Origin of the sequence: Arthrobacter sp. lap29 (assembly GCF_032458965.1) — a bacterium.
Classification (GTDB): domain Bacteria; phylum Actinomycetota; class Actinomycetes; order Actinomycetales; family Micrococcaceae; genus Specibacter; species Specibacter psychrochitiniphilus.
On record NZ_JAUCEK010000002.1, the window covers coordinates 346,030 to 461,372 of the forward strand.

Annotated in this window: 97 protein-coding genes (2 of these 97 only partly in view); 51 read left to right on the forward strand and 46 right to left on the reverse strand. The window is 59.9% G+C overall.

Features of this window, described 5'->3' with window-relative positions; genetic code table 11:
- The 3 genes in view from hrcA to RY113_RS04735 are tightly spaced (at most 33 nt apart) and all read left to right on the forward strand, a layout consistent with a single transcriptional unit that may run on beyond the window.
- A protein-coding gene (hrcA, locus tag RY113_RS04725; RefSeq protein ID WP_110106444.1) for a heat-inducible transcriptional repressor HrcA crosses the window boundary here: on the forward strand, positions 1-641 show its 3' portion. 373 nt of this gene lie to the left of the window's left edge; only the last 641 of its 1,014 coding nucleotides appear in the window; its start codon lies beyond the left edge, outside the window; the stop codon is at positions 639-641.
- A gap of 33 nt (positions 642-674) precedes the next feature.
- On the forward strand, positions 675-1,817 hold the full coding sequence (gene dnaJ, locus RY113_RS04730) for a molecular chaperone DnaJ (RefSeq protein ID WP_315913704.1): 1,143 nt from the start codon (positions 675-677) through the stop codon (positions 1,815-1,817).
- Positions 1,818-1,822: 5 nt separating this feature from the next.
- A complete protein-coding gene (locus tag RY113_RS04735; RefSeq protein WP_110106446.1) occupies positions 1,823-2,617 on the forward strand; it encodes a 16S rRNA (uracil(1498)-N(3))-methyltransferase in 795 nt (264 codons plus the stop codon).
- Between the two features lie 165 nt (positions 2,618-2,782).
- Here RY113_RS04735 and RY113_RS04740 read toward each other — a convergent pair whose 3' ends face one another.
- Positions 2,783-3,784, reverse strand: a complete 1,002-nt coding sequence (locus tag RY113_RS04740; protein WP_110106447.1) for a GerMN domain-containing protein — start codon at positions 3,782-3,784, stop codon at positions 2,783-2,785.
- Positions 3,785-4,125: 341 nt separating this feature from the next.
- Here RY113_RS04740 and RY113_RS04745 point away from each other — a divergent pair, with 341 nt between their 5' ends.
- The 5 genes from RY113_RS04745 to RY113_RS04765 all read left to right on the forward strand — a co-directional run bounded on the left by RY113_RS04745 (position 4,126) and on the right by RY113_RS04765 (position 9,705).
- Positions 4,126-5,199: a PhoH family protein gene (locus RY113_RS04745; RefSeq protein ID WP_110106448.1), complete on the forward strand. Its 1,074-nt coding sequence runs from the start codon at positions 4,126-4,128 to the stop codon at positions 5,197-5,199.
- Positions 5,196-5,669, forward strand: coding sequence for an rRNA maturation RNase YbeY (gene ybeY / locus RY113_RS04750; RefSeq protein ID WP_110106449.1), 474 nt, complete (start codon positions 5,196-5,198; stop codon positions 5,667-5,669). Before RY113_RS04745 ends, ybeY begins: the two co-directional genes overlap by 4 nt.
- On the forward strand, positions 5,666-7,024 hold the full coding sequence (locus RY113_RS04755) for a hemolysin family protein (protein WP_315913705.1): 1,359 nt from the start codon (positions 5,666-5,668) through the stop codon (positions 7,022-7,024). Before ybeY ends, RY113_RS04755 begins: the two co-directional genes overlap by 4 nt.
- On the forward strand, positions 7,017-7,982 hold the full coding sequence (era, locus tag RY113_RS04760) for a GTPase Era (RefSeq protein WP_110106451.1): 966 nt from the start codon (positions 7,017-7,019) through the stop codon (positions 7,980-7,982). Before RY113_RS04755 ends, era begins: the two co-directional genes overlap by 8 nt.
- Before the next feature lie 148 nt (positions 7,983-8,130).
- Entirely contained in the window at positions 8,131-9,705 is a 1,575-nt protein-coding gene (locus RY113_RS04765; RefSeq protein ID WP_110106523.1) for an LCP family protein, read from the forward strand.
- 111 nt (positions 9,706-9,816) lie between these two features.
- Here RY113_RS04765 and RY113_RS04770 read toward each other — a convergent pair whose 3' ends face one another.
- Positions 9,817-11,781, reverse strand: a complete 1,965-nt coding sequence (locus tag RY113_RS04770; protein ID WP_315913821.1) for a M13-type metalloendopeptidase — start codon at positions 11,779-11,781, stop codon at positions 9,817-9,819.
- 299 nt (positions 11,782-12,080) lie between these two features.
- Here RY113_RS04770 and leuA point away from each other — a divergent pair, with 299 nt between their 5' ends.
- The 3 genes from leuA to RY113_RS04785 all read left to right on the forward strand — a co-directional run bounded on the left by leuA (position 12,081) and on the right by RY113_RS04785 (position 15,558).
- Positions 12,081-13,823 (forward strand): 2-isopropylmalate synthase, encoded by a 1,743-nt coding sequence (leuA, locus tag RY113_RS04775; RefSeq protein WP_315913706.1) that lies wholly within the window; start codon positions 12,081-12,083, stop codon positions 13,821-13,823.
- A 136-nt stretch (positions 13,824-13,959) separates the two neighbouring features.
- Positions 13,960-14,712: a DNA repair protein RecO gene (gene recO / locus RY113_RS04780; protein ID WP_110106453.1), complete on the forward strand. Its 753-nt coding sequence runs from the start codon at positions 13,960-13,962 to the stop codon at positions 14,710-14,712.
- 9 nt (positions 14,713-14,721) lie between these two features.
- Positions 14,722-15,558 carry an isoprenyl transferase gene (locus RY113_RS04785; RefSeq protein ID WP_245932197.1) on the forward strand — a complete coding sequence of 279 codons (837 nt, stop codon included), beginning with the start codon at positions 14,722-14,724 and terminating at the stop codon, positions 15,556-15,558.
- Between the two features lie 71 nt (positions 15,559-15,629).
- Here the strand turns inward: RY113_RS04785 and RY113_RS04790 are convergent, their stop codons facing one another.
- Both RY113_RS04790 and RY113_RS04795 read right to left on the reverse strand, forming a co-directional pair.
- On the reverse strand, positions 15,630-16,790 hold the full coding sequence (locus tag RY113_RS04790; protein WP_315913707.1) for an alpha/beta hydrolase: 1,161 nt from the start codon (positions 16,788-16,790) through the stop codon (positions 15,630-15,632).
- A complete protein-coding gene (locus RY113_RS04795; RefSeq protein ID WP_315913708.1) occupies positions 16,787-18,490 on the reverse strand; it encodes an FAD-binding dehydrogenase in 1,704 nt (567 codons plus the stop codon). The genes RY113_RS04790 and RY113_RS04795 overlap by 4 nt, the downstream gene beginning before the upstream one ends.
- Before the next feature lie 93 nt (positions 18,491-18,583).
- Here RY113_RS04795 and RY113_RS04800 point away from each other — a divergent pair, with 93 nt between their 5' ends.
- Complete coding sequence (locus RY113_RS04800) at positions 18,584-19,651, forward strand: quinone-dependent dihydroorotate dehydrogenase (protein ID WP_315913709.1); 1,068 nt, start codon at positions 18,584-18,586, stop codon at positions 19,649-19,651.
- Positions 19,652-19,759: 108 nt separating this feature from the next.
- On the opposite strand, the gene RY113_RS04805 is transcribed toward RY113_RS04800, so the two are convergent.
- Both RY113_RS04805 and RY113_RS04810 read right to left on the reverse strand, forming a co-directional pair.
- Positions 19,760-20,764, reverse strand: coding sequence for an aldo/keto reductase family protein (locus tag RY113_RS04805; RefSeq protein ID WP_315913710.1), 1,005 nt, complete (start codon positions 20,762-20,764; stop codon positions 19,760-19,762).
- Positions 20,765-20,967: 203 nt separating this feature from the next.
- Positions 20,968-21,570 carry a DUF3043 domain-containing protein gene (locus RY113_RS04810; RefSeq protein WP_308467738.1) on the reverse strand — a complete coding sequence of 201 codons (603 nt, stop codon included), beginning with the start codon at positions 21,568-21,570 and terminating at the stop codon, positions 20,968-20,970.
- 70 nt (positions 21,571-21,640) lie between these two features.
- Between RY113_RS04810 and RY113_RS04815 the strand changes: the two genes are divergently transcribed.
- The 5 genes from RY113_RS04815 to RY113_RS04835 all read left to right on the forward strand — a co-directional run bounded on the left by RY113_RS04815 (position 21,641) and on the right by RY113_RS04835 (position 26,729).
- Positions 21,641-23,095, forward strand: coding sequence for a dipeptidase (locus RY113_RS04815; protein WP_110106459.1), 1,455 nt, complete (start codon positions 21,641-21,643; stop codon positions 23,093-23,095).
- Between the two features lie 65 nt (positions 23,096-23,160).
- Entirely contained in the window at positions 23,161-23,544 is a 384-nt protein-coding gene (locus RY113_RS04820; RefSeq protein WP_110106460.1) for an iron-sulfur cluster assembly accessory protein, read from the forward strand.
- 179 nt (positions 23,545-23,723) lie between these two features.
- Entirely contained in the window at positions 23,724-24,608 is an 885-nt protein-coding gene (coxB, locus tag RY113_RS04825) for a cytochrome c oxidase subunit II (RefSeq protein WP_315913711.1), read from the forward strand.
- A 13-nt stretch (positions 24,609-24,621) separates the two neighbouring features.
- A complete protein-coding gene (gene ctaD / locus RY113_RS04830; RefSeq protein ID WP_110106462.1) occupies positions 24,622-26,331 on the forward strand; it encodes a cytochrome c oxidase subunit I in 1,710 nt (569 codons plus the stop codon).
- Positions 26,328-26,729: a cytochrome c oxidase subunit 4 gene (locus RY113_RS04835; protein WP_110106463.1), complete on the forward strand. Its 402-nt coding sequence runs from the start codon at positions 26,328-26,330 to the stop codon at positions 26,727-26,729. The genes ctaD and RY113_RS04835 overlap by 4 nt, the downstream gene beginning before the upstream one ends.
- Positions 26,730-26,907: 178 nt before the next feature.
- Here RY113_RS04835 and RY113_RS04840 read toward each other — a convergent pair whose 3' ends face one another.
- Complete coding sequence (locus tag RY113_RS04840) at positions 26,908-27,195, reverse strand: HPr family phosphocarrier protein (RefSeq protein ID WP_110106464.1); 288 nt, start codon at positions 27,193-27,195, stop codon at positions 26,908-26,910.
- Between the two features lie 76 nt (positions 27,196-27,271).
- Here RY113_RS04840 and RY113_RS04845 point away from each other — a divergent pair, with 76 nt between their 5' ends.
- Entirely contained in the window at positions 27,272-28,051 is a 780-nt protein-coding gene (locus tag RY113_RS04845; RefSeq protein ID WP_110106465.1) for a GntR family transcriptional regulator, read from the forward strand.
- Between the two features lie 210 nt (positions 28,052-28,261).
- Here the strand turns inward: RY113_RS04845 and RY113_RS04850 are convergent, their stop codons facing one another.
- From RY113_RS04850 to RY113_RS04865, 4 genes are all read right to left on the reverse strand, one after another.
- On the reverse strand, positions 28,262-29,947 hold the full coding sequence (locus tag RY113_RS04850; RefSeq protein ID WP_110106466.1) for a cytochrome bc complex cytochrome b subunit: 1,686 nt from the start codon (positions 29,945-29,947) through the stop codon (positions 28,262-28,264).
- A gap of 3 nt (positions 29,948-29,950) precedes the next feature.
- A complete protein-coding gene (locus RY113_RS04855; RefSeq protein WP_315913712.1) occupies positions 29,951-30,979 on the reverse strand; it encodes a Rieske 2Fe-2S domain-containing protein in 1,029 nt (342 codons plus the stop codon).
- Between the two features lie 98 nt (positions 30,980-31,077).
- Positions 31,078-31,866: a c-type cytochrome gene (locus tag RY113_RS04860; RefSeq protein WP_110106468.1), complete on the reverse strand. Its 789-nt coding sequence runs from the start codon at positions 31,864-31,866 to the stop codon at positions 31,078-31,080.
- Positions 31,867-31,956: 90 nt separating this feature from the next.
- Positions 31,957-32,595 (reverse strand): heme-copper oxidase subunit III, encoded by a 639-nt coding sequence (locus tag RY113_RS04865; RefSeq protein WP_179442420.1) that lies wholly within the window; start codon positions 32,593-32,595, stop codon positions 31,957-31,959.
- Between the two features lie 186 nt (positions 32,596-32,781).
- Here RY113_RS04865 and trpD point away from each other — a divergent pair, with 186 nt between their 5' ends.
- Entirely contained in the window at positions 32,782-33,852 is a 1,071-nt protein-coding gene (trpD, locus tag RY113_RS04870) for an anthranilate phosphoribosyltransferase (RefSeq protein ID WP_245932199.1), read from the forward strand.
- Between the two features lie 146 nt (positions 33,853-33,998).
- Here the strand turns inward: trpD and RY113_RS04875 are convergent, their stop codons facing one another.
- The 6 genes from RY113_RS04875 to RY113_RS04900 form a co-directional block, all read right to left on the reverse strand.
- Positions 33,999-34,733: a copper homeostasis protein CutC gene (locus RY113_RS04875; protein ID WP_110106471.1), complete on the reverse strand. Its 735-nt coding sequence runs from the start codon at positions 34,731-34,733 to the stop codon at positions 33,999-34,001.
- An 8-nt stretch (positions 34,734-34,741) separates the two neighbouring features.
- Positions 34,742-35,023: an Lrp/AsnC family transcriptional regulator gene (locus RY113_RS04880; protein ID WP_110106472.1), complete on the reverse strand. Its 282-nt coding sequence runs from the start codon at positions 35,021-35,023 to the stop codon at positions 34,742-34,744.
- Between the two features lie 75 nt (positions 35,024-35,098).
- Positions 35,099-35,491, reverse strand: coding sequence for a DUF3054 domain-containing protein (locus tag RY113_RS04885; protein ID WP_315913713.1), 393 nt, complete (start codon positions 35,489-35,491; stop codon positions 35,099-35,101).
- A 557-nt stretch (positions 35,492-36,048) separates the two neighbouring features.
- Complete coding sequence (locus RY113_RS04890; protein ID WP_110106473.1) at positions 36,049-36,684, reverse strand: uracil-DNA glycosylase; 636 nt, start codon at positions 36,682-36,684, stop codon at positions 36,049-36,051.
- 269 nt (positions 36,685-36,953) lie between these two features.
- Positions 36,954-38,156: a YihY/virulence factor BrkB family protein gene (locus RY113_RS04895; protein ID WP_315913714.1), complete on the reverse strand. Its 1,203-nt coding sequence runs from the start codon at positions 38,154-38,156 to the stop codon at positions 36,954-36,956.
- A 13-nt stretch (positions 38,157-38,169) separates the two neighbouring features.
- On the reverse strand, positions 38,170-38,439 hold the full coding sequence (locus RY113_RS04900; protein WP_110106474.1) for a GlsB/YeaQ/YmgE family stress response membrane protein: 270 nt from the start codon (positions 38,437-38,439) through the stop codon (positions 38,170-38,172).
- Positions 38,440-38,626: 187 nt separating this feature from the next.
- Here RY113_RS04900 and RY113_RS04905 point away from each other — a divergent pair, with 187 nt between their 5' ends.
- The 4 genes from RY113_RS04905 (at position 38,627) to RY113_RS04920 (ending at position 43,388) form a co-directional block, all read left to right on the forward strand.
- Complete coding sequence (locus RY113_RS04905) at positions 38,627-40,348, forward strand: long-chain-fatty-acid--CoA ligase (protein WP_315913715.1); 1,722 nt, start codon at positions 38,627-38,629, stop codon at positions 40,346-40,348.
- A 144-nt stretch (positions 40,349-40,492) separates the two neighbouring features.
- Complete coding sequence (locus RY113_RS04910) at positions 40,493-40,870, forward strand: VOC family protein (RefSeq protein ID WP_315913716.1); 378 nt, start codon at positions 40,493-40,495, stop codon at positions 40,868-40,870.
- Positions 40,871-40,958: 88 nt separating this feature from the next.
- Positions 40,959-42,200 carry a pyridoxal phosphate-dependent aminotransferase gene (locus RY113_RS04915; RefSeq protein ID WP_315913717.1) on the forward strand — a complete coding sequence of 414 codons (1,242 nt, stop codon included), beginning with the start codon at positions 40,959-40,961 and terminating at the stop codon, positions 42,198-42,200.
- Positions 42,201-42,329: 129 nt separating this feature from the next.
- Entirely contained in the window at positions 42,330-43,388 is a 1,059-nt protein-coding gene (locus RY113_RS04920) for an LLM class flavin-dependent oxidoreductase (RefSeq protein WP_245932201.1), read from the forward strand.
- Between the two features lie 28 nt (positions 43,389-43,416).
- Here RY113_RS04920 and RY113_RS04925 read toward each other — a convergent pair whose 3' ends face one another.
- Positions 43,417-44,409 (reverse strand): pirin family protein, encoded by a 993-nt coding sequence (locus RY113_RS04925; protein WP_315913718.1) that lies wholly within the window; start codon positions 44,407-44,409, stop codon positions 43,417-43,419.
- Positions 44,410-44,704: 295 nt separating this feature from the next.
- On the opposite strand from RY113_RS04925, the gene RY113_RS04930 reads away from it, so the two are divergent.
- Both RY113_RS04930 and RY113_RS04935 read left to right on the forward strand, forming a co-directional pair.
- Positions 44,705-46,093, forward strand: a complete 1,389-nt coding sequence (locus tag RY113_RS04930) for an inorganic phosphate transporter (RefSeq protein ID WP_110106480.1) — start codon at positions 44,705-44,707, stop codon at positions 46,091-46,093.
- A complete protein-coding gene (locus RY113_RS04935; protein ID WP_110106481.1) occupies positions 46,090-46,344 on the forward strand; it encodes a hypothetical protein in 255 nt (84 codons plus the stop codon). Before RY113_RS04930 ends, RY113_RS04935 begins: the two co-directional genes overlap by 4 nt.
- Before the next feature lie 141 nt (positions 46,345-46,485).
- Here RY113_RS04935 and RY113_RS04940 read toward each other — a convergent pair whose 3' ends face one another.
- Positions 46,486-46,944 carry a hotdog fold thioesterase gene (locus tag RY113_RS04940; protein ID WP_315913719.1) on the reverse strand — a complete coding sequence of 153 codons (459 nt, stop codon included), beginning with the start codon at positions 46,942-46,944 and terminating at the stop codon, positions 46,486-46,488.
- A gap of 163 nt (positions 46,945-47,107) precedes the next feature.
- Between RY113_RS04940 and polA the strand changes: the two genes are divergently transcribed.
- Positions 47,108-49,732 carry a DNA polymerase I gene (polA, locus tag RY113_RS04945; protein ID WP_396334214.1) on the forward strand — a complete coding sequence of 875 codons (2,625 nt, stop codon included), beginning with the start codon at positions 47,108-47,110 and terminating at the stop codon, positions 49,730-49,732.
- 59 nt (positions 49,733-49,791) lie between these two features.
- Positions 49,792-51,135: a GNAT family N-acetyltransferase gene (locus RY113_RS04950; RefSeq protein WP_315913720.1), complete on the forward strand. Its 1,344-nt coding sequence runs from the start codon at positions 49,792-49,794 to the stop codon at positions 51,133-51,135.
- Between the two features lie 72 nt (positions 51,136-51,207).
- On the opposite strand, the gene RY113_RS04955 is transcribed toward RY113_RS04950, so the two are convergent.
- Positions 51,208-51,969 (reverse strand): ABC transporter permease, encoded by a 762-nt coding sequence (locus RY113_RS04955; protein ID WP_315913721.1) that lies wholly within the window; start codon positions 51,967-51,969, stop codon positions 51,208-51,210.
- A 258-nt stretch (positions 51,970-52,227) separates the two neighbouring features.
- Here RY113_RS04955 and rpsA point away from each other — a divergent pair, with 258 nt between their 5' ends.
- A complete protein-coding gene (gene rpsA / locus RY113_RS04960) occupies positions 52,228-53,709 on the forward strand; it encodes a 30S ribosomal protein S1 (protein WP_110106486.1) in 1,482 nt (493 codons plus the stop codon).
- A 174-nt stretch (positions 53,710-53,883) separates the two neighbouring features.
- Positions 53,884-54,495, forward strand: a complete 612-nt coding sequence (locus RY113_RS04965; protein WP_110106487.1) for a DUF805 domain-containing protein — start codon at positions 53,884-53,886, stop codon at positions 54,493-54,495.
- Positions 54,496-54,509: 14 nt separating this feature from the next.
- Here RY113_RS04965 and RY113_RS04970 read toward each other — a convergent pair whose 3' ends face one another.
- A complete protein-coding gene (locus RY113_RS04970) occupies positions 54,510-55,247 on the reverse strand; it encodes a YigZ family protein (RefSeq protein WP_315913722.1) in 738 nt (245 codons plus the stop codon).
- Between the two features lie 22 nt (positions 55,248-55,269).
- Between RY113_RS04970 and coaE the strand changes: the two genes are divergently transcribed.
- Positions 55,270-56,202, forward strand: coding sequence for a dephospho-CoA kinase (coaE, locus tag RY113_RS04975; protein ID WP_315913723.1), 933 nt, complete (start codon positions 55,270-55,272; stop codon positions 56,200-56,202).
- 82 nt (positions 56,203-56,284) lie between these two features.
- Here coaE and RY113_RS04980 read toward each other — a convergent pair whose 3' ends face one another.
- The gene (locus RY113_RS04980) at positions 56,285-56,761 is read right to left on the reverse strand and encodes a DUF4190 domain-containing protein (RefSeq protein ID WP_315913724.1); all 477 of its coding nucleotides are present in this window, start codon (positions 56,759-56,761) and stop codon (positions 56,285-56,287) included.
- A gap of 233 nt (positions 56,762-56,994) precedes the next feature.
- Here RY113_RS04980 and uvrB point away from each other — a divergent pair, with 233 nt between their 5' ends.
- Complete coding sequence (uvrB, locus tag RY113_RS04985) at positions 56,995-59,079, forward strand: excinuclease ABC subunit UvrB (protein WP_110106491.1); 2,085 nt, start codon at positions 56,995-56,997, stop codon at positions 59,077-59,079.
- A gap of 1,274 nt (positions 59,080-60,353) precedes the next feature.
- Positions 60,354-61,295, forward strand: a complete 942-nt coding sequence (locus RY113_RS04990; RefSeq protein WP_315913725.1) for a phosphodiesterase — start codon at positions 60,354-60,356, stop codon at positions 61,293-61,295.
- Between the two features lie 37 nt (positions 61,296-61,332).
- Here the strand turns inward: RY113_RS04990 and RY113_RS04995 are convergent, their stop codons facing one another.
- Positions 61,333-62,847, reverse strand: coding sequence for a stealth family protein (locus RY113_RS04995; RefSeq protein ID WP_315913823.1), 1,515 nt, complete (start codon positions 62,845-62,847; stop codon positions 61,333-61,335).
- A gap of 438 nt (positions 62,848-63,285) precedes the next feature.
- On the opposite strand from RY113_RS04995, the gene RY113_RS05000 reads away from it, so the two are divergent.
- Positions 63,286-63,678: a DUF3253 domain-containing protein gene (locus RY113_RS05000; protein ID WP_245932253.1), complete on the forward strand. Its 393-nt coding sequence runs from the start codon at positions 63,286-63,288 to the stop codon at positions 63,676-63,678.
- 1,978 nt (positions 63,679-65,656) lie between these two features.
- On the opposite strand, the gene RY113_RS05005 is transcribed toward RY113_RS05000, so the two are convergent.
- The 8 genes from RY113_RS05005 to RY113_RS05040 form a co-directional block, all read right to left on the reverse strand.
- A complete protein-coding gene (locus RY113_RS05005) occupies positions 65,657-65,839 on the reverse strand; it encodes a hypothetical protein (protein WP_315913726.1) in 183 nt (60 codons plus the stop codon).
- Positions 65,840-65,986: 147 nt separating this feature from the next.
- On the reverse strand, positions 65,987-67,369 hold the full coding sequence (locus RY113_RS05010) for a threonine/serine exporter family protein (protein ID WP_315913727.1): 1,383 nt from the start codon (positions 67,367-67,369) through the stop codon (positions 65,987-65,989).
- Between the two features lie 866 nt (positions 67,370-68,235).
- Positions 68,236-68,922: a response regulator gene (locus tag RY113_RS05015; protein ID WP_315913728.1), complete on the reverse strand. Its 687-nt coding sequence runs from the start codon at positions 68,920-68,922 to the stop codon at positions 68,236-68,238.
- Positions 68,919-70,697: a sensor histidine kinase gene (locus RY113_RS05020; protein WP_315913729.1), complete on the reverse strand. Its 1,779-nt coding sequence runs from the start codon at positions 70,695-70,697 to the stop codon at positions 68,919-68,921. Before RY113_RS05020 ends, RY113_RS05015 begins: the two co-directional genes overlap by 4 nt.
- Entirely contained in the window at positions 70,681-71,910 is a 1,230-nt protein-coding gene (locus RY113_RS05025) for an MFS transporter (protein ID WP_315913730.1), read from the reverse strand. Before RY113_RS05025 ends, RY113_RS05020 begins: the two co-directional genes overlap by 17 nt.
- Positions 71,911-71,920: 10 nt before the next feature.
- The gene (locus RY113_RS05030; RefSeq protein WP_315913731.1) at positions 71,921-73,045 is read right to left on the reverse strand and encodes an ABC transporter ATP-binding protein; all 1,125 of its coding nucleotides are present in this window, start codon (positions 73,043-73,045) and stop codon (positions 71,921-71,923) included.
- On the reverse strand, positions 73,038-74,801 hold the full coding sequence (locus tag RY113_RS05035; RefSeq protein WP_315913732.1) for an iron ABC transporter permease: 1,764 nt from the start codon (positions 74,799-74,801) through the stop codon (positions 73,038-73,040). The genes RY113_RS05030 and RY113_RS05035 overlap by 8 nt, the downstream gene beginning before the upstream one ends.
- Positions 74,802-74,841: 40 nt before the next feature.
- Entirely contained in the window at positions 74,842-76,008 is a 1,167-nt protein-coding gene (locus RY113_RS05040; protein WP_315913733.1) for an ABC transporter substrate-binding protein, read from the reverse strand.
- Between the two features lie 400 nt (positions 76,009-76,408).
- Here RY113_RS05040 and RY113_RS05045 point away from each other — a divergent pair, with 400 nt between their 5' ends.
- The 9 genes from RY113_RS05045 to RY113_RS05085 all read left to right on the forward strand — a co-directional run bounded on the left by RY113_RS05045 (position 76,409) and on the right by RY113_RS05085 (position 82,238).
- A complete protein-coding gene (locus RY113_RS05045) occupies positions 76,409-76,597 on the forward strand; it encodes a hypothetical protein (RefSeq protein WP_315913734.1) in 189 nt (62 codons plus the stop codon).
- Between the two features lie 17 nt (positions 76,598-76,614).
- The gene (locus RY113_RS05050) at positions 76,615-76,815 is read left to right on the forward strand and encodes a hypothetical protein (protein ID WP_315913735.1); all 201 of its coding nucleotides are present in this window, start codon (positions 76,615-76,617) and stop codon (positions 76,813-76,815) included.
- Positions 76,816-76,965: 150 nt separating this feature from the next.
- Positions 76,966-77,634, forward strand: a complete 669-nt coding sequence (locus tag RY113_RS05055; protein WP_315913736.1) for a response regulator transcription factor — start codon at positions 76,966-76,968, stop codon at positions 77,632-77,634.
- Positions 77,631-78,851, forward strand: coding sequence for a HAMP domain-containing sensor histidine kinase (locus RY113_RS05060; protein WP_315913737.1), 1,221 nt, complete (start codon positions 77,631-77,633; stop codon positions 78,849-78,851). The genes RY113_RS05055 and RY113_RS05060 overlap by 4 nt, the downstream gene beginning before the upstream one ends.
- 108 nt (positions 78,852-78,959) lie before the next feature.
- Positions 78,960-79,238 (forward strand): hypothetical protein, encoded by a 279-nt coding sequence (locus RY113_RS05065; RefSeq protein ID WP_315913738.1) that lies wholly within the window; start codon positions 78,960-78,962, stop codon positions 79,236-79,238.
- Positions 79,204-80,199 carry an FAD:protein FMN transferase gene (locus RY113_RS05070; protein WP_315913739.1) on the forward strand — a complete coding sequence of 332 codons (996 nt, stop codon included), beginning with the start codon at positions 79,204-79,206 and terminating at the stop codon, positions 80,197-80,199. Before RY113_RS05065 ends, RY113_RS05070 begins: the two co-directional genes overlap by 35 nt.
- Positions 80,192-80,749 (forward strand): ferric reductase-like transmembrane domain-containing protein, encoded by a 558-nt coding sequence (locus tag RY113_RS05075; RefSeq protein ID WP_315913740.1) that lies wholly within the window; start codon positions 80,192-80,194, stop codon positions 80,747-80,749. Before RY113_RS05070 ends, RY113_RS05075 begins: the two co-directional genes overlap by 8 nt.
- Positions 80,746-81,999 (forward strand): NADH-ubiquinone oxidoreductase-F iron-sulfur binding region domain-containing protein, encoded by a 1,254-nt coding sequence (locus tag RY113_RS05080; RefSeq protein ID WP_315913741.1) that lies wholly within the window; start codon positions 80,746-80,748, stop codon positions 81,997-81,999. The genes RY113_RS05075 and RY113_RS05080 overlap by 4 nt, the downstream gene beginning before the upstream one ends.
- Positions 81,996-82,238, forward strand: a complete 243-nt coding sequence (locus tag RY113_RS05085) for a ferredoxin (protein ID WP_315913742.1) — start codon at positions 81,996-81,998, stop codon at positions 82,236-82,238. Before RY113_RS05080 ends, RY113_RS05085 begins: the two co-directional genes overlap by 4 nt.
- A 67-nt stretch (positions 82,239-82,305) precedes the next feature.
- On the opposite strand, the gene RY113_RS05090 is transcribed toward RY113_RS05085, so the two are convergent.
- Complete coding sequence (locus RY113_RS05090; protein WP_315913743.1) at positions 82,306-83,028, reverse strand: VIT family protein; 723 nt, start codon at positions 83,026-83,028, stop codon at positions 82,306-82,308.
- A gap of 700 nt (positions 83,029-83,728) precedes the next feature.
- On the opposite strand from RY113_RS05090, the gene RY113_RS05095 reads away from it, so the two are divergent.
- A complete protein-coding gene (locus tag RY113_RS05095) occupies positions 83,729-84,694 on the forward strand; it encodes a 2-dehydropantoate 2-reductase N-terminal domain-containing protein (RefSeq protein ID WP_315913744.1) in 966 nt (321 codons plus the stop codon).
- A gap of 23 nt (positions 84,695-84,717) precedes the next feature.
- On the opposite strand, the gene RY113_RS05100 is transcribed toward RY113_RS05095, so the two are convergent.
- The gene (locus RY113_RS05100; protein ID WP_315913745.1) at positions 84,718-85,800 is read right to left on the reverse strand and encodes a hypothetical protein; all 1,083 of its coding nucleotides are present in this window, start codon (positions 85,798-85,800) and stop codon (positions 84,718-84,720) included.
- 501 nt (positions 85,801-86,301) lie between these two features.
- Between RY113_RS05100 and RY113_RS05105 the strand changes: the two genes are divergently transcribed.
- Together RY113_RS05105 and RY113_RS05110 are read left to right on the forward strand one after the other, a co-directional pair.
- Positions 86,302-91,926, forward strand: coding sequence for an Ig-like domain-containing protein (locus RY113_RS05105; protein ID WP_315913746.1), 5,625 nt, complete (start codon positions 86,302-86,304; stop codon positions 91,924-91,926).
- 67 nt (positions 91,927-91,993) lie between these two features.
- Positions 91,994-93,703 (forward strand): copper resistance protein CopC, encoded by a 1,710-nt coding sequence (locus RY113_RS05110; protein WP_315913747.1) that lies wholly within the window; start codon positions 91,994-91,996, stop codon positions 93,701-93,703.
- 68 nt (positions 93,704-93,771) lie between these two features.
- Here RY113_RS05110 and RY113_RS05115 read toward each other — a convergent pair whose 3' ends face one another.
- Positions 93,772-94,815 carry a sensor histidine kinase KdpD gene (locus tag RY113_RS05115; RefSeq protein ID WP_170120994.1) on the reverse strand — a complete coding sequence of 348 codons (1,044 nt, stop codon included), beginning with the start codon at positions 94,813-94,815 and terminating at the stop codon, positions 93,772-93,774.
- Positions 94,816-94,852: 37 nt separating this feature from the next.
- Complete coding sequence (locus RY113_RS05120) at positions 94,853-95,518, reverse strand: response regulator transcription factor (protein WP_315913748.1); 666 nt, start codon at positions 95,516-95,518, stop codon at positions 94,853-94,855.
- 818 nt (positions 95,519-96,336) lie between these two features.
- Between RY113_RS05120 and RY113_RS05125 the strand changes: the two genes are divergently transcribed.
- On the forward strand, positions 96,337-96,555 hold the full coding sequence (locus RY113_RS05125; RefSeq protein WP_315913749.1) for a ferredoxin: 219 nt from the start codon (positions 96,337-96,339) through the stop codon (positions 96,553-96,555).
- Here RY113_RS05125 and RY113_RS05130 read toward each other — a convergent pair.
- The 7 genes from RY113_RS05130 to RY113_RS05160 all read right to left on the reverse strand — a co-directional run bounded on the left by RY113_RS05130 (position 96,548) and on the right by RY113_RS05160 (position 104,429).
- Positions 96,548-97,270 (reverse strand): VIT family protein, encoded by a 723-nt coding sequence (locus RY113_RS05130; protein ID WP_315913750.1) that lies wholly within the window; start codon positions 97,268-97,270, stop codon positions 96,548-96,550. The two genes, RY113_RS05125 and RY113_RS05130, sit on opposite strands and share 8 nt — an antisense overlap.
- Positions 97,271-97,679: 409 nt before the next feature.
- Positions 97,680-99,185, reverse strand: coding sequence for a multicopper oxidase family protein (locus tag RY113_RS05135; protein WP_315913751.1), 1,506 nt, complete (start codon positions 99,183-99,185; stop codon positions 97,680-97,682).
- Between the two features lie 462 nt (positions 99,186-99,647).
- Complete coding sequence (locus RY113_RS05140) at positions 99,648-100,541, reverse strand: F510_1955 family glycosylhydrolase (protein ID WP_315913752.1); 894 nt, start codon at positions 100,539-100,541, stop codon at positions 99,648-99,650.
- A gap of 90 nt (positions 100,542-100,631) precedes the next feature.
- A complete protein-coding gene (locus RY113_RS05145; RefSeq protein ID WP_315913753.1) occupies positions 100,632-101,234 on the reverse strand; it encodes a DUF305 domain-containing protein in 603 nt (200 codons plus the stop codon).
- Positions 101,235-101,340: 106 nt separating this feature from the next.
- Positions 101,341-101,838, reverse strand: a complete 498-nt coding sequence (locus RY113_RS05150) for a hypothetical protein (protein ID WP_315913754.1) — start codon at positions 101,836-101,838, stop codon at positions 101,341-101,343.
- An 84-nt stretch (positions 101,839-101,922) separates the two neighbouring features.
- A complete protein-coding gene (locus RY113_RS05155; RefSeq protein WP_315913824.1) occupies positions 101,923-103,974 on the reverse strand; it encodes a copper-translocating P-type ATPase in 2,052 nt (683 codons plus the stop codon).
- Positions 103,975-104,099: 125 nt separating this feature from the next.
- Complete coding sequence (locus RY113_RS05160; protein ID WP_315913755.1) at positions 104,100-104,429, reverse strand: heavy-metal-associated domain-containing protein; 330 nt, start codon at positions 104,427-104,429, stop codon at positions 104,100-104,102.
- Between the two features lie 628 nt (positions 104,430-105,057).
- Between RY113_RS05160 and RY113_RS05165 the strand changes: the two genes are divergently transcribed.
- A complete protein-coding gene (locus RY113_RS05165; protein WP_315913756.1) occupies positions 105,058-105,246 on the forward strand; it encodes a hypothetical protein in 189 nt (62 codons plus the stop codon).
- A 613-nt stretch (positions 105,247-105,859) separates the two neighbouring features.
- Here the strand turns inward: RY113_RS05165 and RY113_RS05170 are convergent.
- The 4 genes from RY113_RS05170 to RY113_RS05185 all read right to left on the reverse strand — a co-directional run bounded on the left by RY113_RS05170 (position 105,860) and on the right by RY113_RS05185 (position 111,601).
- Positions 105,860-106,219: a hypothetical protein gene (locus tag RY113_RS05170; protein ID WP_315913757.1), complete on the reverse strand. Its 360-nt coding sequence runs from the start codon at positions 106,217-106,219 to the stop codon at positions 105,860-105,862.
- Positions 106,220-107,216: 997 nt separating this feature from the next.
- A complete protein-coding gene (locus RY113_RS05175) occupies positions 107,217-108,500 on the reverse strand; it encodes an alpha/beta fold hydrolase (RefSeq protein WP_315913758.1) in 1,284 nt (427 codons plus the stop codon).
- Positions 108,497-109,033 carry a GNAT family N-acetyltransferase gene (locus RY113_RS05180; protein WP_110106964.1) on the reverse strand — a complete coding sequence of 179 codons (537 nt, stop codon included), beginning with the start codon at positions 109,031-109,033 and terminating at the stop codon, positions 108,497-108,499. The genes RY113_RS05175 and RY113_RS05180 overlap by 4 nt, the downstream gene beginning before the upstream one ends.
- A gap of 21 nt (positions 109,034-109,054) precedes the next feature.
- The gene (locus RY113_RS05185) at positions 109,055-111,601 is read right to left on the reverse strand and encodes a DUF3516 domain-containing protein (protein WP_315913759.1); all 2,547 of its coding nucleotides are present in this window, start codon (positions 111,599-111,601) and stop codon (positions 109,055-109,057) included.
- 44 nt (positions 111,602-111,645) lie between these two features.
- Here RY113_RS05185 and RY113_RS05190 point away from each other — a divergent pair, with 44 nt between their 5' ends.
- From RY113_RS05190 to RY113_RS05205, 4 genes are all read left to right on the forward strand, one after another.
- A complete protein-coding gene (locus tag RY113_RS05190) occupies positions 111,646-112,560 on the forward strand; it encodes a methyltransferase domain-containing protein (protein WP_315913760.1) in 915 nt (304 codons plus the stop codon).
- Positions 112,557-113,255: a PIG-L family deacetylase gene (locus RY113_RS05195; protein WP_315913761.1), complete on the forward strand. Its 699-nt coding sequence runs from the start codon at positions 112,557-112,559 to the stop codon at positions 113,253-113,255. The genes RY113_RS05190 and RY113_RS05195 overlap by 4 nt, the downstream gene beginning before the upstream one ends.
- Before the next feature lie 168 nt (positions 113,256-113,423).
- On the forward strand, positions 113,424-115,175 hold the full coding sequence (locus RY113_RS05200) for an ABC transporter ATP-binding protein (RefSeq protein ID WP_110106960.1): 1,752 nt from the start codon (positions 113,424-113,426) through the stop codon (positions 115,173-115,175).
- Positions 115,172-115,343: the 5' end (the start) of an ABC transporter ATP-binding protein gene (locus tag RY113_RS05205; RefSeq protein ID WP_315913762.1), read on the forward strand. 1,766 nt of this gene lie beyond the right edge of the window; only the first 172 of its 1,938 coding nucleotides appear in the window; its start codon is at positions 115,172-115,174; the stop codon falls past the right edge of the window. Before RY113_RS05200 ends, RY113_RS05205 begins: the two co-directional genes overlap by 4 nt.

Consider the following 115,343-nt stretch of genomic DNA (forward strand, 5'->3'; position numbering starts at 1 on the left):
ATCCGCGCACCACTGCGGCCACTGTGCGCCACATTGAGTTTGTCTCCTTGGCAGCGCATCAAGTGCTAGTGGTCCTGATCTTGGCTTCTGGCAAGGTAGAACAAAACGTCATCGATATTGGTGCCGCCGTTGATGATGACATCCTGGCCGGATTGCGCAAAGTGTTTATGGCCAGTTTGAACGGACTCACTGTGGCCCAATTGCCCAGCGCTGTCTCCAAAGTTCCCCTCGATGTCCCCTTGGGAGAGCATGCTGTGGCTGCACGCTTGGCCCAGGGTTTGGCGCTATTGGCGCACAACGCCCGTGAAGACCGGATTGTCATGGCAGGCACCGCCAACCTGGCCCGGTCAAACAATGACTTCCCCCTGAGCATCGGGCCCGTCCTTGACGCACTGGAGGAACAAGTGGTGCTACTGAGGCTGCTTGAAGCCATGGCCCAAGACTCCTTGGGTATGTCTGTGGTGATTGGACGGGAAAACCCGCACGATTCCCTCGCGGAAGCCTCAGTGGTGGCCACCAGCTACGTCCGTGGTGAGAACGCCAAGCTTGGTGTGGTGGGTCCTACCAGAATGGATTACCCCAACACCATGGCCAGCGTTCGCGCCGTGGCCCAGTACCTTTCGAGAATTTTGGCCGGCTAAGCGGCCACCGTTTCAACAAAAGAGAGCATTACTTTGAGTAACCATTACGATGCATTGGGCGTCGCCCGCGACGCAACGGCCGAGGAAATCAAGAAGGCCTACCGCAAGCTTGCACGCAAACTCCATCCGGACGTCAATGACGCCGCGGATGCTCAGGATCGCTTTAAGGCTGTAACACACGCCTATGAGGTCTTGTCTGACCCGCAAAAGCGCCGCATCTATGACACCACGGGTAACGAAAACGGCAATGACGCAGGTGGCGGTGGCGGCGGCTTTGGTGGCGAGGGCTTCGCCTTCCAGGACATCTTTGAAACCTTCTTCGGCGGTGCCGGTGGCGGTGGCGGCGGAGGGCGTGGTCCCGCATCACGTATGCGCCGCGGCCAAGACGCCCTCATCAGCGTGCGCGTGGACTTGCGCGAGGCCGTCTTTGGCGTCAACAAGAAGCTTGAAATTGACACCGCCATCACCTGCCCCACCTGCGAGGGCAGCTGCTGCCGCCAGGGAACGGCACCCACCACCTGTGACATTTGCCATGGCAGTGGCCAGATTCAACGCCCCATGCGCTCCATCTTGGGCAATGTCATGACCCTGGCTACCTGCAACTCCTGCCAAGGCTTCGGCACCATGATCGTGGACCCGTGCAACGAGTGCATGGGCGAAGGCCGTATCCGCGATCGCCGCACGCTGACCATCAAGGTCCCTGCAGGAGTGGGCACCGGGACCCGGATCCAACTCGCCAACCAGGGCGAGGCCGGACCGGCAGGTGGCCCCTCAGGCGATCTGTACGTGGAGATGAAGGTCAATAACGATCCCAGCTTTGTGCGTGAAGGCGATGACCTGCATGCCACACTCAGCGTCCCCATGACCGCTGCCGCACTGGGCACAGAGCTGAACTTCGAGACCTTCGATGGTGAGCAGCCCATCAGCATCAAGCCCGGCACCCAGGCAGGGGAAGTCATCAACCTGCGCAGCCTGGGGGTGACCCACCTGCGTGGCTTTGGCCGTGGAGACTTGAAGGTACACATTCACGTGGAGACACCCACCAAGCCCGACGCCGAGCAGGAAGCCCTCCTGAAGCAACTGGCAGCCCTGCGCGGGGAGACCTTCACCGAAGGGAAACTGGTCTCCAGTGGCGGCATGTTCGCCAAGCTGCGTGATAAGTTCGGCAACAACTAAACCTCATGAGTAACCCAGTCTTCTACGCCAACCCTGCAGAGCTCTCCGGGTTGCTGCCCGGCGCACACTTCACCCTAGGTGGGGATGAGGGCCGGCATGCCACTACGGTCAAACGTCTCGCCTCAGGTGAGCCGGTGGACATGTGCGACGGCGCTGGGTTGCGTTTGTCCTGCACCGTCAGCAGCGCTGAAAAGGGTTTGTTGACGGTGCAGGTCAACAGTGTGGAACAAGAACCAGCCCAGCCGTTGCGCTTTGTCTTGATCCAGGCATTGGCCAAGGGTGACAGGGATGAGCTGGCCATTGAAATGGCTACTGAACTTGGCATCGACGCGGTGGCACCCTGGCAGGCTGAACGCTCCATTGTGCGGTGGAAGATGGACAAGGCCACTAAGGGGCCGCAGAAGTGGCGTCAGGTGGTCGCGGCGGCCGCGAAACAGGCGCGCCGCTCAACCATACCCACCGTCGGATCACTGCTGGGCACCGCCGGGGTCTGCGAAGAAATCGCTGCCGCCGGGCTAGCCCTGATATTGCACGAGGACGCCTTAGACTCAGTCGCGGAGGTGGCCCGGAACTGGCAGGAATCAGGCGCTGCCGGCGGGTATGCTGCGCCCACAGGAGAATCAGCAAGTACCACGGTGCTGATGATCGTGGGTCCGGAAGGCGGTATGAGCGCCACAGAAGTTCAAGCGTTCAAGGACGCTGGCGCGCTGACGGCCCTGTTGGGCCACAATGTGCTGCGCTCCTCGACTGCCGGAGGCGCCGCTGTGGCAATTCTTAGCCAGCAGCTCGGGCGCTGGTAGTCCCCACACCCTCCCCCTCCTCGCAAGCTCGGCAGCGGGTCCCTCGGGAGTGGGGGCCCACCCACGGCCTCCGTTTCACGCGCAAGCTCGGCAGCGGGTCCCTCGGGCGTGGGGGCCCACCCACGGCCTCCGTTTCAGCTTTGAGAGGCCTACTTTTTTGGCCGGTTACGGGCTGCCGGTGATGGTGACAATCTTGGTGTCGATGCCAATTTTGCGGCCCGGCAGCAGGGGGTTGTCGATGAAGACGGAGAGCTGGTAGCTGCCGTTTGGTGGAACCAGATTGAAGGTGAACTCACCCAACTCGTTGGGACCCTGGGGAATATTGACGGTTCCGCTGAGATACTCGTCAGCGACTTTGCCCTCACTTACGTGAGACAAAGACCACGCCAGTGTCCCTGTCGGGGAGACGCCTTGGCCCGTCACCTTCAGTGGGAGATGCTTGTATGTTGAGCCGTTGGCCGGGTCAATGATCCAAACAGGGGCTATATAGGCAGGGTTACGGGTCAGCGGCTTATCCAAGGGGACATGTCCAAAGGCGCTATAACCGGTATGTCCGTCAACAAGAACGGAGACCTGGATGGGGGAGCTGGTGTCAACGAGCCCGGCCATGGCGGCCGCAGCAGTGGCTGTGTACACCAGCTGGGAAACGGAACGCTCAGCCATTCCGGCGTCCGCTTTTTGACTGAAGGCGTCCGCCGACACATCCACCGTGATGACATTCTTAGCGGAAATGGAGGCTCCGAGCCGGGACGGGGCACTCCACAAGGTGAAGTAATCGGGGTCCAGTGCCTTATTGCTCATCATGATGCGCAATGCGGTGACAATGGGCTCATCGAGGGCGGTGGAAGCGCGGAATTCCCTGTACAGGAAAACATCGCTGTTGCTGCGACCTAGCCAGTAAACGGGCAGGGTCTGCGAGGCTGTGGCAGTTTCCAGGGGCGCACTTGTCACTAGCCCGGTGGACGAGGACGCCGCCGTGGCTGGCATTGACGAGTCAGGGTTCTGGGTGTTGGCAGAGGTACAGCCGCCCAAAAGAAGTGTCAGTGACAGGGCCACAATGGCAACCTTGTCTACGGTGCGCAGCCTCTCGGCCGTCCGCTGCCCCCTAACATCCGGGATGGCAGCGGCGCCAGTCCGGGGTGTTGGCACAGGGGGGAAGGCGTCCATGGGGAGTTGTCTCGCAGTTTCTTTGTCAAAGTGTGCTGGTTGAAGGCCCAGTCCATGATGGATGCGCCTGCTCCAAGCATCCCCACAAGGCTTGGAACCGTACCTAGCTTGGCACAGGAGAATGTGCGGAAGAGCTCGAATTGGCTGGTTTGGGTGAACTGAAACCGTATCGAAACACTTTTCCGCAGTTTGGGACAAAGATGCACATCGGCGGCGAAGCGTATATGAGCGGCGTTGCTGAGCAGTGCACTAGAATTGATGATAAGGAGAAATAGCAGGCGTTCCGGGAATTAAAACCGGTAAACCCAAGGAGAGATTTCAGGCCTGGACGGGCCGGACTTATGGCAGAGACAACAGCACACCAAAGCGATCACAGCGCAGAAGAAGGTCAGGGCGGGCACTTCCCCCATTCAGTGGACGGGACCCGCACCGAACTGGTGTATTTTCGCTCAACCGAGCAGATGGTTGCCACCTTGGGTGCCGAAGACGAGGGGCTGCGGGTTGTTGAAAAACTCTATCCGGGGATTTCCTTCCTAGCTCGTGGCAATGTGCTCACCATCACCGGCCCTGTTGGAGTAGTGCCGCGCATCATGCACTTGATGGAGGAAGCCCGCGGCATGGTGGCCCGCGAGAGCACCATGAGTGCTGCCATCTGGGAACAGCTGGTAGTCATGCTCAAAACCCGTCCTGAGGTCTCTGTGGTGGACATCCTCAGTCACGATATTCTCTCCAGCCGTGGCCGGACCATCCGGGCTAAGACCGCGAATCAAAAGGACTATGTAGACGCCATTGACCGCAACACCGTGGTGTTCGGTATTGGCCCCGCCGGCACAGGAAAAACCTATCTGGCCATGGCAAAAGCAGTTCAGGCTTTGCAACACAAAGAAGTCAGCCGGATCATTCTCACCCGCCCTGCCGTTGAAGCAGGGGAACGGTTGGGCTTCTTGCCCGGAACCTTGAACGATAAAATTGATCCTTATCTGCGCCCGCTCTATGACGCACTGCACGACATGATGGATCCGGAAACCATTCCAAGGCTCATGGCGGCAGGAACCATTGAGGTGGCTCCGCTGGCCTACATGCGTGGGCGCACCCTCAACGATGCGTTCATCATCTTAGATGAAGCCCAGAATACAACCCCGGAGCAAATGAAAATGTTCCTGACTCGGTTGGGTTTTGGATCCAAGATTGTTGTCACGGGAGACATCACGCAAGTGGATCTGCCCACGGGAACGCGGTCTGGCTTGCGGGTAGTCAGGGAGATTCTCGAGGGCGTTGATGACATCAACTTCTCCATACTCGACGCCACGGATGTGGTGCGCCACCGTTTGGTGGGTGCCATTGTCAGCGCCTACAACAGCTGGGATGAAGCTCATCCCAGCCCCACAAAACCGAAGGACAGCACGTCACGATGAGCATCGAAATTAACAATGAATCAGGCGTGGAGGCACCCCAGGAAGAGCTCGTCAAGCTGATCCGTCACATCCTGACGGCCATGCATCTGCACCCGCAAACGGAAGTTTCGGTCATTTTGGCGGATATTGAAACCATGGAAAAGCTTCACGTGGAATGGATGGATGAGCCCGGCCCCACCGATGTGCTCTCCTTCCCCATGGATGAGCTGCGCCCCGGCACGGCTGCCGAGCCCACCGCACCAGGATTACTGGGAGACATTGTTCTTTGCCCCGTTGTGGCACAGGAGCAGGCGGTGAGTGCAGGGCACTCCATGGAGGAGGAACTATTGCTGCTCACCACACACGGCATGTTGCACCTGATGGGATACGATCACCGTGAACCGGAGGAAAAGGAAGAGATGTTTGGCATCCAGCGTGAATTGCTCTCCAGCTTCCTAGGCCGGGAAGCTCCGCGGGAGACCACGCAGTGACGCTTGTTCTCTTGCCGGTCCTGGGGATTCTCTTCACGGCCATTGCCGCTTTTTTGACGGCCATTGAGTCAGCGTTAGGGTTCTTTCCCCGCCACGACTCGGAAAGCATTGCCTTGCACAGCCGTGGCGTATCCATGGATAAGGTCCTCGCTGAACCTCAAGCGCACTTGAATGCGCTGAAGTTTTGGCGGGTCTGGTTTGAAATGGCTGCCGCCGTAGCCGTGGCCCTTTTTCTAGTGCGGCTGCTGGACAACGAATGGCTCGCCGGGCTGATCGCCACCATCATCATGGCCTTTTTGGGGTTCATGATGGTGGGCGTGTCCCCGCGACGCCTGGGCCGCCTTCACGCGGCTGCTCTTGTAGGCCGAACGTCCTGGCTGGTGCACTTTCTACGGCGCGTTCTGGGCCCCATCCCGGAATGGTTGAACCGTCTGGGCGCCGCCCTCACCAAGGACGCACCAGCTGCCGATGAAGGATTTGTCAGCGAAGAGGAATTCCGTGAATTCGTTGATCGCGCCAGTGAAGCGGACATGATTGAGGACAATGAGGCTGAACTCATCCACAGCGTGATTGACATGGGTGAAACCATGGTTCGGGCCGTTATGGTTCCGCGCACTGACATCATGAGTATTGTCCAAGATGCCACACTGGAAGAAGCACTCGAGGCCTTTCTGTCTTCGGGGTACTCGCGCATTCCAGTAATTGGGGAAAGTACCGACCATATTCTGGGGATCCTGTACCTCAAAGACCTGGTGGCTACCCTGTACCGCAACAATGGTGCCCGGGGCAGGCCCAGCGTGGAGCAGCTAACACGAACTGTTCGTTATGTTCCCGAGTCCAAGCCGGTGGACGCCCTCCTCAAAGAACTCCAGCTGGAATCAACACATGTGGCCATTGTGGTGGATGAGTATGGCGGAACGGCCGGTCTGGTGACACTCGAGGACCTCCTTGAGGAAATTGTTGGAGAAATTGAGGACGAATACGATTCCGTGTCCCCAGATGTGCAGACCCTTGCAGAAGGGTGCTTCCGGATTCGGGCCCGGTTGGCCGTTGACGAACTCGGTGAGCTTTTCGATAAGGACATGGACGACGACGAGGTGGACACGGTGGGCGGCCTCCTTGCCAAGCACTTGGGGCGGATCCCCATGGTGGGGGACATTGTGGAGATCTCCGGGGTGATCTTGCAGGCTGAGCGCAAGGAACCCCAACGCAACAGAATTAGCCACATCATCGCCAGCCGTAATATTGCCAGCAGCCGGTCCGGGACGGACACTGGCATAAGAGATTCAAAATTAGCTAATGCGCCTTGGATTGAGGCGACCATTGATCAAAACACTAGGAGCAACCATGAGTAAGTCGAACAAGAAGCTGGCCATGCCTGCTCCCAAGGCCGAGGGTTTCCGTGCAGGTTTCGCCGTCCTGGCCGGCCGGCCCAATGCAGGGAAATCAACACTGACCAACGCCCTTGTGGGACAAAAGGTAGCGATCACCTCGGCCAAGCCGCAAACCACCCGGCACACCATTCGTGGGCTAGTGCACAGGGACACATTCCAGCTTGTTCTGGTGGACACCCCAGGGCTGCACCGCCCCCGAACACTCTTGGGTAAACGCCTCAACGATCTGGTGGCGGATACTCTGGCTGAAGTTGATGTTATTGGTTTCTGCTTGCCGGCCAATGAAAAAATTGGTCCCGGTGACAGGTTCATCGCCCAGCAATTGGCCAACGTAGGCAAAAAACCTGTCATTGCCATTGTCACCAAGACAGACACGGTGGACCGCCAAGCGGTCACAGACCAGCTCATAGCTGTTGACAAGCTGGGCCGGGATGTCTTCGGCGAGACTGGCTTTGCCGCCGTCGTACCTGTTTCCGCTGTGGAAGACTTCCAAGTTGAAACCTTGGCAGGGGTGTTCGCCAGCTACATGCCGGAGGGCCCTGCCCTGTATCCTGATGGGCACCTCACCGACGAGCCTGAGGCTGTCATGGTTGCAGAGTTGATTCGTGAGGCCGCGCTGGAGGGCGTTCGCGATGAACTGCCTCACTCCCTCGCCGTGGTGGTTGAGGAGATTATTCCCAGAGAAGGCCGCTCGGAGGATAACCCGTTGCTGGATGTGCGGGTCAATCTGTATGTGGAACGGCCCTCCCAAAAGGCCATCATCATCGGCAAGGGTGGGGCCAGGCTTCGCGATGTAGGCACCACTGCGCGGAAAGGTATCGAGGCGCTGCTGGGTACCAAAATCTACCTTGATTTGCATGTCAAGGTAGCCAAGGATTGGCAGCGCGATCCCAAACAGCTTGTTAAGCTGGGCTTTTAGCGAATAATTCAGCAGGAAGGCGGCGGCCTGCCGGGCCGCCGCTTGATGTTTTTCTGTTCAATTTTGGGCGAACGTGTGGCTTGTGGGATGTTCCCAGCCTTCGCCGATAAACTCTTGAGAGTTTATATCCATAGTGAAAGGTTTGTTCATGGGGCGTCGCCGTGCCGAAACGGGGGCAGTGAAAGCTGCCAGCACCCCACCTAGGGGACCTGAGAGTACCTTGGAGCCGGCCGGCAGGCACTACAAGCCCCATCGCAGAGCCCCACTCTGGTTGCGAATCACGGCTCTTGCTGTGTGCTCAGTCCTTGTTATTGGGTTAGGCACTGCTGGGCTGCTTTTCTACAAGCTGCAAAGCAATGTCACAACAGCGCCGCTTGACGGGCGCGTACCCAACGCCTCCGGTTCGGGCAAGTCCGTGGAAGACACGGGCTCCTTGCAGATCCTGATTCTTGGAACCGATACACGCGCTGGCAAGAACAGTGAGTACGGTACCGCGGAAGATTCTGCCGGTCAGGGCCAATCGGATGTGATGCTCCTGATGGATATCTCGGCAGATAACAGCCGGGTCTCCGTGACCAGTTTTCCCCGCGACCTCATGGTGCCCATCCCTGATTGCGTGTCCGTGGCGACCGGTGAAACCGTTCCAGGGGCACTTCTGGGACAGCTCAACGGAGCGCTTGCGGCAGGGCCCGGCTGCACTGTAGCGGCCATCAATGACATCACCGGATTGACCATTGACCATTTCATGCTGGCTGACTTCACAGCCGTCAAGGAACTTTCCAAGGCCTTGGGTGGTGTTGAAGTGTGTGTTGACCACGCCATGTATGACGTCAACGGCTCGTTCCTGAAACTACCCAAGGGTAAAAGCCTGGTAGAAGGGGAACAGGCGCTTGCTTTCCTGCGCACCAGGCACGCCTTTGGTGATTCCGGTGATCTGGACAGGATCAAGGCCCAGCAGTATTTCCTTGGCTCCATGGTGCGCAAGGTCAAGAGTGAAGGGACGTTGACCAACCTGCCCAAGCTCTACACCTTGGCTGACGTGGTCACCAAAAACCTCACCATTGATGAGAACCTGGCCAATGTTCCAGCCATGATCGGTGTAGCTACACGCTTGGCCAAGATTGATCTGAGCAAGGTCTCCTTTGTCACGGTCCCCAACGAACCATATTCTGCAGATATCAACAGGGTTCAGTTGAAGGAGCCTCAGGCCAGCCAATTCTTCGCAGCCCTGCGCCAGGACGCGGATCTCTCCGGAGCCCCCTCCCCGAGCCCCCCGGCCGCGGCTCCTTCTGGCGTCGCGTCAAGCAAAGCCCCTGAAACGCAGGCGCCCTCAGCACCGCCCTATGACAAGTCACTGCAGCCCATCAGCGTGGTCAACGCAACCGCCATTGTTGGCCGTTCCCTGGAATTGGTCCAGGAACTGGCGGCCGCTGGTTTCCAAAGTGCTTGGCAGGCAGGGGATGTTCCCGTACAGAGCAAAACCCAGCTTCTCTACGGGGCGGACATGGCTGACGTGGCGGCTGATGTGGCCGCACTCTTCAAGCTTCCCGCAAGTGCCGTGAAATCTGATCCAACCGTGACGGGCATCAGCCTCGTGGTGGGGGCTGATTGGGCCTCCGGCAAGGAATTCGGCAAGATCGTTCTGCCAGATGACATTGTCTCCAGCACCGCCGAGCAAAGCGGTGAGTGCATGAAGGTCAACCCGCTGTACTACACCTACTAGCTCGCCACGGGCTAGAACACACAAGGGGGCGCGGTGGTGAAAGGAATCCTTTCACCACCGCGCCCCCTTGTGTGTGAGGTGCTTAGTGGCTGCCTCTGAGGTACCGTCTGTCTACCAGATGCTGACGCGTTGCTCCGGTGCCAGCCACAGTTGGTCGCCCGGTACGGTGCCGAAGGCCTCATGGAAGGCATCGAGGTTGCTGACCACCGCATTGCAGCGTAGTTCCGCGGGGGAGTGCGGGTCTATTGTGAGGCGTCGGACAGCTTCCTCGTATCGGATCTTGGTGCGCCAGCATTCGGCCCAAGAGTAGAAGAAGCGCTGGGCACCCGTGAGAGAATCAATGACAGCTGAGCTGGAATCCTTCAAGCTGAGCTGGTAGGCCTTGAAACCGATGGCTAATCCTCCGAGGTCGCCGATGTTTTCACCGAGGGTCAGTTCACCATTGACGAACTCGTCGGGGGCGGCCATGGGGGACAGTACGTTGTACTGTTGCACCAATCTCTTGGTGAGAGCCTCAAAAGCGCTTCTGTCCGCGTCAGTCCACCAGTTCCGCAGTGCCCCGGAACCGTCAAATTGTGAACCCTGGTCATCGAAACCATGGCCAATCTCGTGCCCGATGACGGCGCCAATCCCACCGTAGTTAGCGGCGTCGTCAGCTTCTACATCGAAGAAGGGTGGCTGCAAGATTGCGGCCGGGAACACCACCTCGTTCATGGTGGGGTTGTAGTAGGCATTGACTGTCTGGGGTGTCATGAACCATTCATCATGGTCAATGGGGGCACCAATCTTTGCCAGCTGCCGCGCCAGCTCGAAGGCGTTACTGCGCTCAATGTTGCCCAGCAGGTCCCCTTCTCTAATCTCCAGGGCGGAGTAGTCACGCCACTTGGCGGGGTAGCCGATCTTGGGAGTGAAGGCCGCCAATTTTTCGAGGGCCTTTTCTTTTGTTTCGCTGCTCATCCAGGCAAGCTCGGCAATGCTGCTGCGGTAGGCCTCGATGAGGTTAGCTACTAGGGCTTCCATACGAGTTTTGTGTGATTCAGGGAAGTGTTTGGCTACGTAGAGTTGGCCCACCGCCTCACCTAGGGATCCTTCAACAAGGGCCACGGCTCGCTTCCATCGGTCTCTGATGGCAGGGGTCCCGCTGAGGGTTGTGCCGTAGAAAGCGAAGTTACTATCAACAAATTCCTTTGACAGGTAGCCTGCCAGGCTGGAAATGGTGCGCATGGCCAGCCATGCCTGCCAATCGGCCAGGCGGCCCTCCACCAGCAGGGCTTGTTGCCCGCTAAAGAAATCAGGCGTGGCCACCACCACTTCAGCGCTTTGCTCCTGCGTCACACCCAGAGATTCGAGCCAGGTAGCTAGTGCAGGCAAAAGCGCAACGGCTTCACTGTGATTCATCAGGTTGTAGGTTTTCTGTGGATCGCGCAAGGACACCTTGTCCAAGTGTGTTGCGGCAATCTCTGTCTCCAGGGCCATGATGCGCGGCGCCTTGACGGCGGCGTCGGCTATGCCCGCCAATTCCAGCATGGTCTGGATATGTCCAACATAGGCGGTGCGAATGGCCTCAAATTTTTCATCCCGGTAGTAGGACTCATCCGGGAGCCCTAGGCCAGATTGGAAAAGGTGCAGCAGGGCGCGGTCTGGATTTCCGGCGTCGTTGTTGACATAGGCACCGAACAAGGTGCTGCCACCGGTACGGTCCAGATCGCCCATGAGCCGGACTAGGGCCTCCATGCTGCCTACCTGCTCAATGCTGCGGAGCTTTGCAACGAGGGGAGCGGCCCCGGCTGCTTCAATGGCGGCCTCATCCATGAAGGTTCCATACAAGGCACCAATTTTTGCGGACAGTGCCGCGTTGGCGGAGTCGGTGGGGTCCGCCTGCGCGCCTGCCTGCTCAATGATGGCCTTGACGGCATCTTCGGATTCGTCGCGCAAGGTGATGAAAGATCCGGTGACTGCCCGGTCCTCCGGGATCACCTCAGCGTTCAACCACGTGCCATTGACATGGCGGAATAGATCATCCTGGGGCCTTGTGCCCGGGTCAAGATGGCTGAAATTGATGCCGGCGTGGGTCAAAGAAATCGTTTCCCCTTCATGGGTTACCGCCTTCAAGCGTTGCTGGCTTGCAGGCGTGGTGCGCTCACAGGTGTGTGCTTTTTGGAAGGTGGGCGAACCCACAAAGTGAGTTCGTTCACCACCATCCTACGTGCCGTGTTAGGGTAAAAATGTGCGCACTGGAATGCTTCTTCTTAGCTGCCGCGGCGAGGCCTAGAACCTGTTGATTTGTTCGACACGGACCATGGCCACCCTCGCTGCGGTGTTTGTGTTGCCCGGCCGGCCTCCCACTTCGTTGTACAACAGATAAGGTCACCTCCATGCGAAATGCGCAAAAACCCTCCGGAATGCCCGTCGAGCGTTACATCCCGTTCCAGGATCAGATCTCCGTGAGCTTGCCGGATAGGACATGGCCGGACAAAGTAATCACGAAGGCGCCGCGCTGGTGCGCCGTTGACCTCCGCGACGGCAACCAGGCTCTGATTGACCCTATGAGCCCGGGCCGCAAGATGAAGATGTTCCAACTGCTGGTCAAGATGGGCTTCAAGGAGATTGAAGTAGGCTTCCCGTCCGCCTCACAAACCGACTTCGACTTTGTGCGTCAGCTCATCGAAGGCGGCCACATCCCGGACGACGTCACGATCCAGGTTTTGACTCAGGCACGCGAGCACTTGATCGAGCGGACCTACGAGTCCCTGATCGGTGCCAAGCAGGCAATCGTGCACCTGTACAACTCCACCTCGGTGCTGCAGCGTCGCGTTGTCTTCAACCAGGACGAGGACGGCATCCTTGACATTGCCCTGCAGGGTGCGCGCCTGTGCAAGAAGTATGAAGAGACCCTGACCGATACCCGCATCACCTATGAGTACTCGCCCGAATCATTCACGGGAACCGAGCCCGAATACGCCCTGCGCGTTTGCAACGCCATTGCCGACATCTTCGAAGCCTCAGCCGAGAACCAGGTCATCATCAACTTGCCCGCCACCGTGGAGATGGCCACACCCAACGTCTATGCCGACTCTATTGAATGGATGAGCCGGAACCTGCACCCGCGGGAAGGCATTGCGCTCTCCTTGCACCCGCACAATGACCGTGGTACCGGTGTTGCTGCTGCCGAGCTGGGCTACCTGGCAGGTGCTGACAGGATTGAGGGTTGCCTGTTCGGAAACGGTGAGCGCACCGGCAATGTGGATCTGGTGACCTTGGGCCTGAACATGTTCACGCAGGGAATTGACCCCATGATTGACTTCTCTGACATTGATGAAGTGCGCCGCACCGTAGAGTACTGCAATCAACTGCCGGTACCTGAGCGTTCACCGTACGGTGGCGATCTGGTGTTCACCGCCTTCTCCGGCTCGCACCAGGATGCCATTAAGAAGGGTTTTGAAGCCATGGAGGCCGACGCTGCCGCGGCCGGCGTTGCCGTGGAAGCACACACCTGGGCTGTCCCGTACCTACCCATTGACCCCAAGGACCTGGGCCGCAGCTACGAAGCTGTCATCCGGGTCAACTCCCAGTCCGGCAAGGGTGGTGTGGCGTACCTGTTGAAGAATGAGCACAGCCTGGACCTGCCGCGCCGGGCACAGATTGAATTCTCCGGCGTCATCCAGCAGCGCACCGATACGGTAGGTGGAGAAGTCAGCGCCGCCGAACTGTGGAAAATCTTCAAGGATGAATACCTGCCCGCAGAGGGTAGCGATGAGCAGTGGGGCCGCTACCGCATTGGGCCGTTTACCACGTCAACGGATGACGAAGGCGAGATGATGCTCGTTGCCAAGGTCACCATTGACGGCACAGTCCACACCCGCACGGGAACCGGCAACGGGCCCATTGCAGCTCTGCTGGGTATTCTGGCTGAAGATGGCATGGATGTGCGGGTCTTGGACTACTCCGAACATGCTCTCTCAGAGGGAGGGGATGCACGTGCTGCGGCATTTGTGGAGTGTGCCGTTGGTGAACGCGTACTGTGGGGTGTTGGCATTGACGCCAACACCTCCACATCATCCTTGAAGGCAGTTATCTCAGCCGTCAACCGTGCGGTGCGTGACTCTCAGAACGTCTAATCACCAAACAGTGCACCCCGGTAGCTGCCACCTCTTGGCAGCTACCGGGGTGACTTGTTTGCCGGGCTTGTTTGGCGGATCCATTGCTCGGCGCGGGTTGCTCCGCGGCGGGAGGCAAAGATGGGATAATGGGTCAGTGTCCAATCAATCTTTTGCCGCCCGCACCTATCGGGATGATGCTGTGATTCTGCGCACGCACAAATTGGGTGAAGCAGATAGAATTATCACGCTCCTGACACACCATCATGGGCAGCTGCGTGCCGTAGCCAAGGGGGTGCGGCGCACCAGCAGTAAATTTGGTGCCCGGCTGGAACCGTTCATGGTGGCTGATCTTCAGCTGGTCAAGGGACGTTCCTTGGACATCATCACCCAGGCAGTGGCGAAGGCAAGCTACGGCGATGCGATTGCCGCCAATTATGACAGATACGTGGTGGCGGCGGCCATGGCGGAAACGGCGGAGCGGCTCACCGATGTTGATGGCGAAACCTCAACAGCGCACTACCTGCTGCTGGTGGGGGCCCTGGCCGCGCTCAGCCGAGGCGCCCATGCGCCGGAGCTGATCCTTGACTCCTACCTCCTAAGAGCCGTCTCGATCGCAGGCTGGGCGCCGAGCTTCTCAGCCTGCGCCCGCTGCGGTGAGCCGGGCCCTCATGGCGCCTTCAATGCATCCTTGGGTGGGGCCGTGTGTCATGACTGCAGGCCGCCGGGTTCACCCGCCCCTGCTCCGGAAACTATGGTGCTTCTGGGGCAGCTATTGAGCGGAAACTGGGCCGGGGCACAGGGCTCCTTGGCCCTTCATCGTCGCGAGGCGGCGGGTCTTGTGGCCGGTTATGTGCAATGGCATTTGGAACGCACTGTGCGTTCCCTGAAACTTGTGGAGCGTGTTTAGAGTATGGCAATGCAGCGCAGTGGAAACAAAGGCGGCAAGGCAAAAAGCAGCCGGAGCGCGGCTAAGCTTCCGGTAGTGGCGCCTTGGCCGCACACCTCAGGGGAGAGTGCCCCTGCCATTGCCCAAGAACTCATCCCCGAGCACGTTGCCATTGTCATGGATGGCAACGGACGCTGGGCCAACCAGCGCGGCCTGCCCCGGGTGGAAGGGCACAAAGCGGGGGAGCCGGCGCTGCTGGACGTCATGGCCGGGGCTATTGAAATGGGCATAAAATATGTCAGTGTCTATGCCTTCTCGACGGAAAACTGGAAGCGCTCGCCCGAAGAAATCCGCTTTCTGATGGGATTTAACAAGGACGTATTAAGACGCCAACGGGATCAACTCGACGCGTGGGGTGTGCGCATTCGATGGTCAGGACGGCGGCCCAAGTTGTGGGGCTCTGTCATCAAGGAGCTTGAGGCCGCCCAGGAGCACACCAAGGACAACGATGTGATTACGTTGACCATGTGTGTTAATTACGGGGGCCGGGCGGAAATTGCAGACGCCGTGGCGGCCTTGGCCGCGGATGTGGCGGCGGGGCGGCTGAGCCCCAAACAGGTCAATGAAAAAACCATCCAGAAGTACATGTACCTGCCCGATGTCCCTGATGTGGACTTATTCCTGAGGTCCAGCGGAGAGCAGCGGCTCTCAAATTTCCTGCTGTGGCAATCAGCGTATGCGGAGTTTGTTTTCATGAACACCATGTGGCCGGATGTGGACCGGCGGACCCTGTGGGCTGCTGTGGATGAATACGCCCGCCGGGACCGGCGCTATGGTGGCGCCGTGGATGCAGCAGCCCACGGCTAGTGGCCTCCACGTAAGGACTACGGGACCTTCTGAGGGCACTGAAAATACAGGCTCCCTAGAAGGAATCATGCCTAATCATCAGTGCCCTTGGTCGAAGCAGGTTTTAGCACAGGTGTTACATAACCTTGCAGCCAGCGGGCCACTTTGGTATAGGCGTCATCTCGCACCGGTTGGGGAGAGAGAAGAACCTCATGAAGGGCCCCCTCGATCCGTTCCAAGGTGACGGAGTTTCCCAGTGAGAGGGTCCGTAACGCCAGAGAGCGCACATCAAGGACCACGTCGGCACGCAGCATCGCATCGTTCCAGACAGGGCCAAGCATGCTCTTGGAGGAGAGCAGCACCAGAATGGGCATGGGTAGTTTCAGTCCGGAGGCCACTTCCTGTTGCGCGGCTAAAATGGCCTTCATCCAGCCGGCCCGAACAGGAAACGCGTGCGGTGGCCGGAGTGCCTTGTCCACCGGCCATTCTCCATAAGCTTCATTGCTGATGCCGCGCCAGTAGAACGACCGTTCGGGCACACGCATCCGCAGCAGTGGCCGCAAATCTGCCAACTGTACCAAGGGTGTAGCCGCCCGCCTGATCGCGGCCCCGCCCTGGATCTCCAGCCAAGGGCTGTTCAGTACCAGATGGCTGACCCGGCCGGGATAGTGGTGCGCCCACAATGTGGCGATGAGCCCACCAGTGGAGTGACCTACCAGAATGAAGGGCCGTGCCGGCCTCTCACCGGGCTCTAGTGAGCCGGGCACGGTTTCTGCCCTTTGCTGATGAGGCGCGCTCTCCCTGTCAATGAGGTCATATGCGGCGAGTATTTCGGCGTCGTAATCGGCCAGATTACCCACATAGCCGCCCAGTTCAGGAGACTCCAGGCTGCGGCCGTGATTGTGCAGGTCAAGAGCATAGAAGTTGTATCCGCGATCCGTGAAGAACTCAGCCAATCCTGTGTTGTAGAAGTAGTCGCTCCACCCGTGAATGAACAGCACAGGCGTGCCCGCTATTGCTGGGGAGGCTTGACGGGGGCCACCTTGGGGCCGGTGGCGGACCAGGGTGGCCCGGTACTCTCGGCTGGGGCTGGGGCTGGGGCTGGGGCTGGGGCTGTCAGCGTTCGCTCCGGCCCCGGGGGCAGTAGTGGTCTGTGCGTTGAGGTTCTGGCCGGGCATTGGCACCAAGAGCGTTGTTGCTTGGTAGTCCGGGCCCAGAATATCTGGCCCCCAGAGCGTGGTAGCGGCGCTCATACCACGGTACTCCCAGCCGCAGCAGCCGCAGTCCCGGTAGCTTCTGCCGCGTGACGGCCGGCAACGCGGCCGGAAAACAGGGCGCCGCCAAGGAAGGTTCCCTCTAGGGATCGGTAGCCGTGCATGCCGCCCCCGCCAAAGCCAGCAGCCTCGCCGGCAGCAAAGAGGCAGGGGATGGGCTCACCGTCGCCACCGAGCACCCTGGCCGAAAGGTCCGTTGTGAGCCCGCCCAGGCTCTTGCGCGTCAGAGTTGTTAAGCGAACCGCAACCAGCGGGCCGTGCTCCGCTGCCAGGATTGGATGCGGGGGAACCACTCGCATCAGTTTGTCGGTGGCAAAGCGGCGCGCCTCCCGGATGGCATTGAGCTGAGTATCCTTGCCAAGGCCACTGTCCACTTGCATATCCCTCGCGAGAATAGTTTGGTGCAAGTTTTCCGGATCGATCAGTGAGTTGCCCGTCAACGCGTTCATCTTGAGCGCCAGTTCCTGGGCGGTGGCAGCCTGAACAAAGTCAATGCCCGCGTCGAGGAACTTTTGCAAGGGTGCCGGGGTACCGGGAAGGGCACGTTTGGCCAGAAGTTTCACGTCCTTGCCTGTCAGATCCGGGTTCTGTTCGGAACCAGAGAGAGCAAATTCCTTGTTCAGAATGGTCTTGTTGAGCACAAACCAGGAATGTTCATGTCCCGTGGTTTCTAAATGACGAAGCGTGCCCAATGAATCAAAGCCCGGGAACAGCGGGATGGGCAGGCGTTGTCCCGTGGCGTCGAGCCACAGGGGTGAGGGCCCGGAAAGAATCCGAATTCCATGCAGAGGCCACACGGGCTCAGGGTTGTGGATGCCCTCTGTGTAATGCCACATGCGGTCTGTATTGATCAGTGCCCCACCGGAGTTGGCCACGGATTGTTGGAACTCTCCGTCCACGGAGGCGGGGACTCCGCTGAGCATATAGTCCGGACCGCTACTGTTGGGCCATTGTTCCCTGACCATGGCGTGGTTTCCGCCAATCCCACCAGTGGTGACAATAACTGATTGGGCGGACACCTCAAAATCTCCTACAACAGTGCGGCTGCTGGCTTCGCCTCGGTTCACACCGGAGGGCTCAAGAAGCTCGCCGCGCACCCCGGTGACGGATCTGGAATGGAACACCAATTCCGTGGCGCGGTGGCGGAAGGCAATCTGAACGCGCCCTGCGGCCACCCCCTCACGGACCTTGGCCAGAAAGGGGGAGAGAATGCCGGGGCCGGTTCCCCACGCCACATGGAATCGGGGGACGGAATTGCCGTGACCTTGGGCGTCGTAGCCGCCACGTTCAGCCCATTGGACAAGGGGGAAGAACCTGACTCCAAGCGCATGCAGCCAGGCCCGTTTTTCTCCCGCAGCAAAGTTGACATAGGCTTCCGCCCAGGCGCGTGGCCAGGCATCCTCGGGACGGTCAAAGGCTGCTGAACCCAGCCAATCATTCATGGCGAGCTCCACTGAATCCTTGACCCCCAGACGGCGTTGTTCCGCAGTGTCCACCATGAACAGCCCGCCGAAGGACCAATGTGCTTGCCCGCCCAGTGACGCTTCGGGCTCCTGATCTAGGATCAACACGCGGCTCCCCGCGTTATACGCCTCTGCTGCGGCCACCAATCCGGACAGTCCCGCCCCTACAACCACCACGTCCGAATGCTGCCACACGCCACCGCCATTGGTATTCATGTGGCCATGCTAACGCCTCTTTGTCAGCCGTCACGCGTACAGCTCACGTTCAGGCGTTTTGCAGTTGTGCCGCCGAACCGGAAAACTAGGGGTATGCGTATATATCCCACAGTTTTCCGGCTCTGCTTTTCTTGGATGGATGCCGAGAAGGCGCACAAGATCGGCTTCACCATGATCAAGGCGATCCATACCGTGGGAGGCGGTGCAGTATTGCGCCGCATGTTCACCCCGTCTAGCTCTCTGACCACACAGGCATTGGGCCTGACATTCCCCACACCGTTTGGCCTGGCGGCCGGGTTTGATAAAGAGGGCAAGGGCATCAACGCCCTTGCAAACCTGGGCTTTGGTCACGTTGAGGTTGGCACCATCACGGGCCAGGCTCAAGAAGGAAACCCCCAACCACGCCTCTTCCGTCTCGTGGAGGACCGTGCCGTGATCAACCGCATGGGCTTCAACAACGACGGCGCCGCAGCCGTGGCTCCTCGTCTCAAGGAAGCGCTGGCTGGGCTGAGTAAGACCTACCCGGGAGTCCGGCCCATCATTGGTGTCAACATTGGCAAAACCAAGGTGGTCGAGTTAGAAGATGCGTTGGAGGATTACCTCATCAGCGCCCGCACCCTTGCGCCGTCGGCCGATTACCTTGTGGTCAACGTCAGCTCACCCAACACCCCCGGGCTGCGCTTGTTGCAAGACGTGGCTACGCTGCGGCCGCTACTTGTGGGAGTTCGTGAAGCGGCCAATGCCTCCGCGGCTCGGCATGTCCCGTTGCTGGTGAAGATTGCCCCTGACCTCGCCGACGAGGACGTTGCGGATGTTGCAGCCCTGGCCCTGGAGCTCAAACTGGATGGCATTATCGCCACCAACACCACCATCAGCCGCGAGGGCTTGGCCAGCCCGGACGCCTTGGTCCAGGAGAAGGGTGCTGGCGGGCTTTCCGGAGCGCCGTTGAAGGCCCGCTCATTGGCGGTCCTGCGCCAGCTCAAGGCGGCCGTAGGGGATTCTCTGGTTCTTATTTCAGTAGGTGGTGTGGAAAGCGGTGCCGACGTCCAGGAACGGCTCGACGCTGGCGCCACCCTCGTTCAGGGCTACACGGCGTTCTTGTACGAGGGCCCTTTCTGGGCGGCTCGTATCAACAAGGAACTTGCCGCGTTGCGCAAGTAGCAACACATTTGCGCTGCAGCGGGGGTCGAGATCCTCGGCGCGAGAAATCTTACTGCCCGCGAGAGGACCTCGGCGCCCGCCTGTGTGCTCCTGCCCCCTGATACGCCCCTACGCCACTCGGGTGGGCGGGCTCACTGTTTTCGCAGGATCGTTCATGATTGACGGAGCCAGAGCAGTGTCAATGGCTTCCATGAGCTCGGCCGGGATTTTCACGCCGGAGGCCTTGACGTTCTCGGCCACCTGCTCGGGCCGTGAGGCCCCCACCAGGGCTGTTGCGACGTTCTCGTTTTGCAATACCCACGCAATAGCAAGCTGTGGCATGCTCAGCCCCAGCTCCTGCGCAACCGGGCGCAATTTTTGTACATTGGCCAGAATGTCATCGTTGAGGAAACCCTTGATGGTGTTTGCCCCGCCGTGTTCGTCCGTGGCGCGCGAACCGGCAGGCAGCGGCGCGCCCGGAAGGTATTTCCCGCTCAACACGCCCTGCGCCATGGGTGACCACACTACCTGGGACATGCCCAGCTCCTTCGCGGCCGGGATCACCTCCGGTTCAATGACCCGCCAGAGCGCTGAGTACTGCGGCTGGTTTGAGACCAGTGAGAAGCCTGCCTCGCGTGCCAGGCGCTGGCCGTCACGGAGTTGTTGCGCGGTCCACTCTGAAACTCCGATGTAGAGAGCCTTGCCTGCCCTAACCACATCGCCGAAGGCGGCAATGGTCTCCTCCAGGGGAGTCTGAAAGTCGTAGCGGTGCGCCTGGTACAGGTCCACGTAGTCCATGTTCAGCCTGCGCAGGGAGTTATTGATTCCCTCCATGATGTGTTTGCGGGACAGGCCCGTATCGTTGGGGCCCTTAGGTCCCACCGGCCAGTAAACCTTGGTGAAGATTTCCAGGGATTCGCGGCGCTCCGAGGCCAGGGCGGCGCCAAGAACTTCCTCCGCTGCCCCGTTGGCGTAGGCGTCCGCAGTGTCGAAGGTGGTGATGCCGGCGTCCAGCGCTGCACGTACGCAGGCCGTGGCAACATCGTTTTCCACTTGCGAGCCGTGGGTGAGCCAGTTACCGTAGGTGATTTCAGTGATTTTCAGGCCGGATCGGCCAAGGTGGCGGTATTCCATAGCTCCAGCTTAACCACACTTAAAGTGAAACGCCGGTCACTTCCTTCAGGAAATGACCGGCGTGCTGCGCAGTGGGTATGTTCAATGAGGTGGGCCCACGCTCCCGAGGGCCCCGAGCCGAGGCACAAAAGTTGGGTGGTGTGGGTGGGCCCACGCTCCCGAGGGCCCCGAGCCGAGGCACGAGGTTTGGGAGGGAGTGGGGACTAGGAAGGCCACTCTCCGCGGCTCACCATGGGCTTGGGCAGGCGCAGACGGCGGAACTGCATTGAACGCATGGAGGCGTACCAGATCACACCGGAATCCACGCCGCCGAACTTGGCAATTACAAGGCGCTTAAGCTTGCGTGACATGAGCCAAACATCAATTGCCACACCTGCCACCATGACCCAGAAAAGGCCAAAGAGGATAATCGTGGCGTTGTTCGTGGGCGGGATGACAACTGTCAGCAGCACAATGGCCAGTGCCGCAAACATGACGTATTCGCCGAGGCTGAAGCGGGCGTCCACATAGTCACGGACGTAACGCTTCTGCGGGCCCTTGTCACGGGCTGGCAGGAAGCGTTCTTCTCCGGTGTCCAGGGCGCGGCGCATACGGGCCTGCTCTTCACGGCGAGCGTCTCGCGCTGCTACTTTGGCTGCCCCACGGTCGTTGGGAACAAGGGGCCGCTTGCGGGCGTCCTCCTGTGCCTTCCGGGACGGCGTGGGCACGCCTTTGGCTGACTGCGGGTCCTTGGACCTGACAATCGGCTCGTTGGAGGCAGCCGCCAGCTGCGGGTCGGGGGCTTGATCTTTCTTACGTCCAAACACCCGTTTAGAATACCCCGAACACGGCCGCCACCTTGACCGCAGGTGTTTTGGCGGCGGTAGTCTTTGGTTCATGACTCTTGAACACACGCCTCATGCCGGGTTGGATCCCCGCATGGGCGCACAGCTCCCCACGGCCGCGCTTCGAGCAAACGTAGCGGCAAACCTTTCCGCCACGGTGGCGGAACTCGTAGAACTGGTGGCCATTCCCGGAATCGCTTGGGATGCCTTTGACGCCGCCGCGCTTGAACGCAGTGCGGAAGCCGTGGCAGAACTTATCCGCACCACTGGCCTTGAAGACGTACAGATCCTGCGCGTTCCCAAGGCCGACGGCGCCCCGGGCGGCCCCGCCGTCGTGGCCCGAAAACTTCCGGCCCCTGGTATGCCCACCGTGGTCCTTTACGCCCACCATGACGTACAGCCGCCCGGAGATAGCGCACTCTGGGACACCGAGCCTTTTGTGGCCACCGAGCGTGAGGGCCGGCTCTACGGCCGCGGTGCAGCAGATGACAAGGCCGGCATCATGGCACATATTGCCGCCTTCCGGGCCGTCACCGAAACCTTGGGTGCTGACTTCGGCGTCGGCATTACCTTCTTTATTGAAGGGGAAGAGGAGGCGGGTTCACCCACGTTCAAGGACTTCCTGGCCGAATACCGTGATTTGCTAGCTGGTGATGTCATTGTTGTTGCCGATTCCGCTAACTGGCAGGTAGGTATACCGGCCCTGACCACGAGCCTGCGTGGACTGGTTGACGGCACAGTGGAGGTCCGGGTCAGCGCCCATGCCGTCCACTCGGGCATGTTTGGTGGGCCTCTACTTGATGCGCCCACCCTGTTGGCCCGCCTGATTGCCACCTTCCATGACGATCAGGGCTCGGTGGCTATTGCTGGCCTGCACCGGGGACCTGAGGTTGCCCTGGAATATCCGGAAGCAACATTCCGGGCTGACGCTGCCGTGCTCGACGGCGTTAAGCTGGCTGGCCGCGGCAGCCTTGCCTCACGGTTGTGGGCCCAACCAGCGCTGAGCGTCATTGGTATGGATATCCCCAGCGTTGATATGAGTTCCAACACATTACTGCCTTTTGCGCGGGCCAAGATCAGTCTGAGACTGGCTCCCGGGCAGGATCCGGCCGCGGCCATGGAGGCCTTGGCGCAGCACATGCAGAGCAATGCTCCCTTTGGCGCCCAAGTCACTTTCATGCCGGGCGAATCCGGTCAGTCCTTCGCCACCGACGTCTCTGCTCCCGCAGCCCAAGCCGCACTGTGGGCCATGGGGGAGTCGTGGGGAGTGCCGGCTGTGGAGACGGGAATGGGTGGGTCCATCCCCTTCATTGCCGATCTGAAAGAAACCTTCCCGGCTGCGCAAATTCTCGTCACCGGTGTTGAGGACCCGGATTCCCGCGCCCACAGCGCCAATGAGTCGTTGCATTTGGGTGACTTTGAAAAGGCCATTGTGTCCCAGGCTCTCCTGTTGGCGGCCGTCAATAGCGGTGCGCTGGGGGATCGTCAAACGGGTCAGCAAGTCTGAACCAAGTTAGCGCCTCTGCCGGGCTCGACGTAGCATGTACTTGTACCCTCACGTAAGGAAACGCCATGACTGCAAATGTCCACGAAGAAACCACATCTGCCGCTGTTGAAAGTGAGCTGCCCACCCACGGTGTGCTGATCACTGATGTTGCTGCCGGCAAGGTACGTAGCCTCCTTGAACAGGAAGGCCGCACCGACCTGCGCCTGCGTGTGGCAGTTCAGCCCGGAGGCTGCTCCGGTTTGATCTACCAGCTGTACTTTGATGAGCGCGTGCTCGAAGGAGACGCCGTACGTGACTTTGACGGCGTCGAGGTGGTCATTGACAAGATGAGCGTGCCCTACCTAGACGGTGCCAGCATCGACTTTGAGGACACAATCTCAAAGCAGGGTTTCACAATTGATAACCCTAGTGCCGGGGGCTCTTGCGCCTGCGGCGATTCATTCCATTAAAGAAACTTCTGCTCGAGGTGGGGCTGTCCATAAATATTCTTTGTGGACATCCGACGCACGGAGGGTTTAGTGCGCATTTTGCGTGCCATAGCGGTAAGCTCTACATCGAGTAGTAAAACCCATTAGCTCCAGCGGTATGCAACCGTTGCAGAGCACAGTAACAAGAGGAAGGGCCGTCTGTGAGTTCGCAGGACCGAACCGGCAGCCGACGCGCGAAAGTCATCCCCATAGCCGGGTTGGCGATTGCCGGAGCGTTAGCTTTGTCAGGATGTACGGCAGAGAATAAGAACGGCTGGATGCCAGCCGAACGTGATACCACCAATCACACGGCTGGGATCATCGATCTGTGGGTTAATACATGGATCACAGTTTTGATCATTGGTCTCATTACTTGGGCCCTGATCATCTGGTGCATTATTGCGTACCGTCGCCGCAAGGGTGCCACGGGTTTCCCGCGCCAGACAAGTTACAACCTCCCACTGGAGGTTTTTTATGTGTTGGTGCCGTTGTTTATGGTGCTGGTGTTCTTCCACTTCACGAACATCGAGCAGGAATCCATCAACGCCCGTGACGCTAACCCGGATGTCACTATCGACGTCCGAGCCAAACAGTGGTCCTTCGACTTCAACTACTTGGAGGGTAAGGACGTCAAGGAATCTGTTTATTCCGTCGGCGTCCAGGCTGAACTGGACGGTAAGCCGTTCGATAAGTCCACCCTGCCCACCCTGTACTTGCCGGTGAACCGTTCGGTTGAACTCCAGTTGAACGCACGCGATGTTATTCACTCTTTCTGGGTTCCTGCCTTCTTGGATAAGAAGGACATGCTCCCGGGTAAGACCAACTACATGACCCTGACGCCTACCGCTTTGGGTACGTATGACGGTAAGTGTGCGGAACTTTGTGGCGAATACCACTCAGAGATGCTTTTCAACGTCAAGGTTGTCACGCAGGCCGAGTTCGATGCCCATCTTGCCGAGTTGAAGGCCAAGGGCCAGACTGGTGAGTTGACTGAGAAGTACGACCGCAACCCGAACGCTGCCATCACCGAGAACCAGAAGAAGTAGGGGGGAGAGGAAAGTGTCTACGCTCGAGTACTCGGCAACTGAAGTCAATTCAGCTGCTCCTAGAGTCGTTCCGGTTTCCAAGGGACGCATTGTCGTCAATTGGATCACCTCCACCGACCACAAAACCATCGGGTACATGTACCTGATCGCATCATTTATATTCTTCTGTCTTGGTGGCGTCATGGCGCTTATCATCAGGGCAGAGTTGTTTGAGCCTGGTATGCAGATTCTGCAGACCAAGGATCAGTACAACCAGTTGTTCACCATGCATGGCACCATCATGCTGCTGATGTTTGCAACACCGCTTTTTGCTGGCTTTGCCAACGTCATTATGCCGCTGCAAATCGGTGCACCCGATGTTGCCTTCCCGCGACTGAACGCGCTGGCATTCTGGTTCTTCACCTTTGGTAGCACCATCGCCGTGGCCGGGTTCCTCACCCCCCAGGGCGCAGCAGCCTTCGGTTGGTTCGCCTACGCACCGCTCTCAAACACCACCTACAGCCCTGGCGTCGGTGGAGACCTCTGGGTCTTCGGTTTGGCGCTGTCCGGCTTCGGTACCATTCTCGGTTCCGTGAACTTCATTACCACGATCATTTGCCTGCGTGCCCCGGGCATGACCATGTGGCGTATGCCCATCTTCACGTGGAACACGCTGATCACTGGCATCTTGGTCCTGATGGCCTTCCCTCCGTTGGCCGCTGCATTGTTCGCCTTGGGAGCAGATAGACGTTTTGGGGCTCATATATTTGATGCCGAAAACGGTGGAGCCTTGTTGTGGCAACACCTGTTCTGGTTCTTCGGCCACCCCGAGGTCTATATTATTGCTTTGCCGTTCTTCGGTATTGTTTCCGAGATTTTCCCGGTCTTTAGCCGCAAACCGATCTTCGGTTACAAGGGTCTGGTGTTTGCAACCATTTCCATTGCTGCGCTGTCCGTCACTGTGTGGGCACACCACATGTACGTGACCGGCCAGGTAATGTTGCCGTTCTTCTCCTTCATGACGATGCTGATCGCCGTACCAACGGGTGTGAAGTTCTTCAACTGGATCGGCACCATGTGGCGAGGCTCGCTGACATTTGAAACACCCATGCTGTGGAGCCTTGGCTTCATTGTCACGTTCTTGTTCGGTGGCCTGACCGGAATCATCCTGGCCTCACCGCCGCTGGACTTCCATGTCTCGGACACGTACTTCGTTGTGGCTCACTTCCACTACGTGGTCTTCGGAACCGTGGTCTTTGCCATGTTTGCCGGATTCTACTTCTGGTGGCCCAAGTTCACAGGGAAGATGCTCAACGAGCGCCTTGGTAAGATCCACTTCTGGCTCTTGTTCCTGGGCTTCCATGGCACCTTCCTGATCCAGCACTGGTTGGGTGTTATGGGTATGCCGCGTCGTTACGCTGATTATCTTGTTGAAGATAACTTCACTTGGATGAACCAGTTCTCCACCATTTCGTCGTTCGTTCTGGGCGCGTCCATGATCCCCTGGTTCTGGAACGTGTACATTACCTGGCGCAGTGGCAAGAAGGTTGAGGTTGATGATCCTTGGGGCTTTGGTGCTTCCTTGGAGTGGGCAACTTCTTGCCCGCCGCCACGTCACAACTTCACCTCCTTGCCGCGTATCCGTTCGGAGCGTCCGGCACTGGATCTACACCATCCTGAGCTGGCCCCGCATTACCAGCCAGTTCAGCCTGTGACTGCATCCTCGAAGGGAGCTGCAAAGTGAAGGTAGAATCTTGGCTTTTCATGCTGCTGGGTGTGTTCTTTATTCCTGTAGCCGTTGTTTACGGTTTCATGGTGGATTGGCAGGAGCACGTGGGTTACCTCGCGCTCATGCTGCTCTCCGCGCTGTGCCTCATGGTGGGTGTGTACCTGCACTTCACCGGTAACAGAATCGGGCCACGTCCCGAGGACCGTCTCGACGCTGAGGTCCACGAAGGCTCTGGCGAACAAGGGCACTTCAGCCCTTGGAGCTGGTGGCCGCTAGTCCTTGGTTTGGCTTGCTTCTTTGGCTTCTTGGGCTTGGCTGTTGGCTGGTGGGTGTTCCTCTTCGGTGCCGGTTTGGCCGTGATCGCGTTGGTTGGCTGGGTCTACGAGTACAGCCGTGGAGACCACGCACACTAAATTCGCCCTGCATTAAACAGGTTTCATACAGGATCAGCAACACAAAAGGGATTGCCCCGCACCAGTGGTGCGGGGCAATCCCTTTTGTGTTGCTGTGATCTAGTGTTGCTAGGATGTGCAGCGTCAATGTTTCTTGGTGCTGCGCCCACGTGCGGGACGGTAAAGCCCCGAGTGCCTGTCAGAGAGTGCCGCTCAGATCGGTGAGAAGCAAGGCTGCCAGCTGGTCTACAGCGGCCGTTACGCTCTCTTCAGGAGCGTCGCTGGGGGCGACGCTGATCTCCACTTCGGCGCCGTGCTCAAAGTCGGCGCTCATGACAGCCAAAAGTGAGCGTGCGTCAATGGGGACACTGCCGGCTTTCGCCAGTGTGATGGGTAGCCCAGTGCCGTTGACGGCCCTGACAAAGACGGCAGCCGGACGCGCGTGCAAGCCTACGCTTGCGGCAACTAAGGCTTTCCGGGTGTACATGATTACTCCTACGGTAGATGGTTCTGTATAGAGAGTAGTCGTGTTTTAGGGTGGTACTTGTGAGGGGAGGACAATCATGAGCTATTTAGTGCCATCGGCGTACGAGATCCCGGGTGAGTTGGATCGGAGTACCCCAGTTTCGGTGCACATCCAACTGCGGGAACTGTTGCGCAGTTATGTAGTAGAGCACAGCAAGCCGGGTCGGCAACTGCCCTCGGAACGGGACATGGCCCAACGCTTCGGTGTTGCTCGCATGACTCTTCGTCAGGCTGTTGAAGCCCTGGTAGAAGAAGAACTGCTGGAGCGAGTGGTGGGCGTGGGTACCTTTGTGGCCCGGGCAAAACTCGATCTCACTCTCAAGCTCACCTCCTACTCAGAAGAAATGGCCCGACGCGGACTGCGCCCCGCGGCACGTACCCTCGCCTTTGAGCAGATTCCCGCCACTGCACGGCTTGCCCGAGAACTTCAAATTGAGGAAGGCCAGGCCGTGATCCGGCTGCGCCGCTTGCTGTTGGCTGATGACCTGCCCATGAGCGTGGATGAAAACTTTATCCCGGCCTGGCGGGTGCCCGGGATTCTCGACGCCGGACCGCCGGCATCCCTGTACAACGTGTTGGGGGAGCGTTATGGGCTCATCATTGAATGGGGCGAGGACACCATTGAGGCAAATGCCGCGACACCGTCCATTGCGCGGCTATTGCACGTGGATATTGGTGCGCCCGTGCTGAGGACCGAACGCCATGCCTTTGTCTCACGGTCCACGGTTGACTACTCGGTGTCCTTCTACCGAGCTGATCGCTATAAGCTGCGTGTGCCCCTGCAACGTCCTGGCGTGCGCCCTCGTCGTATGTATTAGACCGCGTCTACTGCAGGGCTGTGGCCGGGCAGCTGTGCCTTCCAGGCGCTGGTGGGGTGAACCGTGAGCACGGCTCCTTTGGCTATCTCCACCCGAGAAGCTACGGCGCGTAGCAGTGTTGGGAAATTGGGAAATACTGAACGACAAAGAGAAAAGGCGGCTCCCTTATGGGAACCGCCTTTTCTCTTGAACTACAGATCTCTCACAAAATTAGTGTGTGATCGCCTTGTCATCGTCAGCGGCTGTAATAGCCTCGTGATGGTGACCGGCTTCGAGCTCGGACGGTGCGGCCGGAGCTACACGATCCTCGAAGAAGAAGCTGCTGAGCTTGGAGCGCAGGTTTTCCTTCTTCGTCACAATGCCGTTTTCGTTCGGGATGCCTTCTTCAGGAACGGGGGACTCGAAGCCTACGAGCTTGTAACGCTTGTAGTCATCGAGCTGTGCGTGGATTTCCTGGAACTCACCGTGCGGCAGGCGCACAATGCGACCGGTCTCACGGCCGTGTAGTGCAATCTCACGGTCCTTGCGCTGGAGCGCCAAAGCAACTCGCTTGGTGATGATGAAGCCAAGGATCGGACCAACGATGAATAGCGCCCGCATCCAGTACAACGCGTCATTGAGGGAGACCTCGAAGTGCGTTGCGATCAAGTCGGAGCTGGCAGCTGCCCACATGACGCAGTAGAAGATGAAGCCTGCAACACCAATAGCGGTGCGCGTTGGTGCGTTGCGCGGCCGGTCAAGCACGTGGTGCTCACGGTTGTCCCGGGTCACCCAGCGTTCGATCCACGGGTAGATGAACAGCAAGGTGAACACAATCCCAGCGGGGATCAGAGCAGGGGCAAGCACGTTCATCGAGAGCGTGTTGGTGCCCCACGGGAACGGGATATGCCACTCCATCGGAATGTTGAACACCCACCCTGGCATCAAGCGAAGTGCACCATCGACCCAGCCGATGTACCAGTCAGGCTGTGTGCCTGCGGAAACCGGGGAGGGATCGTAGGGGCCGTAGTTCCATACCGGGTTGATCTGGAAGGTCGCGGAGATGAAGGCAATGATGCCGAACATAATGAAGAAGAAGCCACCGGCCTTGGCAGCGTATACCGGGCCGAGCGGGTAGCCGACTACGTTGCGGTCGTTACGTCCGGGGCCAGGGTACTGCGTGTGCTTGTGAACAACAACCATGAACAGGTGAATCGCGATCATGAGCAGGATCATGGCTGGGACCAACATGATGTGCAACATGTACAAACGCCCAATAATGGCCGTACCCGGAAACTCCCCGCCAAACAGGAAGAACGAGATGTAAGTTCCAATGACGGGGATGGACTTAACCACACCGTCAATGATGCGTAGGCCGTTACCTGAGAGCAGGTCATCGGGAAGGGAGTAGCCGGTGAAGCCTGCAGCCATGGAGAGGATGAGCAGTACACCGCCCACCACCCAGTTCAGCTCGCGGGGCTTGCGGAATGCGCCGGTGAAGAACACACGGAGCATGTGCACAGAGACAGCGGCCACGAAGAGCAGGGCTGACCAGTGGTGGACCTGGCGCATGAACAAGCCGCCACGTACCTCAAAGGAGAGCCGCAGCGTGGAATCGTAAGCCACTGACATCTCTACACCCTTGAGCGGGACATAGGGGCCACTGTAATGTGTTTCCGCCATGGACGGATCAAAGAAGAACGTCAAAAAAGTGCCCGAGAGAAGCAAGATGACGAAGGAGTACAGGGCGACTTCACCGAACATGAAGGACCAGTGGTCAGGGAAGACCTTCCGGCCGAATTCACGCAGTATGCCTGAGCCGCCCACACGCTCATCAACAAAGTTGGTGATGCGGCCCGTGGCGGTTGCGGGAACGAACGGTGTTTCCTGTGCGGGTGTTTGCTGTGTTGTAGACATGGTTTAGCCACGCTCCCAAAAGCTTGGTCCAACAGGTTCGTGGAAGTCGCTCTGAGCCACCAGGTAGCCATCAGCATCAACTGCGATAGGCAGCTGAGGCAGCGGGCGAACGGCGGGTCCAAAGATGACCTTGCATTCTTGCGTGAGGTCAAAAGTCGACTGGTGGCAAGGGCACAGCAGGTGGTGCGTCTGCTGTTCGTACAGTGCAACCGGGCACCCAACATGGGTGCAGATCTTGGAGTAGGCAACGATTCCGTTGTAGCCCCAGTCCTCACGACCTTGCGAAGGGTTGAGGTCTTCGGGGTTCAAGCGCATCAGCAGTACAACGGCCTTGGCCTTGGCAGCGATCTTGCCTTCGGTCAGGCTGTTCAACGATTCAGGAATCACATGGAATGCTGAGCCGATGGTGACATCAGAGGCCTTGATCGGAGTGCCGTCAGGGTCGCGAGCAAGACGCTCGCCTTCCTTCCAGAGTGTGTGACGCAGCGAGTCGCCCGGAAGGGGGCCCAAGTCACGGAAGATTGCAATAGCAGGCAGGGGTGCCAGCGCCACAGCACCGATGAGCGTGTTGCGAATTAGCGGACGGCGCTTGATGCCTGTCTCGTCCAAAATGTCGTTGACGATCTGCACAGCGGCCAAGCGATCCTCTTCACTGCGGATCGCGTGGCGCTCTTCAGCAACTTCGTGGTCCGGCATGAGGGCACGGGCCCAGTGCACAATGCCCGTTCCAATGCCGAGCATGGCGAAGGCCACGCCCAAGCCCAGAAGTGTGTTCTGCAGACGCAGCGGGCCGAAAGTGTCATCCAGACGGATACCGAAGTAGGCGACGAAGAACAGCAAGGTTCCGACAATGGAAATGATAAATAGCCATGCCACCTGGCGTTCGGCCCGCTTTGCAGCCTTGGGGTCCGTGTCAGCTAGTCGCAAACGATGTGGAGGCAGTCCCGGGTCTTGGAACTTATCCACCTCTTCGTGACCAGCCTTAGCTACGGCGTCCGAGCTTATCGGCGAGCCGTCACTATGGTTGCCCATAATCCCCTCATCCTTCTCTTATCCCGGTACATTCCCGGGGTCGTAATGTATGTTTCTGTGGCTGCAGCTGCAGCCAAAATCTTAAGGCTTCTTGGGACTTAGGAAGTCCGTGAGGTGAGCCAAATGGTAAATCCGATGATGACACCCAGAACCACGGTCCAGAGGAACAAGCCTTCTGAGACAGGGCCCAGTGAGCCAAGCTGTGCTCCACCAGGCGCACCTTGGTTTTCAATGGTGTTCAAGAAGGTGATGATGTCGCGTTTGCCTTCAGGGGTGATGTTCGTGTCGTTGAAGACCGGCATGTTCTGCGGGCCGGTCACCATGGCGCTGTAGATGTGGCTGCTCGAGACACCAGCCAGCGGGGGTGCGAACTTGCCTCGTGTCAGGGCGCCACCGGCAGCGGCAGCGTTGTGGCACATGGCGCAGTTAACACGGAACAGCTCGCCGCCAACAGCAGCGTCGCCGCCACCGTCGATGTACTGCTCTTCAGGCAGTGCCGGACCGTCACCGAGCGTGGCTACATAGGCAGCCATTTCACGGGTCTGGGAGGTGGTGAACTGCTTCGGCTTCTGCCGAGCCTGCGGGCCCTGCATCTGCATGGGCATGCGGCCCGTGCCAACCTGGAAATCAACAGCTGCGGCGCCAACACCGGCCAAAGACGGTCCTGCGTCAGTGCCGTTGGCGCCGAGGCCGTGACAGGTGGCGCAGTTAGCAATAAAAAGCTTCTCGCCCTCTTGTACTTCCTGCGCTGTGTAAGTGGTGGTATCGGCCTTAGCCTGATTCACGGTTGTGACAACGGCGTATAGCCCACCTGTCAGCATGAGCCCCATCACTAGCAACGCTAGTGCGGCCAGCGGATGACGTCGCTTCTGCGAGAGTGCCTTCACTTGGTGGTTCCTTTGATCTATATCCAGCAGCCCCTAGTGAGAGCCGCAAATGCTAATTCTTACCTTGTAGAGAAGAGAGCTGTTGGCAGCTTACTTCAGCACGTAGATGACCAAGAAGAGGCCAATCCACACAACATCCACGAAGTGCCAGTAGTAAGAAGTCACGATCGCACTCGTAGCTTCGAAGTGTCCAAACTTCTTGGCTGCATAGGCGCGGCCAATGATAAGGAGGAATGCTATGAGACCACCAATAACGTGCAGGCCGTGGAAACCAGTCGTTATGTAGAAGGCGGAGCCATAGGCGTTTGAATTCAGGGTCACGTACTCGGAAGTCAGCATCGCGTACTCGGTCGTCTGACCGGCAACGAAGATTGAACCAAGAACGAAGGTCAACAGGAACCACTCCGTCATTCCCCACTTGGAGAATTGGAAGAGGCGTCCAGTGCGGCGAGGCCGAAGGTTCTCCGCGGTGAACACACCCATCTGGCAGCTGAAGGAGCTGGAAACCAGGATGAGGGTGTTTACCAAGGCGAACGGGAAGTTCAGCTTGGCCGTTTCTTCAGCCCACAAACCACCTGTGGTGGAGCGCAGTGTGAAGTACATGGCAAAAAGGCCGGCAAAGAACATCAGCTCACTGGACAGCCAAACTACGGTTCCTACAGAAACCATGTTCGGGCGGTTCAGCGTCGGATGCGCCGGGGTACTGGGGGCATGGGTCGCAGTTGTCACATAGACATTATGTCTATAAAAAGCCTCAGAACCCAATGCAAAACTCCGATCACGTGATCTTTTTCTACAAACTTGCGAAATTCCTGCGTATTCACAGCAAAAACCCAGTTCTGTATGCACAACACGCTCCACGTGTCAATGGTCACAAACGCCGGAGTTGTCACTTATTCGTCTAATATCTGGAGGGTGAATCCTCTCCAAAACATTCCGGTAAGCACACACACCTGGCCCAATCTGATCGGCGCACTGATCGCGGGTCAAGATCTTGGACAGGATGCAACTCAGTGGGCCATGAACACGATCATGGCCGGAAATGCTACGGATGTGCAGATCGCCGGGTTCCTGGTGGCGCTGCGAGCCAAAGGTGAAACCGTCGCGGAAGTTAACGGACTCGTCGAGGCAATGCTAGAGAACGCCAGGCCGTTGCATGTTCCAGGAGACGCGCTGGATATTGTTGGCACCGGCGGGGACCGCTTAAATACGGTAAATATTTCCACCATGGCCGCCTTGGTGTGCGCCGGCGCCGGGGCTACGGTGGTCAAGCACGGCAACCGTGCTTCTTCCTCAGCGGCAGGGTCAGCTGATGTTCTGGAGAACCTGGGCGTGCGTCTGGATTTGCCGCTGGAGATTCTCACCCGGGCCGCGACAGAGGTGGGAATCACCTTCTGCTTCGCTAATTTCTTCCACCCCTCCATGCGCCACGCCGCAGTTGCCAGGAAGGAAATAGGCGTCCCCACCGCTTTCAACTTCCTAGGCCCGCTTACTAACCCAGCCAGGGTGGTTGCCTCGGCCATTGGTGTGGCGGATGCCCGCATGGCCCCACTCATGGCGGGCGTCCTGGCGGCCCGGAACGTGCGGGCTTTGGTGTTCCGTGGCAGCGATGGCCTGGATGAACTTACCACCACGGGCACCTCCACCATTTGGGAAGTGCGGGAAGGCCAGATCACCGAGAGTCACTTTGAACCCCTGGAGCTGGGCATTCCCCGTGCCACCATCGAGGACCTGCGGGGGAAAGATGCCCCCTTCAATGCCGAGGTGGTGCGCCGCATCCTGGATGGGGAACATTCGCCCGTACGCGACGCCGTGGTCCTGAACGCGGCGGCAGGGCTGGTGGCGTATAACGTTTCCGGGCTGGGTACGCTGCAGGAACGTATGGCAGCTGGCCTAGCCAAGGCTGAAGCAGCTATTGACAGTGGCGCGGCTGCCACGGTCCTGAGCCACTGGGTCGCCTTGGGCGGCCAAGCCGAACAGGCCTAGCCCAAGAGAGACTTTCCCTGGCGGTTTACAAACACGCCCAATACCCCAGCCTTGGCCGTCCCAAGTCGTAATAGCCCTAATTCCGTGTACTCCCGAGCCCGGGCAGTCCCAAGGCCAGGGACGCCCCGGCTCAGTTCAGGCACTGGCTAGTGAAGGGCTCGCGCGGCTTGTCCGGCTTGTTCCACCAGCGCGGCATCCGTAGCGAAATAGCTGTGATCCTCAGCCAGGGCCGCACCCGTGAGGTGGCCAGGGGGCCTGGTGTTGAGGGTCCGCTTGGCTGAAAGATGCACATCACGCAGACCGGCGTCGTAGAACGCGGCGAAGTCGGAGATTTTCACACCGCCACCTGCCATGATGCTCAATGCTCCTGCCGATGCCTCATGCATGGCTTGCAGCTGTTCCAGCCCGGTTCCTGCGCTGGCGGCCCCACCGGAGCTGAGGATGCGGCAGACGCCCAAGTCAGCCAGATGTGGGACTGCGGCAACGGCGTCGGACAAAGAAAGATGGTCCACAGCCCGGTGAAAGGTGATGTGCAATCCATCGGCGGCCGCCACCAATGTCTGGACGCTCTGATAGTCAATGGTGTCAGCCGCTGTGAGGGCCCCAATGACTACTCCGGTGGCACCGCCGTCGCGCATGGCCTTGATCTCCGCAACCATGAGCGCCACAGCGGCCTCGTCGTAGACATAGTCTCCCGGGCGCGGCCGAATTAGGGCGTGAATGGGCAGAGCCGGTTCAGCAGAGCGGACGCTTTGGAGTAGTCCTTGGGAGGGCGTCAGCCCGCCCAGTTGCAGGGCGCAACACAACTCAATGCGGGCCGCTCCATGGGCGGCTGCGAGCTGTGCGCCGGGGACGTCCTGAACAGCAATTTCCAGCTGCATACCGGGGCTCAGTGGTCGAAGCCGAGGGAGAAAGCCGCGTCCAGATCATTCTGGGAGTAGGCGCGGAAGGAAATCTGCGTGGTGGTGGAAACAACCGACTTCACCTTCGAGAGCTTGTCAGCAATAACGTCGGCCAGATCCTCATGCTTTTCTACCCGGGCAATGGCAATAAGGTCCCACTCGCCGGTCACTGAATAAACTTCACTGATTCCGACCAATTCGGAAATTTCCTGGGCAGACTCGGGAATCCGGGTGGCATCAGTTTTAATCAGGACAAATGCGGTGATCACAGGTGTGTTCCCTCTCGTGGGGCTTGTCTTTGCGGCTAAAAGCTTCTAACGATCGTAACTCAATCGTTGCCTGAATCACGCTCGTTTGGCCCGTCGTGTTACGAATGTTGCGAGGAGCCGATGGCCCAGCAGGAATAGTGCCAAGACCAGGGTGGCAACAATGACAAAAGGCAGTTCGGCGGTGTTCCCGGAGAGGATGCGCAAGGCCATACCGCCAGCCACGGTGATCAACCACAGGCACACGCCCTGGGGCCAGATGGCCAGAGGGGCCCGCCACATGCGGCACACAAGCCAGCCTATGGCCAGTGCAGCCAGGAAGGGCCAGGCGGTTTGGAGTACGCCGGCTGCCGTGAGTGATTCGCTGTGGGAGCTTCGGCCAGAGAGGGCGAACAGCACTACCAGCACAAGGTCCGCTATGGCGGCATAGATGAGGGTTTTGGAACTTTGTTTGGAATTCGTTTGCGTCACTCGGCCAAGTTTAGTCGAAAAAAGTTCTGCGCCAGCGGTCCCCAAGAGAGGTTTGCACACCCCGTTTGCAGCAGGATGGATAATACCCCGGGGCAGGCATTGTTGCGCCGGGCGTGTTTCCTTGAGTATTTTCGAGGGGCCTTGGCCACTGACTGCTTTGAGTTGGATGGACGCAGGTGCCCAACGCGTTTTTTTGTCGCCCTGATGAGAGGAAAGAAAATTGACATGGCAGCACTTCAAGCCGCCTACGACACGGCTCTGTTGCGCGGCCGCACTGAGAGCCACTCTGTGCAGCACGGCCGGCCTTGTCAGAGTGGATCACTGCTGCCGGTTCAGAGCTGCCTGGCTTGGGTAACGTGCAAGGCGGTCCTGGAAAACCTGGCGGGGCGTTGCTCTGACTCGGTGTTAGCCCACCGGCTGGTCCGCCGCACTAGAACCCAACAGTTCACTTCCCTGTGTGGTGTCCGGTCCATACTCCCAAACCAGCAAAGAGCGGCCCCAACCGTCATGGCTGGGGCCGCTTTGTTGGTGCAATGGGAGAGGAACGGGGTGAAGCCTTAGCGTCCCTTGACGGTGATTCCGTTACGCGTCATTGACTCGGCATAGGCCTTGGCGGATTCCAGCAGCCACTGCTCCTGACGCTCCGCGGAGCCAGCGAAGCTACGGCCGGATAGTGAGCGGACCTTGTAAATTCCAAAACCGCGCTTGTACAGCATGGGGCCCTGAGCCTTCAACAACTGATCCGCCAACCGGTGCGCTTCGGTGCCGTGGGCAACCAAAGCTGAGGCGCGCGGTACAAGTGTGAGGAATTTTACGAGCGGGCGCAGGCCCTGCTCAATCTGGGGTGCCGTGAGGCGGCCATTGGCTTCGCCCGGGGTGAACCAAGGGTGGACGTTCCACGGCATGACGTAGCTGGGGCGCAGGCCCAGCTGCCAGTGGATGCCCAGAAGCCGTGTGGCTGCCTGCTCATCTCCTGCTGTGACGAACCCGGAGGAGTCCAATTCGCCAACGTTTGAGAACAGGCTGATGATCTTGCACTCGTCCACGTCGTGAACGGGGTCCACGTAGGCCACTTGCTGCTCGGGCCGCGCTTCGGCCAGCGAGTCGCAAAGTTCGGTGATGGGAGCAATGTTCTCGTCATAACGGCGATTCCAGAGCTGTTCACGCGGTGATTCAGTGGCCACGGATGTCATTGAGGCTTAGTTCTCCTTAGAGGGAATGGGAGTGGTTGCGGCAGCTTTCGTTAAGAGAGCAGGGCCGACTTCCCAGCCTATCAATTATTTCCGGGCAACAGGGCATCGCGGGTCTGTGCTAAGGAGATGGAAAATTCCCCAATTGTGAGAAATGCAACAGCTTCAAAGAGGCCCCAAACCTGCCCCCGGACAGTTTTTTAGGGCCACTGGATGTTTCCCTCCGGGAGCGTCAGCGGGCGCTTCTGCGACGCTCTCGCCGAGTGGCACACTCAGGGTTGACGCCGCCGGGCGCGTACCGCGGACACAACAAGGGCACCGGCGCCGATTCCGGCGAGCCACAGCAGAGTGCGGGCCTCGGCAGTTTTACTCACCGGAGGCTCCGCATCTGTGCTTAGTTCGGTACGTAGTTGGCGGCCCTCGGTGAGAAGCTGATGTTCTTTGATTTGTTTCTTGGCGCTGGCGGAAATATCGCGCGGGGGCAGCTGAAGTTGTGATTCCGCTTTGATCCCTGTTTGGAGTTCACGCACGCGTTCAAGTTCTGCGTCTACCTCGGCCCCGAACAGCAGCATCAGGTTCATAATCCACATCCAGAGCAGCAGCACGATCATGCCAGCAATGGTTCCGTAGGTTTTGTTGTAGTGCGAGAAGTTTGCTACGTACAGGCCAAACGCTGCTGAAGACACAATTACGGCCACCAACGCGACGGTAGCACCAATACTAATCCAGCGGAATTTTGGCTGACGCACATTAGGGGTGAAGTAGTACAAGATGGCAATCAGCACCACTGCCAAGATACCCACCACGGGCCACTTGGCGATAGACCAGACCGTGAGAGCGGCAGGTCCGATTCCGAACACCTCACCCACAGCCTGTGCTACGGGCCCAGAGACTAAGACCATTAGGGCCATGATGGCCACTAAGAGAACTACGGCCAGTGTCACTAGTAGCAGGACTGGGCGCAGTTTCCAGATGGGCCGCCCCTCATCCATGCCATAAATCCTGTTCATGGCCCGGCTAAAGGCGCCAACATAACCCGAGGCGGACCATAGAGCCGTGATAATTCCCAGAGCTAGGGTCAACCCGGCAGCGGGGGAACTTGTCAGCTGCTCTACTGGCTGCCGGATGGCTTCAACAGTATCGGGGCCAGCAGCGCGGCTCACCATATCGAGCAGAAGTGCGGAGGTCTGTTCTGCCTGACCCACTAGACCCATGATCGAGATCAGGGCCAGAAGCGCCGGGAAAAGGGAGAGCACGCCGAAGTAGGTCAGTGATGCTGCTAGATCCGTGCAGCCATCTGCGCTGAACTTGGCCAATGAACGCCGCCCGGCGTACTTCCATGACTTTGCTGGCAGTTGGGCGGGGGTGTCCGGTTTGCGGTCGTCGTCAGGGGCTGGAGCGCCGGCTTTAGCCACGGCTGCTCCGGACGTGACGAGGCCCGGCGCTGTGGCCGGGCCTCGTTGATTTAATATCACGGTTCAGAAGCTCCTAGGCGGCTGTCTTGCTGCGTCCGGTGATAGCACCGTAAATCCCGGCAACCACCAAACCACCCACAATGGCCAGAATCCAGGACCAGATATTGAAGAAGCCCATTTCACCCTTGTTAAAGAGAGCGTCACCGATCCAGCCGCCCACCACGGCGCCCACCACGCCAAGGATCAAGCTCGTGACCCAGCCGCCGCCTACCTTGCCGGGCATGATGGCCTTGACGATAGCCCCGACAATGAGGCCCAAAATAATCCATCCGATAAAACCCATGACGGCTCTCCTTATAGTGCATTAGTAGTGAAAGTGCTGCTATTCGTAAGGCAATAAGTCCAAGTAGTTTACTGTAAGTTATTTCCTACAAGGTCAGTGATTCCACGCTAACGAGCCTCACGCCATGAGTCCAGCACCCACGGGTAAATGTTTGAAGAATTCTCTCTGCAAGCGGCAAGATGGAACCATGCCGAACAACGAGTGCACCACCACGGCCGAATCACCGGGCCCTGTCCAGCAACCATGGGTAGCGAACTATCAGGCGGGTGTTCCGGCAGAGATTCAGATGCCCACGGAATCTCTGGTGGATATGTTTGAACGCTCTGTGCAGGAAGCTGGAGACAGCCCGGCCATGGAATTCTTTGGCCGCCGCACCACCTACCGCCAGCTAGGGCAGCAGGTAGCCCGAGCCGCGGGCGGGCTGAGCCGGCTTGGAGTCCGGGCGGGGGACCGGGTGGCGTTGGTGCTGCCAAACTGCCCCCAGCACGTGGTTTCCTTCTACGCGGTGTTGAGCTTGGGCGCTGTGGTGGTGGAGCACAATCCGCTGTACACCTCGGAGGAACTCCTACACCAATTCCAGGATCACGGTGCCCGGATTGCTATTGTCTGGGACAAGGCCATATCCGCCGTGGCGAGTTTCCCCGACGGGATGGTTCCGGAGCGGATCATTTCGGTGAATCTGCTGACGGAATTTCCCACCGTCAAACGCCTGGCTCTGTCCTTGCCGTTGCGGAAAATGCGAACCTCCCGCGAGGCATTGTCAGGGCCCGCCCCAGGGACCATGCCGTGGCGCGAACTCCTAGCCGGTGAGGCTCTTGGGGCCTCGGCCACCCGGCCCGGCGTGGCGGACCTGGCGGTTATTGGCTACACCTCCGGCACCACCGGCCGGCCCAAGGGTGCCATGCTCACCCACCGCAACCTCTACGCCAATGCGCTGCAGGGCGAGGCCTGGATGCAAGGTGCGCAATTGCGCAATGAGGTCCTCTACGCCGTGCTGCCCATGTTTCATGCCTTCGGCATGACCCTCTACCTCACCTTCGGTATCCGCAAACAGGGCCTGCTTGTTCTCTTCCCCAAATTCGAGACGGATCTAGTGATCTCCGCCATGAAGAAGACTCCTGCCACCGTCTACTGCGCCGTGCCGCCCATTTACGAGCGCACCGCAGTGGCCGCCCAGGAACAAGGGGTGTCACTGCGGTCCATCAGATTCGCCATCTCCGGGGCCATGAGCTTGCCCGAACACGTGGTGGAGCTCTGGGAGTCAGTCTCCGGAGGGCTCCTTGTTGAGGGGTATGGCATGACCGAGTCCTCACCTGTGGCGCTGGGAAACCCGTTCGCCTCAACGCGGCGAACAGGGACCATTGGCGTTCCCTTCCCATCAACGTTGATGAAGGTTGTGGACATTGAGGATCCCTCCCGCGAGGTCACTGCGGGCGAGCCGGGAGAACTGCTACTCAAAGGCCCGCAGGTATTTCCGGGCTACTGGAACAATCCGGAGGAAACTGCAAAAACTCTGACCGACGGCGGTTGGCTGCGTACCGGGGACATTGTCACGGTTGATCCGGAAGGATTCACCACCATAGTTGACCGCGCCAAGGAGCTGATCATCACGGGCGGATTCAACGTCTCTCCCTCCGAGGTGGAGCAGGTGCTGCGCCGGCACGAGTCCGTCCTTGAGGCTGCCGTGTTCGGTGCGAACTCCCCAAGGGGCGGGGAGATGGTAGTGGCAGCCGTCCAATTGGAAGCCGGGACTGTGTTGGACGAGCCCGGCCTGCGCGCCTTTTGCAAGGAATACCTGGCCCGGTACAAGGTGCCCGTGCGGATCATTGAAGTGCCGGACATGCCACGCTCCATGCTGGGCAAGATCCTGCGCAAACAAGTCAAGGAAGCCTCGGAAAAATCCCTGTAGCACTCGCCGGAATTCAGGGCCTCAGGAAGCGCGCCCACATCAGGGAAGTTCAAGCAAAGTAAAAAAATTCTCTGGTGCCCCCCTACCCCTGATAACTACACTGGATGAGGATAGGCACACGCTGGCAAGAAGGAAGTACTCACCATGTTTGAAAAGAGCAGCGCCTTCAGTGGATTCTCAGTCGATGATATTGCTGTGGCACGTTCATTTTATGGCGGAACTCTGGGGCTGGTGGTCAGCGAGGAGAACGGGATGCTTTCATTGCATCCGCCCGGCGGGTCAAAGATTATTCTCTATCCCAAGGGTGCCGCGCATCAGCCAGCATCCTTCACTGTTTTGAACTTTCCTGTTCCCGAGATCGAAGGCGCCGTGGAGGCGTTGGTGCGGGCCGGTGTGGAACTTGAACACTACGCGGGCACCCCGATGGAGACGGATTCTGCAGGGATTTTCCGCAAGGGCGGGCCCTTGATTGCCTGGTTTAGGGATCCTGCAGGAAACGTGCTCAGCGTCATTCAAGAGTGAAGGCGTCCTTGCCGCAGCGCGGGGCACGGCTGACCGGAATGCGGACAATGCGGCTTTGGCCACCCGCCCTTGTGTGAAGATGGAATGTATGCGCCCCATGCAACATTCTTCAAAACTAGCCAATGTCCGGTACGAACTTCGCGGTCCCATCCTGCACGCCGCCCAGAAAATGGAGGCGGAGGGGCACCGGATCCTGCGCATGAATTTAGGCGATACGGCCCCGTTTGGCCTTGAGGCGCCGGAATCCATTGTCGTAGACATGATCCACCACCTCCGCGGGGCACAGGGCTACAGCGATTCCAAGGGCATCTTCTCGGCCCGGACCGCTATCTCCCAGTACTACCAAACCAAGGGTCTGATGAAGATCGGTGTGGATGATATCTTCGTGGGTAATGGTGTCAGCGAACTTATTTCCATGACGCTGCAGGCGTTTTTGGAAAACGGTGACGAGGTCCTTATCCCAGCACCGGACTATCCACTGTGGACCGCTACCGTCACACTCACCGGGGGTGTGCCCGTGCATTACCTCTGTGATGAGGAGACGGCGTGGTGGCCTGATATGGCCGATGTTGAGGCGAAAATTACGCCGAAAACCCGGGCCATTGTCATCATTAACCCCAATAACCCCACAGGTGCGGTGTATCCGCGGCACATCCTGGAAAAGTTCATGGAGCTGGCCCGTAAGCATGATTTGGTGATCTTCTCGGATGAGATCTACGAGAAGATCCTGTACGACGGCCGCAGCCACATTCACATGGCCTCGCTAGCCGAAGACGTGTGTGTGCTCACGTTCAGTGGCCTCTCCAAGGCGTACCGGATGCCAGGCTACCGGGCGGGCTGGGTGGCACTTTCTGGTCCCCGCTCCGCCATGGCCGGATTCAAGGAGGCACTGGAACTCATTGCCTCCTTGCGCCTGTGCTCGAACGTGCCGGCCCAGCATGCCATTCAAACCTCACTGGGCGGCTACCAGAGCATCAACGACCTCACAAAGCCCGGTGGACGCCTACATGAACAGCGGGACAGGGCCTCGGAGCTCCTGAACGCTCTGCCCGGTGTCTCCTGCGTCCCGGCAGCGGGGGCCATGTACTTGTTCGTCAAGCTCGATCCGGCGATCTACCCCATTGACTCGGATGAGAAATTTGTGATCGATCTGCTGCAGGATCAGAAAATCTTGGTCAGCCACGGCACCGCGTTCCACTGGCCCACCCCTGACCACTTCCGCTTCGTCATCCTGCCTTCCGTGGGTGACATTGAAGAAGCCATCCGGCGAATTAGCAGTTTTCTGGCCGTCTACCGGAGCAAAGCCGGACTCATGGCCAGGCAGGCCTGAGTTTCGGCCTCACTAGCCGCGCCGCCACTAGCTGCGCCGCAACTAGCCGCGGCGGGAATAGTTTGAGTGGCACAACAGTTCCCCACTTAGATGCAAACGCATCTTTCTTTGAGATTGGACGGAACCCCCTTGGCTACGAACACTTCCTCACCCCGGCACATCGAACTGGGGTTGGACACTTTCGGTGACATCACCCTAGACGCCACGGGAGCGCCCAAGAGCGCCGCGCACGTGATTCGCGACGTCGTAGAACAAGCCGTCTTGGCTGACACCTTGGGCCTTGACTACTTTGGCGTGGGAGAGCATCACCGTGACGATTACGCCATTTCCGCCCCAGATATGGTGCTGGCAGCCATTGCCGGGCAAACACAGCGCATCCGCTTGGGCTCGGCCGTCACGGTACTGAGCTCCGATGACCCCATCCGCGTGTATCAGCGCTTTTCCACGCTCGACGCCGTTTCCTCCGGCCGCGCGGAGGTGATCCTTGGGCGGGGGTCCTTCACGGAATCCTTCCCGCTCTTCGGCCTTGATTTGGCCAATTATGAGGAGCTCTTCGAGGAAAAACTTGAATTGTTCACCGAACTGCTCAAGGAAAAACCCGTCAGTTGGAGCGGTAATCTACGCCCGGCACTTCACCAGCAGAGCGTGTACCCGGCCATGGAGTCCGGCACGCTGAAGACCTGGATTGCCGTGGGTGGCAGCCCCCAATCGGTGGTGCGGGCCGCCCACTACGGCTTGCCGCTCATGCTGGCCATCATTGGGGGAGAGCCTGCGCAGTTTGCACCCTTTGCCGAGCTCTATCACCGGGCATTGAAGGAATTCGGCCAGCCCGGCCAGCCCATTGGCGTCCATTCACCAGGCCATATTGCCGCAACGGACCAGGAAGCTATGGATGAGCTCTGGCCCCACTATGCCATCATGCACAACCGTATTGGCAAGGACCGGGGATGGCCGGCCCTGACCCGTGCAGAATTTGATGCCACGGCCGGACCCAACGGCGCACTCGTGGTGGGTTCACCCGAAACTGTGGCGAAAAAGATCACCCGGGTAGCGAAGACACTGGGACTCTCGCGGTTTGATCTGAAATACTCTCACGGCACGCTGCCGCACGCGTCCCTGATGAAAAGCATTGAGCTCTACGCCACTGAGGTTGCCCCGCGCGTGCGGGCCAACCTCAGCCAAGAGTAGCCAAGACTGGCCAGGGAACTTTCTGCCCTCAGCTCGGGTTGGCGCGTGGACGCAGCCTGACCGTAGGCAGCGCCGGAGCTGGCAGAGGGGCATCACGCTGGCCGGTGGGCAGGGTGAAAGTAAACTGCGCACCGCCCGGCTCCTGCCCAATCACGGCTTGCCAGGCAGCCCGGAACGCCACGATCTCCTCGTGAGTTCGGCCCACAAAGTTCCACCACATCAGGATGGACTCGTTGAGGGGCTCGCCTCCTATGAAGAGCAGCCGGACAGGGGCGTTGCCTGCAACCAGGTGCACCGTGTCATGTCCCAGCCCCAAGTAGGCCAGCTCGTTGCTGGCAACCGTGGTGCCGGCAATGCTCGGGGATCCAGTATCAACAAGGAATCCATGTTCAAAGCCTGGGGTCAGATCAAGTGTCAACGCGGCGCCTGCGTCGAGCCTGATCTCGGCACCCACGATGGGCGTGAATGTCTCAACGGGGGAGTGCTCGCCCAGTGCTGAGCCCAGGAAGACACTGATGACCACTCCGGGTAGTTGCCGTGGAACTGGCCGGTAATGCTCAAATTTGGGCCAGGTAAAGCGTGCGGCGTCCGGCAGCGCCGCCCACAGTTGAACCCCATGCAAGGTGTGGGTGGTGGGCGTTGAATACTCCGAGTGGCTGATGCCACGGCCGGCAGTCATTAAGTTCAGCTCCCCGGGCCGGATCAAGGTGTGATTCCCGGCGCTGTCGGCGTGCAGGATTTCTCCGCTAAAGAGCCAGCTAAGGGTAGCCAGCCCGGTGTGAGGATGTGGCGGGACTGCCATGGGCGGGTTGTTTTTTATATGATGGGGACCATAGTGATCAACAAAACACCACGCCCCAATGAGGGAGCGGCCTCGTTGTGGCAGAGTTCGCCGCACGGTCATGGCACGGGGGCCGCCCAAGGGCACCAGGCGCGGCGCTAAGATTTGCACGCCCGCCACCAAAGGCCCGGGATCACTGGGGCAAAGCAGCTCATCTGGGCTAGTTTCAAGGTTACTCATTGCAAGGGGTCCTTCCAGAAAACGGGCCGGCGTCACGGTGATGCGGATAGCGAGCACCTCGGCTCAGGCGGCTCTTGGACCAATGCTAGTGCGCGCTCTTAGTGCCGGGGTTAACCCCGTGTTCACCTTCCGTTAACCTGCTGCTTGGGTTCTGGGCACCAAGCGTGGGAAAATCGTCGTAGGATCGTAGCGGTTGGGTTCACCAGCGCTGTCTCATGTCATGGGCGGTGGCACAAAGTTTCCTGCTCAATAATTCTTGTAGTCTCGCCTTTGCCCCCTCAAGATTGGATCGCGGGTGGATCTCACCTTCATGGTCGTGCTAGTCATAGCACTGGCCCTCTTCTTTGATTTTACGAATGGCTTTCACGACACAGCCAACGCCATGGCAACTCCCATTGCCACCGGCGCCATCAAACCCAAGACTGCTGTGGCCCTGGCCGCAATCTTGAACCTGGTGGGTGCTTTCCTCTCCACCGAGGTGGCCAAGACCATCTCCGGCGGCATCATCAATGAGGGCGGGCCCAACGGTGTCGCCATCACCCCGGAGATGATCTTCGCCGGGCTCATGGGTGCCGTGCTGTGGAACTTGTTCACCTGGTTGCTGGGCCTGCCCTCTAGCTCGTCCCACGCACTGTTCGGTGGGCTTATCGGAGCCGCGATCGTCGGTACCTGGTCATTCGGTGCAGTGAACTTCATGGTGGTTATCTCCAAGGTGCTCCTGCCGGCCATCCTGGCGCCGGCCATTGCCGGCCTGGTCGCCTACCTGTGTACGCGGCTGGCGTACGGTATTACCCGCCGTTCCGACCCGGACTCCGGAGACAAGCTGACTCAGAAACGTGGCGGTTTCCGCCGCGGACAGGTCTTCAGTTCCTCCCTCGTGGCACTGGCTCACGGCACCAATGACGCCCAGAAGACCATGGGTGTAATCACCTTGGTACTGGTGGCATCGGGCTTGCAAACAGCAGGAACAGGTCCCCACCTCTGGGTCATCACAGCCTGTGCCATTGCGATTGCCGGTGGTACGTATGCCGGCGGCTGGCGCATCATCCGCACGCTCGGCTCCGGCCTGACAGACGTTAAGCCCGCCCAGGGTTTCGCCGCTGAAACCAGCACGGCAGCCGCCATTTTGGCCTCCAGCCACCTTGGCTTCGCTCTCTCCACCACGCACGTGGCCTCCGGCTCCGTGATTGGCTCCGGACTGGGCCGCAAGGGTGCCACAGTACGCTGGGGCGCCATTGGCAAGATTGGCATTGCTTGGCTCCTGACCCTGCCTTCGGCGGCCATTGTGGGTGGCCTTGCCGCGCTGCTGATCCGCACCGGCACAGTAGGCCTGGTCATCGTGGCAATCCTGGGGCTGGGCGCCATCTTGTTCATGTTCTACAGGTCACAGCGTGAAGTGGTTGACCACAACAACGCCATCAGTGACGTTGACGCCGTGGGTGAAGCGCTGAACATCCCCAGCAAGAAGGAGCGCGAGAAGTTGGCCGCCAAGGCCCGTGCCGCACAGAAGGTGGCCGAAAAGGCAGCCAGGCGTGCTGCCGAAACCGCCGCCGTCCGCGCCGACGCGCAAACGGCCTTGGACCGTGCCGATACGGCTGTCTTGAAGGCCATGACCAAGGCTGCCGCGCAGGCGGAAGCTCCCAAGGACAAGGCAAAGATTGACGCTAAGAAGGGCAACAAATGATTGACTGGTTTGGATTCGTCATTGTCGCCATCGTCACCTTGGTTGGCGCCGTATTTGTCGTCACCATGTACTCCCTGGGCGTGCGGCTGGATGCTGTCAGTGATGATCCGGAAGCAAACTCCCCGGGCGCTGCCAAATTTGGTTCCTACGTCTGCTTCGGGTTCAGCATCCTGGCTGTGGTGGCCGGAATAGTGCTGATTGTGCCGCCGTTTTACAAGGCCGCCATGCACGTATTTGGCGTGGAAGTCTAAGCCCGCCTCACCATTGAAGAACGACGCCGGGCACTCACCTTTTGCATACTGCGGAAGGCGGGTGCCCGGCGTCGTAAGTTAACGGCTTCCAAGGCTCAACGGAGCGTTCCGGCGGTGCGGATTGGTACGGGTTGGTGGGGGCTAGTTTGAGAGGATCATGTTGGTGATGCGGCAGGTGGATAAGCGCTGGCCAGCGTCATTTCTCATAACAACCTCGTGGGTGGTGAGGGTGCGGCCCAGGTGGATGGGCGTGGCGGTGCCGGTGACCAAGCCCGTGCTGGCGGCCCGGTGGTGTGTGGCATTGATCTCAATACCCACCACCTTGCTGCCGGGACCAGCGTGAAAAGCAGCAGCAAAGGAACCCAACGTTTCGGCCAAAACCACGTGAGCTCCGCCATGGAGCACACCCGTTACTTGAGTGTTTGACTCAACAGGCATGGTGGCAACCATGGATTCGGCGCTCATCTCGGTGAACACGATTCCCATCTTGGTGACCAGGGCGCCCACGCCGTGCTTTCCGAGCATGGCGTGAATTTCGGTGGGGATTCCTGCGGCGAGGAGTTCTTCGGTCAGGGGATGCGGTGTGAATTTATCGCTCATGATGACTAGGCTGGCACCTGTGAGTGATTCTGCCAAGACGGCCCCCCAGTCCACTGTTGCAACCAGCCCGGTTTCAGCGCCAGCCACAGCGCCCGCTACAGCCCCTGCTACCGGGCTTCCCAGCGGGGAAACCCCGCGCCTGCTGGTGATTGACGGCCACTCCATGGCCTTCCGCGCCTTTTACGCCCTGCCCCCGGAGAACTTCGCCACGGACACGGGCCAGCACACCAATGCAGTGCATGGTTTCACCTCGATGCTGCTGACCATGATCCGGCAGCAAAAACCAACCCATGTGGTGGTGGCCTTCGATCTAGACACACCCACTTTCCGTTCCCTGGAGTACACGGAGTACAAGGGCGGACGTAATAAAACTCCTGAGGAGTTCTACGGCCAGATTGATCTCATTATCAAGGTCATGGAAGCCATGAAGATTCCCACCATTTCGGTGGACGGTTTTGAAGCTGATGACATCATCGCCACGCTCTCTACCCAGGGCGAAGCCGCCGGCTGGGACGTGCTGGTGGTCTCCGGTGACCGTGACGCTTTCCAGCTCATCACCGAAAAAGTGCTGGTCCTGTACCCGAAGAAGGGCATCTCCGACATCCCGCCTATGGATGCTGCGGCCGTCGAGGAGAAGTACCTGGTCCCTCCCAACCGTTACTCGGATCTGGCTGCGCTGGTGGGCGAATCCGCGGACAACCTGCCCGGCGTTCCCGGTGTGGGGCCCAAGACTGCAGCCAAATGGCTCAAGCTCTACGGGGACCTGGACGGGATCCTGGAAAACGTTGACTCTATTGGCGGCAAGGTGGGGGAGTCGCTGCGAGCCCATGTGGAGGACGTCAAACGCAACCGCCACTTGAACCACCTGCTGCGTGACATGGACCTGCCCGTGGCCCTGGAACAAACCCTGTTGCAATCCCCGGACCGTGAGGCTGTTGAGGAACTCTTTGACGCACTCCAGTTCAACACCCTGCGCAAGCGACTCTTTGACCTTTTTGGTGAGGAGGAACCGGAGGATGCCGGTGAGGCTCACGAGGTGCCCGAGCATCAGCTTCTCACTGAGGCGGGCCAACTAACCACCTGGCTGAAGGCCGCCCCGGGCCCCGTAGCTGTAGATGTGCTCAGCGAAAAGGCCGGTCTGGCCCACGAGGCCGTCGCGGTAGCGCTGGTACGTGCCGATTCAGCCGTGGTGGTTGAACTGAGCACCGCCGATGAGGCGCTGGAGAACACCCTGGCCACCTGGCTGGCAGCCGATGCGCCGAAGGTGGTGCACGAGTACAAGGAAGCGCTCAAGGCGCTCTCGGTACGCGGGCTGGCCTTGGCAGGGGTCATCGATGACACCTCACTATCTGGCTACCTGATCCAGCCTGACCGGCGCAGCTACGAACTGGCCGAGCTGAGCCAAGTCCACCTGAAGGTCTCCTTCGAAGCGGCAAAAGAGGAATCCGGGCAGCTAGACCTGGGACTGGAGGGTGAGAAAAAATTCGCCGACGCCGTCCAGCGCGGCTACGTTGCCCTGCTGTTGAGCGAACATTTCGCCCCCATGCTGGTGGAGCGTGGCGCTGAAGGCCTGCTACGCGAGCTGGAACTTCCTCTGGCCGCTATTCTGGCCGAGATGGAATTGACGGGCATTGACGTTTCTCAAGAGCGCCTGGCCACGCTGCTTGCCGATTTCACCGCTGCCATGAACGCAGCACAGGAGGCCGCTTTTGCCGCGATTGGGCACGAGGTCAACCTGGGTTCACCCAAGCAGCTCCAGGAAGTCCTTTTTGAAGAATTGGGTCTGCCCAAGACCAAGAAGATCAAGACCGGCTACACCACCGACGCCGCTTCCTTGAAGATGCTGTTGGAAAAGACCGGGCACGAATTCTTAGCCCAGCTCATGGCCCACCGCGAGGCGTCCAAGCTCAAGCAAATGGTGGAGACTCTGAAGAAATCGGTGGGTCAGGACGGGCGCATCCACACCACTTACGCCCAAAATGTTGCTGCCACGGGACGCTTGTCCTCCAACAACCCCAATTTGCAGAACATCCCCATCCGCACCGAGGAAGGGCGCCGGGTCCGGGACATCTTCGTGGTCAGCGAAGGCTACGAGTGCCTGCTGGCAGCCGACTACTCGCAAATTGAAATGCGCATCATGGCCCACCTCTCAGGGGATGCCGGCCTCATTGAGGCTTATGCCCAGGGCGAGGACCTGCACCGCTACGTTGGCTCGCATGTGTTTGGTGTGGCCCCGGAAGAGGTCACCTCCGCCATGCGTTCCAAGGTCAAGGCCATGTCCTATGGGCTGGCATACGGGCTGACCAGCTTTGGCCTGTCCAAGCAGCTGGAAATCTCCGTCGATGAGGCCCGCACCCTGGTCAAGGACTACTTTGACCGCTTTGGCGGCGTCCGCGACTACCTCCGTGGCGTGGTGGAACAAGCCCGCATTGACGGCTACACCTCCACGATTGAGGGCCGCCGCCGCTACCTGCCCGATCTGGCCAGCACCGACCGCCAACTGCGCGAGTTGGCCGAGCGGGTGGCACTGAACTCACCCATCCAAGGCTCGGCCGCGGACATCATCAAGGAGGCCATGCTTGGCGTGGACAAGGCGCTGACGGAGCAGGGCCTGAAATCGCGGATGCTGTTGCAGGTTCATGATGAATTGATCCTGGAAATTTGGCCCGGGGAGCTTGACACCGTCAAGGCGCTCGTCACAGAACAAATGGGTGCCGCAGCCCAACTGCAGGTGCCGCTGGAAGTCCAGGTGGGCATCGGCGCCAGCTGGAACGACGCCGGACACTAAGCACCGCCTCGCACCTTACTTCACCGACCCGCACTTCACAGACCTGGATGAAAGAGCTCATGAGTAACGAACACAGCACCCGCCAGCGGGCCCCGCGGTCCTTCCCCTATGAGCTGCGCACCTTCCCCTGCCGGCTCGTGGACGGAGAGGTGCCGGCGGAGCTCAGTGCCTGGATTCAGGCGGTGGCTTTAGGGTTCCACGGGGACGCTCCCACCCCGGAGCTCGCCAAACGGTATGTTGAATGTGAGCAGGCCGATGAGCGGATGGCTACCGGGGCCTACCTCAAAGACACGGTGGCACCCGCCGGTGCGTGGGGGATCGACTATCCGGTAGCCACCTACGCCTACCATCGAAAGACCCTCAATGTTGGCGGGGGAACGTTGCTTCCGGTCCACCAGATCACTGCTGTGACGGTCCGGCCCAGCCACCGCCGTCGTGGATTATTGCGGGCCATGATGGGATCTGACCTGGCCCAGGCCAAGGCGGCCGGGATCCCGGTGGCGGCCCTGACAGCGTCCGAGGCAACCATTTACGGGCGCTTCGGATTCGGCGTGGCAACCCACGCCAGTGACATTGAGGTCAACGTCAAGGGCGGCCTGGACTTTATTGTGCCCGCGGCAGCCGAACAAGGCCAGGTTGAAATCGCGGATCCGGCCACCGTCCGGGACGTCCACAATGAGGTCTTTGCCAAGGTTCATGCGGGTCGGTACGGATCAATAGGCCGGCATGACATGTACCGGCTCAGTGCCTCGGGCCACGGCAACTACGGGAGCATGGAACCGGTCAAGAACGTTCGGGCGGCGCTCCACTACGACCAGTACGGAGTTGTTGACGGCTACGTGACGTACAAGCCGGGCACTGACAGCTCCCTGGCCACCGTGCAGATTGTGGACCTGCTCGCGGCCAGCGACGGCGCCTACCTGGCCTTGTGGAAGTTCCTGGGCTCACTCGATTTAATTGAGGTGATCACGTGGTCCATGGCTCCAGTAGTGGACCCGCTGGAATGGGCCATGGCAGCCAAGCGGCGGTACAAGCGCACTTCCACGGAGGACCTCTTGTGGCTGCGGATACTGGACACACCTGCGGCACTGGCTGCGCGTGACTACAGGGCTGACGGCAGCCTGACCATCCACGTGGGCGACCCGCTGGGACATGCCTCCGGGATCTTCCGGATCGATGTAATCCACGGCAAGGCCACGGTCACCCGCTGCCCGGAGGACGGCTCGGTTCCCTTTGGGCTGAGCATGGGCGTCAGTGAACTCTCCAGCCTGTATTTGGGCGCCGTCAGTGCCCAAACCCTCCACGCAGCAGGCCGGATTCGCGAGGATCTTGCCGGGACGGTAGCCGCCTTTGACGCGCTGTTTGCCGCCAAGGAATCGGCGCACTGCATGACCAATTTTTAGCTTTCTTCACTTGAGCGCACCCTGCCCGCCTACGTGCAGGAAGTCAGCCACGGGCAAGCGGGAAAGGTGCACTCAAACGGCCACTGAGCGTGGTCGGTCCCATGCCGCCAGAGTGCTCAGCCACAGTGTCATGGCGGCGGCTGTGGAATTGACGAACAGCAGGGAAATCAGCACGAGGAGCTGGATCATGCCTGCATCAAGTGGGGCGGCCCCGCCAAGGATCATTCCCACGAAGGCGCCCGGCAGCGTGACCAGCCCGGCCGTGCGGGTCTGGTCAACAGCCGGTAGTACCGCCTCGCCGGCAACAGGCAGGCCCACCATGAAGCGGGCAGTCGGCCAGCGGAATCCCAGGGCCACAGCAGCCTCAGTCTCGCCGTGCCGCAGGTGCAATTCGTCACGGATGCGCCGCCCACTGAGCGTGACCGCGGACATGGCCCCGCCAATCTGCTGACCCAGCACGGCGATGATGGCCAGCGCGTTGAAGGGCAGCACCCCAAAAGCAAACATGAGAGCGGCCATGGGCGCCACGGCTGCCGCCAGGGGAATCGCTGCCATCCACCACCGACCCGAAGGGGCAACCCGGTGCCCCGACGTCCAGACCGCCATAACAAACATTAAGGCTACAAAGCTGAAGGACAGCGCCGTGTGCTGTGACAGCCACGCAATGATCAGAGCAACGGCACTCAACTGTGCAAGTGCCCGGGCTCCTGCAGTCACCAGTTGGAACGGTGAACGGCCCAGAGCCCAACGCCACACTACGGCGGCCAACAGCAACATCACGGCCAGCAAAAACCATGCATTCGGCCCAAGGACCAGAAGTGTAGAAGCATTCACACACGCCATTATTGCAAGCTGCCGAAAAGTGGCGGATGCGTTTTGCGCTCCCACTCCCGAACAACTAGACTCAACGGGTATGTAATGAGTGATGTGGTGGCCTTTGCGGTCCTCACTTGCCCAAAATATGCACTGCACTGCGCAGGAACCCCTGCACTCATAATAATATTCGGGTCCGGCAACGGTTACGTCGCGAGTACTATGCGGCGAAGCTACGGATCCGTCGAAACCAACTATCCACATCGGAGCCCCTACTACATGACCATCACGACCCCCGAGAAGACTAGTACCACTCCCGTCGTTGCCATTAACGACATTGGTACTGCTGAAGAATTCCTCGCCGCAGTAGATGCAACCATCAAGTACTTCAACGACGGTGACCTCGTTGAAGGTATCGTTGTCAAGGTTGATCGCGACGAAGTTCTGCTCGACATCGGTTACAAGACCGAAGGTGTCATCCCCTCCCGCGAGCTGTCCATCAAGCACGACGTTGATCCCGGAGACGTAGTCTCCGTTGGCGATCAGGTCGAAGCTTTGGTCCTCACGAAGGAAGATAAAGAAGGCCGACTGATCCTCTCCAAGAAGCGCGCGCAGTACGAGCGTGCCTGGGGCGACATCGAGAAGGTCAAGGAAGAAGACGGTGTCGTTACCGGTACCGTCATCGAGGTGGTCAAGGGTGGTCTTATCCTCGACATCGGCCTGCGCGGCTTCCTGCCGGCATCGCTGGTCGAGATGCGCCGTGTGCGCGACCTGGCTCCCTACATCGGTCAGAAGATCGAAGCCAAGATCATCGAGCTGGACAAGAACCGCAACAACGTTGTTCTGTCCCGCCGTGCCTGGCTCGAGCAGACCCAGTCCGAGGTTCGCTCCACGTTCCTCAACAAGCTGGAAAAGGGCCAGGTTCGTCCCGGCGTTGTTTCCTCCATCGTCAACTTCGGTGCCTTCGTTGACCTCGGCGGCGTAGACGGCCTCGTCCACGTTTCCGAGCTGTCCTGGAAGCACATCGACCACCCGTCTGAGGTTGTCGAAGTTGGCCAGGAAGTCACCGTTGAGGTTCTCGAAGTTGACCTGGACCGCGAGCGTGTATCGCTCTCGCTCAAGGCTACGCAGGAAGATCCCTGGCAGACCTTCGCCCGCACCCACGCCCTCGGGCAGGTTGTTCCGGGTAAGGTCACCAAGCTGGTTCCCTTCGGTGCGTTCGTTCGCGTTGAAGACGGCATCGAAGGCCTGGTTCACATCTCCGAGCTGGCCGTGCGCCACGTTGAGCTGGCCGAGCAGGTTGTCTCCGTTGGCGACGAACTGTTCGTCAAGGTCATCGACATCGATCTGGAACGCCGCCGGATCTCGCTCTCACTCAAGCAGGCCAACGAAGGTGTTGACGTCGACTCAACCGAGTTCGATCCCGCACTCTACGGCATGGTTGCTGAGTACGACGAAGAGGGCAACTACAAGTACCCGGAGGGCTTCGATTCCGAGTCCAACGAGTGGCTTGAAGGCTACGAGAGCCAGCGCGCCGTTTGGGAGCAGCAGTACGCTGATGCCCAGACTCGCTGGGAAGCACACAAGAAGCAGGTTGCCGAGCACGCCGCAGAAGATGCAGCTGCTGACAACGCCGGTGAAGGTGGCGAGTCCGCAGGGACTTCCTACTCCTCCGAGCCTGCTGCAACCGAATCGGGCGCCGGCACTCTGGCTTCCGACGAGGCACTTGCTGCCCTGCGCGAAAAGCTGACCGGAAACTAATTTCCCAGCCTTTCACACACTAGTTCTTTACGGGTTCTCCACCTTCGGGTGGGGGACCCGTACCTGTTAAGGGGGCAGAACCTGTTGAGCTGTTTGTGTCAATGATCTTAGCCCGGGCAGGCATGCCTTCGGATACGATGGGTTGAAACCATCGAACAAGAGGTATATGAGGCAATGACCAATCCGGAACACCACCCGCAGCATCATCGTGTAATCCCTGGATACTTTGGCCCTGCAGAGGCTGCGCCGGTCTCGGTTCCGGTGACGCAGGCACAAGCCCCGCAGCCACTAGGGCAGCAGGTTCAAGAATGGCAGATGCCGGCGTCCGTGCCACCGTATGTGACTCCGTCGATGAGTTATGGGTCGGCAGATTCCGCTTCGCAGCCCATGGTCGGGGCCACCCCGCTACAAGCCGTGGGCCGTTTCTACAAGAAGTACGGAACTTTCAGCGGCAGGGCCAGCCGCAGCGAATTTTGGTGGGTCCTATTCTTTATGGCTGCCGTGTTCGTTATTACGGCCATGGTGAATTCAGCCACCAGTGACTGGGTAGTCAATGCCTATATCACCTTCGTGTTCGTTTCTTTTGTGCCCATGCTGGCGCTAACTGCCCGGCGTCTTCACGACGCTAATCTCCCCGGCCTCTTGACAATATTGGTATTGATCCCATGGGTGGGATTCCTGATCATCGGGGGCTTGGCGTGCAAGTCCTCAAAGCCAGGCGGCAGCCGTTTCGATCGCCTGCAGCCGGAACGTGCGCGCCTGCAAGCTAGGAAGCACCAAAGGTAGATCGGCAGCCGTTGTCAGGCCCGGTCTAATGGTGTGTCCACCCAGTCCGTGCCGGTTGTTGCCAACGTGCAGCGCCCCGCACTTAATGCGGCAAGGCGTTCCACAGCAGTGTTGATGATCAGATCATCATCAGCTATGGCCAATCCCACATGGGTGTTGAGGGCGTCATAGTTGTTGCCCGTCATGAGGTAGCCGGCGCTGCGCAGATCATTTTCCAGCCGGCCTGCCGCCGCATGGGGGACGGCTACAGTGAAAAGTTTGAGCCTGTCCCGGCTCACCAAGGGAGCCAACTCCAGGGCTTTGCTGACGGACTCTGAGTACGCCCGCACCAGCCCACCGGCACCCAGGAGAATGCCGCCAAAATAGCGTACGACCACGGCGCACACATCGCTGAGGTCAGCGCTGTGCACCCCATCACCAGCCCGAGTCTCACGTTTCACCAACGCATCCAGCATGGGTGTGCCAGCTGTGCCGGAAGGTTCGCCGTCGTCGTTGGAGCGCTGAAGATCGCGGCCGGGGCCAATGACAAAGGCCGAACAGTGGTGCCGGGCGTCGTAAAATTCCTTGCGCAGTTCGGCCACCAGGGTCCTGGCTGACGGCTCCTCGTCCACTCGGCGCAGCACCGTGATGAAACGGGAACGCTTGATCACGAGTTCATGACGGAAATCGGCTCCGGCGCGAAGGGTTGTGTACGAGTTGGGGCCGGGCGTGGCCCGCGGGGGCCCGGGGCTGGGCTGGACAGTCTGGCTCACCAAATCAGTCTAGTGTGGAGTCATGCTTTCATTGGGACTCACTGGTGGCATTGCCGCCGGAAAATCGCTGCTCTCCGCCCGCTTCCGCGACCTAGGTGCCTTGGTCATTGATGCGGACCAGCTGGCCCGCGAGGTGGTGGCCCCTGACTCACCTGGCTTGCGCGCCGTCGTCGAACATTTTGGTGCCGGCATGTTGTTGGCCGATGGCGCACTGAACCGTCCGGCCCTGGGCGCCATGGTTTTTTCTGACAAGGCACAACTGGCGGCCCTGAACGCCATCACGCATCCTCTGGTGAGGGAGGCGGCCACCGCACTGAAGTCCAGCGCCGGGCCGGGAACCATTGTGGTGCAGGACATTCCGCTGCTCGTGGAGACAGGGCAAGGCCCCGCCTTCCATCTGGTGGTGGTTGCGCAAGCGCCATTGGAGAGCCGTCTGCGGCGAATGATGACTGATCGTGGCATGTCGTACGAAGATGCGATGGCGCGCATTGGTGCCCAGGCCAGCGACGAACAGCGCATGTCAGCGGCCGATGTGGTGATTGTTAACGATGGCACCCGAGAGGATGCTCTTGGCGCAGTGGATGCACTGTGGTTTGACCGGCTAGTGCCGTTTGCTGTGAACCTGGCAGCTGGAATAGCTGCCACAGCGTCCCCAGATGCGTCCACTGTTCACGCTGCGGCAGCGTCAGTGCCCCTTGAGGAGGGCGCAAGGGACAGACTGCTTGCGCGGCTTCACGTGGCAGTGGGGGCGAGTGCGGAGATTGTACCGTCCTGTTCGGCGCATGGACCAGTGTTTGTCATCGAGGCGGCTAGAGGAACTAGCAGGGGGAGTCTGTTGGCTGCTTTGGCTGCGGCAGGCTATTTCCCGCTGCCGCAAGGTGGAGGATCAACTCTCTTGGCCTCGGCAGATCCGGGCCAGCACGCCACAATTGAGCTGGCAGCAGCACCCCTCTAACGAAGCAGGGCCCGCACCGTTGAGGTGCGGGCCCTGCTAGTCTGCGGTTCCCCGGAGGGAAAGGCCGAGACTTATTTTTGGCTTAGTAGCCGGCGCAGGAGTATTCCAGTCCGTCAACCACAACGGATTCGGCACCGGTGCTCTGGCACTGGTTGACAACCTGAGTGATCAGGTCCAATCCGCCCACTTCGTTGACGGCGTTCATGGCTGCCACGACAATAACAATGGTCGCAATGATGGAAGCAACAACCGCGAGTGCACCGATGATGACGGCCACCAGGGCCAGAGTGTTACGTCCAAAGCCGGCTTTCTTGGACTTGGAGAGGGCCACGAAGCCCAAGATCATACCGACCAGACCGAAGCCTACGAACGGCAGGATGATGGCAACAATGGACAGTGTCTTGCCCGGGTCCACAGCGGGTGCGCCGTAGGGGGCAGGCTGCTGGCCGTAAGGTGCGGGAGGCTGCTGGCCGTAAGGTGCAGGGGCCTGGCCGGGCTGGCTGTAGGGTGCCTGGGTTTTTACGGGCTGGCCGTAGGGGTTTTCGGGATTCTCGCTCATGTTTTCCTCTCAGGAAGCTTTCTCAAGCCGGTGGTGTGCAGTGTGATGTCGATGGGTTCCGTGTAGCCCCCGGAAGTGGCTGAAGCAACACCTTCGTGCTTAGTCTCATTTTGTCATGGCATGGCTGACAAGTTGGTGTTGTGTCATGGGGAGTCCTCCCCATTAGCTGCCAGAGGTGAACAACTGGCAGAGGAAGTGCCCCATAGTGCATAGGACGCGGTAGCGTTAACGCCATGAGCCTTGCGCAGGAAATCAACCGGGTCGTTGCACCCTTCGAAGTCATCAGTGAGTTCAAGCCGGCAGGCGATCAGCCTGCAGCCATTAAGGAACTGACCGAACGCATCAACAACGGTGAGAAAGATGTGGTCCTGCTCGGTGCCACCGGAACAGGCAAGTCCGCCACAACGGCGTGGCTCATTGAGCAGGTGCAGCGGCCCACACTGGTCATGGTGCAAAATAAGACCCTGGCAGCACAGCTTGCCAACGAATTTAGGGAGCTGCTGCCTAATAACGCTGTTGAATATTTCGTCTCGTATTACGACTACTACCAGCCGGAGGCGTATGTTCCGCAGTCGGATACCTTCATTGAGAAGGATTCCTCCGTCAATGAAGAGGTAGAGCGGCTACGGCATTCGGCAACAAACGCGCTCTTGACCCGGCGTGATGTGATTGTGGTTGCCACGGTGTCATGCATTTACGGACTCGGCACCCCGGAAGAGTACGTGGCTGGGATGGTCACGCTGCGCCGTGGGGAAACCATGAACCGTGACGATCTGCTGCGCAAGTTTGTGAGCATGCAATACACGCGCAATGACATTGACTTCCACCGCGGCACCTTCCGCGTCCGGGGGGACACCGTAGAAATTATCCCCATGTATGAGGAACAGGCCCTAAGGGTGGAGTTTTTTGGGGACGAGATTGAAAGCATCTACACCCTGCACCCTTTAACAGGGCAGATCATCAGGGAAGAAAACGAGATGTATGTCTTCCCGGCATCTCACTACGTAGCCGGGCCTGACCGCATGGCTCGGGCCGTCAAACAAATTGAGGATGAGCTGGCTGCACGAACTAAAGAACTTGAAAGCCAGAACAAGCTCCTTGAAGCGCAGCGGCTGCGCATGCGCACCACGTATGATCTGGAAATGATGGAGCAGATGGGTTTCTGCAACGGCATTGAAAACTATTCGCGGCACATTGACGGCCGTGATCAGGGCAGCGCCCCACATTGCTTGATTGACTACTTCCCGGATGACTTTCTGCTGGTGATTGACGAATCCCATGTGACCGTTCCGCAGATCGGGGCCATGTATGAAGGGGACATGTCCCGCAAGCGCACCCTTGTAGACCACGGCTTCAGGTTGCCCTCCGCCATGGATAACAGGCCACTGAAATGGGATGAATTCCAGGAACGCATTGGCCAGACCGTGTACCTCTCGGCCACTCCCGGAAAGTACGAGCTGGGGGTATCGGATGGTTACGTGCAGCAGATCATCCGCCCCACGGGACTCATTGACCCCCAGATCATTGTGAAGCCGTCTCAGGACCAGATCAATGACTTGCTGGGAGAGATCCGCAAACGTACAGCAAAAAATGAGCGCGTGCTGGTGACCACCCTGACCAAGCGCATGTCCGAGGATCTCACTGACTACCTCTTGGGCAATGGCATCAAGGTCCAGTACCTACACTCCGATGTTGACACCTTGCGACGGGTGGAACTGCTGCGTGAACTCCGCATGGGCGTTTTTGATGTGTTGGTGGGGATTAACTTGCTGCGTGAGGGCCTTGATTTGCCCGAGGTTTCCCTGGTCAGCATCCTTGACGCGGATAAGGAAGGGTTCTTGCGTTCTTCCACGTCACTGATTCAGACCATTGGGCGTGCAGCCCGTAACGTCTCTGGTGAGGTGCATATGTATGCGGACCGGATCACGGCCTCCATGCAGTTCGCCATTGACGAGACCAACCGGCGCCGAGAAATTCAGGTCAGCTACAACAAATTACATGGTATTGATCCGCAGCCGTTGCGTAAGAAGATTGCCGATATTACCGACCAATTGGCCAGGGAAGACGCGGACACGGCAGCCCTGCTGGAGGAGGCACGTCTCAAGCGTGAAACAGGCGGAAAGGGTGGCAAGAAGAAGGCCTCTGGCAGCACCGCCTCCCGCCCTGCGAAGGAATTGATGGACCTGATCGAGGAACTAACGGCACAGATGCATGGTGCCGCCGCTGATCTCCACTTTGAACTGGCCGCCAGGCTGCGCGATGAGGTAGGGGATCTGAAGAAGGAACTGCGCCAGATGCGTGAAGCCGGCCACGACTAACGGTGCGTGCGCTTGCCCCGCGGGTCGATGTTGTTGAGACCCGGAGGGCAGTTGCTGCGCCTTTTTGGTTTGTGAAGTTTAAACGGGGTTATAAGGTTTGATATCTGATGAATGTTTTGAACGCTTAACATGCTCTGAGCTGCAGCAATAGATTTCATTGTTAATTCTGCGAGAATCTTTGACTGGTTGTTTCGTCAAGAAGTTACGGTTCCAATTTCACTGCTGCTCAGCGGTTGGATTGGTTGCTGTCCTCGCAGTTTTCGCTTGGCCGCCTAATCTCCGAGAGTCTGACAGGGGCTGAGTTGCGTTGATCATGGTGCACCCAATGTGGCATTTCATGGCGTCCTCATGCTCAACTGGCAGTTTCGGACTTCATCACGCTAGTAGATTGTTGCGCCTTCTAGCTTGTCCGGGCTAAAGCCCGTTCCATGCAGAAGCTTTCACATTTGCCGTAGGAAAAGTGGCGCTTGGACCCGGAAAAAAGACGAATATGGAGGGTTTTCAACACTTGATTGATTCAACCGGCCGTGCGGTTGATGCGTTGGCTTCGCTTCCGTCATTATAGGAACGTTGCTTGCCGCTCTTTTCGCCTTTTCCCGGCCTAATCCCCGCTAATGCGAGGTGTATCAGCAATTCCAGCGGGTCCCTCGAATTGGAGATAACAGGACGCTTACCGTGGCAGAAGCAACAAGAAAAGCCCCCAAGAGGAGAAAGATACCGCATAGTTTTTCGTATTGTATCTAGATCCACGGCGGGGTGAAGGCCGCTGGGCTACATCGTTGCAGGTTGCCGTTCAAGTGCTCTCGCCCCTGATAGCACGTCGGCTGGCCAGTTGCCGGACCAACTCTCGTCCCGGGGTGGTCGCGGAGCTGTCCTGCCGCAGGGTGATTTCCTTAAGGTTCAATCGCACGGTGCGTAGTGTGAGTGAAGAAGGGCCCCAGTGCTCAGTTCTGACAGGGGAAGAACCATGATCTTCGCATTTGTGGCCATCCGCCTTCTGCTAGCCGTCACGGCGTTCTGTTCCGTTACATTGACGTGAGCTGTGGGCCGCGGGCTCCACCGCAGGCGGTTCCCTCGCCGCGAAATTGATAGCCTCTCGGCACGCTATAGGACTTGTTTTCCGGTGCTCCATCATTGGTCAACGTTCGCGCAGCCTCAGACGTTGTCGCAAATTTACTGCTCTGTTGACCCGGAATTCATGTGGGAAGTGATTGGATGGAGGTACATGAGAGGTACACGGTGAACGCCGCATCCACCCGACCATTAAGGCAGTCATGGACTTCATTGAGGCCGAACACCCCCGACCGCGTCATTTTCTGCTTCACATGAGCGACACCCACCTAGTGGGTGGACGGGGCATGCTGTACGGGGCGGTGGACAGTGAGCAGCGGCTGCGCCAAATATTTGCGCAGATTGCGTTATCAGGTGACCGGCCGGAGGCAGTCATCTTTACCGGCGATCTCGCCGATAAGGGTGAGCCCGAAGCCTATGCCAAGCTGCGCGGGATTGTGGAGCCAGCCTGCCTAAACATGGGCGCACAGGTGATCTGGGCCATGGGGAACCATGACCATCGCGGAAACTTCCGCGCAGGCCTTCTGAGGGAGCCGGCAAGTGGCGCCCCAGTGAACCACCGTTACTTCCTGAACGGACTGCGGGTCATCACCCTGGATACCTCGGTGCCGGGCTTCCACCACGGTGAGGTCGACGCCGAGCAGCTGGAGTGGCTGGCCGGGGAACTCGCCACGCCTGCCCCTGACGGCACCATCTTGGCACTCCACCACCCGCCGGTGCCCAGCGTGCTGGACCTCGCCGTGCTCGTTGAGCTTCGCCGGCAGTCCGAGCTGGCGGCTGTGTTGCGCGGCTCGGATGTGCGCACCATCCTGGCCGGCCACCTGCACTACTCGACCACCGCCATGTTCGCCGGGATCCCGGTATCTGTTGCATCCGCCACGTGCTACACGCAGGACCTAAACGTGCCGGCAGGCGGCACCCGCGGCCGCGACGGCGGGCAAGCCTACAACCTGGTCCACATCTACGAGCACACCATCGTCCATTCCACCGTGCCATTGGGCTCTGGTCCCACCGTTGGCGAGCAGGTCAGTGCGGAGCAGACACAGCAACGCCTCGCTGCAGCTGGGGTGCGCATCCCTGACCACGCAGTGCGCTCTAGTGGCATCCCAGTGCTGGCACGACGGCGTGGGCCGGGGCCACACTAAACCTCAGCTGCTGTGACATTCGGCTGGGGCGGGCGTGTCACTTTTCCCACGGTGCGGCAATAGGGAAATACTTCTGCAGGAAATCGGTCACCAATTCGGCGCGTTCCTCCGCGGGGACCTCGGGGAAACTGCCGTCATTGAGGCAGAAGAAATCCATGTTTCGCTTGGCAAGCAGTTTCGGCAGGCACCTCAAGCCGGCCCGCGCCGTCGTGTCCACATACCTCACCTTGGCATCTGTCTGGATCGTTGCCGTGCCCGTGAGTAGCCCGTAGTAGTGATACAGAGAATTGGTGACGGAAATGTTCTCCGCAGCCCGGAAGGTGCTGGCCGCGGTGGCCCTGAATTCAGCTTCAAACTCGTGCTCCATTTCCGCCATGACACTGCGGCGCAGCGGTGCGGCCGTGTGTTCCAGGTGCCGGGTCGTGATGCGCCCGAACCTATTCCAAAGCAATTTGCGGTTGACCCGGGCCGCGTTCTCAAAACCGCTGCGCTCGGCGTCGTTCTCGCCCAATCCGATTCTCGTCTCAGCTTCGATGAACTTCGTGATCCCTCCGGGGGTGAAGAACATGTCAGGGCTGACGGGTCGGCCAAAGAACATGTCGTCATTGGAGTAGAGGAAATGTTCGGACAGGCCGTCTATGTGGTGCAGCTGGCATTCAACGGCCTGCGAATTGTGCGTTGGAAGTACTGAAGGGTCGGCGAAGAACTCCTCACTGCGGACCACCGTCACCGAAGGATGCTCGTCCAACCAGACCGGGGTGGGGGAGTCCGTGGCGATAAAGATGCGCCGAATCCACGGCGCGAAGGTGTAAATGGAGCGCAGCGCATATTTGAGCTCGTCGATCTGCCGGAAGCGTGCCTCATGGTCGTCACCCTCACCCACCACCACGCCCTGCATCCGGGCGCGTCGGGCAGCAATGTACTCAGGTGAGCTGCCGTCAACCCAGGAGAAGACTAAGTCAATGTCGAAGCCGATGTCGGAGGCGTGATCAGCGAACATATTCTCAATGGTCGGCCAGACGTGACCATACTTCTTCACGGTACCGCGCACGGCGTCCTGTGCCAACAGTGTGCGCCGGGTCAGCGAGTTTTCGATGGGCAGCACCAACTCCTCTCCGTTAAAGCTCCACAGCTCAATTTGAACCCCAAGCGCCGCTCCGTAAGTGAGTCCGCCCTCGGGCTCCCATCGCGGCCGGTACAGGCGGAGAATCCGAGACCTGTTATTCCTCGCGACTATCCCGTCAGCCACCAACACCGCGGACTTTTTGCGGGTGTCCACCGTCAATGAATAGAACGGTTCGTCGGCGGAGGCCTCGACGAGAGCCTCACGCAACAAAGCTCGGTCCTCCCAATCGACCGAGATCACCGGACGTTCGTCGTTGCCGCGCACCAGCAGGTAGCTCAGCCCGGCCTTTTCAAGAGTCTCGCGGATGAACAACAAGTCATCCACCATGGCTTGGTTGGGTGTGCGGTCACGGTTGAGCAGGACATACCGGCCCTTATGCAGGACAACGTCCGCCCTATTCTTGAAGCGGGCAGCGACGGACGGCAGGCTTTCCTCGATGAGTTCAATGTCGTCGTCTGTGGCGGGATTGCCGTAGTAGACATCATGTGAAGCGTTTACGTCGGTAATGGGGGCTCCAATGCTGTGTCGAGTAATGCTGAGCCACCGGTGGGGGCGACTGATTACACGCTCTACATGAATGATAGTGCGTTGCCGGTGCGGTGCAAGGCTAACAGCTCAGCGTCGTACTACCAGATATTCGGAGTTTGCCAGCAAAACACGGACAGTATTATGGTGAGATATTCAACGAACTGATGGCGCTGGAGTAACGCCATAATAGTTAGTAGGGAGGGGCAGGCTGTGCCGAATGAGAAGACTGGGGAAGTCACTCAGGACGGACACTACCTCCTTATCAAGGGCAGGAAGTGGCGAGCGAGCGATCCTGGCATTCCTCCAAAACTGCGTCAGGAATTGGTCGATGAACTCATGGCCGCTCGACGCGCCGTCAAGTCCCGTCAAGACGATGCTCGTGCACGAGTTAACGATGCAAAGATCGCATTAGGTGAACGCGGTCAACCTTGGTGGGAAAAGAGCGAACCTACAGCATTCGATGAAAGAATTTCTGCGACCATTCGAGCCTTACTACGCAAGCGCGCTAACTCCTCGATCTGCCCGAGTGAGGTCGCCAGAGTAGTGTGCGGTGACGGCGACGCTTGGCGCGAGAGCATGGGCGAGGTCCGTCGTGTTGCAGCAGAGATGGCGTCCCGTGGCGAGCTCACGGCCACTCAGAAAGGCATGGCAGTAGAAGCTGAGAACGCGCGAGGCCCGATACGGCTTCGTCCCGTGTCATCTATGCGCGAGGCGTCCTCTGGTCAGTGACCCGAGACCTCGGAAAGCGCCTTTTCATGCTCAAGGCTCCGGCCGGACCGGTGGACACTGCAGCCTAGACCGGAGTTTTTCCGCTGCCATTACTCTCGCAACGACTGGTCAGCAGCTGATCTGACAGGCCGGGTCAAACGTATTGACGTCTCTCGTGGACGCGCTGGGATTCCACCGATGGTGTGAGGACAGGTTGAGTCAGTTCTTCAAGGCCCGCGCCCACTACCTCCCCCAGGGCGATTTTGGGTCCTTGGCTCTCATACTGGCCCACGGTGGAGAGCATGGCTGTGATCTGTACATCCCGCGAAACAGGCCGAGCGTGTTTGGCAAGAACACCTCAAATTCTACGATCTCTCGCTCCATTCAGCGTAGCGTGGCCAACCTAGATCTCTTCGCTTACGGATTCCAGACGTTGTGGGGCGGGTTAAACTCCCCGGTCTGTCAAGCCCGCGAGGACCGGGGCCCGGCGTTGACCGCCGCAGCTGTGGAGCCGCTCAGTCTGGACTTGGATGCCCCGCTCGTTACCTCGCATCGCGATAAGGAACAGGCTGTGGGAACGGACCTGGGAAGAAGCCAAAGGGGTGGAGCGCGGCCAAAGTCAAGGTGGCGTGGTTGGTGGGGCACCCTGGATTGCTCGCCCAACGCCCCGCATTCTTGGATCCAAGTCCGCGGGAGAGCGTTGGCGGTGTCAAGCCGGCTTAGTTACATAGTCGTTGAGTAGCTTGCTAAATGCTTTCCTTGGTGTCAGGAATTCTAGAACTGCCAGGGGCCGATCGTTGTGCTGATCGGCAAATAGAGTCCATATAGGGCTGGTGACTCGTCAGCTCGATGTCTTGGCATGTACTCCGGGATCAGCCCCTTCGGGTTCGTATTCGAAGGTCGTTCCGACAGTGCGTGGGCCTGCGCGAAGTTCACGAGAAAATCAATAGCCAGTGTCAGTTCGGCGTGGAAGGCCATCTCCGTATCCTGATCCCACGTCAAAGAATCACGCCTCAGGGCGAGCAGGCCAGTGGCACGATCGATCGGGAATTCGGCGAGACGGTCGGACCCTCTTGCCCGCCGACAGGCACAGCAAGCTCCAAGCTGCTGTGCCGCTCCATCGGCGTCCCGATAACACTCTTGCCGCCCTTGCTGGCCACCAGATCCTTTTCACACGCACCGGGAACAAGGCGATCTGACGGTTGCTCGGACCGATCGTCGATGCTGACCATGGCAGTGTTCCGACCACCGGCACGTTCACCCAAAAGCTTCACTGATTTACTGTTCGTACACTTGGCTTGGAGCATTATTCCTGACTTAACCAGTTCTACCGTAGGCACAGCGTAAGTCCAGTGGTAGGAAAGCCTCGTGTGAGACAGTCCGGACTTCGACATGGAGCGATTTCCTCCTAGTTCCAACGCTGGCTTCTGTGGCCTTCATACGCAAACGGAACCCTATCTGCAGCGTTGTCCGTGACATGGCGAGATCTGCTTCTACACTGGCTGCAAGGACCGGATCCACCTCACTTGTTGCAGTCTTAGTGGTGCGGCAAGGGGCGAACGCGATGCCGTTGGTTTTTTTACTCCGGGTGTCTCGGTTTATCGTGCGACGTCGACGGAGGCGTTGGCGCCGCCACCGAGTGATATGGCGCTGCGTGTAGCCATGTTCAAATCGTGGGGTGTGCCACCACCAACAGCGATTGCCGCTACCACGATGAACGCATTATCATTCTTCGTCGCGCGTTTCTCGGCACCACTGCTGGGTTTCTTCCTGGTGGCAGTTCCGGGAGGATTGTACGGATTTCGCTAGCTGGATCTTACGAGCCTTGGAATTGCGGCACCACTTTTGATTGGAACCATCTTAGGCATCAGAACGGGTGAGTGAGCCAGATGGTGCGGGCTACACAGTGGACTCTTAGCGCGCAGGGTACGTCGTTCAGTGGATCCTGAGGCTTGGGCGAGGGGAGGTTCTCGCTTTCGAAGTGACGTGGGGGAAAGGTTCAGTTACGCGTTTCCTCTGACGGGTCACTGAACCCGATAATGGCCTGCTCAAAAGTCACTGTTCCAGAAAAGAACAACGCCAACGCCACTGCGAGGGCGACAACCGCAGGAGGAAATTTGTTCCAGATGAAAATAATGATGGCCGCTATCAAAATGGCGCTCGTTGCAATCAACGGATCCATATACGCAATTCTCCCACCCGGTGCCGTAGGACTGTCATCACCCCATACTGGATAACTTTCAACACCACCTTAGGGCATCAGCGGCGTCGTGGATCATGCGGCACTGCTTGGGAGGCCTTCCCCGACCCAGGTACTGGCGAACTCCCCTCAATGAGGGGCTTCACTGTCCCGTCGCTGGGAGCGTTTTCGTGAGAACCGTGCGGGCAAGGCCAGTAGTGGACCCGTGACACGGCGTGGGCCCCGAACCGGCGAGACGGCGAGATCTATAAGGAACTGCCCCAAAATAGCGCCAGCAGCAAGAGCTCCAGCAACCGCCGCCGCAGTGAACATGCCCAGCAAACCGGTCACAGACCCGTCAGCAACCTGCATGAGACCGTTGAAGAGTACAAAGCCAGGTAGCAGAGGAACGAGGGATGTCACCACTGTGGGCAGAGGAGGAGTGCGAGTCAGCCGAGCCGATAGCGAGGCAAGAGCGCCGATCACCACAGCGGTCAGGGCCGAACCCCAAACGGTTCCAGCCCCGGCTGCAATGGACAATAAGTAAAAGAACTCTGTAGCGGCGCCAAGAACGACCACGGCGCCCAGAGCCCGCCACGGTAATTGGGCTGCCAAAGCAAAACCGACCACGATAACGATGGCGGCCACGATCGTGACCGTAGGCCCATGGGAAGATCGTGCTTCGCTGACGCTAATCACCAAGGGCACCCCGACTCGTGCCAGTAACAGCGAGGTCCCAATTATCCCGGCTGCGATCCCAACAGTGATCACGACGGCCTCAGTCATCCGGGCAAGGCCAGTGACGTAGAAACCCGTCAGCGTATCTTGGACCGCACCGAACGTGGTGACCCCAGCCAGCAATACAACAATCGTGGCCACAACAACCAAAGAAGATGAAGCATCTGGATCAATATAGTGGACAAGCGCGGCAGCAACAGGACCAATGACTCCACCGAGCACGCTTTGATAAAAAACCGGTACACGACGAAACCCTAGCCCGGTACTGATCGCCTCCAGCACAAACGAAGCACCAAAAGCTACAGCGGCAACCAGCCATCCACCCCCAAAAAGTACTGCAGCACCCGCACCAATCAGGCTCCAGCCAGCTCTGCGCAACAGTCTGGGAACCTGCGGTGGTCCCGAAAGAATCACAGACAAGCGCCGGCGGGCTGCTTCGATGCCAATCTTTCTATCACTGATTCGTGTGATCAGTGCCGCAGCAGAAGCCAGCCGCGCATAATCAAGTCCCCTCTCCCGAATAATACGTCTGCGCGAAACCGACTCGTGAGTATCCGGGTCCGTCCACGTCAACGTCAACATGGTGTGCGTCACATCCGCAGTAGTCCCACCCACTCCGTAACTTTCAGCAACAATACTCATAGTTGTCGTCGCTTCTTCGGCGCCGGCCCCAGAGGCGAACAAGACCTCCGCCAATCGAATTGATAAGTCCAGAACAGCCCAGAGATGGACAATCCCGTCCCCGTTGGCACGGGCTACTAACTCCCCGGAGCACTCACCGGACCGGCTCATCATAACGACCCTGCCCCTAAGCCGGCGTCATCGACGGCACTTGTCATGGACGCCTCACACATATCGTCCCGGCACACTGTCCGCTCTTCGTCTGAAAACCTAGGAAAGTAGTCAAAAGGAACGCCTCCAACTGCCACCATGTACACCACCAATTCCGAACGAGGACCAGAAACCACTGAACTAATTATGCCGAATGCCGGCGAACGCATCCGCCCACACGCCATAGCTATCCAACCGAAAGTCACCCCACCGACGGAGCAGCGCCTATCCCTTGAACGATAACCCAACCGATGACCACCAGGATCAAGTAAATTCTAAAGGGTGACCAGGTGCCAACAGCAGGGATAAACGAGGGTCATTTGCCCGCAGAGAGCCCGCTCAAAATGTACTCGCCATCAGTGTCAGGGACCGTTTCCTGGCTGCTGAAAACTACGCTGAAATTACGAGGTGCAAACGCCGCCTACACCGTCAATCAGAAATTTTCGTCAGGCGTGCGCTCCCCGGCCGAGCCCGTCTTTGACTCGTCATAGGTGGCAACTGAGCCAGCAACGGTGGTGCTCTTTGCGCCGCGCGTGAGGGGTCTCTGTATTGTATCTGGCATGTCCTGCGCTATTGAAAGTTCTGCGCTATTGGAAGTCCTCGCTGAAACAGTCAGGGTCCACTGGAGGATCCTGACTGGGAAAGTGTGCTCCTAGGAGTCTGGCGGGGAGTTCGGCTGCTGTGACGGCCTCATCTCCCATGCTGATGTGAGCCAGAAATCATGGTGGGCTAGCGGTGGAGCAGGGAGCTTTCCGGCACCGATAATGACGGACCCGGTGTGGGGGATATGGCACTTTCCCGATCAAGGCAGGCGAGCCCGATCACGAGTGTCAGGACGCCGCGCTGTACCGGTTCTCCGGCCGCCCGCCGCCATATCGCGGTGTGAGAGTGGCCCGGCCAATGTCCACCAGATGCTCCAAATAGCGCCTCACACCCACCCGTGACATGCCCACCAGTTCCGCCAATTCAGCCGCCGAGACATCAGTGCCAGCCGCCTGCAGCGCCAGGTGCACCCGCTGTAGCGTGACTTCGGAGAGGCCTTTCGGGGGCGGGGCATAGCGCTCGGCCGTGCTGGCAATGAGCGCATCCACGCTGCGTTGGTCCAGCAGTCTGCCGCGTGAGCTGCGCCGCACGGTGTCGATTTGCTGTGCCACTTCCTCCAGCCGTTCAAAGAGTGCCGACGCCATGAAAGGTTTGACCAGATAATGCCGCACGCCCCGCGCCCTGGCAAGCCGGACGCTGTCCACGTCGCGGGCGGCCGTGACGGCGATGACTTCCATGGAACTCACTAGCTCCGGGCTGAGACGGGAAAGGACCTCCAGGCCAGAGAAATCTGGAAGGTAAAAGTCCAGCAGGACCACATCAGGTTTCAGGCGTCCAATGAGTTCTAGCGCCTCTCCGCCCGAGTGAGCTACTCCCACTACGGTGAAGCCTTGGTGGGAGGAAACAAATTCACGATTGATGAGCGCCACGCCAATGTCATCTTCGACGATCACAACTCTCAGTATTGTGCTCATGCCGGCTCCACCGGCTCGGCGTCAAGTAGCCGTTCGGGCACCAGGTTCTCGGGGTCGACTGGCAGATACACCGTGATTCGGGCGCCGAAGGCCCCGCTCGGGGACGAGCCACCGGTTCTAGTGCTTTCCAGCCCTTCCTTAATGTCAACAACCCCACCATGCCGGGCGGCGATCCGCTTCACCAGTGTCAGGCCGATGCCGCGCCCGGTGGACAAGGCGCCCGGAAGGGCCGCCTTGGATGAGTATCCGGACGCAAAGACACGGTCCCGCAACTCGGGGGCGATGCCCTCCCCGGAGTCGGACACTGAGATGGAAACTTCACCGGAGCCGGCCAAGTAAGCCATCAGTACCGATATCCGCCCGCCAGAGCCCGTGGCCTCGACGGCATTGTCAATCAGATTTCCGATGATCGTGAGGAGGTCCTCGCGCAGGGTCTCCGCGGAGGCGCACGCGGATAGTGCCGGCAGTGCAGAGGCGTCCTCGATGGTGATGTCGATGCCGAGTTCATCGGCACGGACCTGCTTCATGAGTAGCAGTGCGGCAACTTCCAACTCCCGGATACCGGACTGGCCGGCTAATCGCGTGAGCGCCCCGCCCGCGCGCTCATGCGAAATGTAGGAGACCGCCTGCTCCACACGGCCCACCTCCAGCAGCCCGGAAATGACGTGCAGCTTGTTGGCAAAGCCGTGTGCTTGGGCGCGCAGCCCGTCAGCAAGGCCCTGCACGCCGTCGAGATCGCGCAGCAACGCGTGCAAGTCCGTGTTGTCCCGCAAGATGAGGATGGAGCCGATCTCCTGGCCGCCGATCTTTGACACGTCCCGGCGCACCAGCAACACCCGCTCGCCGGAGAGTATGAGTGACTGTTCAGCGCCGTCGTCCTTCAACAGCTCCACCAAGGAGCCGTCCAAGGTCTCCCGGGCCAGTGTGCCCACCACATCAGGCTTGTCGCCGAGGGAGAGCAGATGCACAGCGGCGTCGTTGATCAGGGCAATGCGTCCGCGGTTGTCAACGGCCAGCACGCCTTCACGCACCCCATGCAGGATGGCTTCGCGCTCCTCCAGCAGTCCAGCGATCTGCTCCGGTTCCAGGCCGAAGATGCGCTTGCGGATCACGGCGGTCACCCACGCCGCGCCAACCACGCCAAAGATCGCCGCGACCCCGATCGTGACGAACAGCCAGGTGGCATTGGAGAGGTATTCATTACGCAGGTCCGACTCCAGCACCCCCACAGACACCGCCCCGATCACCGCATGCCCTGCACTGAAAATGGGTACTTTGACCCGCCACGACGTGCCCATCGTTCCCGTCTGCGTTCCCACAAAGATGTCCCCGGAGAGTACTTCTGCAGCATCCGTGGAGACATGCTTGCCAATCTTGGACGGGTCGGGATGCGAATAACGGATGCCATCCGCGTTCATGACCACCGCGTACGCAATCCCTGAGGACTTGCTGATCAGCTCCGTGATGGGCTGGATGATGCTGCTGGGATCGCGGGTGTTAAAGGCCTCAACGATCACTGGATTCTCGGCCACCGATTGTGCGACGCCGACCATCCGGTCCTGATAATTGGCGCGGAGCTGGTGTTGCTGGGTAAGGATGGCAACGCCGCCGGTGCCCACCACTGTGATAAGGACAATGACCATTTGCAGCAGCAGGAGCTGGGTCCGCAATGTTATCCGTCGTCGCATTCCCCCATTTTGCCAGAAAATGTGCCGGGGACCGCGTTTGCGGGCGGCGGTCTGCGAGAGCGGTGGGGGCTCAGCCTGCGGGTTCATCGGCACTCTCCTCTTCTGCGGCTTGTCCGACGGCGGCCCCTGACCAAGCCGCCCCGGCAAGCATGATTCCGGTGCCTATGAAGACGCCGCCAACCCCGGCCACCGCTGATAGTGCGCCCAGTGCGGTGGGCAGCAGTGTCTGGCCGAGCCGGTTGCTGGCCAGCCGCAGCGACATGGCCAGGCCGCGTGTGCCGGCATCCGCCAGCTCGGCAATCCAGGACATGGTGATGGGCTGGCAGGTGCCAATGGCGAAGCCGTAAATGGCAGCCAGCATGATCAGCATGGACAGTTGCAGGGGCAGGGCAAAGAGAAGAAGCGCCACGGAAGACAGCGCAATGCTGCACACCATGAGCCGGCGGCGGCCAAAAGCCTTCACCATGGGACCAAGGAACAGCCGAGAGAACATGGAAAACAAGGACCTCGCCACGAGCATGGCGCTGACCATTCCGGCAGTAATGCCGCGTTCGTGCCCGAGTGCCGGAAGGTATGCCAGAAACAGGTCCACGGAGGCCAGGACCAAGCTGCCGGCCAGCAGTGCCCGCAGGATTCCGGGGGTGCGCAGCAGCGCCGCCACCGAGGGGAGCATGCGTGCACGTTGACCCGTGGAAGGTGCCCGCTTCGAGCTTTTGATGAACAAGGAAATGCCCAGCAACACCACGGCCAGCGCGCCGCATACCGTGAAGATGACCATAATGGGCGGTGTCTCCAAAGTGCCGCCCGGAAGTGCCAGGAGCAGTGGGCCGATGGTTTGGCCCAGTGATGACGCAAAGGTGAAGTGGCCGAACTTGGAGTCGAATTGCCCGCGGCTGGTGGTGTTGGCCACGATGGCCTGCTCGCCAATGACGGAGAGCAGTTGGCCCACGCCAAGGAACATGGTGGCCAGCAGCAGCACGGCCACCGAGCCGCCACCCAGAAGCGCCAGCAGCACTGCAGCGATCAGCGCCGCAGCGCCGGCGATCAGGGAAGCCCGCTCGCCCGTCCGGTCGATGATGTGCCCTGCGGGCAATGCCAGTATGAGCGCCGGCACGGCAAACGCCGCCACCAGCACGCCCAGCAGGGCCTGGGATCCGCCCGCATCCAGGACGGCGTAGGAGAGGGTGGGGCGCATGCCAAAGGTGATGGACTGAATGACGACGGCGTGCGCCAGCACCAGCGCCACGGCCAGGCGCCCAGGCCGGGGAACCTGCGAGGGCGCCTGGCCGGAAGCATTCATGGCCGGCGGCTCATGCCGCCACTGTCATGAGTTCTTGTGCTTCGGCCGAGGGGACGTCGGCGCCCGGGTACAACAGCGCATCTCCGGGCTCAAAGACCAGCCGCACACCGCCGTCGAGGTCCCCAACGGGGGAGACCACCTGGACTACATTGCTGCCCAGCTTCAGTCCGTATTCGTAACGCGAGCCCACATAGGAGCGGGTCAGCACGGTGGTTTCCAGCACGTTGGTGCCGGCGGCATCGGAGGAGGAGGTGATGCGCAGGCGTTCGGGGCGGACGGCCACCGTGACGGCGTCGGCCGGCTTCAAGGCCAGGGTGCTGGCCACTTTGACCTCCAGCCCGGTGTTGTCGAGGCGGACGGTCGCCGTGCCGCCGCTGATCGCCGTCAAGGAACCGGTGAAGAAGTTGCAGCTGCCCACAAAGGCGGCGACGGCGGCTGTGGCGGGCTTTTCATAGATTTCAGCAGGAGTGCCGATCTGCGCCATCTTGCCCTCAAACATGACGGCGATCCGGTCGCTGAGTGAGAGCGCCTCGTCCTGATCGTGCGTCACATAAACGGTGGTGATGCCCAGGTCCACCTGCAGGCGCTTGAGCCAGGCCCGGGACTGTTCGCGCAGCTTGGCATCCAGGTTGGAGAGTGGCTCATCCAGGAGCAGGACCGATGGCGAGTAGACCAGTGCGCGGGCCAGGGCCACGCGCTGCTGCTGGCCGCCGGAGAGCTGGTGCGGGAAGCGGTCCTTCAGATGTGCCAGGCCCACGGTGTCCAGGGCCTCATAAATCCGGGAAGCCTTCTCTTCCTTGGAGACCTTGCGGATGGCCAGCGGCATCACCAGGTTTTGTTCCACCGTCATGTGCGGCCAGAGGGCGTAGGACTGGAACACCATGCCCAAGTTGCGTTCCTCTGTGGGAACATACAGTTTGTGCGCAGTGTCAACGAACGGCACACCGCCCACGGTGATGGAGCCCGAGGTAGGGGATTCTAGTCCGGCAATGCTGTTCAGTGTGGTGGATTTCCCGCAGCCACTGGGGCCAAGGAGCGTGAAAAACTCACCTTCCTTGATGGTGAAATTGATGTCGTTCAGCACGGTAACGTCGCCAAACTTTTTGTGCAGGTCCTTTACGTGTACTTCAGGCATCGGAGTGTCCCTTCATGAACAGGTTCGCCACGGCGACGAACACTGCGGTTATGGCAATTTGGATGGTGGCCAGGGCGGCAACGGAGCCGGTGTTGCCTTGGACCCAGAGGTCGAGCATGGTGGTGCCGATGACGCCGGTGTTGGCAGAGGAGAGGAACAGCGCGGCGGAGTATTCCTTCATCATGGTCACGAAGACCAGGATGAGCGCGCCCACAAAAGCCGGCTTTAACAACGTGCGCAGGATGCGGAAGAAGGCACCGAACCAGTCGGCACCCGAGGTGCGGGCGGCGTCGTCGAGCTCGTGGCCAATCTGCATGATGGCCGGGGCAATAGAGCCGAACGCCGTCGGGAGTGCACGCAGTCCGAAAGCGATGATGACAGCCATCAGGGTGCCCTGCACCAGACCGCCGCCGGGCATGAGCGCGAAGACCCAGAAGAAGCCGATGCCCACGATGATGCCGGGCATGGCCTGCGGAATCAAGGCCAGGTACTCCACGCTGCGGGCAAACCTGAACGGTGAGCGGCGTGCCACGAGGACGGCCAGCAGTGCCAGTATGCTCACGAGCGTTGCGCCCACGGCGGCGATGATGACGCTGTTGGTGATGGACTGGACGTAGACCGGGAACGTGAAGACGCGCTCGTAGTTGGAGAGCGTCAGCGAATCGAACGGGTTCGCCAGCGGGGTGAAGATCATGGTGAAGGAGCGGAACACCAGACCCAGAATGGGCAGCAAGGCACCGAACACAATGTAAATGACGATCGCGACGGCGGCCACCCACTTGAACTTGCCCAGGTCCAGCAGCCGGGGGCGCGTTGCCTTGCCCCTGACGGAGATGAAGCGCCGGGCGTTCTTGAGCACCTTGGCCTGGATGGCGACGGTGCCGATGGTGACGGCCAGGATGATGGTGGAGGCCGCGCCGAGGATGCCGTAGTCGGGCTGGATGGACTGCAGCCCGTTGGTGTACAGGAACGTGGAGAACACCTCGATCCGCACGGGTGTGCCGTAAAGCAGCGGTACGCTGAGGGTTTCCAGCGACATGCTGAACACCAGGATGGAGCTGTAGACGATGGGCGGACGCAGCATCGGCACCACCACCTTGAACAGGATGCGCAGGGGTCCGGCGCCGCAGACGCGGGCGGCACTTTCCAATGATGCGTCGGACTGGCGCAGGGCGTTGGCGCAGAAAACATAGGCGATGGGGGCCAGGCCCACGGCCTCGGTGACCGCCATGCCGCCCAGCGAGTACAGGTTCCATGGCAGAAAGCCCAGGAACTGGCGGACCTGGACGCTGATGAATCCGGCCGGGCCGTACAGGGTGATCCAGCCGAAGCCGAGGATCAGGGTGGAGATGAAGAACGGCCATTGCATGGACAGGCCCAGCAGCCGCCCGAACGGGAGCTTGGTGCGTACCACCAACACCGCCATGGGGATGGCGATCAGGAGGGTGAGCACGGTGGTGCCGACGGCGAAGATGGCCGTGTTCAAGATGACCTGGCCGAAGCCGGCGTCGGTGAACAGCCGCGTATAGTTGCTAGGCGTCAGGAGCCCGCCGGCTTCGTAGAGAGGCCGGTCGCGGAAGGACTGGTAGAGGATGGGCACAATTGGCGCAAGCACAAAAAGCGCCAAAAGGATGAATACGCCGTATTGCACGATCCGGCCCCTGTCGACGCCGAAGACCCGTGGGTATTTCGGCGCCGGCAGGGTGGAACGGCCAACCGGATGCGAGGTTGCACGTTTGGTGCGGGTGATGGTCATTGCTTGGCCTGCCTGGTCGCTGGAGAGATCTCGGAGGGTGTCAGCTGCCCAGCTGCGCGTTCCACTTGGAAACAAAGGCTGTGACTTCGGCATCCGGCACCACGGTGTAGGGGACGCGGATGATGCCGTCCTTACCGGCCAGCTTTTCCACTTCCTGGTACGTGTGGCGGCCCTCGCTGAGTTCCACGTTGTCGCGGTAGGAGCTGAGCCCTCCTTCGGCAACGGCGTTCTGGCCGGTCTCGGAAAGCACAAAGTCCAAGAACAGCTTGGCCGTGGCCGGGTGGGGGGCCTTCGGGGTGATGCCGATGCCGCGGCCCAGCACCACCGTCCCGTCGGTGGGCAGAACAAACTTGACCAGCCCGCCGCTGGCTTTTTCCGCGGGGTAACCCACGGCGGAGCTGATGAAGAACCCGGCCACGTATTCGCCGGATAGAATCTTTTCCTTCTGGGTTCCGGAGGATGATTCCGGCCGGGCGGAGGGCAGAATCTCGTCCAGACCTGTCCATGCGTCGGAGCTTCCCTTGGCGAAGGCATGCGAGACGGTGAAGCCCCATGCACCCTTCACATCGCGCGTGGTGATCTTGTTCTTGTAGCCGGCCGCATCCGCGGTGACAGTTTTGGCCAGGCCCGCAATACTGGTGGGTGCCTCCTTCATGAGCGCGGTGTTGTAAGCGATGCCCACCGGGTCCAATGACATGGCCCAAACGTTCGGCATTAGCTGTGCGTAGTCCGGAAGCTGCTTGGTTTCGGGGGAGTCGTACTCCATCAGGGTGTCCGACTTCTCTCCGTAGCTGGCCCATGCTTGGACGGCGTTGGAGACCAGCATGTCCGCGGGTGCCTTGCCCGTCGCCATCTCGCTCAACTGGCGCTGGAACACCTCGTCGCTGTCCAGGTTGTCGGCGGAGACCTGCGTCCACGGGTACTTGGCCTTGAAATCCCGAAGGATGGGTGCCCAGTTTTCCTGATCGGTGTTGGAGTAGATGGTGAGCTTGCCACCTTCGGCCTTCGACGCGTCCACGATCTTCGAGTAGTCGGCGGGATAGTAGCTGGGGAAGCCTTCGGGGACGGCGTTGGCGGCCGGCTTGTCGGCGTTGGTGCTGCCGCATCCGGTTAGCGCTGCTGCGAGGGTAGCTGCGCCGAGGACGCCGAAACCCAGTGCCTGGCGGCGGCTGACGGACCCTGAATTGAGCGGTGAAGAACGGAACATGATTCACTCCCTTGTGATCTGGAACACTTTGCGGTTCTGTTTTCATGTTCCGTTCGTTCGGGCCCGCCATCAATCTTTTGGTCGTATTGGTAACCACAAGGGGACTTTTGGTCATATTGGTCCGGATTTGGCGCCCGCCCAGGATGCCCCGCCCCCAGCTTGTCAAGAACATGAAGCTCGACGCCGGGCTGCCGCACGTGCCGGTTCCCGTTGGATGCCGGTGCGGTAGCGCTCGCAGTCTGGCGCGGGGAGACGCTGACATGCGGCTACGTGTTGGGCGGGCATGCGCCGTTCAGCCTGTCTATGTCCATGCCGTCGGACTTCGTTGCCACGGCCACGACGGAACTCGGTGCTACCAGTGGCACGGCAGTCTAGGGCCCGCCGTACAACGCGACACCTGATGCCACACAAAAACTGGGCTTCATTGATTTTTCAGTCCCTGTCCGGGGTCCGCATCCCCATTGACACGGCCACTGAATTTGTCCTCGACCCGCTCAAGGCGCTTCCCTCACCACCGCCCTTACCGCTGCCAGCGATGGAGATCCTGCACGGGTGGGCCCCGGCGACTATGGTCCAGTCCCAGCGTTGACAAGTGCATTGCTAGCCATGGCACAAAGCGGAAGCCTCGACGGCGTCCTGCAGTCCGCCGGGCTGCCGTACAACCTGGACTACACACCCACCATCCTGTTCTTGGGCGACGGCGGCTACTTTCCCACCCTAGCCACCACGGCCCACCTGACAGGGGACCAATGGGGTGTCATGAACGAGACAGGCAATACCCGAGGAAGATGCCTGTGCACCGCTTGATCTGGAAGGACTACTACAGGAATAGGTGACCCCCATGGCCAGGGCGTTCCCGGGCGCTGGTTTCTATGGTGAGGGGCTGCTGGTTCCGCCATCGAATTCCGTTGCTGAGAAGTGCCGCCGAGCGCAGCCTCGGAGCCTATACTTCACTCCATGGCTGAAGAACCTTGTGTGCTGGTGGTGGAGGATGATGCCGCGCTGGCGGCGATGCTGGCAGAGCTGCTGGGTGGCGAAGGCTACGACGTGGTGGTTGCAGGTGATGGCCAACGCGCCCTTCACTTAGGACTCAGTCGACATTTTGATGTGATCGTGATGGATCGGGGTCTGCCAGCAATTGAGGGTTTGGACGTTCTGGAACGCCTGCGCCGTAAAGGCGTGGCTACCCCGGCGCTGATCCTTTCGGCGCTGAGCAATCCTGCAGACCGCGTTGAGGGGTTGAACAGGGGAGCAGAGGACTATTTGGGCAAGCCCTTTGACGTCGAGGAACTGCTCGCGCGGGTTAGATCCCTGCTCAGGCGCCATGCCGACACCTCCGCCCTGTTGAAGGTTCCCGGTGGATCGTTGAATGTGGGCACTCGGATGGTAACCCTCGACGGCGTGGGAATGGTGGCGCTGTCCGAACGGGAAAGTGAGTTTCTGGAGCATCTTGCGCGCCGTCCCCAGCAGGTCTTTACTAGGGCCGGTCTTTTGGAATCGGTGTTCGCCGACGCTGATGACGGTGGCGTGGTTGACACGTATGTGCATTACCTTCGCAAAAAACTGGGCCGATCGTGTGTCTTGACGGTGCGGGGACGCGGCTATGTCTTGGGACCACTGGCGTGAATACTAGGGATGTGTTGGAGCTGCGCCGTGCGGTGGCCCGCTTAGCGTTGCAGTTCACCGTGCTGATTGTGGTCCTGTTGGCCGTGATGGGCGCTCTGCTGTACTCCATCGTGGCAGCAAGCACGGCCGAAGCCATGAACAAAACATTGATAGGGGCAACCCAGATTGACTCTCCCCGTGACGCACCTGCGGGTGTCTACGTTGCGATTGTTGACGACGGCCAGGTGAAGGCCTCACCAGTGATGCCGGCAGGGCTCCCGGATCAAGTGGCCATGAACCGTGTGGAATTTTCGCAGTCGGATGAACGGAAGAGCATCGCAGTGGGTGGGCACAGCTATGAGGTGCTGACCACCATTCGGGGGGACAAGGTGGTGCAGGCGGCCGTTGACACCCACGAGGGCCGTGAGTCTTTGAACCGCCTGGCGTGGTCCATGGTGGTTGCCGGGACGATGGCTGCCTTACTGGCTGCGCTAGCGTCGGTGTGGATGGCGGGGCGGGCCATGCGGCCACTGGCCGACAGCCTGTCCCTGCAGCGGCGATTTGTTGCCGATGCCAGCCATGAACTCAGAACACCGTTGACATTGTTGAGCACACGCGCCCAACTCCTGCGCAGGAAGCTGGTCATTCCCGGGGCTGATTTTTCCAGGGAAGCCGTCTCAACGGAGGTCAGTGCAATTGTCGAGGACTCGCGGCTGCTCACGGGAATTCTTGATGATTTGTTGATTTCCGCCGACCCCCGCTCCGCCGTAGCTCACACCGTGGTGGACCTGGCAGAGGTTTCCCGCAACGCAGTCGCCCTGGCCATGCCCCAGGCCGTGCAACGCTCCATCCAGCTGGTCCAACCCGGCATTGGGGTGCCCGTTCTGGTTCAAGGATCGCCGGTTGCACTGCTGCGCGTCTTTACCGCGCTGATTGCCAACGCACTGGACCACGCTAGGAGCGAGGTCAGCGTAGCTGTGCGCAGCAAGGGTACTGACGGGTGCATTGAGGTCTCTGACGACGGGCCTGGATTTATGCCGGGAACTGAGTCACGTGTTTTAGAAAGGTTCTCTTCATCGCGCCCGGAGTCCGTGAGTGCGGGGCCACCACGTCATTACGGGCTGGGTCTGGCTTTGGTGGCAGAGATTGTGGCACTTCACAACGGCAAGATCACGTTGGCAACCGCACCCAATGGTGGCGCCTTGATCAGGATCTTGGTGCCCTTGGCAAGAAAGTAGTGGAGAACCATTCTTCACGGGCTACCAGCGTTGTCTAAGAAAGCACAAAGATTCCGTGCGGATGATGGAAGTTAGGATACTTCACCAGCAACCAGACCGGAGCGGACCATGACGAAGCGAAACAGCGGAAAGCAATGGGCGCTAAACATCACCACGGCCGTTACCGTGGGCAGCTTTGCGGTTGTCGGCATTGGTGCCATTGCCGTGGACCAGGCCACGGGGAGTCACGCCGCAAGTACCAAATCCGGAACCAGCGATGACAACGGAGGCACATCACAAATCCAAGCACCAAGCCACGGCAGCGGCTCCTACCTCGGATACTCCGGTGGCAGTTCGGTGCAGTCTGGCAACGATGGACCCACCAACGGCACTTCGTCGGGGTCCTGAAATGGGCTCCAAGTCATGGACGGTGTGGGGCTTGGAAGCGTCCATCACCGTTACTGACTCCGGGCTGGCATCCGCCGCCGAACGGCTGGTCCGAGAAGAAATTGCAGGCGTCGACGACGCCTGCAGCCGATTCCGAAAAGACTCGGAACTTGTGCGTTTGCAGCCGGACCTAGCCGCCGGGACGACAGTGAGCGCGTTGCTGGCTACGCTGGTTGAGTCTGCGCTCGATGCCGCCGCGTGGACTGATGGCGACGTGGATCCCACCCTGGGTAGAGACTTAGAAGCACTGGGCTACGACCGGGACATCGCCGAGGTTCGACTTGGCCCGGGTGGCTCCGTGATCCATGAACCGCTGGGGCAGCAGCGAACCGCTGGCTGGAGGCAGGTGCGCCTTGTGGGCCGGAATCTGAGGGTTCCTGAACATCTTCGCTTGGACTTGGGGGCAACGGCTAAGGCAGTCGCCGCTGACCGTGCTGCACAACGGGTTGCCGCGGAGTTGGAATGCGGGATTCTGGTTTCCTTGGGTGGGGACATTGCCACGGCCGGACCGGAGCCTGAGGGCGGCTGGCAGGTGCTGGTTCAAGACATGCCCGGCGATCCCCGGCAGCAGGTCACGCTGCGCGCAGGCCACGCCATGGCAACCTCCAGTACCCAGAAACGGCAGTGGCAGCACGCTGGCCGCACCGTTCACCACATTCTTGACCCGAGGTTTGGGCTTCCGGCGGATCCGGTCTGGCAGACCGTGTCGGTGGCAGCGTCGTCGTGCCTGGAGGCAAATGCTTTCAGCACGGCAGGGATTGTCCGCGGCTTTGGCGCCGTCGAGTGGTTTGAGCGGGTCGGCATCGCTGCACGTTTGGTAGATGCTCGGGGCCGGGTGTCCGCCATCTCCGGCTGGCCCAAGGACGGGAACCAGAATTATGGCGAAAACATGGCCATGTGGGGAGGGGAGTTGAATGGATAACGCACTGTGGGCTTTTGGCCGGATGAGTGGTGTGGTCTCGTTGGCCTTGTTTAGTGTCACAGTCCTGCTGGGCATCCTAAACAGGTCCGGCAGGCCCCTGTTTGTCATTCCACGGTTCTCCGTGACGCTCTTGCACCGCAACATATCCTTGCTGGCAACAGTTTTCTTGCTGTTCCACATTGTGGCGTTGATGCTCGACTCGTATGCGAAGCTCAACGTGATTGATGTGTTTGTTCCGTTCCGGGGCAGCTTCAAGCCGTTCTGGCAGGGCCTGGGCACGGTGGCCTTTGACCTGGTACTTGCCGTGGTGGCCACCGGATTGCTGCGGCACCGCTTGGGCCAGCGGAGCTTTCGCGCCATCCATTGGCTCAGCTACGCGATGTGGCCCGTTGCTCTTGGCCACGCGATTGGCAACGGCACCGACGGGACCAGCAAGGTGTTTCTTGTGCTTGCCGCGGGATCCCTTGTTGCCGTCGCATTGGCGGTGGCCTGGAGGCTGTCAGCTAACTTTTTGGAAACAGCCAAAGCCCGGCAAGGCGGCTTGTCATGACCATCCTGGAAGCAGCAGGATCTTCCGTGGATACTGCCAGAGGCAGTGCCGGAACTTTCCAGATTTTTGCGGCTGGCTCCAACGCGGGCCTGGCAGAACATGAACAAGCCTTCGGGCCGGTGTCGCTGGAGAAAATCGATGCGGGCTTCATTCCTGTTTTGGAAGAGTCGGACCTGACAGGGCGCGGCGGTGCGGCGTTTTCCTCCTGGCGGAAAGTTGCTGCCACGGTCCGGGGCCGTGGCGCAACGCTGCTACCGGCCAAACCGGTAGTCATCGCCAACGGTGCCGAAGGTGAACCGCTCAGCTTTAAGGATAAGACCCTGCTTGCCCATGCACCCCACCTGGTCATTGACGGACTCCTGATCGCCGGGCGGGCCGTATCAGCATCGCTGCTCTACATCTACACAGCACCGGCCGCCATGCCCGCGGTAGAAGCCGCCGTGGCTGAGCGCCGCGATGCCCGCAAAATCAAGGTGGTAGGAGCCGCGGAAACGTTCATTTCAGGTGAGGCAAGTGCAGTGGTCAACAGCATCGCCACCGGCCTTGCCCTGCCGCTGGACAACCGCAATCGGCTCAGCGAAGCAGGGCTCAAAGGCAGGCCCACCCTAGTGTTGAACGTGGAAACGCTGGCTCATGTTGCCCTCATTGCCCGGCACGGGTCTGGGTGGTTCCGGGGAGCAGGATCGGAACGGGACCCCGGAACCCGGCTCGTCTCGGTGTCCGGTCAGGGCGCTGGGCAGATCTTGGAAGTGGAAGGGGACGCACGACTCTGCGACGTACTATCAGGTGCCGGAGTGGATCTTGGCACGGTGGGCGCAGTGCTGGTGGGCGGCTATCACGGCCGGTGGGTCCGAGACTTGGATTGCCGGCTGTCTCCCTCGGGGCCGGGGGAGAACGTGGTAAACCCCGGCGCGGGAGTGCTCCATGTACTGCCTGCGCGGAACTGCGGGCTTGAGGCTACGGCAAGGATCCTTGACTACCTAGCACACGCCTCTGCGAAACAATGTGGCCCCTGCATGTTTGGCCTGCCGGCCATGGCCCGTGTCCTGAGCGCCATCGCTTACGGGGACCGAAACCCACAGCTTGTTCTTGAACTGGAACGTCTCACCAAGCTCGTTGGTGGCCGCGGTGCCTGCCATCATCCAGATGGAACAGCACAGCTTGTCAGCAGTGCCTTGGAGATATTCTCCGAGGACGTGAAGGCCCACCTTTCAGGCACCTGCACCAGACAAACCAGGCGGTCACTATGACTGAACTACTTCACATCGACTGGACCAGGTGCGACGGGCGGGGGCTGTGCACCGAACTATTGCCCACTGTTTTGGTCCGCGATGACTGGGGCTATCCCTTGGCCTTGCATTCCACCAACGGTGGCCGCAGCGATCCGGCCATCAGTTCTGGGAATCTTGAAGCTGCCCGAGAGGCTGTCCATTTGTGTCCCAAACTGGCACTTAGCCTGACCCAGCAGCGAGCCAAACCCCGACAGTAGAAGAGTCCGAAAGTGGAAGAGCCAGACGGATACGTCTAGGCAATAGCTGGACAGTCTTGGGGGGTGTTTAGATGATTCCGCTTGCGCCGAGGGCGGTGCCAATTCCGTAGGTCGCCGCTAGTGCCAGGGCGCCGCCAACTACTAGGCGCAGTGCAGAGGTGGTTTTGGAGCTGCCTCCGATGGAAGCACTCACCGTTCCCGTCAGGGCGAGGGCGAACAGTACCGCCAAGAACGTTACGGGGATCCGCCATTCCGCTGGCGGTAGCAAGATGGCTATCAGGGGCAGGATTGCGCCAACAGTAAATGCGGCTGCTGAGGCATAAGCTGCCTGCCATGGATTGACTTCTTCATGCTCGCTGATGTTCAGTTCAGCGGCCAGATGTGCTGATAAAGCATCGTGGGCGGTGAGCTCAAGGGCCACCTGTGTTGCAGTGGCTTCGCTGAGGCCTTGGGTGCGGTAGATCTCGGTGAGTTCCGCCAATTCAGCTTCAGGATCTTCAGCCAGTTCGCGGCGTTCCTTCTCGATAAGGGCCCGTTGGCTGTCCCGCTGGCTGCTCACGGACACGTATTCCCCTAATGCCATGGAAACAGCGCCGCCAACCAGTGCGGCGATTCCAGCGACAAGAATGGGGGTGGGTGAGTTGGTCACGCCGGCGACTCCCACGACGGTGGCGGCGACGGATACTATGCCGTCGTTGGCGCCGAGGACACCGGCCCGCAACCAGTTCAGGCGCCCGGCGAGATTAGGTGTGTGCGGTTCATTGTCATGGAAGCCCACTAGTTCGCTCATGCGCTCAAAAATAGCAGACGAAGAGGCTCGCAAAGGCTAGGTGGAGGAGCATAGCTTGCCGAGGTGCCCTCGCTAGGCTGGCAGATGGATGTAACCGACTCATTAGAAGATCAGATCCCCCGTCCGCTATCGGATTCAGTACGGCCCTGGCCACGACTCGGCATTCCACCCCCGGCAGACCAAGTTTTGTAGAAGGTTATGGCTCGCGTGACGTAGTTCCTTCTATGCCCAGTCAGTGGCGACGACCATTGGAAATCCTCAGGTCGCTAGATGTGGCGTGGGATTGCCGCCAGTGATAAGAATCTCGATTGACTTAGTTCAAGGCTTAGGTGACGCGCGGGCAATTCTCTGCGGGTCCGACTCTCGATGATGAGCGTCTGGTCCACGCATACTGCTCGGGGGCGACAGAGCTTAGAGGAATGGGTGTGCATGCCGCAGCAGCAACGCTAGAAACCAGCCCAAAGGACTGAGAACCACCACGAGGTTCCAAAGTGCACGCGAAGTGGGTACGCGGGTTCCTGGAAGACACTATTGAGCGTCGATTGGGCCGGAATTGATGGTGGAACTCCGCGCCCGGCAGGCATACTGTGGCAATTAACACCTTAAGCTTGTGGGCCCTGCGGGGTTTGGCTGGGGAAACGACGCCGGGAGGCGGGCCGCCTGTGGTTTTGACAGTGTCGCTTGAGGAAAGGGACAGCTCATGAGGATTCTCGTGCTGGGAGCCGGAGTGATCGGCAGTGTATACGCGGCAAAGCTGATGGGCGCCGGACACGAGGTGGTGATGCTGGCCCGCGGCCAGAGACTGGCTCAGCTCCAAGATGCAGGGCTGGTTGTGGCTGACTCTGAGTCACGGGAGCAAATCGCATTGCCAATCAGGGCAATAGGTGCGCTTGGCGTGGAAGACAGGTACGACGTCGTAGTGGTCGCTGTCCGGGCAGGGCAGCTCACAAGCGCCTTGCCGGTGCTGGGCATCATGGACGACGGATCCGACGTGTTGTTTATGGGTAACACCGCTGGGCTCGAAGGCCAGCTTGTCCAGGCACTGGGCGGCCGTGTCTTGCTGGGCTTCCCGGCCGCTGGCGGCGTCCAAGACGGGGCAATAACCCGATATGTCCTGATCAAACAGCAAAAGACAATGCTGGCTGAGCCGGGCGGCGCTATTTCGCAGCGCACGCTGGGCCTGAAAAAAGTGATGGAAGAAGCCGGTTTTCCGGCCGCGATCGCCACCGATATGCCCGGCTGGCTTCTGGCTCACGCCGCCTTCATTGTCCCCATGGCCTACGCACTGTACAAGTTCGGCACTGATGCGCCCCGGTTGGCTGCCGACAGGGAAACTCTGCGCTTGATGGTGCATGCCACAGCTCAGGCTTTCCGGGCCCTGCAGGCTGGCGGAAACACGCAGGTCCCGGCTAATCTGCGGGCCCTCTACCTGCGTTTGCCGGCGGCGTTCGCTGTTGCCTACTGGAGGCGGGTATTGGCTAGCCCGAGGGGGGAATTGTGGTTCGCAGGCCCCACCCGGGGCTCATCGGAGGAAATGGGTGCGCTTGCTCAGTACCTGCAGACCGCCATCCACGGCAGTGGCGGTGACGCCCCTGAGCTCACTAGGTTGCTCAGTGGAACTCCCGGACCGTCGGGTCCTGCGCCGTCGCCCGGCCCCATGGCCTGAGCTTTCACTTCGGTTGGCACCCGTCAGCCACTGCCTTTTGATGTCTGCGGGGTACTGCTGGCAATGTTTGGCGTGGTGGTGGAACTGCCACGTGGTGGCTCAGGCGCGGTGGTTGCCTCCGGATCCCGGAGGTATGTGAATGTCAGAGAGCCGGGGATCGGTCCGCCAGAACCGGCGGCCGTCACCTGGACCTGGCCTGCCACGGCGGCCGGGGGAATCACCACCATCCAGCGTCCCGGCCGTGCAGGGTCTGCCTCGACCCCCACCGGCTGACCGCCAACCATCACCGTGACTACGTCCACAAAGCGCCCGGCCAGCTGGAACCGGCCGCCAGCGAGTCCACTCGAGGGCTTGCCCGTGGGTCCTTGGCCGTCGAGGGCATCCAGCCCGGCTAAGCCCAACGGGCACGCAGTGCTGGACCCATTCCATGGCGGCGGAGATTCTGTGGGGTTTTGGGCGTGCGCGGCGAGAAATGATGCCACAAGGTTGTAGGCGGTCCTGTCCAGGCACCGTTCAGGGCCAGGCTGGATCAGTGCGGACAGCCTAGTTGCAGCGTCCCTCCATCCGGAGGCGTCGCCTTGCTCGACGGCACGGCAGATTGAGCTCACGGCACTCCACAGGGCGAATCCATCAGCACTACTGGCCTTGCGTGGGCTGACGGCCATGTCCAAGCCGGCACAGTCCTTGTTCTGCAGCAACACATACCACTGAGCTTGCGGGGGATCGGCGGGGTCAACTGGTCCCGGAGGCACCCAGGCGAGTGAGCTGCCGTTGTTCGCCCCGCTGCCTCTCGCAGGCTCATCGCCGCTGGCACCGACGGTGCTCGCGGATGGCCCGGGGGTGGATGGCGCGGAGTTGGATGGCGCGGAGTTGGATGGCCCGGAGTTGGATGGCGTGGAGTTGGATGGCCCGGGGGCGGCAGCGGAGGTTACCGTTGCCGTGGATATCGCAACGGAAGAGGGCAGCGACGGCGCGGGAGCTTGAGGGGGAGCGCTGCACGCGCTAATCAACAGCAGGGCAACGGCCACCCCACCCAATGACAACTCCCGAGTGCTCGCCCTCCACAGCATGGTGACCTTCCCACCACCGTCAGCCCCAACGCTCATTTATGTCCTCTGCCCGATGCATGGAAGCAGTGGAATAACCTCTAATCTCAATTATCCTCCGTCCTGGGACGGTGACAAGGAACAAAATGAGCAGTTCTGCCATCCCATGATGCGGATCTGGGACGGCGGTTGTGGGAGTCCGTCGCACCGCGCCAAGTTCTTAGATAACCGGGGCACGCTCATGGCTGTCCACCTAAGAAGACCCTTAGCCAGCCCTAACTTTTTCCTCCATAAAAACGGTCGCAGGCTTGGCCAGCATGGCAGAACCATTAGCTGTATCCCTGAAAAAAGCAATCATCGAGCTCCTTATTCAGTACTGTTGCGTGCAACTTTGGCTAACGGGGCCTGAACCCCAGTACGGCATCGATTGTGTAGACATTATTGGGTAGAGCGCGTGCCTAGATGACACTTGTGTCATAAACAGCCCCTTCTGACGCGTGCTGGATGAGACTCGTCACATATAGCCCGGAATCCCGTGCTCCGTTTGTTAGGGGAATCATCATGCAAACACCCGTCCACCACCCCTTCCACCGGGCCCCGAGGCGCCGATTGCGCAGACCGGCCGTCATTTTGACGTTCGCTCTGCTGGCCGGCAGCATGGGACCGCTGGGAGGACTGAACAATTTCTCCGGTCCCGTTGCTGCGGAGGCCGCGGTCCCCTCGAGCGCCACCGATTCGACGAAAGTGCCGCACTACTTCGGGCCCTACCCTAACTGGGCAAACAGCCCGCAAACTCTGGCAGACGCAATGGTGAGCATCGGCGTCGGAACCCCCACCCCGGTCCTGTATGGCAACCCGCTGACCGAGCGTAGTTACGCCACCGACTACGCTAAGCCAACTGGCACACTAGGCCCGGTACTGGTGGTCCTTGACCATACGAAACTGCCCGCTGGCACTCTCCACGACTTCCAGAGCTGGAACCAGGGCAATGCTGGCGGGAGTCCAACCACCTCAGCTGGCAACCTGTTCCACGCCTTGGTGCTGCGACCTACCGGCACTGCGGGAGAATACACAGTCGTATACGCCAGCGACCAGCTGCAGGTTCCGGTACCAGCCGTGACCACCGGAGAGGTCACAACCTACTCCGTGCCAGCTGTGACTGTACAGAAAAACGACGTGATCGGCTTTTACGGGCAGGGGATTCCGGTGGACACCGGAGCTCCCGCCAACGGTGACACCTTGAGCACGCCAGCAAGCGGCGATACGACGATGGCCGCCAACGTTCCCCCGGCCAAGGACTCGGCGATCAAGCTGGGAGCTACGAACTATCCGGACTTCTCCCACGACCGCACTTATTCCTTTGGTGCTGATGTCACACCGACCATCACCGACCCGGGAACGGGGGCCGAGGCAACGGCCTCGGTGGACCCGAAGACCGGAGCCATCTCAGGTGTGAGCGTAACCAGCCCAGGCGCCGGCTACGCGGTTCCGCCCGCGGTGACAATCACGACTGCCGGAGTCACCCCCACCACAGTGGCTAAGGCCACCGCGAAGATCGCCACCGGCGTCATCACCGGCATAGACGTCAACGAGACGGGTTACGGCTTCACCGCACCCACAGTGACTCTGACAGGCGGCGACCCTGCTCCCGGCTCGGAGGCAACGGCGCTGGCCAGCGGTACAGTTGATGACTTGAAACTGACCGATGGAGGCAAGGGCTATGCAGCCCAGCCGTTGGTAAACATCTCCAAGCCTGACCTGGCCGACGGCGTGCAGGCAACTGCCAGCGCAACCATGGACGCCAATGGCGTAGTCACCGGCGTTGAAATAGCCGTCGCCGGCAGTGGCTACACCTCGGCTCCAACGGTAACCGTCACGGATGCCAGTAAGACCGAACCCACAACGCGGGCCACGGTTGTGGCCACCATTGGCGTCACCCGGATCGACATGACCTCCGGTGGTGCAGGCTACCTCTCAGCGCCGACCGTGACCATTGCAGACACCGTGGGCGTTGCCGACAAGGGCGCAAGCGGAACAGCCAAAGTTGCTGTCAAGGGCTCAGTCACCGAGATCGTTGTAACCACACCCGGCGCCGGGTACCTCACCCCCGGAATCAAGAAGTTCGTGGACACACTGCCAGGCCAAGGCGAGGCAAATGCCAACGACCTAGGTCAGTACATTCCGGTCGCAGTGCCCGACACCACCACCTACCCAGGCACGGACTATTACGAAATAGCAGTGGTGCAGTACCGGATGAAGTTCCACCGTGATCTGCCGGCCACCCTTCTTCGCGGTTATGTCCAGCTCTCAACCAGCGTTGTCCCGGGTAAGAACGTAACCCTCGGCAACGCCAACATTGACCCGGCTCTCCCCGACAGCCCCATCAGCTTCAACGGCGTGGACAACCCGCATTACCTCGGCCCAACCATACTCGCCACGAAGAACAAGCCCGTCCGTGTTCTGTTCCGTAATCTCCTCCCCACCGGTAAAGGCGGCGATCTGTTCCTGCCGGTCGACACCTCGGTGATGGGTGCAGGTGCGGGCCCCAAGATGATGACTCTCAACCCCGTCACCAAGGTTCCAGAAGACATGGCGGCAGACGAGCAAAGCGTTCTGGACGGTGTACGCAATCCCATGTGCGGGGAGACGCCGAAACCGGACACGTGTTTCTCTGAAAACCGTGCCACCTTGCACCTGCACGGAGGCATTACCCCGTGGATCAGCGACGGCACACCGCACCAGTGGGTCACCCCAACCGGTGAGAACACCGCGTATCCCAAGGGCGTCAGCGTCAGCAACGTCCCGGACATGCCGGACCCCGGGCCCGGTGCCGAAACGTTCTTCTACACCAATCAGCAGAGCGCCCGAATGATGTTTTACCACGACCATGCGTGGGGCATCACCCGCTTGAACGTGTACGCCGGTGAAGAAGCAGGCTACATGATCACTGACGACGCCGAGCAAAAGCTGATGGCCCCCGGAGGAGCTCTTGAAGGGCTCGGAATGGGGATCCCACTGACCATCCAGGACAAGACCTTCGTGCCCAGCGCAACAAGGATGGCCCAGCTGGACCCCACATGGGATGCGAAGAAGTGGGGCGGAGAGGGCAACCTCTGGCAGCCGCACGTCTACATGCCCGCCCAGAACCCGGGCGACGCCAGCGGCATGAGCGCATTCGGCCGCTGGTTCTACGGACCGTGGTTCTGGCCACCGGCCAAAGACGCCAAGTACCCGCCCATTGCCAACCCCTACTTTGACCCCACTTGCGACACGAACGTGGCTGACTTCTGTGAGCCTGCCTTGATCCCGTCCACACCGAACAACTCTGTGGGCATGGAGGCCTTCCATGACACCCCTGTTGTGAACGGTACCGCGTATCCCACCACCACCATGGACCCCAAGTCCTACCGTTTCCGGATCCTCAATGGCTCCGACGATAGGTTCTGGAACCTTTCGTGGTACGTGGCCGATCCCGCAACCGGTACCGAGGTTGCCCTGAAGGCCAGCGAGCTCTCCCTGGCACAGACCGACCCGGTGGTCATGCCTACTCCGGACACCGCAAAGAGCCCCAAGGGCCCCGACTGGATCCAGATCGGCAACGAGGGGGGCTTCCTACCTACCCCGGCTGTGGTTCCCGCCCATGAGACAACGTTCATCATGGACGCCACCAGATTCGATGTGGGCAACGTGGACCAGCACTCGCTGCTGCTCGCCCCGGCAGAACGTGCCGACGTGATCGTTGACTTCTCGGCCTACAGAGGCAAGACGCTGATTCTCTACAACGATGCACCGGCCGCGTTCCCGGGCCGAATCCCAGGCTACGACTACTACACCGGTGCACCGGACATGTTCCCGGCTGGCGCACCCTCTACTCTGCCTGGCTACGGACCTGACACTCGCTCAGTCATGCAGGTCAAGGTCTCGAACGCGGCACCTGCACTTGCCTTCGACCGGCCGAATACCACGGCTGACCAGATGGGCAAGCTAATGGCGGCGTTCGATCACCACACCGATGCAGCGGGAAATCCCGCCGGAGTTTTTGAATCCAGTCAGAACCCCATTGTGGTTGGCCAAGCCGCCTACAACCAGGCATACGGATCGACGTTTGTTGGTAGCGGTTACTGCAACGCAGCGGTTAACCCCGCAGCGAAGTGCGACGGCTTCGCCCGCATCGCCGAACAGGGAGGCGAGCAGTTCAAGTTTGATACCTTGGCTGGCCCGCAGCTCAGTGTTCCCATCCAAGGCAAGAGTGTCCACGATGAGATGAATGCGGCCAACTTTGATGAGTGGGGGCGCATGAGCGGCAACATCGGGTTGGAGGCGCCAGGGGCAACTCCGCTTCTGCAAAACATAATCCTCTACCCGTACGTCAACCCTGCCACGGAATTACTAGATGGCACCAAGGGGATCAACAGCCTCAAGGTGGCACCCATATCCACTAGCGCTGATGGCACCCAGATATGGAAGATCACCCACAACGGTGTGGACACCCACCCGCTGCACTTCCACCTCAATGACGTGCAACTGCTCAACAGGGTCACGTGGGATAACATCATCATCCCGCCTGAACCTGGCGAAATCGGCTGGAAGGATACCGTGCGTGTCAGCCCATTGGAGGACACCATCGTGGCGGTCCGCCCCATCCTGCCGAAACTCCCGTTCGCCATCCCGGACAGCAACCGGCCATTGAACCCGATGATGCCTCTAGGCGCCAAGGGCTCCATCACCGGCGTGAATGGCCACGAGGCAGGGTTCAACAACACCGACACCAACGGCAACCCGATCGACCCCATCACTAATGTCATGACCAACTTCGGCTGGGAATATGTGTGGCACTGCCACATCCTCAGTCACGAGGAAATGGACATGATGAGGCCCATCGCGGTCAGCACCCCACGCACCCTGGCTGATGCTTCTGTACTGAGCTTCACCAGAGCCGCTAATGAGGTGTTGCTGAGCTGGACTGATGGGACCCCAGTTTCGATCACGGATCCCACCTCGTGGGGCAATGCGAAGAACGAGATCGGCTACAAAATTGAGCGTGCGCCACTTACCAACGGAACGGCTGGTACGTACGCCCAGATTGCTGCCACCCTGGCGAACGTCACCACGTACACCGACAAGACCGCCGGCACCGGAGAATACGCCTACAGGGTGACAGCCTGGAACGCGGCCGGAAACACCGTGTCAGTGCCTGTGCTCACTGCCACCACCGTTGCCACAGTCCCTAAGGTGACCAGCCAGAACCCTGCAGCTGGTGCCACAAGCGTGGCGAACAACGTCAAGCCAACAGTCACCTTCAACGAGGCTGTCACGGGCGTCAGTAACTCCACGTTCCTACTGAAGCAGGGCACCACGGCCGTTGCGGCCTCGGTGAGCTACAACGCGGCAACGCGAACGGCAACCCTGACCCCAACGTCGGCCTTGGCCACTGACAAGCCCTACACCCTCTCGTTGACCACGGCCATCAAGAGCGTCTCAGGCGGTTCATTGGCACCGACAAGCTGGACCTTCATCACAGGTCCCGCCCCAACGGTGACCAGCACTAATCCTGCCGCCGGAGCCACCGGTGTTGGACTGGGAACGGCCACCAAACGGACCCCGTTGAGTGCCACCTTCAGCGAAGCGGTGACGGGCCTGCCCACCACCGCTGCCAGCACCCCCAACTTCACCCTGAAGCTGGGAACGGCAACCATCGCCTCGAAGGTCAGTTACAACGCCACCACCAGGGTTGCCACACTGACTCCTGACGCGCCACTGATCAGCGATAGGACTTACACCTTGTCTCTGAGCAACGCGGTCAAGGACGTGGCAGGCAACCCGCTCACCGCCAAGACGTGGACCTTCATCACAGGTCCCGCCCCAACGGTGACAAATAGAACCCCTGCGGTCAACGCCACCAGGGTCAGCCGGACAGCAAACATCACCGCAACCTTCAGCGAGGCAGTCACAGGATTGCCCGCCACGGCCGCGGCCAACGGGAATTTCACCATCAAGCGGAGCTCCAACGGCGCCGTCTTCCCGTCAGTCGTCAGCTACTCCGGAACAACCAGGGTGGCAACGCTGAACCCGACAGGCACACTGTTGGCGAACACCAAGTACACGCTCACCCTAGGCAACGGGATCAAGGATGCTGCAGGCAACCTGCTGGCACCCGTGACCTGGAGCTTCACAACGGGCAACTAGCACCACTGCAGCGTACCCCGCCGCCCAACCCGCACGTGTGGGTTGGGCGGCGGGGTACGCTGCCTGCATGGGCTCAGTCATACAGGACGAGGAGACGATCGTGCTCAGAGAACCATCCCGTCAAATGCGCTGGCAGAAAGTTAGGGCACCGAAACTAAATGCCCGCCGCTTGCTCGCGTTGCTGTTCGCCATGCTGTCGCTCGCTTTGGTGGTCCCACCCACGCCCGTCTTGGCGCACGCAGCGCTGCTGTACTCCCTGCCTGCCGATGGCGCAGCCCTCACCAGAGCTCCCGCTTCGGTGGAGTTTGTTTTCGGCGAAACCGTGGCCCCTGTCCTTGACGGTTTCCAGCTCTACGAAAGCAGTGGCGGACACCAAATCCTGCAGGTAGACCAACTGGACGCCACGGTCACGGCTACCCTGCCGCCAAAACTTGCCAACGGTAGCTACAAGCTCAGCTGGCGCGTCATCTCAGATGACTCCCATCCCATTTCCGGTGTGCTCTCGTTCAGCGTCGGGAGGGCCGGCGCAGGGGTTCCGGCTGTCGTCCCGGATGCCTCCGGAGGGGTGGACCTGCTCTACGGAGTACTCAACGCCTTTGGTTATCTGGGTTTGTTCGTCCTTATAGGACTCACGGCTTTCGATCTCTTCGTTGCCCGGACCACTGTGGCGGCTCGTCCACTACCTTGGGTGGCTGGATTCCTCGCCATCAGCGCCTACACCTTGCTCGTGCCCCTCAGCGCGGTGCGGGAGAGAGGTTCGGGTCTTGGAGATCTGGCTGATCCAGCCGTCTGGGGAATCGGGTGGTCCGGGGGGCAGGGGTTAACCCTTGTCTTTGCCCTTGCCGGGGTACTGCTGATGCTGTTGGCATCCAGAATTCCGGGAGCGGGCTCTAGCTGGACGGCAACGGTGGGGGCAGGTGTGGCGCTGCTTTCTGTTCTACCCATCGGCCACACTCAGGCGTACGAACCCAGCTGGCTGGTGATGGGCTCGGACCTGGTTCACGCCGCGACGGCAGCAGTTTGGCTAGGCGGCCTCGTAGGACTGGTACTGCATCTAGCCCGTGCCCGGCGGCACAAAGGTGACCCTGCACTGGCCGCCATGGTCTTGGGCAGATTCTCCACGTTGGCTGGAGGACTGGTGGTGCTGCTGGGCATTTCGGGGACAATCCTGGCCGTGGTGATGGTTGGTTCGGTGGCAACTCTTGTTGGAAGCTCCTACGGTCGGTTGTTGATGGTCAAGTTGGCAATCGTGGCTGTGATTGGAGGATTTGCGGCATGGAACCGTTTTGGACTTCTCCCACGTCTGGTAAACGAGGGAATAAAGGGAAAAGCTTGGTCCCGCTTAGCCCTTGCCGTGCGTCTTGAGGCTATTGGGATAGTAATGGTGCTTGGGCTCACCTCAGCACTGACGTTGCAGAATCCGCGGACGCTCGAGGTGCTGGACCCGTCAGGAACTGAAATACTCGTTGACCTTGGAACTGGGCATCTCACCGGCACCTTCAGCGCTGGTAAGGCGGGTACGAACGTACTGCTCTTTACCATCACTGACGTTGGTGGGGATCCTCTAAGTCCCTTCAGTCTGCCTCAAGTAAGCGTGGCGGAACCAAACCAGAGCCTTGGACCGCTGGCTGCCACAGTCAAACCAGGGGAGACGGAGGGAAGCTACCAAGCAGAAATGGACCTGCCAGTCGCTGGAATGTGGAAAATCACAGTCGCCGTCCGAATCAACGAGCTCGAGCAGCCCGCGGCCGTGATTGATGTGGTGGTGGCAAAGTGAACCGTGCCGGTGCCCAGCCGTGGGGAGGCACCAGGAGTCAGACCTGTGTACTCGTGAAGGTCCCAATCTCAGCTGAGTAAATTGACCGACTCATCAAGGGGATCAGGGTCAGCCGAGGCTGAGACGGTTTTCCCAAGCGGGGATGGCGGCACAGATAGTAGCGGTAACCGCAAGGTAAATGTGGTGCCGTGGCCAAGCGTGCTGGCCACGGAGACGGTGCCGCCACGGGCCTCCGTGACGGTCTTGACGATGGCCAGACCCAAACCGCTCCCAGCTCGCTCGCCGGCAGCGGACCCGGTCTGAAAGACCTCGAAAATGGAGCCCAGATCCGCCTCTGGGATGCCTGCTCCGGTATCGCTGACAGTCAGCACCAGCTCGCTGCCTAGGGGGTCGGCTGTTACAGCGATGGTGTCTCCTGGGCCGGTGAACCTGACCGCATTCTCGATCAGGCAGTCCATTATTGCCTCGAGTCGCTCATTGTCGCCCAGGACGGTGCCAGCTTCACTCCGGGAACTCCAATTCCTGTCGGCGGTGATAGCCCATCGGCGCAAGATCACGGCCAGCATCCTGTCGACGTCGACCGGCTCGGTGTTCGGCGGCTCCACAACCCGGACCAGGGTTAGTAAGTTGGTTGCCAACGCTGACGCCTTAATGAGCTCGGCTACCACCAGCTCGGCGTCCTCGCGCACCGTCGGCTCGGTGGACTGATCGGCGATGAGTTGCGCGTAGCCCCTAGCGATTGTCAGGCGCGTGCGTACCTCATGCGAACCGAACCGAGCGGCATTTTCCCGCTGTTGACTGCGGTGGCGGTCAGCCTGCTGCAGTGCGCGCAGTTGGGACTGAGAATTCCACTGACGGTTAACATGCCAGATCAACAGCGCCATAATACCGGCCATCAAGAAGATCTCGGTACATTCTTCCCATTCGATGTTCCCTGCAATGGCATGGCCCACTAGGGCTGCACCAGTCACTGTTGTGACAACGAAGAAGGCAATCATGGTGGCACGCCGTGGCCACGGGCAGAGTCCGTAAAGCAGCGCGAAACTAGCCCATACCAGATGAAAGGGGATGGTTTCCTTGCCAGGCAGCACAAAGGTGAGGTAACAGTTCACGCCCGCGAACACCACCCACGCGGCGGCGAGGACTGCTTTAGATCGCGATCCTATATCCAACATTACGCACCGTTTCAATTTGGTCCTGTGAGAGTTTGGATCGCAGCCGGCGCACACAGACGTCAACCACGTTTGTCCCGGTGTCGTAGCTGGTGCCCCAGACGCGCTCAAGAAGCTCGGCCCTGGTACATGTCTCGGGCGCCCGCTGAAGGAGGTGGGTTAGGAGCACGAACTCGCGTTGGGTTAGTGAGATGCGGCGCCCATCAGAGACGAGCTCGCGTTGCTGGATATCTATCTCGACGCCAGCTCTTCGAAGGTAGCGGGGGACTGCTAAGGGCGGGGCGGCCGTTCGAATGCGGGCGTGAACCCGGGCCAACAGTTCGGCGTTGGCAAACGGTTTGGCCAAGAAATCCACCGCACCGCCCTCCAAAACACCCACCCGGGTAGCCACCTGTGTCATGGATGAGAGCACCAAAACCTGACTCGCAGGACGGGATTGCATTAGTTCGGCCAGAACATCCTCGCCGCGGCCATCTGGCAACACCAGATCCAAAATGATCAAGTGCGGGTCAACAGTGCTGATGGTTTTGAGGGCATCAGCTACAGTGCCAGCCACCGTGACCGTGTGGCCGGCTCCGCTGAGGATTCGGCATAGGAGCCGGGCGAGGATAGGCTCATCCTCGACAACGACGATGCGACTCACGCCGGTGTCCAGTCTATGGCAATGGTCTTCGAACGGTGCGAGACAGAACGTACAGCTGAGGCCACGGATGACGATCCGCTAAAGGGTTGGGACGTCCGGGAACCTCGCCCGCAGTCATCAAGCGCCCACGCTTCAGGGAGACTAATCCCGAACGAAGCAATGCGATTTTTCATGCGAGGTTCCCCAATTCACTGTGGCATATAATCCACAACAATATGGCTGGACCGTTCACGGTAGTGGCCGGATGCGCTCAGCGTAAGCTATGTCACCAGAGCTGTCAATCAGTTAACGCGGCAGCGCCAATGTCGATCACCCCGGGAAACTATCTTGGCTCATGGGTGGCAACCGCCCCATGGGGCAACGTTTTGTTGCGCATCATGCTGAATCTCTTCCCGCTGGCCGTGGTCTTGCCATCTCCCGGGGGAGAAACCGGAAATGAACACCGCGCTTCCGTCTTCAGGCCAAGGACGTGCTTAGCGCCGTCGGATTTCCTCGCCACAGCCAACTGCACTAACGCTCTCACTGTTGCCGACCTTGGTTCAGCCATCCCATGTCCGTTGCTAAGAAGCTACGCCGGCGCTCATCCTCTCGGCCCTGAGTGATCCTGCAGACTGTGTTGGAGGGCTGAACAGCGGAGCGGAGGACTATTTGGCTAAACCTTTTGACATTGATGAACTGCTGGCACCCTGATGGTGACCTTCGATGGCGTGGGAACGGGTGTGCGGACCGAACGGTAAAGCGAATTTTTGGAAGATCTCGCGCGTCATTCACCAGCATGCCGGCAGGGGGAGCCTGCCTGAGGCAACAGGGAGAGCAAAATGAACGAAACACTTCACATCGACTGGACGCGGTGCGACGGGCGGGGGTTGTGTAGTGAATTGTTGCCCACTGTTTTGGTCCGTGACGACTGGGGCTATCCCTTGGCCCTGCATTCCACCAACGGTGGCCGCAGCGATCCGGCCACCAGTTCCGGGAATAGAAGAGCCAGACGGATACGTCTAGGCAATAGCTGGACAGTCTTGGGGGTGTTTAGATGATTCCGCTTGCGCCGAGGGTGGTGCCGATTCCGTAGGTCGCCGCTAGTGCCAGGGCGCCGCCCACTACTAGGCGCAGTGCAGAGGTGGTTTTGGAGCTGCCTCCGATGGAAGCACTCACCGTTCCCGTCAGGGCGAGGGCGAACAGTACCGCCAAGAACGTTACGGGGATCCGCCATTGCGCTGGCGGTAGCAAGATGGCTATCAGGGGCAGGATTGCGCCAACAGTAAATGCGGCTGCTGAGGCATAAGCTGCCTGCCATGGATTGACTTCTTCATGCTCGCTGATGTTCAGTTCAGCGGCCAGATGTGCTGATAAAGCATCGTGGGCGGTGAGCTCAAGGGCCACCTGTGTTGCAGTGGCTTCGCTGAGGCCTTGGGTGCGGTAGATCTCGGTGAGTTCCGCCAATTCAGCTTCAGGATCTTCAGCCAGTTCGCGGCGTTCCTTCTCGATAAGGGCCCGTTGGCTGTCCCGCTGGCTGCTCACGGACACGTATTCACCTAATGCCATGGAAACAGCGCCGCCAACCAGTGCGGCGATTCCAGCGACAAGAATGGGGGTGGGTGAGTTGGTCACGCCGGCGACTCCCACGACGGTGGCGGCGACGGATACTATGCCGTCGTTGGCGCCGAGGACACCGGCCCGCAACCAGTTCAGGCGTCCGGCGATATTAGGTGTGTGCGGTTCATTGTCATGGAAGCCCACTAGTTCGCTCATGCGCTCAAAAATAGCAGATGAAGTGGACCAGAAATACTTAGTACAGGTTCATAGCCTTCACTCGTGTGCTCGCAAAGCTGGCTGGCTGAGCACCATTATCGGAGCAAATTGTGCAGCCAAGGTTTCAACAGCAGCAGTTTGAGTCACAAGCGGAGACTCTTTGGTACTAATCTGTTTCCCAGCGCGCACTTACCGGTGCATCCTTGAGCTGTCCCGACTCCGAGGCTTGGGTCTTATTGTTTGCGGCACAGCTCAGTTTTGTGGTTCCCACTTCTTCGAATTTCCAATGCCGGTTCAACAAAGTTGTGCCTGGTTACCGCTTGATCCTGCCAGAAGTCCTGTTTCAACCAGCCTGCGGGTACGCCCCACACACAGTGGTCGGTATTGTGGGATTCATGATGGTTGGATGTTAGCTGAGGTAGGAGAAAACACCCATCATTCCACGTTCGGCGTGGTAAGCGTTGTGGCAGTGGAAGAGCCACTGGCCGGGATTGTCGGCATCGAACTGGACGGTCACAGTCTGCTTGGGCCGGACGATGACAGTGTCCTTCCGCGACCCGTCAGTCCCGATTTGGAACGTGTGACCGTGGATGTGCATGGGGTGCCACATCATGGTTTCGTTGATGAACTTCACTTCCACCCGTTCTCCAGCTTTGAGGTCGAAAGCGTTCTCAAACTGTTTGGTCATGTCGAATCGGTGGCCGTTGATGCCCCAGTCGTACTTCATCATTCCGCCCGTCAGGCGCAGTTCGTAAGTCCGGTCGGGTTTCTTGGCGGGCAGTGTCACGGAGGGGTCTGCGGTGAGTTGGCCGCCGTCGACCACGGTGCCGCTCAGGGTGCCAGGCAGGGACTCCCAGGTAGGCGCGGTTCCAGTACCGGTGGAGATGAGCCCGTAGCTCATTTGTCCTTTCCCCTCTGCCAGAGCGAGAAGGGCAGTAAAGCCTTCCTTGACGGTGATGAGGGCATCGATGCGTTCACCCATACCGAGGACGACGGCGTCCACCTCGGTGTGCTTGATGCGGAACCCGTCGGTGTGGGTTAGGGTCAGCTGCTGACCTGGGATCCCCACACGGTAGGCGGTATCCCCGGCGGCGTTGATGATGCGCAGACGGACTCTTTCGCCCGATTTGGCCACGAATGTTTCCGGGTGTTCCGGGTCCTTGCCGTTGAAAAGATGGAAGGGGTAGGCAACGTCGCCCGCGTCTCCGCCCAAGAATTCGCTGGAGGTCCCCATGAGCATGTGCCTCATGGGCATGCCGCCCCCTCCCATACCTGTGCTCACGCCTTGGGAAAGGTCCTTCAGAACACCATCGGGAGTGCCGGTAACGCCGTCGAGCCAGTCGTCTAGGACGATTACCCATTCTTTGTCATAGACAAGTGTCTCGTTGGGATCGTCGATGATGAGCGCCCCGTAGAGGGCTTGTTCGCGCTGCATTTCCACATGCGAGTGATACCAGTAGGTGCCAGGGTGGGGCAGTTTGAAGTCGTAGCTGTTCTGGGAACCGGGGGCGAAGGCGTCTTGGGTCAGGCCGGGAACGCCGTCGTCATTGTTACGCAGGGCTAAGCCGTGCCAGTGCACACTGGTGCCGTTACTGAGTTTGTTTGCAATGGTGACGTTGAGTTGGTCGCCCACCGAGCCGCGCAGGGTGGGCGCCACGAGGGCGCCGTTATACCCGGCGGTGGAGATGGTTTTACTAGCCAGCGTGGTGGTCAGTGGTGCCGGTGCTAGCGTTGCGCTGATGGTCCTCCCGGAAGTGACCCGGGCGGCTTCGAAGTCTGCGATCAACGGATCCGTGGGCAGGATCCGGTTCGCTCCGGATGCCGCCGGTGGGGGAGTGCAGGCGCTGAGTGCGGCTATGGCTGTAGCGGCTACGGACAGTCTTAGGAAGGAGCGCCGGGTGGGGGTGGTGTTCATAATGAAATCCTTTAATTGGTTTCCGGTTAGAGGGGGGTGATGAAGGTACCGGCGAGGTTTTGTAATTGATAGATACACTTCATCCATAGGCCGGTGCGCATCGTCAGGCCCCAGGCGATGAGAATGGCTGCCCCGTTGATGTTGACCACGCGAATGTGCGGGCGCACTAGTCTGAGGTCGATAGTGGGGCAGGTCGCTAGTGGGGCAGGTCGCCAGTGGCTCAGCCTCTGCACAGGGCAAGGACGGCGGTGAGTCTGGGGCCAATCCAAGGTCTCCAGCCCAAGCCAAACACGGATGCCGCGTGCTGCTCCAGCGCCGAGCCCACGACGAGAAAGCGGGCCCCGGTCAGCAAACGGCGAAGATTTCCCGGCTCCTTGGGATTGGACAGGCCGGATGCCTATTTCAGCTTTGAGGGCACCGTCAGGGGTGTTGGTGGCAAAGAACTCCCCGATGCTCACGACCTTAGGGAGTGGTTGGGGCGAAGGTGGCTCCGCCGTCGGACGAGCGTTGAATACCATCAGCTGCAGTTACCCAGATTCTTGGTGTGCCGGCTGTACCGGCCACTGCGGTGACCGCTTGGACCTGTCCAGCAACCTTCCCTGTGGAAGTCCATGTCAGCCCGGCATCGTTGGAGATGTGGACATTACCGCCCGGAGTGATACCAACCACCTGTGTGGGAGCCGGGCCTGTTGTAGCTGTTCCGGTGGCGAAGGATACGAACTGCATCAGCGGGGCGCCCGGGACTGCGCTCCAGGTTCTTCCGCTGTCGATGGAGCGTTGCAAGCCTTCTTGGGTGGTGGCCAACACTATTGGGGTGGCCGGGTTTCCTGCCAAGACTGCCGGGGCAAAGCTCGCCGTTGATGTGGTCCATGTGAGGCCGTCTGCGCTGGTCCACAATTTTCCGTCAAAGGCGACGAGCCCGTGCTCAGTGCTGCTGAGAGCGTGGAAGTCTGACTGGCCACCGCGCGAGAGAGGTTCCCACGTTTTGCCGGCATCGACGGAACGGATCAGTCCCACGGGGTCAGGCAGTGTTGAGCCGGGTCCGGGATGCCCGGAGGCATAGAAAACCAGCGGATCGGCGGTTGTGGTGAACCCCATCAAGTCAACGGTCTGGGTGCCAATCTTGGTCATGGTGGGTCCGGTGGCGTCGTAGAGACCGTCATGGGTGGCGAGCAGGATCTGCGTGGATACAGGATCCACAAAGATCCCATGCACATGTCCGGTAGAAGCTGGTGCAGGGTCAGGAGAAACTGCAGTGGTGGCCGTTGTTGTGCAACCGGTCAGAGCAAATGGCACGAGCAGGGCCGCGCTGATCAGCGGGAGGTGTGTGTGCGAAAAGAGCGCTTTGGGGGTCATCAGAAATCTCCAGAAGGAAGTGGGAAAGCTGTGGCCGGTGGCGGTCGAAAGCTGATTCTGACCGCCACCGACAGTTGCGCGGGTGACATTTTAGAGGGCTGCTAGTAGCTCTTTCATGTCATTAATTTCGGCCTCTTGGCTGGAAACAATCGACTTGGCCAAGGTGACGGCGTCGGCGTTCTTGCCGTCGGCGACTTCGGTCTTGGCCATTTCTAAGGCCCCTTCATGATGGGCGGTCATCTGGGTCAGGAACAATTTGGCGGCCTCGGTTCCTTGGGCGGCCTTGAGTTTGTCCAGGTCGGCGCTGGTCATCATGCCCGCCATGGAGTGATCGCCGGTCATGGCGGTCGACTCGCCCCAGGCGCTCAGGTAGTTGGTCATAGTGCTGATCTCAGGGGCTTGGGCAGTCTTGATATCCTTGGCCAGGGCGATGATTTTTGCGTCTAGGCTGGGCTTTGCCAGCATGATGTCGCTCATCTCCACTGCTTGGGAGTGATGGGGCAGCATCATTTGGGCGAACATCGTATCTGCGGCATTGTGATTAGCGCCGATAGCGGGGGGTTGCGTGGTGGACATGGCCGAGCTGCCATGGTCCATGCCTTCCATAGAGCCTGCATCGGGGCTGGTGGAACAACCGGACAGAGCAATAACGGCGGCTAGTGCGGCGGCGGAAGCGGTTAGAATTTTTTTCACAGTAAACAGTCCTCAACTCAAAATTTTCACTACAGATGGACGTCACCCCTCGGCGGGGTGCGCTAACGAGGACCTGTCACTCGGTGACAGGTCAGAATCGAGCGGTTTACGTCCGGCTGATGGAGAGTTGAGTCAAGGAAGGAGGGTCAGGGACGCGCCCTGCGCATTTGTATCCCTCATGGCCCGATACGGTGGGCCCGGCGGCAGGGTCGGGCACGAGGCCCGGTTGCGGGGCCGCTGGTGTAGCCGCCCCGGCGAAGGGGATGCAATCTCCGTGGCTGGCCATGGGCATCTCACATCCTAAGGGTGAACACCCACACACATTCATGTTTCCGTGGGGGGAGGCCACCGCCGCAACTTCGTCATGGTCGGCGACTGACATGGTTTGTGATGCTGCGGGGTGTGCAGCAGCAGGAGCTTCTGTCACGTCGGCAGCAGCTGAAGCGGCAGCGGTGCTGATGTGCACGGACGCCATCGGTGCAGCCTGTGCGCTGCCGATGACGTGCATACCCAGAAGGCCGCCCACAATAGCGGCCGCCAGCGTGATTAGGCCCACCCAACGCAGCAAGAATACCGGCAGTCGCAGCGTGCTTGACGCGTTCATGGCGGGATCCTCTCTGGTGGTTTGGCAGTCTCAGTCGTTGTGTAGTGTACCGGAGCGAACTGGATGGTTCCGGTGAGTTGGGGGTTAGCTCACTTCAGCCGGGTCGAGCTTAAGCCGGCGCAGCAGTTGGGCGTTCAGGGCCACAACGATGGTGGACAAGGACATAAGCACAGCCCCGGCCGCTGGTGAGAGCACGAAGCCGACGCCGGCGAGCACTCCGGCAGCCAGTGGGACCGAGATGATGTTGTAGCCCGTGGCCCAGATCAGGTTTTGCCACATCTTGCGGTAGCTGGCTTTGGAGAGGTCCACGGCGGAGAGTACAGCGCGGGGATCATTACCAGCCAAGATCACCCCGGCTGATTCCATGGCGACGTCCGTTCCGGCGCCGATCGCGATGCCAACTTCTGCTCTGGCCAAGGCAGGTGCATCATTGACGCCGTCGCCGACCATGGCCACCTTCATGCCGCGGCTTTGGAGTTCGGCCACTTTCTGGTCCTTGTCTTGGGGCAGGACTTCGGCGAAGACCTCGTCGATGCCCAGCTCCGCGGCCACGGTGGCGGCGACTTGCTGGGCGTCACCGGTGATCATGGCAACTTTGATGCCGCGGGATTGCAGGGCGTGGACGGCCTGCCGGGATTCCTCACGGACTTCGTCTTCTAGCGCGACGGCACCGATCACGGCACCGTCTTTGATGACGTGCAGAATTGAAGCCCCTCTGTCCATCCAGCGCGTTGTTGCGGTCTTGATCCGCTCCGGTTCGGCCAGAGCGAGTTCCTTCAGCAGTGCCGGACCGCCGACGGCCACGGTGGAACCGTCAATGGTGGCCTGGACACCGCGGCCGGTCATCGATTGGAAACCGGTGGCTGCCATGGCTGGTGTGCCGGTCTTGTTCGCGGCTGCAATAATGGCTCGGGCCACGGGGTGTTCACTGTCGGATTCCACAGCGGCGGCCAGTGCCAGCAATTCATCCGTGGTCAGTTCTTCAAGGGCCGCAACGTCCGTCAGTGCAGGTTCGCCCTTGGTCAGGGTTCCGGTCTTGTCGAAGAGGACCACATCGATGGTGCGCATCCGCTCCAGTGCCATCCTGTCCTTGATCAATACCCCAGCCTTGGCTGCGCGTTCGGTGGAGATAGCAATGACCAATGGAATGGCAAGGCCCAGGGCGTGAGGGCAGGCAATGACGAGCACTGTCACCGTGCGGGTCACGGCATCTGGAATGCTGCCCAGCAGCGACCAAACGATGAACGTGATGACGCCGGACCCGGCGGCGAAGTAGAACAAGAACGCGGCGGCACGGTCGGCCAGGGCTTGTGCCCGGGACGTGGAGGATTGTGCCTGAGCCACCAGCCGCTGGATTCCGGCCAACGCTGTGTCATCGCCGACGGCGGTCACTTTCACCCGCAGGGAATTATCGGTGGCAACGGTCCCTGCCACCACGGGGTCGCCAACCGTCCTGGAGATGGTCTTGGATTCGCCGGTAATCATGGACTCGTCCACTTCCGCGGATCCGTCGGTGATTTCGCCGTCGGCCGGCAACCGGGCCCCGGGTCGGACCAGAACAATGTCCCCGGGGTTCAGTTCGGCGATGCTGATGGTTTCGGTGCCGCCGTCGGTAACCCGTTCGGCCTCATCCGGCAATAGCGCGGCGAGGGCGTCAAGGGCGCCCCGGGCCGAGCCCAATGCCCGCATTTCGATCCAGTGCCCCAGCAGCATGATGGCCACCAGCAGCGCCAGCTCCCACCAAAAGTCCAAGTCGAATCCGCCAATGCCCAGGCTCGTCACCCAAGACGCAATGAACGCCACCGTGATGGCCATGGAGATCAGCAGCATCATGGCCGGCTGGCGGGACTTGATTTCCTGCCACCCACCTTTGAGGAATGGCTGGCCGCCGTAGAAGAAGATCACTGTGCCCAACAGTGGCGGGATCCAAGCCGAACCGGGGAACGCCGGGACGGTGTAGCCCAGGAGGTGCCCAAACATGGGGCTGAAGAACACGACAGGGATGGAAAGGATCAAGGTCAGCCAGAAGCGGTTCTTGAACATGGCGGTGCTGTGCCCGGCATGTTGGCCCCCGCTATGCACGGCATGGTCATCATGATCCATGCCCGTATGTTTCATCGATGAGTGATCCATCATAGTGGGACTTGTGCCGGGGTGATTGCCCTCTTTCGGTGCAGTGCCGGTTGATTGGTGGGCAGTGGGGTTGCTGTTCTTCTCCATGACTCTCCTTGCTCGGCGGTGCACAAATAATCGGCAGCTGGTTAGCTTCGGTTCAGGGAGTAGCCAGCACTTTCAACAGCGGCTCGCACCGATTCCCGGCCGGCGCCACCGGTGACGGATAGTGTAGAGATGCCGCCGGCCACCAGTTCAACGGCGGCCGATTCCACTCCTGGCACGGCTGAGATAGCCGTTTCCACAGTTCTCACGCAATGCCCGCATGTCAGGCCCTCCAAGGCGTAACGTGTGCTGGCAGCTTCGCTCGGAACTGCGGCACCTGACACTAAGGCTGTTGGGTCGGAAGAGCAGCACCTGCAGCCGGTATCAGTGGCTGGGGTCAGGTTGAGGTCTTTGCGGGTGTCGGTTCCACACATGTCAGTGAATTCCTTCGAATGAGGATGAATGATGTGTTGGGGTTGAACGGCAGTGGCGGCCGGAATGATCCTGAGCCGAGACAAACTACTTCACTGACAACAAACTCAATATACCCCCCAGGGGTATAATCGGTCAAGGTAATATGCGGCTGCTCTGTGACAGTCTCCCTGGATATGCAAAGAGGAACGGGCAGGGAGTTGAGTATGGCTGAACCGCGTCAGGAATATTGTTGGCCGTTCATTTACGGCGGAAGCGTAGGCGCCGGTTGTACCGGTGCGATCTACGGGCGTAGTACACCTCAACCTCGGCAAAGAGTGTCAAGAAGCGATTTAGGACCAGTACAATTGGTCAACCTAGCCGCTAACGTGGGCCCTTGGCAGTGATAACCAACACGTTTTTTTGTGTACTCCCACCTCTATGGGCTCAGTCAGGACCGGGTTTCAGACCCTACTGCGCCTGACACTGGGGATTGCTGTGGCTGCAGGGATTTTCCTACTGGCCCCCACATCCTCACCAATTTGCTTGCCGGGGTCTGGATGTCCTCCTGATAGCGGGCACGCCACGCGTTGGGGCAGGGCGCAAATACGTGTCCGTAGCGACACTTCTGGTGCTGATCATTGAATGGGCATGACGGCGTTATCGTGTTTTTCTTGGCCTACGCCGTCCAAATGGGTATGGGAGGGCGACGCCGGTGGCGAACGTGCGCTTGAGGACGCCCGGGGGAAGCGTGCTGCCTACAACAGCACGGTTACTGCCGGGGATAGGCCAGATGTTCCATCCTTGGCGCCAGGGCTGGTAGTTGCACTGGACCTGTAGAGGATATGGGCAGCACTCCAGCAACGCCTTCTGTCCGTCAGCTCCAGAAAAATCATTCCATGATGCAGATGCTTCATGAGTTGGGGCTTTCCAGAACACGCCGCAAAGGCATGGACTTACGGCAGCTCAGATGTGTAGCCCTGATCTGACGGTAATCCGCCGCACCCATTGGAACCTTTGCCGTGGCGCTTTGCCCGTTACCTGAACTATCCGGCAGAGGATCAGCGCCCTTGCGCGAAATTTTTCGCTCGCATCTACCCGGGTGACCGTCATTATCGGCATGTCCGGGCTACCGTCCCTGACTAATCAGCTGACCGAGGGCAGTCGAGTCGAAGTCCTGGGTTAGCTTTCTCACGTCTCAGCGGATTTACCCGCACTGTCGTCGTAGAGTTCATCTCCACCGTTGCCGCCGCGGTTGGGACAGATTATGAGCAGAAAAGATTAAGGTGCTACCGGGCAGCGCTGGATGCATCGGCAATGAACGCCGTGATTGGCCTCAAACCCCGCTGCATCCCGGTTGCGCATTCTTACCTTGTTGGATCAGGTCACGGCTCGTTTCCGCCGTAATATTCTGAAGGTGGCTGACACCGTTGAGCGGAATTAGGCGGTGCCGTCAGGCCGCTGGACCCGAGGGCAGCGCGCCGCCTTCATCTGTCCAATCCTGGCCCAAGTCATCGTTCAGGGCCGGGTCAGTGTCCACGTCTGGGAGCCCGCTGTGCCGCTTTGACTCTGTTTCAGGGGAGGAGGATGCAATGGGTGAGCTGTTTTCCCCCGGGTGAAGAAGACGGGTAGCTATTTTTCCAGTTTCGTCCTTGACGGTGGTTTGCACATGTTCGATGGTCTCTTGGACAGCGTCCATCTCCCATACCGCGCGCGCATTGTTCTTCAAGTTCTCGTAGCCGCGGCGGCCCACGCGGGTGCCCACAACATATCCCACGGCCAGTCCGGCTGCGAAGGCCAATTTCGCTTTCATGGATAGCTCCTTGTCTTGTCTGCACGTCACGCGTGCCCTTGGTGTTGCGATTGCAGAGTTCAAAAAAGTGGTTCTTGTCCCACTGTAATGAGGCGGACACTGTTGGAGAATTAGCCACGCGGGAGCACTGGTATTCATCGGCCGGTTCAGAATGCGGCCGCCGCTCTCCGATGCGCTTTAAACGGCAGCGCAGGAATAGGGATCCTCGAGGAGAGCATCGCTCCCAGGCTGCGCGTCCCGTGCATGCCACCGCGTGTTCGTGCCTTCTTTAGGGGTTGAACCCCCACACCCCGTGGTGGGGCAGGGTTCAGCAGTGGGGCGGTATTTCCCAGCTCGGCATACATATCTCACACTGTTGAACGTGCAACGACCACAATCTAGTAGCTTGGATGGTTGCAATCTCACCATGCAGGAAAAGAACATAGCTGCTTAGTGTCAAGCCTGAATCCACCCTTGATTAGCCAGGGGGCTACCCGGTCCGAATGGGATACGTGACTCTAGAGCGCTGGAGGACCCACTAGCCCGGATTCAGGGTGTCACGGGCAGCCACCGGCTAGATTTCTACCCTCTCATTCCTCCCCCAAATGACGCTGGCACTCGAACGCAACAATTGTCAGTAGAAATCGTTCGTTAGGGCTGGTTATACCCGGATAACCTGAGCTTTCGCTGTGAGGGATTGACGTCAAAGTCCGCCATTGGGGGCTGAACTCGTTGACAGCACAGTAAACTGACCCAGGGCACGTATCGCTTGCCACACTTGACGATGCACCCGGTGACGCTGGGTTGACTTCGCAAGTGGTGGGAGTGTGTCCGAACAACTCTGCGCCGAGTCTCTCTCTGGACAATCCAGGGACCTGTGCCCCGCGCAGCGATCCTCTAAGGTGGGGGAATTAGAGAACCCGCGCCTCGGCTGCAGCCAGCCCTCTGACTCTGCTGATACCGGGGATGAGGCCTCGAAGGTCTCAGCTAGCTAAGGGGCCTCTACCACCTATGACGCTTAGGCGCGGACCATGCCCAGTAGTCTGGCGAAGATGCCCTCACCATCATCAGCAATGCCATCGTGGTGGAAGTCGGCGCTTTCCCAGACCTGTAAACCGTTGACGGCTGCGGCCGTAGCGAGGGACAGATCCCGGTCCACGAAGATGTCATCGCGGTAGACGGCTGCAGCCACCGGCACACTATTTAGGGCCAGCTGCTCCACGTTGTAGAGATCCCCCCAGCCGTCCGTGCGGACCGCCAACAACTGAGCCACTTCCTGCAAGGGGCTCAGGGCTGGATCCTGCTCAAAATACCAAGGATAGACGGCTTCGCCGCTCAGCAGCGGCTGGGCAGCGTCCGGTAAGAAATCGGGGTTCGCGGCCAAAACCCTGGCGGCAGCCCAGTTACTGGCTTCGCCCTGGACATAGATGGACTCGTGCATCAGGGCATACAGCGGGCCCGTTGAACGGTCTACCTGGGAGCTGAGCTGAGCCAAGAACCCATCTGAGAGCCGTACTCCGTGGAGCGTGGGGACAAAGGCGTCTTCGAGGACATAATGGAGGGAATCAAAACGAGTGTTGCCGCCCAGCAGGTTGCCCAGCATTTGCACACGTTCACGGGTGAGCCGTTCGCCCGTAGGCAGAAACTCGGCGACAGCGTCCGTGTGCGCCATAATCCGGGTCAGCACCTCACGGTCTGTGGGGTATTTGGCGAAGTACTCCGCATTGCGGCGCCGGAGCCGCTCAAAAGTTGCCTGGTAGACCTGGTCAGCCGGGCCCGTCAGAGGCGCCAGCCCGCCGGTAATGAGGGCTTCCTTGACGCCTTCAGGAGCGAAGGAGAGGTAGCTCAGGGCGCAGAAGCCGCCGTAGCTTTGACCAAAGATACTCCAAGGCCCTGACCCCAGGGCTGCGCGGATGAATTCAGCGTCCGCCACAATGTCAGTGGCCCGGAAATGGGAGAGGTACTCTGCTTGTTCCGCGGCGGAGCCCACCAATGGCAGGGTCTGCCGGTTGGCCGGGGTGGAGAGGCCCGTGCCCCGCTGATCCAGCATCAAGACGCGGAAATGCCTAGTGGCCTCCGCCAGCCAACCGCTTAGACCAGCAGGCCGGTTTCCGCGTCCACCCGGTCCGCCTTGGAGGAACAGCAGCCAAGGCAAAGCCTCGCCGTCCACCCGGGCGTCACTGAGCTCGCGCGCAAACAGTTCAAGAGTGGTTCCCCCTGGGTGTGCGTGATCAAGCGGGACCGTGAACCGGTGATCGCGCATGCGCACGCCCCGGATGGTGTAGGCGTCAGTGGGGCTCATGACTGGGCCGGTGCCGAGGATGGAACGGAGGATGCTGCCGTTGCTAGTGCCGGGGCTCCAAAGTTCACCAGGGCGCCACCGTCCAAACGGAACACGTGCCAGCCGTCCATGGGCGCTGCTCCGAACGACTTATAGAAGTTAATGGAGGGCTCGTTCCAATCCAGAACGCTCCACTCCACCCGCGCATAGCCGCGTTCCACAGCAATCTGGGCCAGGTTTTGCAACAGCATTTTTCCGTAGCCGCCGCCCCGCGCCTCGGGCCGCACATACAGGTCCTCGAGATAGATCCCGTGCGTACCCTCCCACGTGGAGTAGTTCAGGAACCAGAGGGCGAACCCCACAATCGGTTCTCCGGCAACAGGGGAGTCCACCACGTGCGCGTAGATTTGCGGATTCGCACCGAAGAGATTGGCGTGCAGCATCTCTTCGGTGTTTTTCACGGCGTCGGGCTCTTTTTCATAAGCAGCCAGATCGTGAATCATGCCAAGGATGGCGGGGACATCGGCGGGCGCAGCGGTGCGTAGCAAGTTCATGAATTTAGCTTATCGTGCAGCTTACATCCTGCTGAATTCCTGAAAATGTACCACGGCGGCACCTGCCTCATTTGACGCCTCAAGATCCACCGTGGCGTGCATATGCCAATCATGGTTTCCTGCGGGGTCAACAATGGTTTGGCGCACGGACCAGCTCTCAGCTGACGGGGCTATATGCAGCAGCGCCGGGCCACGGGCGGCCGGGCCTGCCTCAATGTATTCATGCTCGTCCCAGTAGTCATCCAGTGCGTCGGCCCAACGGTCGGCGTCCCAGCCGCGATCGGAATCGAGCGCACCCAAAGCCTGAACGTCATCATCCGCAGCAAGCTCTACGCGGCGGAACATCTCGTTGCGGACCATGACCCGGAACGCACGTGCGTTATCGGTCAAACGCGGCGGGGCCGGCGGCAGGGCTGTTTCTTCGAGGAAGGTGGCACTGTCAGTATCCTGGCCACTAGTCATTTTCTCCCACTCATCGAGCAGGCTGGAGTCCACCTGGCGGACCAGCTCGCCCAGCCACGAGATGATGTCCTCGAGGTCTTCGCGAAGCGCATCTTGGGGGACGGTTTGGCGCAGCGCCTTGTAAGCGTCGGTGAGGTAGCGCAGCACAATACCCTCGGAACGGGCCAGTGAGTAGTACTGCACGTACTCACCAAAGTTCATGGCCCGCTCATACATGTCACGGATGATCGACTTCGGGCTCAGCTCAAAGTCACCCATCCACGGCGAGGCCTTCCGGTACACGTCAAAGGCACCAAAAAGCAGCTCGGCCAAGGGCATGGGGTAGGTGACCTCGTCGAGGATGGCCATCCGCTCGTCATACTCAATGCCCTGAGCCTTCATGTCAGCGACCTTTTCGGTGCGTTCACGCTTGAGCTGGGCGGAGAGTATTTGACGTGGCTTCTCCAGCGTCGATTCAATCACGGAGATAACATCCAGCGCGTAGCTAGGCGACTCGGCGTCGAGCAGGTCAAGGGCTGCGAGCGCAAACGGCGACAGCGGCTGGTTCAGCGCAAAGTTCATTTGCAGATGGACGGTGAGGCGGACCGTGCGTCCGTCGGATTCCAGCTCATTCTCGGGGATACGCTCCACCACGCCGGCACCCAGGAGCTCCCGGTACATGCCGATGGCCTTGCGGATCAGCACCCTCTGTTTGGACGGGGACTCATGGTTTTCGGTCAGTAGCGCCTTGGCAGCCTGGAAAGGATCGCCGGGGCGTTCTAGCAGGTTCAGCAACATGGCGTGGGTAACGGTGAAGCTGGAGGTCAGCGGTTCAGGCACGGATTCGGCCAGGCGAGTGAAGGTGGGTTCACCCCAGCTGACAAACCCTGTCATGGGCTTCTTCTTCACTACCTGGCGTAGCTTCTTTTGGTCGTCGCCAAACTTGGCAACCGCCTTTGCCATGGACTTGGCGTTTTCAATCACGTGCTCGGGGGCTTGGACAATGACGGTCCCGGCGGTGTCATAACCGGCACGTCCGGCACGCCCGGCGATCTGTTGGAACTCTCGGACCTGCAAAATACGGGTCTTGATACCGTCGTACTTGCTCAGGGCTGTCAGCAGCACGGTACGGATGGGCACGTTGATACCCACACCCAAGGTGTCGGTGCCGCAGATAACTTTCATCAGACCTGCTTGGGCCAGTTGCTCCACTAGGCGGCGGTACTTGGGCAGCATGCCGGCGTGGTGGACGCCAATACCGTGGCGGACCAGGCGGTTGAGGGTTTTGCCGAAGCCGGCGGAGAAGCGAAAGCCCGCTATGAGCTCCCCAATCTTGTCCTTTTCCTCCCGCGTGCACACGTTGATGCTCATGAGGGTCTGCGCCCGGTCAATGGCCTCTGCTTGGCTGAAATGAACCACGTAGACGGGGACTTGCTTGGTGGCGAGCAGTTCCTCCAAGGTCTCGTGGATACCGGTCTGCACGTAGTAGTAATGCAGGGGGATGGGGCGCTCGCCGGAGGAGACGGTGGTGGTGTCCCGGTTGGTCAGCTCCGTCAGCTCGCGTTCAAAACGGCTCACATCCCCGAGGGTGGCGCTCATGAGCAGGAACTGGGACTGCGGGAGCTCCAGTAGCGGCAGTTGCCAGGCCCAGCCGCGCTGCGGGTCCGAGTAGTAGTGGAACTCATCCATGATGACCACGCCAACGTCGGCATCCTCACCCTCGCGCAGGGCGATGTTCGCCAGAATCTCAGCGGTGCAGCAAATGATCGGTGCGTCTTGGTTCACGGAGGAATCGCCGGTGATCATGCCCACGTTCTCAGCACCGAAGATCTCGCACAAGGCAAAGAACTTTTCCGAGACCAGCGCCTTGATGGGTGCCGTGTAGTAGCTGGCTGCCCCACGCGCCATGGCGTTGAAGTGCGCTGCAATGGCCACCATTGACTTGCCCGAGCCTGTGGGGGTGGACAAAATCACGTTGTTCCCGCTGACCAGCTCCAGCGCTGCTTCCTCCTGTGCCGGGTACAGCTCCAACCCCCGGTCAAGGGTCCAATCCAAAAACGCGTCCAAAATATCGTCGTCGGAGGAGGTCTGCGGATTTAGGGTGGCAAGCTGTTCAAGAAGATTCATGGTCATCCCAGCTTAGGTGCTCGGCGCTATGGGAGGATAACGGCATGGGTGATGGAACATTTCTGTGGGAACCGGACGTGTACGGCCACTTCAGCGATTTTCGCAGCCGGCCCTTCTTTGACCTGACCTTCCGGATCGGGGCAACGGCGCCGCGATCCGTGGTGGATTTGGGCTGCGGGCCAGGAACGCTCAGTGCAACGCTCGCGCAGCGCTGGCCCGGGGCCAGCGTCCTGGGGCTAGACAGCTCCGCGGCCATGATTGCCCAGGCCCGCACGCTTCTGCCTTCTCCTGCTTCTACTCTCACGCCTGATCCGGCGCACGACGGCGGCCCCTCTCTCCCGCCTGCAGCTCACCGGCGTCCAGCTCACCTAGAGCCGGGGCTGGCGTTTGTGCAGGGCGATATCACTGCCTGGCGGCCGGGGTCCGGCGGGTTCGCTGGAGCAGCCATAGCCGCCGGGGCTCCACCGGTTGATGTGGTGGTGTCCAATGCCGCCTTGCAATGGGTGCCAGGGCACCGCGATCTCATGGCGCAGTGGCTGGCGGAACTGCGCCCTGGTGCGTGGCTGGCAGTGCAGGTCCCGGGGAACTTTGGCTCGCCGTCGCACGTGTTGCTCCGGGAATTGGCAGGCAGTCCGCGCTGGCGCAAACAGCTGGACGGTGTGTTGGGCCACCATGATGCGCTGGCGGAACCCTCTGAATACCAGGAGCTGTTGCTGAGCAACGGGGCCACAGCAGATGTATGGGAGACAACGTACAACCATCTATTGCCGGGGGAGTCCCCGGTGTTGGGCTGGGTCCGGGGCACCGCCTTGAGGCCAGTGGCGGCAGCTCTGGGTGCGGAAGAAATGATAAAATTCGAACAAATGTTCGAACCTCTTTTGGTGGCGGCCTATCCGCCGGGTGAATGTGGCACAATTTTTCCGTTCCGGCGGATCTTTATGGTGGGAGAGAAACAATGAGTGAAATGCAAGAGTTTCCCCAGGACTGGCAGCGGGCCCTGGTGCTCGTGGCACACCCGGATGATCCCGAATATGGGATGGCGGCGGCGGTGGCGGAATGGATCACCGCCGGAAAACAGGTCAGCTACGTGTTGGCGACTCGTGGGGAAGCCGGCATTGCAGGCATGCACCCGGAAGAGTCGGGGCCGCTGCGTGTCATGGAACAGCAGAACGCCTGTGCCCGGGTAGGTGTGAGCGATTTAGTGTTTCTGGATTATCCTGACGGGCGGATCGAAGAGGGGCTGGGGTTGCGCCGCGACTTGGCCCGGGAGATTCGCCGGGTCCGCCCAGATGTGGTGTTGAGCCTGAACCACCGGGATGAGTGGGGACCGGGGCAGTGGAACTCCGCCGATCACAGGGCAGTGGGCCGGGCTGTCTTGGATGCCGTAGGGGATGCTGACAATGAATGGATCTTCCCCGAACTACTGGCCGAGGGCCTGCCGCGGCACAAAAGCAAGTGGGTGGCCATCATGTCTCCACACCCCACCCATGCCCAGCCGGTGTCCGCTGCCAGCATTGAAAAAGCCTGCGCGTCGCTGGCAGAACACAGCCAATACCTGCGAGCGCTGAGTGAGGAAGCTGTGGATGTTCAGGCCCGCAAGCAGACAGAGATGGTCACTTCTGGTGGAGCCGTGGCGTTTGAGCTGTACGGCTAAGCCAGTGGTGTAGTTCCACGCCCTGGTTGGCTCTGCAATGGGCGTTGCGATGAGCGGAATCGCCACACCTGCAAGATGCGCGATGCTCTCACAGACAATGACACGGCGAGGGGAGTAAATTATGAGCAGTGTGAACTAACGTGACCGAACGGAACCACAGGAGGATTTGTGCTGTTTCAACTCATAGCCCGCAATCTTGCGCCCCATAAGGGTCCCTTGATAGCCATTGTGGTGCTGCAATTCCTCTCCACTCTCGCTTCGCTGTACCTTCCAACGCTCAATGCGGACATCATTGATGACGGCGTGGTCAAGGGCCAGATTGACGTCATCATGAACCTGGGCCTGTGGATGCTGCTGATTACGGCCGGGCAGGTGGTGTGTGCCATTGCGGCAACGTTCCTGAGCGCCAGGCTCGCCATGGGGGTGGGCCGGCAAATCCGGCGGGATCTGTTCAATAAGGTGGAGTCATTTTCCTCGCAGGAGATGGGCACCATTGGGGCGCCCTCCCTCATTACCCGCACCACCAACGACGTCCAGCAAGTGCAGATGCTGACCTTGATGTCCTTCACCTTGATGGTCACGGCCCCCATCATGTGCATTGGCGGAATTGTTCTTGCCATGGCGCAGGATGTGCCGCTCTCCGGATTGCTGCTGGTGATCTTGCCCGTGCTGATTATTGCGATCTCCTTGATTGTCCGGGTGCTGGTCCCCACTTTCCGTAAAGTGCAGCGCCAATTGGATGACATTAACGGTGTGCTGCGGGAGCAAATCACCGGCATTAGTGTCATCCGCGCCTTTGGCCGGCGCGACTATGAGGCACAACGCTTCGCCACCGCCAATGGCGCCCTGACCACGTCCCAACTGCGGGCCGGACGGCTCATGGCCTTGATGTTCCCCACCATCTTCTTTGTTGTGAACATCACCAGTGTCGGCGTTTTGTGGTTTGGTGGACAACGCATTGATGCCGGCCAGATGCAGATTGGGGCGCTCACAGCGTTCTTGAGCTACATCATGCAAATCCTCATGGCCGTCATGATGGCCATGTTCATGTTCATGATGATCCCGCGGGCGGCCGTCAGTGCAGAACGCATCACCGAGGTCCTGACCACCGAGCCCACCGTCATGGATGCGCCCAATGCCATCTCCCTTGACCGGCTCGACGGCGTGTTGCGGGTCCACGATGCTACCTTCAGTTATCCCGGAGCTCAGAGCCCTGTCCTCTCTGGCGTCAGTTTCAACGCAGGGCCAGGAACCACCACGGCCATCATCGGCTCCACTGGCAGCGGAAAGTCCACACTGGTGAACCTCATCCCCAGATTGCTTGATACCACCCAAGGGTCCATAGAACTTGGCGGGTATGACGTCAAGGCACTGAGCCTTGCCACACTACGCAGCTCCATTGGCTTGGTGCCGCAAAGGGCTTATCTTTTCAGCGGCACAGTGGCAAGTAACATTCGCATGGGAAACCCACAGGCAACGGATGAGCAACTGTGGCAGGCGCTGGAAACGGCGCAAGCTGCCGACTTTGTGCGCAATTTGCCAGAAGGGCTCGAAGCCCCCATTGAACAAGGCGGCTCCAACGTCTCCGGTGGACAGCGCCAACGCCTGTGCATTGCACGTGCCATAGCGGCCCAACCCGCCGTCTACTTATTTGACGATAGCTTTTCTGCTCTGGACTATGTCACTGACGCGAAACTGCGTATGGCTCTCAAGCCTGTCACCCGGGATGCCGCCGTCTTAGTGGTTGCCCAACGGGTGGGCACCGTCAAGGACGCGGATAACATCCTGGTGCTCGATGAAGGAAAGCTGGTGGGGCAGGGTACTCACGAAGAACTCCTGCTCTCCTGCCCCACCTACCAAGAGATCGTCACCTCCCAGATCAACGCTGAGGACGCACAAGAACAGGAGACCCCGGCATGAGCATGATGCGAGGCGGCCGCGGTGGCGGCCCTCCACAAAAAGCACTGTCCTTCGGGCCCAGCCTGAAAAGAATTCTGGGCCTCATGGCACCAGATAAGATGCGCATCGCCTTTGTCTTGCTGTTGGCCGCCATCTCAGTTGCCCTCTCAGTGGTGGCGCCGAAGATCC

What these genes read in the sequence shown, in the direction of transcription:
- RY113_RS04735 (WP_110106446.1), top strand. Translation starts at nt 1,823, where the DNA reads ATGAGTAACCCAGTCTTCTACGCCAACCCTGCAGAGCTCTCCGGGTTG.
- RY113_RS04740 (WP_110106447.1), bottom strand. Translation starts at nt 3,784, where the DNA reads ATGGACGCCTTCCCCCCTGTGCCAACACCCCGGACTGGCGCCGCTGCC.
- RY113_RS04745 (WP_110106448.1), top strand. Translation starts at nt 4,126, where the DNA reads ATGGCAGAGACAACAGCACACCAAAGCGATCACAGCGCAGAAGAAGGT.
- ybeY (WP_110106449.1), top strand. Translation starts at nt 5,196, where the DNA reads ATGAGCATCGAAATTAACAATGAATCAGGCGTGGAGGCACCCCAGGAA.
- era (WP_110106451.1), top strand. Translation starts at nt 7,017, where the DNA reads ATGAGTAAGTCGAACAAGAAGCTGGCCATGCCTGCTCCCAAGGCCGAG.
- RY113_RS04765 (WP_110106523.1), top strand. Translation starts at nt 8,131, where the DNA reads ATGGGGCGTCGCCGTGCCGAAACGGGGGCAGTGAAAGCTGCCAGCACC.
- leuA (WP_315913706.1), top strand. Translation starts at nt 12,081, where the DNA reads ATGCGAAATGCGCAAAAACCCTCCGGAATGCCCGTCGAGCGTTACATC.
- RY113_RS04785 (WP_245932197.1), top strand. Translation starts at nt 14,722, where the DNA reads ATGCAGCGCAGTGGAAACAAAGGCGGCAAGGCAAAAAGCAGCCGGAGC.
- RY113_RS04790 (WP_315913707.1), bottom strand. Translation starts at nt 16,790, where the DNA reads ATGAGCGCCGCTACCACGCTCTGGGGGCCAGATATTCTGGGCCCGGAC.
- RY113_RS04795 (WP_315913708.1), bottom strand. Translation starts at nt 18,490, where the DNA reads ATGAATACCAATGGCGGTGGCGTGTGGCAGCATTCGGACGTGGTGGTT.
- RY113_RS04800 (WP_315913709.1), top strand. Translation starts at nt 18,584, where the DNA reads ATGCGTATATATCCCACAGTTTTCCGGCTCTGCTTTTCTTGGATGGAT.
- RY113_RS04805 (WP_315913710.1), bottom strand. Translation starts at nt 20,764, where the DNA reads ATGGAATACCGCCACCTTGGCCGATCCGGCCTGAAAATCACTGAAATC.
- RY113_RS04815 (WP_110106459.1), top strand. Translation starts at nt 21,641, where the DNA reads ATGACTCTTGAACACACGCCTCATGCCGGGTTGGATCCCCGCATGGGC.
- RY113_RS04820 (WP_110106460.1), top strand. Translation starts at nt 23,161, where the DNA reads ATGACTGCAAATGTCCACGAAGAAACCACATCTGCCGCTGTTGAAAGT.
- RY113_RS04840 (WP_110106464.1), bottom strand. Translation starts at nt 27,195, where the DNA reads ATGTACACCCGGAAAGCCTTAGTTGCCGCAAGCGTAGGCTTGCACGCG.
- RY113_RS04845 (WP_110106465.1), top strand. Translation starts at nt 27,272, where the DNA reads ATGAGCTATTTAGTGCCATCGGCGTACGAGATCCCGGGTGAGTTGGAT.
- RY113_RS04850 (WP_110106466.1), bottom strand. Translation starts at nt 29,947, where the DNA reads ATGTCTACAACACAGCAAACACCCGCACAGGAAACACCGTTCGTTCCC.
- RY113_RS04855 (WP_315913712.1), bottom strand. Translation starts at nt 30,979, where the DNA reads ATGGGCAACCATAGTGACGGCTCGCCGATAAGCTCGGACGCCGTAGCT.
- RY113_RS04875 (WP_110106471.1), bottom strand. Translation starts at nt 34,733, where the DNA reads ATGCAGCTGGAAATTGCTGTTCAGGACGTCCCCGGCGCACAGCTCGCA.
- RY113_RS04890 (WP_110106473.1), bottom strand. Translation starts at nt 36,684, where the DNA reads ATGACATCCGTGGCCACTGAATCACCGCGTGAACAGCTCTGGAATCGC.
- RY113_RS04900 (WP_110106474.1), bottom strand. Translation starts at nt 38,439, where the DNA reads ATGGGTTTTATCGGATGGATTATTTTGGGCCTCATTGTCGGGGCTATC.
- RY113_RS04905 (WP_315913715.1), top strand. Translation starts at nt 38,627, where the DNA reads ATGCCGAACAACGAGTGCACCACCACGGCCGAATCACCGGGCCCTGTC.
- RY113_RS04910 (WP_315913716.1), top strand. Translation starts at nt 40,493, where the DNA reads ATGTTTGAAAAGAGCAGCGCCTTCAGTGGATTCTCAGTCGATGATATT.
- RY113_RS04915 (WP_315913717.1), top strand. Translation starts at nt 40,959, where the DNA reads ATGCGCCCCATGCAACATTCTTCAAAACTAGCCAATGTCCGGTACGAA.
- RY113_RS04925 (WP_315913718.1), bottom strand. Translation starts at nt 44,409, where the DNA reads ATGAGTAACCTTGAAACTAGCCCAGATGAGCTGCTTTGCCCCAGTGAT.
- RY113_RS04935 (WP_110106481.1), top strand. Translation starts at nt 46,090, where the DNA reads ATGATTGACTGGTTTGGATTCGTCATTGTCGCCATCGTCACCTTGGTT.
- RY113_RS04940 (WP_315913719.1), bottom strand. Translation starts at nt 46,944, where the DNA reads ATGAGCGATAAATTCACACCGCATCCCCTGACCGAAGAACTCCTCGCC.
- polA (WP_396334214.1), top strand. Translation starts at nt 47,108, where the DNA reads ATGGCCTTCCGCGCCTTTTACGCCCTGCCCCCGGAGAACTTCGCCACG.
- RY113_RS04950 (WP_315913720.1), top strand. Translation starts at nt 49,792, where the DNA reads ATGAGTAACGAACACAGCACCCGCCAGCGGGCCCCGCGGTCCTTCCCC.
- rpsA (WP_110106486.1), top strand. Translation starts at nt 52,228, where the DNA reads ATGACCATCACGACCCCCGAGAAGACTAGTACCACTCCCGTCGTTGCC.
- RY113_RS04965 (WP_110106487.1), top strand. Translation starts at nt 53,884, where the DNA reads ATGACCAATCCGGAACACCACCCGCAGCATCATCGTGTAATCCCTGGA.
- coaE (WP_315913723.1), top strand. Translation starts at nt 55,270, where the DNA reads ATGCTTTCATTGGGACTCACTGGTGGCATTGCCGCCGGAAAATCGCTG.
- RY113_RS04980 (WP_315913724.1), bottom strand. Translation starts at nt 56,761, where the DNA reads ATGAGCGAGAATCCCGAAAACCCCTACGGCCAGCCCGTAAAAACCCAG.
- uvrB (WP_110106491.1), top strand. Translation starts at nt 56,995, where the DNA reads ATGAGCCTTGCGCAGGAAATCAACCGGGTCGTTGCACCCTTCGAAGTC.
- RY113_RS04990 (WP_315913725.1), top strand. Translation starts at nt 60,354, where the DNA reads ATGGACTTCATTGAGGCCGAACACCCCCGACCGCGTCATTTTCTGCTT.
- RY113_RS05000 (WP_245932253.1), top strand. Translation starts at nt 63,286, where the DNA reads ATGGCCGCTCGACGCGCCGTCAAGTCCCGTCAAGACGATGCTCGTGCA.
- RY113_RS05005 (WP_315913726.1), bottom strand. Translation starts at nt 65,839, where the DNA reads ATGGATCCGTTGATTGCAACGAGCGCCATTTTGATAGCGGCCATCATT.
- RY113_RS05010 (WP_315913727.1), bottom strand. Translation starts at nt 67,369, where the DNA reads ATGATGAGCCGGTCCGGTGAGTGCTCCGGGGAGTTAGTAGCCCGTGCC.
- RY113_RS05015 (WP_315913728.1), bottom strand. Translation starts at nt 68,922, where the DNA reads ATGAGCACAATACTGAGAGTTGTGATCGTCGAAGATGACATTGGCGTG.
- RY113_RS05020 (WP_315913729.1), bottom strand. Translation starts at nt 70,697, where the DNA reads ATGAACCCGCAGGCTGAGCCCCCACCGCTCTCGCAGACCGCCGCCCGC.
- RY113_RS05025 (WP_315913730.1), bottom strand. Translation starts at nt 71,910, where the DNA reads ATGAATGCTTCCGGCCAGGCGCCCTCGCAGGTTCCCCGGCCTGGGCGC.
- RY113_RS05030 (WP_315913731.1), bottom strand. Translation starts at nt 73,045, where the DNA reads ATGCCTGAAGTACACGTAAAGGACCTGCACAAAAAGTTTGGCGACGTT.
- RY113_RS05035 (WP_315913732.1), bottom strand. Translation starts at nt 74,801, where the DNA reads ATGACCATCACCCGCACCAAACGTGCAACCTCGCATCCGGTTGGCCGT.
- RY113_RS05040 (WP_315913733.1), bottom strand. Translation starts at nt 76,008, where the DNA reads ATGTTCCGTTCTTCACCGCTCAATTCAGGGTCCGTCAGCCGCCGCCAG.
- RY113_RS05045 (WP_315913734.1), top strand. Translation starts at nt 76,409, where the DNA reads ATGCCACACAAAAACTGGGCTTCATTGATTTTTCAGTCCCTGTCCGGG.
- RY113_RS05050 (WP_315913735.1), top strand. Translation starts at nt 76,615, where the DNA reads ATGGCACAAAGCGGAAGCCTCGACGGCGTCCTGCAGTCCGCCGGGCTG.
- RY113_RS05055 (WP_315913736.1), top strand. Translation starts at nt 76,966, where the DNA reads ATGGCTGAAGAACCTTGTGTGCTGGTGGTGGAGGATGATGCCGCGCTG.
- RY113_RS05065 (WP_315913738.1), top strand. Translation starts at nt 78,960, where the DNA reads ATGACGAAGCGAAACAGCGGAAAGCAATGGGCGCTAAACATCACCACG.
- RY113_RS05070 (WP_315913739.1), top strand. Translation starts at nt 79,204, where the DNA reads ATGGACCCACCAACGGCACTTCGTCGGGGTCCTGAAATGGGCTCCAAG.
- RY113_RS05075 (WP_315913740.1), top strand. Translation starts at nt 80,192, where the DNA reads ATGGATAACGCACTGTGGGCTTTTGGCCGGATGAGTGGTGTGGTCTCG.
- RY113_RS05080 (WP_315913741.1), top strand. Translation starts at nt 80,746, where the DNA reads ATGACCATCCTGGAAGCAGCAGGATCTTCCGTGGATACTGCCAGAGGC.
- RY113_RS05085 (WP_315913742.1), top strand. Translation starts at nt 81,996, where the DNA reads ATGACTGAACTACTTCACATCGACTGGACCAGGTGCGACGGGCGGGGG.
- RY113_RS05090 (WP_315913743.1), bottom strand. Translation starts at nt 83,028, where the DNA reads ATGAGCGAACTAGTGGGCTTCCATGACAATGAACCGCACACACCTAAT.
- RY113_RS05095 (WP_315913744.1), top strand. Translation starts at nt 83,729, where the DNA reads ATGAGGATTCTCGTGCTGGGAGCCGGAGTGATCGGCAGTGTATACGCG.
- RY113_RS05100 (WP_315913745.1), bottom strand. Translation starts at nt 85,800, where the DNA reads ATGAGCGTTGGGGCTGACGGTGGTGGGAAGGTCACCATGCTGTGGAGG.
- RY113_RS05105 (WP_315913746.1), top strand. Translation starts at nt 86,302, where the DNA reads ATGCAAACACCCGTCCACCACCCCTTCCACCGGGCCCCGAGGCGCCGA.
- RY113_RS05110 (WP_315913747.1), top strand. Translation starts at nt 91,994, where the DNA reads ATGGGCTCAGTCATACAGGACGAGGAGACGATCGTGCTCAGAGAACCA.
- RY113_RS05125 (WP_315913749.1), top strand. Translation starts at nt 96,337, where the DNA reads ATGAACGAAACACTTCACATCGACTGGACGCGGTGCGACGGGCGGGGG.
- RY113_RS05130 (WP_315913750.1), bottom strand. Translation starts at nt 97,270, where the DNA reads ATGAGCGAACTAGTGGGCTTCCATGACAATGAACCGCACACACCTAAT.
- RY113_RS05135 (WP_315913751.1), bottom strand. Translation starts at nt 99,185, where the DNA reads ATGAACACCACCCCCACCCGGCGCTCCTTCCTAAGACTGTCCGTAGCC.
- RY113_RS05140 (WP_315913752.1), bottom strand. Translation starts at nt 100,541, where the DNA reads ATGACCCCCAAAGCGCTCTTTTCGCACACACACCTCCCGCTGATCAGC.
- RY113_RS05150 (WP_315913754.1), bottom strand. Translation starts at nt 101,838, where the DNA reads ATGAACGCGTCAAGCACGCTGCGACTGCCGGTATTCTTGCTGCGTTGG.
- RY113_RS05155 (WP_315913824.1), bottom strand. Translation starts at nt 103,974, where the DNA reads ATGATGGATCACTCATCGATGAAACATACGGGCATGGATCATGATGAC.
- RY113_RS05160 (WP_315913755.1), bottom strand. Translation starts at nt 104,429, where the DNA reads ATGTGTGGAACCGACACCCGCAAAGACCTCAACCTGACCCCAGCCACT.
- RY113_RS05165 (WP_315913756.1), top strand. Translation starts at nt 105,058, where the DNA reads ATGACGGCGTTATCGTGTTTTTCTTGGCCTACGCCGTCCAAATGGGTA.
- RY113_RS05170 (WP_315913757.1), bottom strand. Translation starts at nt 106,219, where the DNA reads ATGAAAGCGAAATTGGCCTTCGCAGCCGGACTGGCCGTGGGATATGTT.
- RY113_RS05175 (WP_315913758.1), bottom strand. Translation starts at nt 108,500, where the DNA reads ATGAGCCCCACTGACGCCTACACCATCCGGGGCGTGCGCATGCGCGAT.
- RY113_RS05180 (WP_110106964.1), bottom strand. Translation starts at nt 109,033, where the DNA reads ATGAACTTGCTACGCACCGCTGCGCCCGCCGATGTCCCCGCCATCCTT.
- RY113_RS05185 (WP_315913759.1), bottom strand. Translation starts at nt 111,601, where the DNA reads ATGAATCTTCTTGAACAGCTTGCCACCCTAAATCCGCAGACCTCCTCC.
- RY113_RS05190 (WP_315913760.1), top strand. Translation starts at nt 111,646, where the DNA reads ATGGGTGATGGAACATTTCTGTGGGAACCGGACGTGTACGGCCACTTC.
- RY113_RS05195 (WP_315913761.1), top strand. Translation starts at nt 112,557, where the DNA reads ATGAGTGAAATGCAAGAGTTTCCCCAGGACTGGCAGCGGGCCCTGGTG.